Here is a 115,343-nt window from a genome sequence, read left to right on the forward strand (position 1 = left end):
TTGCTGCTTCCGAGCGAGGCGATGTTTACACTATGGAAGATGTTTTTAGTCCACTGACTGCTGAAGAAATCAAATCTGCCGGGGAGTAAACCCAGGGATGACCGTCATTTTTACCGGACCAGCAAGAAAGCAGGTCAGAGACATCAATGCACATTCGCATAAAACGTATGGGCCAATGACAGCGCAAATCCATGTTCAGGGTATGCAAAACACCTTGAGTCATTTAGATAAAAATCCGGGCACAGGCCGTAAACGTGACGAACTTGGCCCGAATATTTTGAGTTTCCCTAGCGGCTCCCACATGATTTTCTATCGTCTGGTGCCCGGTGGAATTGAAGTGCTCGCTGTTATTCATCAGCGTGATGATGTGGGTAAGTATTTCTCTTAGCGTTTTAAGTCAATGATCTTGAGAACTCATCACGGGTTCACTAACTGAAATATCCCGCCTCGCGCATATCCTGCAATAACCCCGGCCCGCTCGGCTGCCAATTAAACGTCTGACGCGTCCACGCGCTGGATGACGGATTGTCAGTTGACGCGAAAAATGCCATCCAGCCTAACCACGCTTTTGCTTCTTCCAGCGTCAGGCTTTTCACCGGCAGTGATAATCCGGTGCCGATGGTTTCGGCAATCTGCCGGAATGGCACCCCTTCTTCCTGTACTGCATGCAGAATCGCGCCCGGCTCAGCTTTTTCAGCCGCGAGGCAAAACAGTTCAGCGGCATCATCGCGATGCACCGCGGGCCAGCGATTCTCACCCTCGCCGACATACACCGCTGCGCCTTTTTCCTTTGCCATATTGATGATCATCGGAATAAATCCGTGATCGCCTGCGCCATGTACGGTTGGCGGTAAACGCACCAGCGCCACGCGCACACCGCTGTCGGCCAGCGCCAGCGCGGCGACGTTGGAGTTGGAACGTGGATGCGCGCCCGCTGCTGGTTGAATCTGTTCGGTTGCGAGACGTCCCGGCGACACCAGCGCGGTGCCGGTGGTGACAATCAGCGGGCGATCTGAACCTGCCAATACGTCACCCATCGCCAGAATCGCGCGTTGGTCGACCTCGGCGGCATGATCCATGCGGCTGAAATCATGAATATATCCTGCGTGGATCACGCCATCGCTCTGTTCGACCGCCTTACGCAGGCCGTCGAGATCTTGCAGATCGCCGCGAATTACCTGCACACCTTGCTGCTGAAGTTTTTCTGCGGAAACTTCGCTGCGCGCCAGACCTTGCACCTGATAACCGCGCGCCTGGAGTTTTTTTACAATGGCGGAACCGATAAAGCCGCTCGCCCCGGTCACAAAAATTCGCATATTGGTGCTCCACTTTTTCAAAGTTGAAGCACTATCATAAAAGTCTGCAACGCGACGAAAAGTCGTGAGCTTATACAGGTATACGCACTAACAGGATAAAGGCATGACTCCCCAAGATGACAACCTGCTCGGCAACTATCTGCGTGAACGTCGCCAGCGGCTGGATGCGGCGAAACTTGGTTACACTCTACTTCGTCGCCGCACGCCGGGCCTGCGCCGGGAAGAAGTTGCGGTGCGCGCGTGTGTCAGCACTACCTGGTATACGTGGCTGGAGCAGGGCAGAGGCGGCGCGCCATCGGAAGAAGTATTGGAACGCTTAGCCCGCGCATTAGAGCTGAGCGCCGCCGAGCGCGATCATCTGTTTTTGCTGGCGCAAAATCGTCTGCCTGGCGTGACATGGCAGGCGGGCGTGGATGTTTCGCCATCGCTGCAGCGCGTGCTCGACAGCATGGAGAACACGCCAGCGCTGGTCAAAACCGCAGAGTGGCAAGTGGTGGCGTGGAACCGTGCGGCAACCAAAGTGTTTGTCGATTACGCCGAACTGCCGCCTGCCCAGCGCAATATACTGCTGATGATGTTTCGCAACGAGGAGATGAAAAAGCGTCTGCCGGACTGGCATAAAGTGACACGCGGCATGGTGGCCAACTTCCGCGCAGATGTGGCGCGCACCGGCGCCAGCGAGCATGTGCGCGCGCTGGTGGAGGAGCTGTGCGAGATGAGCGACACCTTCCGCCAGCTGTGGCAATCACAGGAAGTGAGTCAGCATGGCGAAGGTATTAAACAGCTGTGGCTGCCGGACGAAGGCGTACTTGAGATGGAATACAGCACCTTTGCGGTTGAAGGTAAACCGGGTTTAAGCCTGGTGGTGTTTAATCCGCGTCAGCAGCACGATCGGGAATGTGTGGCGCGGCTGATGGCACGTCCGTAGCGGCGCGAAAGTGGGCTTCCATCTCATCCAGCGCCGCCTGATTCTCCAGCCCCCATTGATACATCTGCTCGATCGGTGCCGCGAACGTCATGCCGAGCGGTGTTAGGCGATAATCGACTTTCGGCGGCACCACATCATAAACGTGACGCGCAATCAGCCCGCGCTGCTCCAGCTCTTTCAATGTCTGAAACAGCATCTTCTTCGAAATTCCCTGCAGACTGCGCTGGAGCTCGCCAGTGCGCGCGCGATGGTTAGGCCAATGATAGAGCGCATGCAGAACCATGCTGCTCCATTTCACCGAAAACAGATCCATTAACCGTCGCGGCGGCGAATCCGCATAAAAAAACAGTTTACCGTCTACCATCGCGGGCATAGTTCTCGTCTCCTGAATGGTTACCAAAAGGTAACTACTATCAATTTTGCACCATGTTCACTATAGTCTGCCGCCTTCAGCTAGCCAAAGCCAACTCATTTCGGAGGCCCTATGAAAATCAATGCATTAGTCGCGCACGACGCGGTCCAACCGCTCTCTTCAGGCCAGATTGCATTGCGACCGCTGCAACAGCAGGATGTCAAAATTGAAATTCTGTATTGCGGTGTGTGCCATTCGGATCTGCACATGGCCCGTAACGAATGGGCGGTCAGCCGCTATCCGCTGGTGCCGGGACATGAAATTGTCGGACGCGTTGTTGAAACCGGCGCGGACGTAACGAATTTCAAAGCCGGTGATGTAGTTGGCGTCGGCGTAATGGTCGATTCCTGCCGCGAATGCCATTTCTGTCAGCAGCAAGAAGAGCAATATTGTGAATCCGGCTTTGTGGCGACCTATAACGGCATCGACAAATACACCGGCGACAGCACGTGGGGCGGCTATGCGCAGAATGTGGTGGTCGATCAGCACTTTGTGGTGTCCGTACCGCAAACCTTGCCACTGGCTGGCGTTGCACCGCTGTTGTGTGCGGGCGTTACCGTATGGTCGCCGCTGCGTCACTTTAACGTAAAAGCCGGCGATAAAGTCGGCGTAGTCGGTTTGGGCGGATTAGGGCATATGGCAGTTAAGCTGGCGAGCGCAATGGGCGCGGAAGTCACGCTTTTCACCACTTCACCCGGCAAAGGTGAAGATGCGCTGCGCTTGGGTGCGACGCGCGTGGTGGTTTCACGTGACGCCGGGCAGATGGCCGCCGCGCAAACTTCACTGGATTTCATCGTAGACTGCGTCTCGGCTCCGCACGATCTCGATCCTTACCTTGCCACGCTGAAAACCAACGGTCGCCTGGTGCTGGTGGGCATCCCGGAGCAACCGCACCAGTCTCCAAATGTGACGCCGATGGTAAATCGTCGTTTGAGCATTAGCGGCTCATCAATTGGCAGCATTCAGGAAACTCAGGAGATGCTGGATTTCTGCGGCAAGCACAATATCACTGCTGATATTGAAGTGATTGCCGGTCAAGAGATCGAAACAGCCTTCGCGCGCATGTTGAAGGGCAATGTTAAGTATCGTTTCGTTATCGATATGCAAGCGACACGCTGGTAAAACCATTAACGCCTGCGCTTTTCCGCAGGCGAATTCATCCTGAAATCGCCATCTTCGCTGAGACACAAACTGCTGATATCATTGAATTTTAAAGCAAGCCAGACCAATAATTTCGACAAACGTAGATTTTAGCTCATATAGTTACAACATACTTTAATGTGAAATGCTAACCAGTAGAGCAAACTTTTGCTGACGAGCTGATTTGGGTTAGTCAGGAAAAAAAGTAAAGTCGTGGGTGATGGGATTACCACCCCGTCTAGGTTTCAGCAAGTTAGCGCAACAGGTTTGCCCCTAAATTTTGCGTACTGCTCTCAATAGCACGTCACATCCTGCAATCACTTTTTGCACCATCCTGAATAAACATTTCCCGCAACCCTCCGATAACTCCCTTACAAACCATACAAAAATAATTAACGCAGGAGCAGGGAAGATGGGGCTGGTATCCCGATTACGTAACGTGCGCATCTCGCGTAAGCTGTCGGCAGGATTCGGCATCGTGCTGTTGTTAGTGGCGCTGGCAACCGGATTAAGCGTGCAGCGCTTTAACGCCATTCATGACATCTATCAGAAAACCAACCTGATTTATGACATCAACATTGAAGTGTTCCAGGCCAAAATTAACCGCCTCAAATATCTGTATGGCGATGACAAATCCGGCCAGGTAATGGCAAATTACGTCACGCATGCGCAGCAACTCACCAGCGATGCGAAGCAACTTTCATGGTCGGAAGGTGCCAGAGCGCGGGTGGATGAACTGGGAACGCACCTCGCCAGTTTCCAGAACAGCATTGGCGCGATGACGCAAGCCACGCAGCAACTGAATAGCCTGCGCTCGCAACTTGATGTTTTAAGCCAGCAAGACATGACTACGCGCTACACCCAACTGATTCGCACTCCTGTTACTAATCCTGAACTTACCAATCAAATTTACCAGCAGCTGTTCGCCATCAGCAATGTGCGCGAAGAAGCCTGGGCGCTGCGTTTTAACGTCAGCGATGCGCTGCGTAAAACGCTGGAGGATCATTTCCAGCAGGCGGATCAAGGCATGAAAGCGCTGCTGGCACAGTTGCCGCCGGAACAGCAGGGCGAATTCACCGCACTGTGGCAGGACACCGAGAAATTCAAAAGCCTGAGTCTGCAAGCGGCGGATGCCTATGTCCAGCTGCGTGCGGCGGAAGACACCGTCAAAGTGGCGGGCGACAAGAGCAGTGCAGCGATCAAACAGATCATTACCATCGTCAAAGCGCGTAACGATGAACTGGCCAACGGCTCAGCGGCGATTTCGCTGCTGATTGGTGGTCTGGCGATTTTGTTCGGCGTGCTGGTGGCGTGGTACATCATTCGTCAGATCACGCGTCCGGTATTCCATAACCTGGAACTGGCGGAGCGCATCGCCAATGGCGATCTCAGCTCGCAGTTTGCCACCGATCGGCATGATGAACTCGGCAAGCTGACTTCGGCGATGGGACGCATGAACGAACGGCTGCGCAGCATGATCGGTGATGTGCTGAGCAGCGTTAGCAGTGTATCGCAGGCGGCCAGCGCCATTAATCAAGGCAACCTCGATTTGTCTTCACGCACCGAACAACAAGCGGCGGCGGTGGTGGAGACCGCTGCCAGCATGGAGCAACTCACCGCCACGGTGAAAAACAACGCCGCCAATGCGCGACAGGCGAGTCAGATTGCGGCGGAAGCCTCGTACAACGCCAATAAAGGCGGCATCGCGGTGCGTGATGTGGTGAACACCATGGGCGAAATCTCTGACAGCTCGAAGAAGATTGCCGATATCACCGCCGTGATTAACAGCATCGCGTTCCAGACCAACATCCTCGCGTTGAACGCGGCGGTAGAAGCCGCGCGTGCCGGCGAGCAGGGACGCGGTTTTGCCGTGGTCGCCAGCGAAGTGCGCAATCTGGCACAACGCAGCGCCGGGGCGGCGAAAGACATCGAACAGTTGATCAATGAATCGGTCGGACGCATCAGCAATGGCCATCAGCAGGTGGCGCGCGCCGGTGAAACCATGGATCAGATTCTCGGCAGCATTGCGCGTGTGAATCAAATTATGGAAGAGATTTCCGCGGCGTCGGATGAACAGAGCCGCGGAATCGAGCAAATTGCCCGTGCGGTGGGTGAGCTGGATACCACCACGCAGCAGAACGCCACGCTGGTGAGCGCCTCTTCGCACTCGGCGAACTCCCTGGAAGAGCAGGCGCTGATGCTGGAGCGATTGGTGTCGCAGTTCCGCCTGCAAGGTGCTGCACGTTAGCAAAACAGCGTGGAAGTAGCTCCAGATTTACTTCCACGGTCTTTCTTTGGGTCAGCTTGCAATGCTTTTTTGCGGCCGCAGAAATGCAAGGTAAATATTCTTAAAATAAAGCGATCTGCCGCCGATATTTCCCGTTAAACTGCAATTCTTGTCGTCCTGATACTTTCTCTGCATGAACTACTACTCACCTGACGATAGCCATTTGAAGCGGCGCTCCCAACGCTTCGTCCGCCGCATGTTTATCATGCGTCAACTCGGCACGATGTTATGTTTTTTCCCGATTCTCTCGGTACTGATGGAGCGGGATCGTGGCCTGGCGTTTAGCGCCCTGTTATTTGTGAATGCGTTTCTCTGGCCGTGGCTGGCTTATCAGCGCGCGCTGCGGGCCGAAGATTCCACCGCTACCGAGCGGCACAACTTAACCCTTGATGCCGCCTTTGGTGGCATTTGGGTAGCGCTGATGGCGCTGAGTCCGCTGCCTTCCTTTGTCATCATGGCGGTGCTAGCCTCGGACCGCTATGCAGCGGGCGGTGCTGCCCAGTTGATTGCAGCGATGCAGGCATTTCTCTGCGCCTTTGTGCTGGTATGGCTGGTAGATGGCGCAGGCGTTGATTTGGCGTTCAGCACGCGAACTGTCTGGCTGAGCCTGCCGCTGGCAACCTGCTACATGCTGGTACTCAGCGTCACCTCGTACAATCTCACCTGGCAGCTGCGTAAACGTAACCGCGAGCTGGAGCGCATTGCGCTGATGGATCCCGGTCTGGGGATTCCCAATCGTCGCTTGTTTGAACGTCGGCTGGAGAGCGAATTTCTCAGCACGCGTTGTGGCGACAGCGCTGGCTATTTACTGCTTATAGACCTCGATTATTTCAAATCGGTAAACGATACCTGGGGCCACGAAGCGGGGGATTTCCTGCTGGCGGAAATTTCATCGCTGCTGCGAAATCATGTGGGATTGCAGGATATTCCAGCGCGTTTTGGCGGCGATGAGCTAGGCGTGATTGTGCATCATGCCAGCGACGAATCGGTGGTGGCGCTGGCCCAACGTTTGCAGGAAAAGATTGCGCAGGTGCGTTTACCGGTATCGGCGGAGTTTCGTTGTTCGGTAAGTATAGGTATTGCATCGGCAGCGCATGCAGAATCCATACGTCACTGGTTGCGGCATGCCGATGAAGCGCTGTATGAGGTGAAACGCGCCGGACGCAACGGCGTACGCTTGTGGCAACCGTCGCTGGCCGGCGCGGCCTGAATTACACGAACTCGGGTTCGCAGTTCACTGGGAAGTTAAGCGAGTTAGCAATAAAGCAGGCTTCGTGGGCCTGATGATGCAGTTCACGCGCGCGGTCCGCATCCGCCGGATCGCGCAGCGCAATGCGCGGTTTCAACGTTATGTTGGTAAACCGACCGCGCGTGCCCTCAATCATTGTCCCTTCCGCTGCATCTTCATAAGCTTCCACCACAATTCCGGCGTCAGAACATAAATGCAGATACCACAATTTGTGGCATGCCGAGGCCGAAGCCAGCAATAACTCTTCCGGATTCCAGCGCGTCGCATCCCCGCGAAACGCTGGATCGGCGCTCAGCGCTATCGTCTCTTTGCCAGCGGCAATCAGCTCCGCGTTACGACCGTAAGCGGTATAAGATGCGGTGCCGTTGCCGCGGTTGCCGGTCCAGCGCACCGTGACCTGATAATGGTGTTCTTTTGCTGCCATTACTGATGCTCCTTTTAAAATGAACATGACATCAGCAGACTATCAGGAATTGCTGCTACAACGCCTGCGATCGGTGATATCGATTTTCATGAAAGGAAAGGGGCCGTGTAATTTGTTTATAGCGAAAGCTGTTAGGTAAACTTAAGGAATCGGATAACGTTTAAGGGAAAATTTACCATGTTAGAGACAAACCGCCTGATCCTCCGACAATGGCAGCAAACAGACTTACAACCCTTTGCCGAACTCAATGCCGATCCCGAAGTGATGAAGTATTTCCCGAAAACGCTGAGTCGTCAGGAAAGCGACAACGTCGTTGCAAGATTTAAGGCGATGATTGTTGCAAACCAGGGTTGGGGTTTTTGGGCCGTTGAGATGAAAGCCACCGGCGAATTTGTCGGCAGCGTGGGTTTAGCACAGCAGCCAGATCGCTTCGATTTTTCTCCCTGCACGGAAATTGGCTGGCGTATTAATAAAAAGTTCTGGGGGCAGGGAATCGCGAAAGAAGCCGCCCAGGCATCGTTGGCTTACGCGTTTAATGTTTTGCATCTTCCCAAGGTCGTTTCGTTCACCAGTACTCATAACACGCCATCTGAGAAGCTGATGCAGCGATTGGGGATGCAGAAACACACTATCTTTCTCCATCCCGCGTTACCTGGCGATCACGCGCTAGCTGAGCATGTGCTTTATAAGATTTTCCACAACAACTTCATTGACTCGCCTCTCTAAACCCGGCATCAGTCAATGTCGCCCGCACATGAGGAAGACTCTGCGGATAATTTTGCTGAATAAACTCAATCATCTTTTCCCGCACGTAACAGCGTAAATCAAAGGCGGTGGGGGAATTCTGCGCCGTCATCAATAATCTGATGGTCATGGTTTTGTCAGTGGTATCCGTAACCTGAAGCACCTGAGTTTGTTGATCCCAGAGTTTAGTTTCACTGAGGACTTTTTCAAAATGCTTACGCAGAGGATCTAATGGCATCGAATAATCGAGGTAAAGAAAAACAGAGCCTAATATTTGGGCGTTATTGCGCGTCCAGTTCTGGAAGGCATTTTCGGTAAAGTAGGTGATGGGCAAAACTAAACGACGCAGATCCCAAATACGCACCACAACATAAGTCAGGTTGATCTCTTCAATCCAGCCCCATTCATTTTCCACCACTACAGCATCATCAATTTTTATCGGTTGGGTAAAGGCGATCTGAATCCCGGCGAACAGGTTAACCAGCGATTTCTGCAGGGCAAAGCCAATGATTATACCGGCAACGCCGGCACCGGCGAGAATGGTGGTGCCGAATTTCCGCACGCCAGGGAAACTGAGCAAAATTAGCGAAAGACACAGTGTCACCAGTACGACAATCGCGACTTTTTTCACATACATTATCTGCGTGCGAATTTTTCGCGCACGAAGGTTATTCGAAAGATTGATATCATAGCGAATAAATAGCATATCCTGCGCCACATTAATCAATCGAATAAGTACCGAACAAAAGGATAAAATAATGAATATGTTAACGGTGGTGGTAATAAAGCTCAGAGATCCTGGCTGGATATTAACATAATTAAGTCCAGCACTAATTAACAGTAAAGGGATAAACAGAAACAGCGACCCGCGCAGATGCTTTTCCAGTGACTTGAACAGTTTTCTGTCACGTTTTTGCCAGTAGCGAATAAATCTAAGGAGAATAAATCGCGCCAGAAATCCTATTGCGAGTGAGAGAGTGACAAGCATAACAGCAGGCACCCATGTTGGAGCACCAGATAACTCATCAAATAATAATGGCATTACTTTCCCTTTTATTAAGCCAACAACCGTGGTTTTCAGATAAGTCAAAAAATTCAGTAACCATTCTGATATCGGTTATCTGCAGATTATTTATTCATACTTATCAGTATAGACGCTGTAGCAGGCAGGGGATGGGTGGCGTATGCATCGGTCGCCACAAATGGCGACCCTTAGGCAGTTTGGCGAGGTTTTTGTAGGGTGCGCATTGATGCGCACCTGTCACGAAAGGAGGTAAATCAATCACTTTGAAACTACAACTTTAGCTGGCTGCCTAAAATAGCATCGGCTTCCTGCAGCGTCACATCGAGTCCCGCAGAGGGCGTAAATGTCAATTCGCCAAAAATAACCTTACCGTTGAGAAGGTAGAAGTCAGCACGAACAAATTTAAAATCAGCGGCCAGTTTAACCGCATACTCTTTCATGTTATTGAAACCTTCCGGCATCTTTGGATAGCTGTTGGTATTGATTAATTCAACAGTATCTTCAAAGGGAAGCGGATGCCAGTTCATATCAAAATAATAGAATTTAGGTGTGCCTTTCTCTCGCTCCATGCACACCATTACCGCATAAGGTTTTCCATTGAAACAGTAGAATTTATAATCCTCTGGGAATCCACCACGTTTATTCTCAATGTATTTTTCGCATAAGATTTTGCGGTCAATTTTCTTATACTGCGGCTCAATGAAATGGGAGGAGAAATCCTGCTTCAACCATTTACTGAGTTGCCTGTTGGTTTTTTCAATGTCCAGTGATGCTTTGCTATCACAGATTATGTTGTAACCTGCGCCATGGTTACACTTAAGTGCGAATTTATTGGGTAATGCGCGGTAGTCAATATCCATTGGGTCATCATACACGCCGTAGAGTTCATTCAGGATTTCACCACATCCTTTCGCTATCACATACTCCCGAACCTTATACTTGTCCGCGCACAAGGTATAAATATCGCCATTTAACTCATTGAATTTGAGCCACTGAATTTTTTCATTGAAATTGACTGGATTGGTTAAGTTCAGCTTTTTCTTGAACTTAATATAGTAATGTGTTTTAGCGCAAAATTCTGGGTACATATATGCGCTGATTTTTAACGCTGATTTGACTGTGTGTTTTATCATTTTCATTAAAATTATCTCAGTTTGAAAATGTTAAGATGCATTTTGATGATTGTTTTATTTCTGAAGAAGTAATTGAGTAAAGTGCAAGACATAATCTCAACGATCAAAAAACAGTATGCGGCCCCATTAATGCCGAAGGAATTAATCATTAGCCATGAAAGCGGTATGGTTAAGACACAACATAAAAACATCTTTTTAGCCAGGTAACTGTATCCGGACTCTTTGATCATATAGCGATAACAAATTGTACCTAATGCAGAGAACATAGTGCCGATGATAATGATGGGAATGATACTCACGGAATCCATATACTTATCGCCATACAATAAATGGATGAAGTATTCACCAAAAAAGTAGAATCCAGCTAACGCTATAAGCGAACACAAGATGACAATTCGGTTGATTTTAATGAGTAGCATTTCAACGGTGATTTGATCTTTTTCACTGTATATCTTTGAGAAGAAGCTTGTTATTAATGCCAATACGATAAATGACCAGGCACCTCCTATGGTTAACGCGACGCTATACACGCCCAGATTTGAGTAAGAAAGGATTTTTGCCAAAAAAATGCTCGATATCTGCGTATAGATGTCAGCCGATAGACTTGATAAAATCAGCGCACCGCCGGTGAATAACATATGACGGTTATACATTCCGGCGCCTTTACGATTCTCATTTATTTTTGTGGTGTAGTTAAAATAGATAAGACGCAGGAAATAAGGTATGAGCGGGATGATAACAATAGGAATGGTGAAGTAGTACACGGGCATTTTGAAGTATGAAATCGAGAATCGAATCAACAAGGCAACAGATAAGCCGATCACATTGGTGATAGTGTTTATTTTTGATTTTAATTGCGTGTTGTTGTAGATGGAAAAGAAGTCCATCACAATGTAGTAAGTGGCAATACAGTTTGCCACACCAAATAGAAACACAATGATGTCAGTGAAGAAGTAGAGGTAGATCAACACCGCGCTTGATGACAGGAGAAAGAAAAATCGCCGTTGATTTTGTGTGTGTATCGCTAATGCGATCCCAGACTTACTCTTTTCACTCATGCGTTTAAAGATGATGTTCTGACCGCCGAACCACGATAGCGTTTGCACAAATATAAACAGAGAAGTTGAAATGTTTATTTTGCCATAGTCTTCAGGGCCAACGTATTTTGCCATCAGCGCATTAATATATAGTAGCCCGATGATATTGACTGACTTTTCTAACATGATCCATATTGAGTTAGAGTACATTGCATGTCTCTCATCTACATAGCTGTGTTGATAGCGTTAAGGACTGTTTACAAGCCATCCGCAAAAATTGAAGCTTTCTTCTATATGCATTTATGTTGTGTTTTATTGCGAAATATTCATATAAAAAACACCCAATATTACTGTTTATTCTGCAGGCTAAATTAATTTGGTTGACAGTGTGGCTGCTGATATCCAATTAGTGAAGGGTTTTTTTATTAATCAGATTAATGACGCATTTTTTCAAATATTGAGTCCATTATTTAATCGTGTTCGACTCTATATATTGTGATGATGATCATGATTTTATTTAACGGGGCTAATTACCGAGAGCACACAGTGTAGCGGCGCAATTCATTGCGCGATTATGCCCTATTTCATGGGGCTGATTTCTGACCACGTCAGTACCGCTGTGGCTTACAGCCTGCTGCAGCTGAGCTTTGTTGTGGTGCTGGCCTCGCAGACATTCATAATGCGGTGAGTGGCTTGAGGGGCGATTCTGCGGAATCGCCTTATGAATGAACGTTAAAGTAATGCGTGCAAATGCCGATAAGCCTTTCAGGCTTTTAAAAACTGTTTTTGTACTCAATATTCGTATTAATCAGGAGAGCAAGATGGATGTATCACAAATTACATCACTGGCTACCGGCCTTGATAACATGGAACTGGCTAATAAAATAAGCACGTTAGTACTGAAGAAGACGTTAGATAATCAGCAATCGATGGCGAGCGGCATTCTGGATTCGATTCCTCAGTTGCCTGCAAACCCTGCAATTGGGCGCAACATTAATACCACTGCCTGAAGTCAGCATTAACGGTTTTATGGAGTGATGTCGATCTGGTATCACTCCCCAAATGATTAAATAGTGTTGGCATGTTATTAGCGGAAGAAATTACAGGGTGAAGGTGTCGATCACATATCCTGTTCGCGCAGTATTTTGCCGACATTTCCGCCCGGATGGACGTTGAGCAGCCGCTGCTGATCGAAGCCGTTACGCAGCATGATGTTACAGCACAGCGCATCGAACACCGCCAGCACCAGCATGATAGAAGTGGTAGCCAGCATATTGAGCGGGTCGATCTCCCTCTGGATATGCGTTTTCACCACCAGCGTAGCGGCGTCGGCAATCGCTGAGTCCAGGTTTTCCGTCACGCTGATGATAGCAACGCCTTTGGTTTTAAGCGTCGGCAGCAGGCGCGTCAGTTCTTCAGAATTACCGCCACGTGAAATCAGGATCATCAGGTCGTTGTTGCGCATAAATCCCAGGTCACCGTGGGCTGCATCGGTAGCGTTGAGGTACACTGCCGGCTGCTCGACGCACGCCAGCATATGGGCGATTTTCCGCGCGGCAATGCCCGAGGTGCCAACACCGGTCACAACAATTTTACCGTGGCATCCGGTAACCAGCATCAGGAGCTGATGCCAGGTTTCGGCATCAAGATTACGTTGTAACGCCAGTAATTCCTCGCTATAGGTCTGCCAGGCCTGACATGCCTGAGTAAATTCTTCTTCCGCATTCATTCGGTTTTCCCCTGCATCAGGTCACGATATTTCATGCTGTCGTGATACATCTCGTGGAATACGCGGTATTTACGATCGTAATACTCTTTGATTTTGTTGGTCTGTGGTGTGATGGTTTTACCAATGCGGCTCATTGCAGCCATGGCTTCCGGCAGCGAATCATAGACACCCGCTGCAACGGTGCCCATCATGGCGCTGCCAAGCAACATCGCTTCACTCTCTTCCGGCAACAGCATTGCGCAGCCTGTCGCGTTGGAATGCTCCTGCACAAAAATCGGGTTTTTAGTGCCACCACCACTCGCCATCATGGTATCAATGCAATAACCACTCTGGTTCATGGTTTCAATAATATGACGAGTGCCAAGCGCCAGCGCCTGAATGGTGGCGAGATAATGCAGCGCCATGTCTTCCGGCGTGCGAGACAATTTCAGGCCAGCCAACGTGCCCGTCAGTGTTGGATTGGCACGCGGTGAGCGGTTGCCGTGGAAATAGGGCAACATATGAATGTCTTTGGTCAGGAACGCGATATTTTCTGGCTCACCCGCCATTTTGCGCAAAATACCATTCAGAATTTCATAAATCGTTTTGCCGCTGTCTTTGCCCTGTTTGAGCAAATCCTGATAACACGGGTGTGACTGAATGACATGATCAATTAACGCGCCGGTAGTCGATTGTCCGCCTTCATTCAGCCAGTAATCCGGCAGAATCGCCGAATAATATGGCCCCCAGATCCCACCGATATAGCGCGCGCTACGCGACATCGCCATATGAGCGGTGGACGTCCCGCCAATCAGCGCGATGCGATTATCGAAATCCGCTGATTCGCCGGATACGCCGCTGGCACCCAGAATGCCGAGGCTACCCGCGTGGGCATCAATAATGGAGACGCTAACCGCCGTACCGGCAATCAACCCCATTTCTGCAGCGGCGCGCTGAGTTAATCCATGCCCCAGCGGCTCACCCATGGTTTTTACTTCACTACCGATTTTCGACGCGTTGTTTTCCAGCAAATCTTCCAGACCGATCTGGCGGAAATAGCTCGAGTCCCAGCGGTCTTCGTGACCGATATACGTCCATTTGCAGACGGTGGAGCACAACGAACGCGTGGTGTCCTGCGTGGCGCGCCAGGTAAGAAAATCAGGCAGGTCGAACAGATGCCCGACGTTGCTCCAGGTCGTCGGCATGTGTTGCTTCAGCCACAGCAGTTTTGGCGTCTGCATTTCTGGTGAGATGATTCCGCCGACAAATTCCAGCACGCGGTGGCCGGTGGCATTGATGCGTTCTGCCTGCGTGATAGCACGGTGATCCATCCATACAATAATGTTCTGCTCGCTTCGCCCGGAAGGGCTGACGGTCAGCGGTTTACCTTCTTTATCCAGCACCACCAGCGAACAAGTGGCGTCAAAACCGATGCCTTTCACCTGAATAGGATTGATATCTGCCTGATTAACCGCGTCTTTTACGGCGTTACAGACAGACTGCCAAATCTCATCGGAAGACTGTTCGACGAAATCGGCTTTCGGGCGGTACAGCGTGATCTCACGGCTGGCCTGGCCGACCATGCGGCCGGTCATATCGAAGACGCCTGCGCGGGCGCTGCCGGTTCCTACGTCTATTCCAATAAAATATGTCGCCATGTTTTTTCCCTTCGTAAAAATCTTTCGCTTATGATTTTCTGTTTTGCAGAGCGATAAACAGGATCAGAACGCAACCCCACAGCGCCATGGTCAGATAACTGCTAACGCCCATCAGGTTAAGGCCGCTCTCGAGCATTTGCAGGACGATCAACGCCAGCACCAGTCCGATGACCCGGCCAAACCCGCCGTCGGGATTAATTCCGCCGAGTACAGAAGCCAGAATGGTCACCAGCAAATAGGAGTCGCCGTAGCCTGCTTTGGCCGAGTTGAATTTGGACATCATCAGCAGTGCCGCGCCCCATCCGAGCAGCGCGGAAAGCACATACACCGCGAGGGTAACTTTGTGGGTATTGACACCACTGAACCGCGTAGCCTGTTCGTTGGAACCCATCAGATAGAGGCTGCGTCCCAGCGTGGTATGTTCCAGTAACACCCACAACAGCAGCGCCACCAGCAGGAATAACAGCAGCGCCACCGGAATGCCAAGCAGGCTGCCGTTGCTGAGATACTGAATGGCTGCCGGGAAGCCGGAAATCACAGCACCATTGGTTAGCAGAATATTCAGCCCGCCAATCAGCGTCATGGTTCCGAGGGTCGCCAGAATCGGCGAAACACCGATATAGGCGATCAGTGCGCCATTGAGCGCGCCAATGAGCACAGCGATGACCAGACCCGCGAGCATCGCCAGCGCGAAATATTCTGGCTGGTTCGGGTGCGCCACCAGAATGGCCGCCATCGCCAGCGAACAGGCATTGGCTCCGGCAATGACCGAAAGATTGATACCGCCGGTGAGCATGGTGATACCCATCCCCAGCGCCAGCATGCCCAGAATCGGTAATTGAGAGGAGATCGACTGGAAATTGCCGACGCTGTAAAAACTGCCGCCCAGCGTGAACGAGAACAGCACGGCAACGGCGACGATGATCAATAACTGCAAGCGGATGATGCGATCGCCAGGAAAGAAGCGGTTTAAGGTTGTCATGTCACATTCCCTTTGCCAGTTTGCGTTTTTCATTCCATGCGGTGCTGCTGATGCTGACCAGAATGATCACGCCGCTGAAAACCTGATGCCAGTAAGATGAAATGCTCAGCAAGGTCATACCATTTTGCAGGAAGGCCAGCAGCATTACCCCCAGAATGGTGCCGGTCAGCGAGCCACGGCCACCGGTCATGCTGGTGCCGCCTAATACCACCGCCGCCAGCACCGTCAGCTCATAACCCAGCAGGGAATTAGGCGCGACAGACTGGGTGATTTGCGCCTGAACCACGGCCGCTATACCCGCCAGCAATCCCATAAATCCGTATACATAAAAATGCAGTCGCAGGATGTTCAGGCCGAGACGCGACGCAGCGTCACGGTTGCTGCCCATGGCATAAATCTGGCGCCCCACGCGTGTGCGGTTCATCAACACGCCGGTGGCGATGATCACGCCCAGCAAGCTAAGCAGCGGCAGAGTCAGGCCATAGTCGTAGCCGTCGGCGGCGGTAAAGGAGAACCAATTAATACCGTTCATAAACCAGTCGGGAAATCCGTATAACCAGGTGCCATTGGTGACATACACCAGCAGACCGTAAAACAGGTTTAACGTGGCAATGGTGATAATGATGGCCGGAACGCGTAGCCAGTACACCAGAAAACCGTTGACCAGCCCGAGCAGCAACCCGCTGCCCATCGACAGGGCAAATGCCAGTGGAAAGCTACCGCCGTGATGGATGATGTAACTGGCCATCACGTACTGACCGATTGAGGTGATGGCCGGGAAGGAGATGTCGATGCCCCCGGCAATTAACACCACAAACAGTCCACAGGCCAGAATGGCAAGAATGGCGTAGCTGGTGGCGACGTCAGTCAGGTTACCCAGGGTCATAAATTCACTGGTGCCGACGCTTAAGCCAATCACCAGCAGCAGAATCAGTAATCCCAGCCAGAATTCGTGCTGGGAAAACAGTTTCGACAGAGATTTATTATCCATTAATCACCTCCGCAATCTGCGCTTCGCTGCTTTGGTGCGGCGCGAATTCCGCTACCAGTTCGCCTTTACGCATCACCAGCACGCGATGACTGTTGTAATAGGCTTCCGGAATTTCATCGCAAATCATCAGCACCGCCATGCCAGATTCCGCCAAATCGCGTGCGATGCGATAAATTCCCTCTTTGTTGGCAATATCTACGCCGACGGTCGGCGAATCGAGGATCAGAATATGGGGTCGCGTTGCTACCCATTTGGCGATGGCGATACGCTGCGCGTTACCGCCGGAAAGGGTTTTAACGGGTAACTGGCTATCCGAGACTTTGATGTTCAAATCGCGGATCAGGTCTCTCACCACCGCTGCGGCTTTCTGATGGTCCATTAATCCTGCGCTGGTGTGCAGCTTGTCGAAAATGGACACCAGCGTGTTGTCATAAATGGATTGTTCCATGATCAGACCCTGCGTCAGACGGTCTTCTGACACATAAGCAATGCCGTGACGGATGGCGTCGCGGTTACTGTGGAATTGCACCACATTGCCGTTAACGCGGATTTCTCCGCTATCTGGTTGGCTCATGCCGAACAGGCTCAGACAGAGTTCCGTCCGGCCCGAACCGAGCAGGCCAATAATCGAGGTGATTTCACCCTGGCGCAGCGCCAGTGAAATATTCTGATACTGACCTTTGCGGCTTAGTTGGCTGACTTCAAGGAGTGGCGTTACGTTAGCTGGCGCACGATGCGGCAGATGACTGTAGGTAAAACGTTGTCCGGTCATCAGGAATGCCAGTTCATTACTGTCGAGTTCGCTGGCCGGATAGGTGCCAACCAGTTTGCCGTCGCGCATCACGCTGATGCGATCGGCCACTTCCATCACCTCATCAAGACGGTGGCTGACAAACACCACGCAGATACCGGCGGATTTGAGCTCATTCACCACGCGCAATAGACCATTCACTTCAGTACGAGTCAGCGATGCGGTCGGTTCATCCATAATCACTAAACTGGCGTCAGCGGCGATAGCGCGGCATATGGCGACTAATTGGCGATCGGCGATCGACAGCTTTTCGACTTTACGATCCGGATCCAGAGAGACTCCGACCCGTTGCATCGCTGCCACCGCTTTTTTGCGCATTGCCTCGCGATGTACCCAAAAATCTCCGCCGGGTAAATAACGGTGAATGGCAATGTTTTCGGCTACCGACAGGTTGGGAAATAAAGACAAATCCTGATAAATAACCTGAATGCCGTAATACGAAGAGAGCTGGGGCGTAAGAGTATGAAATAGTTTTCCGTCCAGCGTAATGGCCGCGCCTTTTTCCGGCTGATAAACACCAGAAATGACTTTAATGATGGTACTTTTGCCACAGCCATTTTGACCAGCAAGGCAATGCACTTCGCCTTTATTTAACGTCAGGCTGACATTGTCTAATGCTAGTACGCCGGGAAATTTTTTGCTGATTCTTTCAAGGCTGATAAAGGCCTCATAAGGGGCAGGGGACGTATTAAGCGTATTCATCACCGATCCTTAAGCATATCCTTTGTAATTCCAGTGGGCGTTGGCTGCACAGTTTTAATTGAATCAATGAGTTACATTTTCTCATTGGCAACTTTGCCTTGGCTGGAATTATTTTGGGTATAAATTTTCATGTCTGAGTCGAGATCTAAATACGGCACAACATACAACGCCGTATTTATTTCTCTTAGCCTGGTGTGGCGCTGGAGATAATCTGTCTCCGGAAAATACCTGAATTAAAAAGCCTGATCAGAATCCAAGTGATTTCGCATTCTCTGGTGTCACTTCCAGAATTTTATTAAAGCGAATGACTTTTTTATCCATATCTACGTCGGCTTTCCCCAGCCCTTCAATAGTCAGATCTTTGGTGACTTCTTTACCCTGCAATAGCTGATCAGCGACCGTTACTAAGGCATAGCCGGCATCTTTTGGATCCCACAGCAGCGCTTTCTTAATATCACCGCGCATTAAATACGGAGCAGCTTGAGCGGGCATAGCGATACCAACAACGGCGATTTTATTTTTAGCGCGTTTCTGTTGAACCGCCTGACCCGCACCAATCGGGCCGAGCGAACCGAAACCGATAATCCCTTTCAGGTCGGGATAGGTCTTCATTAAATCCAACGTGGTGGAGTATGACTTATCAATATTTTCCGCCACCGGCAGGCGAGACGTTACTTCATGCATATCCGGGTACTTTTCTTTCTGATATTTGATCGCAGCATCCGCCCACGCGTTATGCAGCGGCACAGTCAGGGATCCAACATAAATGGCGTACCCTCCTTTGCTACCCATATCTTTTGCCAGTTCGTCCATATTGGCTTCAGCATATTTCTGGCTGTCGATGGTTTCGATATCCCATTGACCAATTTGCTGGTCCGGCGATTCATGGGTTAATACCACGATGCCCTGGTCACGCGCTTTCTTTAATACCGGCTCCAATACTTTGGCATCGTTTGGCACCACGATGATGGCGTCGACTTTTTTAGCAATCAAATCTTCAATCACTTTGACTTGCTGGGCCGGGTCTGGAGTGGAGCCGCCGACTTGATAAGCGTTGACATCCAGTTTTTGCGCGGCCTCTTTCACGCCGACTTCCATGCGGGTAAACCATGGAATGCCGGTGACTTTGGCGACCACGGCAATATCGTAAGGCTTAGCGGCGAAAGAGGGTGTTGTGAATAACATGCATGCTGAAACCACACATGCACTGACTAATGCGAGGTTAAATTTCATTGCGATACCTTTCTTATGATGTTTTGCAGTAGGGAGCGGACGGTTGGTATTCAATTCACACTCAGAGATTAACTGAAGGAGACACCGGTTTTCGCATGATTGTGATCAAAATGTGAACAATGCCCAGTTTTGTTAAATTTAAAGGTTAATTGTGTTAATAAAAAGTAAATAAACACTCCTCCCTTTCCCGGCATCCCGAATTTCAGAGGTGATGGGGTGTTTCTATTAACAATTTATTTCCAATAAAGTAACAAAAGAGAAATATTTGACCGCGTCGTATCTTTCTTGCAGCGAAGAAGGCGGTGCCAAAAATTTTATTTGCACGGAATGTGAACAGCAGCGCATTCCTGGCGATTTTAAGATTCCGAAAACGACGTTTCCCGACCGCCGTCATTTTCATCCTCACCGGATATGAGCCTTGTCACAAAATACGTATGACGTTTTTAGCCCTCAAAAAGTAACGCTAAGAAGTGAGGGGCTGTTAAAGGCCCGTTGCAGCTTGTTAATGAATTTGCTAACGCAGATTAATGCAGTAAACGCATCAACTCATGAGTTTATTGCGCTTATATAGTTTGTTTTGCTCATCCAGTCTGCAGAAGCAGGCGCTGTAAAAGCGCTAATGACAAACTGGAGATAAACATGCATTCCTCTAACCTACCCATGACGGCCCGAACCCGATGCAGTGCGATACTGCGGGTGACTTCTGGCAACTTTCTGGAACAATTCGATTTTTTCCTTTTCGGGTTTTATGCCACTTATATCGCCCATACTTTCTTTCCGGCCAGCAGTGAATTTGCTTCGCTGATGATGACCTTTGCGGTCTTTGGCGCAGGGTTTTTAATGCGTCCGGTCGGCGCGATTGTGCTGGGCGCGTATATTGATAAAGTCGGCAGACGTAAAGGGCTCATTGTTACCTTGTCGATCATGGCGGCGGGGACCTTCCTGATTGTTCTCATTCCGTCTTATCAAACGATTGGGCTCTGGGCACCCTTTTTAGTGCTGTGTGGTCGCTTATTGCAAGGCTTCTCAGCGGGCGCAGAGTTAGGCGGCGTATCCGTCTATCTGGCAGAAATTGCCACGCCCGGCCGTAAAGGTTTTTACACCAGCTGGCAATCTGGCAGCCAGCAAGTGGCCATTATGGTGGCAGCGGCCATGGGCTTCGCACTGAATGCGGCCATGGAAGAAAGCACCCTTCGCGAGTGGGGATGGCGTTTGCCTTTCCTGTTCGGCTGCCTGATTGTTCCGTTCATTTTTGTTCTGCGCCGTAAACTGGAGGAGACCGAAGCGTTCACTGCTCGCCGCAACCACCTGGCGATGCGTGACGTGTTTAAAACGCTGTTAGCAAACTGGCAGGTGGTTATCGCCGGAATGTTGATGGTCGCCATGACCACCACCGCGTTTTATCTGATCACCGTATATGCCCCTACCTTTGGTAAAAAAGTGCTGATGCTGAGCGCTTCTGACAGCCTGCTGGTGACTCTGCTGGTTGCGGTATCAAACTTCTTCTGGCTACCGGTTGGGGGAGCACTGTCAGACCGCTATGGCCGTAAGCCTGTATTGGTGACCATGGCGATGCTGGCGCTGATGACTGCTTATCCGGCACTTAACCTGCTTGCTGAAGCACCCAGCTTTTCCATGATGCTGTCAGTGTTGTTGTGGCTCTCCTTCCTTTACGGTCTGTATAACGGCGCCATGATCCCGGCATTAACAGAGATTATGCCGGTAGAAGTGCGAGTTGCAGGCTTCTCTCTGGCCTACAGTCTGGCTACGGCTATTTTCGGTGGATTTACGCCAGTCATTTCAACTGCACTGATTGAGTACACCGGCGATAAAGCTTCACCCGGCTACTGGATGAGCTTTGCTGCGATTTGTGCATTACTGGCCACCCTCTATTTATACCGTCGCAGCGCGTTATCACTTCAAACCGCTGGTTAGTTCAGGAATAACATCATGCAAAAAATACTTCGTTCACTTCTCATTACGCTGTTAGTGAGTTTCGTTAGTTTTTCAGCGGCGGCCAAAGATGTCACCGTTATGATTTCGGGCGGATTTAAAGCGGCGCTGGAAAAACTGGCCCCACAATTTGAAGCAAAAAGCGGCGACAAGATCATTTTGATCTCTGGTCCCTCGATGGGGAGAACGCCTCAGGCGATTCCTGCGCGTCTGGCGCGCGGGGAGAAGGCGGATGTGGTGATTATGGTCGGTGATGCGCTGAAAAACCTGGAGAAGGATAACTGGCTTCAGCCTGGTTCGCGCGTTGAGCTAGCCGACTCTTCAATTGGTATGGTCGTTAAAGAAGGTGAGCCTAAACTAAATATTAAAACGGATGCAGATCTGCGTAATGTCCTTTTGCAGGCCAAATCTATTGCTTATTCTGACAGTGCCAGCGGCCGCTACGTCAGCAGCCAACTGTTTAAAAAACTGGGTATAGAAGACCAGGTAAAAACAAAAGCGCATAGGGTAGAGCGCATTCCGGTGGCATCCGAAGTGGCTAAAGGCAATTATGCCGTCGGTTTCCAGCAAGTGAGTGAATTGCTACCTGTGCCGGGCGTCACCTTTGTGGGTGAACTGCCTGAAGATGTGCAATACGTTACCCGTTTTGCCGGTGCGGTGACCGCCAAAGCAACAAACGGGCAGGAGGGCAAAGCGTTACTCAACTTCCTCTCTTCGGCTGAGGCGCAAGATACTGTGCGCGCTACCGGATTGCGATCGGTGACGGCTGAACGGCCGGTTAAACAACACGATACTGTTCAGTGATCAACTTCTCTAACTCAGCTGCAATGTAGGATTGCATACGGCCACTGCGCCTGATCAGGCCAACCGTACGCTTTACCACCGGCTCAGTGAGTGAAAGGTGTGTGAGTACTGAATGCTCTGACATCGGCATCGACATAGCGGGTACGGCAGCCATGCCGATACCCGCTTCAACCATACCTAGCATGGTGGTCACATGACGGGTTTCGCAGATACTGGGGCGCTCAGGAACGATGTGATCCAGCATCTTATCAAGTAGATGGCGGTTACCGGAGGTCTTATCCAGCTCAATGTAATCCTGCTGATAAAACTCTCGCCAGGTCAGATTTTTTTTATTGGCTAATGGATGATCCCGCCTGCAGGCCGCCACGTAGACATCGCTCGTCAAGGGTATAAATTCGATAGTGGTTTGCAAATCTCTGGCGAAACAGATGCCGAAGTCTGCCTGACCACAGGCCACTGCTTCAATGACGTTTCCAGCGCTACTATCAATGATTTTCACACGCACCCGTGGATAGCGTGTCTGGAAACGGCGGATAACATCGGGCATAAAATAGTAGGCTGCCGAGGGCACAGTGGCAACGGTGACCAGCCCTACACGATCCTGACTCACCTTATTAATATCCGCTAATACCAGTTCAACATTCGCCAGCAGCTGATCTGAGCGTTCAGCAAAGGTCCGTCCATATAGTGTCAACGTGACACGCCGGGTCGTTCTGTCGAACAACTTGATCCCTAACGCGGATTCCAGCTTTTCAATCCTACGACTCAACGCTGACTGAGAAAGGCAGATGGACTCAGCGGCAAGCCGAAAATTACTGTATTCAACCAGCGCACGGAAGGCATAAAGATCGTTAAGGTCAAAGTTTACAGGCATAGCAGCAGACAGTCCTTTGGAGCCAGCGGGTGTTCAAAGGGGCAATGATAGCCACATTATTGATTACGGTAACCACGTCTTACCTACAAATGTTATTACTTTTCATATTGGCAAATAATTTTGTCATGGAATGGTCATTATTTCCCCACCAGCATTTCTGGCAGCGTGCTGCGTTGCCGGAACCACGCGGCAAAAAAGCCGAAGATAATGCAAAACTCGGCAATATCTCCGCCGTAATACATCCACTGCGCAGCCTGCTGAATTTCTTCAGAGCTGGCTAAGGTTCCACGTGGGTATCCGAAGCCGTACATCAACTTCGCAAGAATAGCGTGAGCGGCCGTAGCAAAAAAAATTGCCGCCAGACGCACAGTTCTTGATGGACGGTGAGGCGCGGGATCGGGCCCGGCAACAGACCAGGTAAACAGGTAGCCGGAGAGGACAAAATGCAGATGCAGGAAAATAAACAGGGCAGGAATGGCCATGCTAAACGCATATAACGGAGTGAGATAAAGAAGATACATCCCGCCAATATCCAGCGAAGCAGCGGTAAATGGATGGATTAAAAAGCGTATCGGGCGGGTGCGGAGAATAGTCATCATAGCGCGCGCCCACCGTGCGGATAGAGTGCGTAATATCAGTGAGCCGGGCGCCCCAAATACCAATCCGAGAGGTCCAAACATACCAAGTAACAGATGCTGCAACATATGACCGCGTAAGTCATGATGCGCCCAGTTAGCCAAAGGCGGCAGCATGGATGCCACGATCATGACGATGCCGGCGGTGAAGCTGGCCATGCGCCAGGCGCTCCAGTGGGCAACCCGGCATAAACGGACAGCGGCGATCAAATAAAAAAAGAGGATGACAGCAGGAGCTATGACCAAAAGAATAAATAGCGCGACTGAATGGGGCATCGCCGCAGGATGCATCATGGGATCCACGGATCAAACTTCCGTTTTAGCGGATAGAGCAGACCGCGCGTGACGATAAATCAGCAAGCCTGCCACCAATAACAGCACAGCAGACAGATTCCAGATGAGGTCATAAAGCAGCACGTTATCAACATAGCGGATCTGATGCAGCCTGAGCAGCTTGTGATCAACAATTCCATCAAACAGTTGAAACGCACCCAACCCCACAATGAATCCTGCCCATGCTGCCGTGCGGTTGAGTTTTCCACGGCTTCGCAGGTCCGCAAAAATGAAAAAACCAAGCACGAAAAGAATCAGCTCGCCTGCGTGCAATAATCCATCTGAAAGCAGGCTAAACGCGGGTGTGCCCCAGTCAAAGAAGTGATGCCAGGCCAGAATCTGATGAAATACCACTTCATCAATTGCCGCCATCATACCGATTCCCAGTGGAAAAGTGGCTATGAATGAACGTTTCAGATCGGATTGAGGACTGGAATTCAAAGTTGGCACTACGTTCTCCGGGTAAAAGTTAAATTTCACTTAAGAAGCGTAGATGATAATTCCCGCAGCCCGGCCAATTTACGCCAGCGTTATGTCGGGCAGGGCGCACGACATTACCGAAAGCGGTTTTTCAGAGATTCCGCTGAGATTGTGATGATAGCAATCAGGCCTTGAAGCGATGAGAAATTGTGACCAAAATATCCACTGGTCACTCATCGTTTACATCAGCTCACCGAGCAAAGTTGAAATATGACAGAGAAAAAAACTACCGCCGCCACGCGTGGGCCTTCCGACCACACCATCCGCGATCAGATTGTGGCTGCCGCCATGGAATACTTTAGCCACTACGGCTTTGAGAAAACCACCGTATCCGATCTCGCGCGATCAATCGGCTTCTCAAAAGCCTACATTTACAAGTTTTTCGGTTCTAAGCAGGAAATCGGTGAAGTCATCTGCGCCAATTGCCTTACGGATATCACGGAAAGGCTGAACGCTGCGCTGGAGAAGTCACCTTCCGCCACGGAAAAAATAAAGCAGCTGTTTCAGACGCTTGCTGTGGCAGGCTGCGAGCTGTTCTTCCGCGAACGTCGGCTGTATGACATCGCCGCCGCTTCCTCGCGTGAGCACTGGCCTGCTGCTGTGCAATATGAGGATTCCCTGCGTGAAATCGTGCTCGCCATCCTGCGCGCAGGACGCACTGCCGGGGAATTTGAGCGTAAAACGCCGCTGGATGAAACGGCCGCCGCCGTCTATCTGGTACTCAGACCTCTTGCCGATCCACTTCAATTGCAATCCTCACTTGATACGGCCGGAGAAGATGCAAACCAATTGGCTGCATTAGTACTTAGAAGTCTCGCTCCGTAGTTTGTGACCATTGACATAATTGGTCACTAGTCAGAGAATGGCGTCCTCATACTTCCCTTGAGTAAGGTAACCCATGCTCCGGCATCTCCCTTTGTTGTCCGTCATCTGCCTGCTGCCGGTCATTCTGACTGGTTGCGGCGAACCTCTATCAGCCGCTGACGATCCGCGCTCCCGGCCGCCACTCATCAGGACGGCGACCGTCGAGCCTGCGGCGGGTCAATCTCGCGTTTTTACCGGCATTGTGGCCGCACGTTTTCAGAGCGACCTGGGTTTTCGCGTGTCGGGCAAGGTGCTTGAGCGTCTGGTTGATAAGGGGCAAAGCGTCAAACGCGGCCAGCTGCTGATGAGGCTCGATCCCGCTGATCTCGCGCTGCAGGTCCGCGCTGCGGAGGGTGCGGTAAACGCCGCCCAGGCACGCGCGCGCCAGACCGGCGATGATGAGAAACGCTATCGTGGATTGGTGGGTTCTGGCGCGGTCTCTGCATCCTCTTACAGTCAAATTCGTGCAGCGGCAGATGCCGCGCGTGCCGATCTGAGCGCCGCGCAGGCGCAGGCACGCGTGGCGCTCAACGCCTCGCAATATGCCGTACTGAGTGCTGATGCCGATGGCGTGGTGGTGGATACGTTGGCCGACCCAGGCCAGGTGGTTAGCGCCGGTCAAACGGTTGTGCGCCTCGCCCGCGCTGGTCAGCGTGAGGCGATGGTCAGTCTGCCGGAGACATTGCGCCCGCAGGTGGGATCGCCGGCCACAGCCATCCTGTATGGCAGTGGGATCGAGAATGATGCCAGACTGCGCGAGTTGTCAGACTCGGCGGATGCAGCAACCCGCACCTACGAAGCACGCTATGTGCTGAGCGGTGCCGCAGCCAGTGCTCCACTGGGTTCAACCGTAACCCTGCGTATCCCGGAATCTGCGGCGACGCAAGAATCCTGGTCAGTACCGCTCAGTGCAGTGTGGGATGCGGGACGCGGTGCTGGCGTCTGGCTGGTGGAAGGCAAACCCGCCAAAGTCACCTGGCGGGCCGTGACGCTGCTCGGCATCAGCGACGACAGTGCGCGCGTGTCGGGTCCGCTTCAGAGCGGGGAACAGGTGGCCGCGCTGGGCGCACACCTGCTGCATGAAGGTGAAGCCGTCCGCATCGGAACGCCTGGGTCGCAAGGAGCCACGCCATGAGCCACAATCGCTTTAACCTCTCGGCGCTGGCGGTGCGTGAACGATCGGTCACGCTGTTCCTGATCATTCTCGTTACGGTCGCTGGCGTAGTGGCTTTTCTGGGTCTGGGAAGAGCGGAAGATCCCCCGTTTACCGTCAAGCAGCTGACGGTGATCACCGCCTGGCCTGGCGCCACCGCGCAGGAGATGCAGGATCAGGTGGCTGAGCCGCTGGAGAAGCGGCTGCAGGAGCTGAAGTGGTATGACCGCACCGAGACCTATACTCGTCCCGGAATGGCATACACCATGCTTTCCCTGCAGGACAGCACGCCGCCATCTGAAGTGCAGGAGCAGTTTTACCAGGCACGCAAAAAGCTCAGCGATGAGGCGCGCAACCTGCCGGCGGGTGTGATCGGGCCGATGGTTAACGATGAATTCTCGGATGTGGTTTTTGCCCTCTATGCACTGAAAGCAAAGGGTGAACCGCAGCGATTTCTGTCTCGTGATGCCGAAAAACTCCGCCAGCAGCTGCTACACGTTGCGGGCGTAAAAAAAGTCACCATTACCGGCGAGCAGGCAGAACGTATTTATGTCTCCTTTTCCAGCGATCGCCTCGCTACGCTGGGCATTACACCGGAACAGATATTTAACGCCCTGAACGGGCAAAATGCCCTGTCACCCGCCGGTTCGATACAAACGCGCGGGCCCGAGGTGTTTATCCGCCTTGACGGTGCGCTGGATACGCTCGAAAAAATCCGCAACACGCCGGTCGTCTCCGGTAATCACACGCTACGGCTTGTCGACGTGGCCAAGGTCGAACGTGGCTATGTCGATCCGCCCGATTTTCTCATCCGTAATGAGGGTGAACCTGCACTGATGTTGAGCGTGGTAATGAGGGAAGGCTGGAACGGTCTTGAGCTGGGTAAAGCGCTGGAACAAGAGGTCCGAAATATAAATAGTGACATGCCGCTGGGCATGACGCTCACCAACGTTTCCGACCAGGCGGTTAACATCAGTTCGGCTGTCGATGAGTTCATGGTGAAGTTCTTCGTGGCTCTGCTGGTGGTGATGGTGGTGTGCTTTGTCAGCATGGGCTGGCGCGTTGGCATCGTGGTTGCTGCCGCGGTTCCGCTGACGCTTGCCGTGGTATTTGTGGTGATGGCCGCCACGGGAAAAAACTTTGACCGCATCACGCTGGGTTCACTTATCCTCGCACTGGGTTTACTGGTTGATGACGCCATCATTGCGATAGAGATGATGGTGGTGAAAATGGAAGAGGGCTATGACCGCATCAAAGCATCGGCCTACGCCTGGAGCCATACAGCCGCGCCGATGCTGGCCGGCACGCTGGTAACCGCGATCGGCTTCATGCCCAACGGCTTTGCGCAGTCCACCGCCGGTGAATACACCAGCAATATGTTCTGGATAGTGGGGATTGCCCTGATTGCCTCGTGGGTGGTGGCAGTATTGTTTACCCCTTATCTGGGCGTGAAGATGCTGCCCGACATCAAGCCGGTAGTCGGTGGCCACGCGGCAATCTATAACACCCGCCACTACAATCGCTTTAGACGGCTGCTAACCAAAGTCATCGCGCATAAGTGGTGGGTGGCAGGCGCGGTGATTGGCTGCTTTGTGCTGGCGATCATTGGCATGGGGCTGGTGAAAAAACAGTTCTTCCCAACCTCCGATCGTCCTGAGGTGCTGGTTGAAGTGCAAATGCCTTACGGCACCTCAATAGAGCAGACCAGCCAGACCACGGCGCGAATTGAGCACTGGCTGAAAAAGCAAAAAGAAACCCGCACGGTAACCGCGTATATCGGGCAGGGCGCGCCGCGTTTTTATCTGGCGATGGCCCCGGAATTGCCGGATCCCTCTTTTGCCAAAATCGTGGTGCTGACCAACGGCGAGCACGATCGCGATGCGCTGAAGCAGCGTCTGCGAGAAGCGGCAGCAGATGGGCTCGCGCCTGAAGCGCAGGTGCGCGTAACACAGCTGGTTTTCGGTCCCTATTCGCCTTATCCGGTCGCTTACCGGGTGATGGGTCCCGATCCAGACGTACTGCGCCAGCTGGCCGCGAAAGTGAAAGTACTGATGCAGGCCAGCCCGATGATGCGCACCGTCAACACCGACTGGGGTTCACGTGTGCCAGTAATGCATTTCAGGCTGGATCAGGATCGGCTGCAGGCGATGGGGCTAACGGCTGCCGGAGCGGCTCGTCAACTGCAGTTCCTGCTAAGCGGGGCATCGATCACGGCGATTCGTGAAGATATCCGATCTGTGGAAGTGGTTGGTCGTGCAGCCGGAGAGGTGCGCCTCGATCCCGCGCGCCTTGACGTCTGACGCTAGCCGGAGCCGATGGGCAGCGCATTCCACTCTCGCAACTCGGTGAAATCGACATCCGCATGGAAGATCCGCTGCTGCGCCGCCGCGACAGAACGCCAACCATAACGGTGCGCGGCGATATTGCTGACGGATTGCAGCCACCGGATGTCTCAAGTGCGTTGAGCCGGGAACTTCAGCCATTAATCGCGTCACTGCCGCCGGGGTACCGTATTGAACAGGCGGGCTCGATTGAGGAGTCGGGTAAAGCGACCAAAGCGATGCTGCCGCTGTTCCCAATTATGATTGCCCTGACGCTGCTAATCATCATCCTGCAGGTGCGTTCCATGGCAGCGATGGTGATGGTTTTTCTGACCGCGCCGCTCGGGCTGGTTGGCGTTGTGCCCATGCTGCTGCTATTCCAGCAGCCCTTTGGCATCAATGCACTGGTTGGGCTGATCGCGCTGTCAGGGATTCTGATGCGTAATACGCTGATCCTGATCGGACAAATCCATCAGAATGAGCGAGAAGGCCACGATCCTTTCAAGGCTATCGTTGAGGCAACGGTGCAGCGCGCCCGGCCGGTTCTGCTGACAGCGTTAGCGGCGATTCTGGCATTTATTCCACTGACGCACTCCGTGTTCTGGGGCACGCTGGCTTACACGCTGATTGGCGGGACGCTGGGCGGCACCATTATGACGCTGGTGTTTTTACCGGCGATGTATGCCATCTGGTTCCGTGTCAGGTAGGCTAATGCTGAAAAAAAATCCCCGCCTGAAGCGGGGAAGGAAGTATGAACAATATGCAAAGACTCTCGCACGCTGTGCGTGCTGTGTGTAACCTTCGTACCAAGTATGAAGCGATAAAAGAGTAGTAGTAGTATTTAACGCCTGCAACTCAGGTCCACAAATAAAAATGAAAAGGCTTGGGGACGAGGCCTTTATCACTTCAATCATCACCGCAATGGTTTGATGAACAGCCCTGAAAACCCTGCCTGGCATCGTTTATCCTCGTCAGTAAAACCCGAGCGTTACTTATCAACATGGTCTTTTAAAAAGAGAAATCGATTAATAAATGTCATTTATTTGGAATGGCCAAATAAAAATTATCAATATTCTTGATGATTGAGTTCATAAATAACCGAAGCGGTTTCATTTTGATAAAGATGCAATTTAAATGACTGTAATAGGAGCTAAAATAAAAAAATATAACCCGTGCATTTTTTTTAATCTCCTATAAATTGACCCAGCGGTACTCTCCGCACGTAACGAATGATGCTTTGCATCGCCTCTGAAAGCGTTAGAGATTTCCACTTTCAGAGGTCATTTTTTCCTGCCATAAAAGTCCAATCCTTTTTACTTGCCCTATCTCATATTAAATATTCATCAATTCACGCCAATAAAGCTGTACAACATTGCGATCATTGTATAAGTTTACTGCATGACGATCTGATTAAATTATGAACACGTGAGGTTTCCTTGCAACAGAACCTGGGAAAATGCCATTCAGTAAATGATATTGCAGCGTTTTTCAGCCGCATCTCTCTCTCTTCTCAACACTAAATGTTGAACAGACAGTGATATGAAAAATCACCATGAACAAAAGTTGAGTGACCTTCTCATCGGCGAGGCGGTAATAGCATTGCTGCGCGTAAAAGCCGGCATCTCGCGACGTGCGCTCCTCTCGAAGCTTGAATGCATGCTGAAGGCTGAAAAGGATGAAGAACGTGCGCGCGTAATACTTCTCGCTACGCAGGATGTTAAGAAAGAAATTGCCGAGAGTGAATCCCCTAAAGTTGGAGACCGGGAGCACATGGCAAATTTTGATATAGACAAATTCGGTAATGACGACTCAACCCGACATTAACGCCGGCTAAGGGCTTAAGTGCGTGGAAGAGAGACAAAAATGCGCAACTCAGTAAGGATATTTTATGCAGCAGAATACTATCGAGTCAGACCTGCAGAGTTATTTACACAGCACCGGTGACCAGTATGCAGAGGAAAAAGAAGTCATTGGTATCATCGTAAAGTCATTGATCGCAGAGAGAGGAAGAGTGACGAACAAGGCCATCATTATGAGTCTGATAGCGGAGCTGGAGAGTGCGACAGATATTGAGCAACTCGATGTGCTGCGCAACTGCCTTGAAATCGTTGTAGGCCGTACGCCTAATGATGATGATTAATAAAACCAATCTATTCTATTTGCCTATCAGCGGGGAGAGTTGTGTCAATTCCCCGCTTTTCTGACCGCTACATCCATATTAAAAATACTGATCCTCATGTCCCTGAGACTTTACTCACCAGTAAAAAAATGCCCAACGTTCTTCTTCACCCGGAGTAAAGCCCACCACCATCTTCAACGCGTTGAGTAACGCGTCAAGTTGCAACGGGTCCGTGGTATTTTCAATTTCCGAGATGAAGTACAAAATAATGGCGCTATTGGAGACACTCTTACCCTGACTCTCAAGCGTCTGGATGGCGGAGTCAATCAGTGTCTTCTCCGCAGAAAGGTTGTCACCTGCGTTTTGGAGATAGTCAGTAATGTCTATTTCGCGGGACGTTTGCTGTGCACTTTGTTGCATTTTCTCTCCTTGTGATCAGATATTTCTGCGGCAACGTTTGAAAGATGTTTACGCTATTGCGTTGGGTGTTGGCTAAACAAACCCATGCTTTCTGGGCTATTTACCCAGTTAAAAGTCATTCAAAACTAAATTTAGCGCATATTTCTGTTATGGCACGCCTTTCATGGATAAAAATCCATTAATGAGCGGTTTAAAGTCTGAATCCCTTCGACGGGATCGTGACTGGCTTATCTCGCCAACAGATAAAACTTAGCGATCAAACAGCATGCCGATTAATGTCTGATAATGGCGTTCTTCTTCTTGAGTGGCTGCGACTTCGAGACGTCTTAACAGTTTAGTGCAGATAGCCTTACGATTAAGGTTCTTGCCTGCCCGCAGGATTTCGACAACAATTTGACCTAGCGTTTCTTGCTGAGTTGGCGCGCTTGCTTTGCTAAAATAATGTGCAATATCGCTGGCTGTATCGGGAAATTTAGAAACACTCTGACGCATGCGAACCTCGTAAAAGTTGGGATAGTCGATTCTGTCTGAACATAAAGTTAGACAATCTTTTAAAACTTGTACAGGATTAATTTATCTGTACAGATTTTCTTTTCAAGCAAAAGATGCTTATCCTTTTTATTCAGGTAGTTATGTTTGGTTGTGAGATCGGCTGTCGGGTTCTGGTTGTTGAAGATAAGGGTAAATTTGTACAAAGAGAGAGGAGGCGATTAACTGGAGGAGGGGGTATTGAAAGGTTCAGGGAATGAAGTCTGTTTAACTCACTTACTTATCGACATAATGCGGAGCGCCCTGAGGCGCATCCTTAACCTGAATCAACGTTAGTCACCCATTAACGATCATTGTTGATAGCGCGTAAATGTCTGGATGCTGAAAGCCAACGTAGCTCTTCGCGGTTTCGTGGGGAGGTTTCGACAAAGGCTTTTAGCCAGCGTCTGGCGTCGGCTATCTGAGCAAGTCTATTGTCGCTGGCATCGCCTTCGGCCATGGTGCCCAACTCAATGATGAGGGAGTGAATGTTGATTTCCTTCTGACTCACAGCAAGATTAATCACTGCCTCGCCAATAATGATATGGCCTTGTTCTTCGTCATGAAATAACACTGCGTTTCCTCCAATATTTTCGATTACCGTAGGAATAGTGTAGTAACAAACTTCCTTAAGGTCTTTAAGATTGTTTAGAGATTACGGTTTATCAAATTTTGCATGTTAACGTTGCTGCTCAACTTGCTGATAATTATCTTAAATTATGCCAGATGTAAACGCATTGCTTGATGATAAAGAAAAGTCTCAAATTTCGAGGGAAAATAATGAAATCGTTTTCAAGACAAAACTTGCCTCAATTAATGAAGATTTTGATACGTAATTTGGGAATGGGAAATGAATATTGCCAAATGACAGGTGGGGATTAATTAAGGAAGGGGAGAGTGTCGTCCCTGACATTTTCTCCAGCCGGTACACGTTAAACGCGACCGTTGAGGTCATCTTCGTCGTCGTCTTCCGGCCAGAGCCGGACTACGTCCTTAGGCGTCAGTTCGTTTCGTCGTTCAAGCCTGCAAGCGTTTGCAGGTATGGCACGTTATGGACAGCGCGATCGGGCTCTTCGAAACTCTTCAGCCATTTTGTGGCTTCAGAAATATCAGACAACCTTGCCTTGCTGCCGCCTGCATTTGCCATATGTTCCAGTTCGTCAATCAGTGATTGTACGCTGACAACTCTCTGTCCCAAGGCAATACTCAGTGCCGCTTCGCCAATAATGACGTAGCCTTTCCCGTCGTGTTGAAAAGACATTAACCATCCTCCATTTTCACGTTTATGACAACCTCGACTTAAACTGTAGGCGCTATGACGGATTTAGCTAAAGGTTAATTCCTAAAAGTCATGAAATCTAAGATTTATATATTTTCTAAGTGACTATTCACTGCCGTTATTAGGTGCTAATGCAGGGTGATATTATGTGCAATTTTGCATGAAAGAGGTTTAATGTTAAAGGCGTTAAGCGCTTCTCAATGATGGATATTAACTCGGTGAAATAATGGGAAGGCACTACAAAAAGGGGTGATATATTTAATTCTAAAGTAATCCGTGAACAGCTGTATAAATATGAAAGCGTAAGGATGCAATAAAACCCTTTGCAGGTAACGATATTGGTTTCGTTACATTTACGGATAGCCAGCTTATTACGCGGAAGTTGGCGGACACCAGCTGCATATTATGCACCGCGCTGTTATATCTGGAGCACACCCAGCCATAGCGTATCCACAAGACGTGCGTCTGTAGAACTTTCAGGGACTGCCCCGATGTATAGGTTGCCCGAGTAGCAACTGATAACAATAGACGGATGTGTTCAGTGCTCAGTCAGAGTGATGAGTTTCCACTATTAGGTCTAACGGAATGCGGCAGAAAAGTGTCCGCAGAACTGTTGCCTAAAGGGCATTCAGCAGTTTGTAGATCTCATTGACAACCTGCAGGGTTGCGTGTTCGATCATCCCTTCATTACGGCATAAAACCCAGCCGTGTTTAGCAACGGCTCGCTCGAACGACTGAGTACAAGCGACATGATCTTCCAGCTTATGCATCACCGTACTACTTAACCCGCGCGTTCTGGCCGCAGCCCTTGCCCATGAAATTTCAGGCGCAGTAACAACCCCGACATGCAGGTCCGGCTGTTGCACGTTTCGATCAATGTTTAACTGTAAAATCTCAGCAAATGGAACCATCCGGCGAAACGCGGCATCCGACGGGTACCAGCGATCCATCAAAATGATGCTGTTCGGTGGCTGTTTAGTCAGCACATGTTGGGAAATCCATGCACGGCTATCAGCAAAGCGCGCACAAACTTCCCGCTCTAAAACCATGGAGGGATTTCTGGCCAGCCTGTTCACCAGAGCCATGGTTTCTCTCCTGAAGGGATCGCTTTTTTTCTCGCAAAGCCGGATTACCTTAATGTTATCTGACCTGAGTACTTTCGTAATGGCTTCCAGTAGCGTGGTTTTACCGACGCCTTTGGGTCCATCCAGAGAAACAAACAGCGGACGGCTCATAGTCGAAATGACGGGTGATGTAGCGTTTGTGTGAAATTCAAATCGGGCAAAAGCATCCTATTTCCTTCTTATTAACCGGTATCCACTTTCTACGTCCGTTGAAGCTACCGACTCCGCTGGCGAGCATTTTATTCACTACGCAAACCTTAGTCACACCAAATTTCAGGCAACAAAAAACCCGCACGAGGCGGGTTTTTTTCTTATCAGCGGTGCTTATCTGCTCAGACTATTGTCTTCATCGCTATTGTAAGCGCTGCTGATAATGAGCGCGGCTTACAGCGGAGTAACGTTGCCCGCTGCTGGGCCTTTGGCGCCATTTTCAATGGTGAAGGAAACTTGCTGACCTTCATCAAGAGTTTTGTAGTTGTCGCTCTGGATGGCAGAGAAATGGACGAAAACATCCTTGCTGCCGTCGTTAGGAGTGATAAAGCCAAAACCTTTATCAGAGTTAAACCATTTTACTAAACCAGTCATTTTGTTAGACATAGATAATTCCTTAATTGATGAGCCACTCGTAGCGGCGAAAATTGGCCTGAAGTGAAAGATTTACTTATTGGGCACTTAGGAGGAGGCTCTCGAAGAAGGATATCTAGGGATAACACTTGAACTGAGGACTGCTTTACTAAAACTGCTTTCATAAGGTCTGTGTTCCAAACCGATGACGCATTAAGACATAGCGATAATAATTTAGCAACGAATATGTTTATTTATTTTAACCATTTAAAGACCTGGACGGCTGAACGGCCGGTTACGCTTCATCTTTGGCTGCGCTTTGCCGCGCCGATTATCACCTGGTGGTTTGTTATCTGCGTGGTGATGCTACTTATAGCAATAACAAGCAACTATAATCTTACCGATTAAGTGGCTTGATTTGCTTTGTGAGCACATCAGCTTTTCCACTCCTTTTCGCGGCGGTGAATTTCAGAGGCATACATGATGCGTACTCTTCAGGCGGCCTGGTTGCTTACTCTGGCCCTGTTTGTCTGTCCCGCCTCGGCGGCCAACACGATCAGCGATGGCTGGGAATGGCTCAAGCAGGACGTTTCACAAACCTGGCAGGAACCGCAGTATTACGATCTCTATCTGCCTTTCATCAGCTGGCATGCCCGTTTTGCTTACGATAAAGATAAAACCGATAACTACAATGAAACGCCGTGGGGCGGCGGGTTGGGCGTCTCGCGCATCAATGAAGACGGTAACTGGAGCGCGCTCTACGCGATGGCGTTTAAAGATTCCCATAACGAATGGCAGCCGATCATTGGTTATGGCTGGGAGAAAGGCTGGTATCTGGATCAATCGCGCGATTTTCGTCTCGGACTTGGGCTAACCGCCGGTATCACCGCGCGCGATGACTTCGCCAATTACGTGCCGCTGCCCATCGTGCTGCCGCTGTTCTCCGCTGGTTATAAACGCCTCAACGTGCAGTTCACCTATATTCCCGGCACTTATAATAACGGTAACGTGCTGTTCGCCTGGGTACGCTATGCCTTCTGATTCCGTCAACGCGTTGCATAAAGATCGCCTCAGCAAAGTGCTCAAGCGCATTGCGTTGGGCTTGCTGGTTTTGCTGGTGATGTTCCTGGTGATCCGTGGTTATCAATCCGAACAGGGACCGCCGCTGCATCGCTGGCATACGTGGTCGGCGGATGAGATGTCGGTGGATGAGATTGATCGCGCCAGCTTCGCGGATTATCTGACGCGTGAAGCAGCGATTTTCCACGACATGAAGCTCAACGTGACCGACCAGCTCAGTGACGATGAGAAAACGGCGCTCAACCGCTTTAACGCGCAAAGCCCGGTTTATCCGGCGCGATTCGACACCGACTGGAATCGCTCTTATATCCTCGAGCCGGAAGGAAAAGCGAAAGGTGCGGTGGTGCTGCTGCATGGATTAACCGATTCGCCGTACAGCATGCGCTATCTGGCGCAGGCGTATCAGCAGAAGGGTTTTGTGGCGGTAGTGCCGCGGCTGCCGGGACACGGCACGGCGCCCGGTTCGCTCACCAAAGTTGACTGGCAAATGTGGATGGCGGCTACCCGCTTAGCGGTGCGCGAAGCGACACGCCTGGCGGGTAGCAACGTACCTTTGCATCTGGTTGGATACTCGAACGGCGGCGCGCTGGCGGTGAAATACAGCCTCGATACGTTGCAAAATAACGCGCTGCGCAAGCCGCAACAGCTGGTATTGCTGTCGCCGATGATTGGCGTCACCGCCTATGCGCGATTTGCCGGCTTAGCCGGCTGGCCCGCTATCATTCCCGGCTTCGCCAAAGCGGCGTGGCTGAGCATCATTCCGGAATACAATCCCTTCAAGTACAACTCGTTCCCGGTGCGCGCGGCGCGGCAATCGTGGTTGCTGACGCAGGCGATGCAGGATCAGCTGCTGCATGTGATTCGCGGCGGCAGCATGCCGGCGTTTCCGCCGGTGCTGACCTTCCAGTCAGTGCTGGATTCCACCGTCAGCACCCGCGCGGTGGTCAATGCGTTCTATCGCTATCTGCCGGATAACGGCAGTGAACTGGTGATGTTCGACGTCAACCAGGCGGCGAACTTGCGCGCGCTGTTCAGGCCCGCGCTCTACTCAGCGGTCAATAATTTGTTGCCGCCTGCGCCGCGCCGCTATGCCTCAACGGTCATCACCAACGCGTCACCGACCACCTATCAAACCGTGGCGCGCATTACAGCGGCGGATCAAACGAAAGAAATCGTGCGTTCGATGCATGAAGCGTGGCCGCAGGATACCTATTCGTTATCGCACATTGCCGTGCCGTTCCCACTCAGCGACTCGCTGTATGGCCGCGAGCCAACCGAAAAGAATCGTTATGGCATTAGCTTTGGCACCATCTCGCTGCGCGGTGAAACCGCCAGCCTGATCGTTGGGCTGGATACGCTGATGCGCAACACTTCCAATCCGTTTTTCGATTACATGATGTTGCAAATCAAGGGGCGCATTGACTGCAGCAGTCAGAGCAATCTGCCGGCCTGCATCAAAGCGTTATGACTTTTTTCAGCCAGCCGCTGGCGAGGATCACTCTGGAGAGCAACACCGAAGCGGCAAAGGTCACGGCAATCAGCGTCAGCTTAGTCGCCAGCGAGGTGATGGGAATCAGCGCGGTGAGCAGATGGAAAACCGAGTAGTGAAGAATATAGACGCCGGTCATGGTTTTGCTGATGGTCGCCAGAATGGTCTCTTTAACCGCCACATTGCGGCGAAAGCGCACCTGACTGACGGCGATCACCAGCACCACCACCAGCAGATAGATCTGCGAGCCAGTGAGAATAAAGGCGTTGCGATCGGCTTTGAATAGCGCAAAGAAAAAGTGCTGCTCATAAAACCAGGTAAACAGGTAGATAAAGGGCAGGGCGATTACCGCGCCGCGCGCCACTTTTTTGCGCTCCATCCAGTCATTAATCAGCGGATCGCACAGCAGCTGGCCGGTTAAGTAAAACAGCAGCCAGGTCCAGAGCCGATACTGCGGTTCAAGCCGGAACAGCGGGTCGTCCGGATGCAGCACCGCCAGCAAATCGTAGCCATATGAGAACGCCAGCAACGCAAACACCAGCGCAACGAACGCGCGTCGATGCTGGCTAAGCCAGATCATCAGCGGGTGAAAACTGTAGATGATAATGAATGAGAAGATGAACCACGGCTGGATCAGGTAGCCGCGCTGATAGGGTTCCCACAGGTAATAGACCGTCATCCAGAACAGAAATACGATCACCAGATTGCGAATCTTGCCTATCTGCCAGTTAACATCCTGCTCGGAACGGGCATCCATAATCCCGGCGACGACAAAAAACAGCGGCGTCGCGATGGTGGAGATAAAGGTCAGAAACGCCAGAATCCAGTGATAATCGTAATCGTAGCGATCCCAGGTGTTGTACACGGTGAAAAATGTCACCGCCGTCATACATCCCAGCGTTTTAATCACGTTTAGGCCGGTCACATTCATGATGCGCTAGCCACCGTTTGGCGATGGAAGCAGGCGTAAATCACCGGCAGCACCAGCAGCGTCAGCACCGTGGCAAAGCCCAAACCAAACATGATCACCACCGCCATGCTCTGGAAGAACACATCGCGCAATAGCGGCGCCAGCCCGAGCACGGTGGTAAAGGCGGTCAGCAGAATAGGGCGCAGACGCGAGGTGGCGGCGTAGATGATCGCGTCAGCCTGCGGCTTTACTAGTTTCTGCTGTTCAATCTCTTCGACCAGCACGATGCCATTTCGAATCAACATACCGCTCAGACTCAGCAGGCCGATTAACGCCATAAAGCCAAACGGAATCCCGGTGATCAAAAAGCCCGGCGTCACGCCAATCAGCGCCAGTGGCACCGTCAGCCAGATAACGACGGCGTTTTTCAGCGAGCTAAACATCAGCACGGTGATCACAAACATCACCAGATAACCCAGCGGCAGCGAGGTAAACACGCCTTGCTGCGCTTCACTGGAACTCTCCGCATCGCCGCCCCACTCAATGCTGTAGCCGTGCGGCAGCGAGATTTGCTCAATCAGCGGCTTCACGCGCGCCACAATATCGCCGGACGTATCGTTGCTGAGCGGATTCGGGTCGGCCTGCACGATGAGTACGCGGCTGCGATCGCGGCGCAGAATCAGCGGATCTTCCCATTGCAGCGTAAAACCGCTCACCACGTTGCTGAGCGGGATGTAATGCTGCTGGCTCTGGCTCCACACCAGCACGTTATTGAGATGATTGGCGTCCTGCCGCTCGCTGGCCGGTGGCCGCACGATAACCGGCAGCAGGTCAGCGCCTTCCCGATACAGCCCAACGCGGCTACCGGTGAAATTCATCTCCAGCGCGTTATCCACCTCCTGCTTATCGACGCCCAGCTCGCGGCCCAGCGCCAGATTGAACTGCGGGCGAATAACTTTGCTGCGGTTTTGCCAGTCGTTGCGCACGCTGTCGGTGGCGGGATCGGCGGTGAGGATGTCGCCGACCTGGCTGGCGATCAGGCGCATTCTGTCGGGATCGGGGCCTTTGATACGCACCTCAATTGCGCTACCGCCCGAAGGACCAAACATCACGCGTTTGGTGCTGGCATTAACCTGCGGATACTGGCGAGCAATATAGGCATCGATACGGTGTGACAGCGCGGCGATGTTACGCTGATCGTCCATGCGCACCATGATCTGCGCATAGTTGCTGTACTGGCGCTGCCCGTTGTAGGTGAGGATAAAGCGCATGCTGCCCTGACCGATGGTGGTGACGGTAGACACCACGCCTTGCTGCCCGGTAATCGATTTTTCAACGTCGCTGGCCATCTGCTCGGTGGCGTTGATATCGGTGCCGTACGGCAGCCAGAGATCGACAAAGAAGATCGGCGTATTGGCTGAAGGGAAGAAGTTTTGTCGTACCGATCCAAAGCCCCAAATCGCCAGCGCCAGCAGCACCGCCATCAGCGAAAGCGTGAGGGTTTTTTGCCTGAGCAACACCAGCAACATGCGCTGATAAAAGCGATAAAAACCGCCGTCATAAGGTGAAACTTCAGCCGCAGCTTTAGTAGGTTCCTGTGTTTTAAACAGCCACCATTTGATCAGCACCGGCGTGATGGTAAGCGCCGAGAACCAGCTCAGCAGCAGGGAAATCAGCAATACCTGAAACAGCGATTTGCAGTACTCGCCGGTGGAATCCTGCGAAAGACCAATCGGCGCAAACGCCAGAATGGCGATTATCGTCGCGCCCAGCAGCGGGAAGGCGGTGCGGCGAATCACAAAGTTGATGGTGTTCATCAGCGGCGATTTTTGCTGACGCGCGATTAACACACCTTCGACAATCACAATCGCATTATCCACCAGCATGCTCAGCGCAATAATCAGCGCGCCCAGCGAAATGCGCTGCAACTCAATGCCGCACAGATACATGATCAGCAGCGTGCCCAGCACATTGAGCGCCAGCGACAACGCGATGATAATGCCGCTGCGCACCCCCATAAAGATCAGCAGCACGCCGACGACAATCGCCAGCGCCATCAGGAAGTTGGTAATAAAGCCATTCACCGAGTGCGCCACTTCGGCGGCCTGATCGTAAAACACGTTGATCTGAATGCCCGCCGGTTTTTCTGCCGACATCTGCTGCAGTTTGGCCTCCAGCGCGCGCCCGACATCAATGACATTCACGCCGGGAACAAACGAAATTCCCATGGTGACCGCCGGACGTCCGCTGGCGTGGTAAATGCTGGAGGGCGATTCACTCAGCCCGCGCGACAGCGAGGCGATATCGCGCAATCGGGTGGTGGCGTGATCGCCCGGCGGGCTGACCAGCAAGTCGCCCAACTCCTCGATGTTCTGAAACTCGCCGGTTGGATGCAGACGGATCGATTCCGTACCGGCTTTGATGTCGCCCGCATTGGAGACCACGTTGAGCCGACTTAGCACGCTGGCGAGCTGCGGCAGCGTAATGCCGCGCGCGGCCATCATCGTTAAGGAGACATCGATATTAATTTGCTGTGGGATCACGCCGCCCAGCGCCACCTTGCCAACGCCCGGCACCAGCACCAGCTCACGCCGTAGCTGCTCCGCGTACTGCACCAGCTCCGGGTTGCTGAAGTTGTCGCCAGAAATAGCGAAGAAGAAACCAAACACATCGCCAAAATCATCGTTAACGAACGGCGCGGCCACGCCAGGAGGAAAGAAACGCGCTGCATCGCCGACTCTGCGCCGCAGTTCGTCCCAGATTTGCGGCAACTCGTTGGAGTGGTAACGCGAGTCAATGTTGACGGTAATCTGCGACAGGCCGTTAGAGGAGATGGAGCTGACGTTGTCCAGATAGGGCAACTGCTGCAGCGCATTTTCAAGTGGCAAGGTGACTTCTTCTTCCACCTGCTGCGCAGACGCGCCGGGATATTGGGTGACAACCACAGCGGTCTTAATGGTAAAAGCCGGATCTTCGAGACGGCCAATATTGAGCAGAGCAAAAATGCCGCCGACGCTCAGTAATAGAATCGCCAGCCAGACGCGGACCGGATTATCGATAAACTGCCGGGAGATATCCATTACAGCCCCCGCTCACGCGTCCAGATGCGTACCGGTTGCTGAGCATGCAGCTCGTTGACGCCAGCAGCGACCACGCGTTCACCGGCATGCAGCCCGGCGGTGATCACCACGCCACGATCGGTCACTTCGCCCACGCTGACTTTGCGATCTTCTAACGTCAACTGATCGCCGCTGCTTTGCACCACCCAAACATGCGGCTCGTTGCGCTGGCTGTTATCGGGATTGAATACCGCTTCCACCGGCACCACTAACGATTCGCGATTCACGTTGGCGGGCAGATTGGCGAGGTTAATCGTCACCGTGCCACTGACGCCGCCCACCGCCGGGAAATCGGCCGGGCGCGGCATGGTTAAAATGATCTGCCACGTCAGCGAGTTGCTGTTACTGCTGCCGGTGTGCTCTTTGTACTCGGCCTGGAATTCGCGGTCCGGCAGCGAGTTGATGCGCACCACCGGGCGATAGGTTAGGTTGCGCATATCCAGTGCGGTAAACAGGTTTTCCGGCACGCTGAACACCACGTCGAGCAGATCGTTGCGGGTCAAGGTAGCGATGGTTTGTCCGGCGGCGACCACCTGATGATTGCGCACGTTAACCACGGCGGCCACACCGCTGAACGGCGCGGTTAGCGTCATCTGGCTTAACTCCTCACGGGCAATTTGCAGCGCGGCATTGGCCGCATCGCGGTTGGCGCGCTGCACGTCCATATCTGCCTGCGAAATCGCCTGTCGGCCGGAGAGCGTCTGGAAGCGGGCAAATTGCCGCTGGGCGAGGGTGGCGGCGGTCTGGCGCTCATTAACGCGCTGCTGCGCTTCCCGCGCCGTAAGCCTGGCGATGAGCTGGCCCTGCTCGATGCGGTTGCCCTGGCGAATATCCAGCGATTCAATCTGTCCTGCACGTTTGAACGACAAATCGGTGGAGTCGCCGGATTCAATGCGCGCCGGGAAGATACGTTGTTGATATTCGCCGGACGCCACAACTTCAACGACTTTCACCATGCGTGGCGGTGGCGTAACTTCTTGTGTTTTTTGATCGCAACCCGTTGTTAAAAATATAACAATGGCAGTCAGCGTAATATAACGAGTCACTGTTTTATCCTCAGCAACAACGAATCCATTGTTGGCAATAATGTGAGTGGATAATTTAATTACCAAGCATAGAGACAACCGCGTAGGTGAATAGTCCTACGGCGGAGCAGGTAACGATCGCAATGACAACATAAAGACTCAGACGGAGCAGGCTATAACCATACATCGTTGCCTCCATTAACCATGACCACAGAAAAACTGCGCCATCGTCTTGAAAGGTGAGAAGTATTAACAGGATGTTTTTGTTATCGATGAGCATAGACGCAGATGTCAAAAAAAGTAAAGCCTGATAGCTTGTAATATTTTTGATGAAATTAACCAGATTTAAATCTAATAAAACTGATTTTCATGGATATTTAATCCGCAATATCGATATAAAATATCAGATTAAAGTAACCTGAATATTGGCTTTAAATTACCCAGCCTTATGAATTATCACACTATATTTTTATTAGTATCCGCGATCGGATAAGTCTGGTGAGATAAATGGTTTCCGCCTCGCGACTTTTATTGAGAAATGAATGCGTTGAATATCCCTGTGCTACGTTTATAGCGTTCATTTTACAAAAAACTTTCAATTTCGTATAGAAAATAGGGCTGCTCCATTGCCGCTGAGCGGCCATTAACGACATATTTTTCAATCTGAAACGGACCACTTCTTCCACCGGATAAGTCAGGTCTGATCTTTTCGTTCAATGGCGACTTGTTAAATACGGGATATCACCGCCTTGATTTCCGAAACAGGATTTGAGGAGAAAGCGATGAATACTGCTAAACCGGAAAGTACCTATTATCAACTTTCTGTCGATGAAACGCTGGCCAGTACGCAAAGTTCCACCGAGGGAATCAGTAGTGCTGAAGCGGCGGCGCGCCTAACACAGTACGGGGAAAATGCCCTGCCACAGAAACCCGGCAAGCCGGTTTGGCTGCGTTTTCTCGCTCACTTCAACGATGTGCTGATCTACGTTTTGCTTGCCGCTGCGCTGCTGACTGCCGTCATGGGACACTGGGTTGATACGCTGGTGATTCTCGGCGTGGCGGTGGTGAATGCCCTGATTGGCCACATTCAGGAGAGCAATGCGGAAAAATCCCTGCAAAGTATCCGCAATATGCTCTCCAGCGAAACGGTGGTGATCCGTGCGGGTAATCACGAGACGCTGCCCACCACCGCGTTGGTGCCAGGTGATGTGGTGGTGATCCGCGCCGGCGACCGCATCCCGGCGGATCTGCGCGTTATTGAGGCGCATAACCTGCGTGTCGAAGAAGCGATTCTGACGGGCGAATCCACCGTGGTCGAGAAGGGCACTGACGCGCTCATCGGCGAGCTGCCGCTGGGCGATCGTACCAATCTCTTGTTCTCCGGCACCACCGTCAGTTCGGGCGGCGGCAAAGGGCTGGTGGTCGCTACCGGTGGCGCCACGGAACTTGGGCACATCAACCAGATGATGTCCGATATCGAAAAGCACCGCACGCCGCTGCTGGTGCAGATGGATAAACTCGGTAAAGCCATTTTCCTGATCATCCTGGCGATGATGGCCGCGCTGTTTGTCTTTAGTTTGCTGTTCCGCGATATGCCGGTTTCAGAGCTGATGCTGTCTCTGATTAGCCTTGCGGTGGCATCGGTTCCCGAAGGATTACCGGCGATTATCTCGATCATTCTGTCGCTTGGCGTGCAAACCATGGCGAAGCAGCAGGCGATCATCCGCAAGCTGCCTACCGTGGAAACGCTGGGCGCGATGACGGTGATCTGCTCAGATAAAACCGGCACGCTGACCATGAATGAAATGACGGTGAAAGCGATTATCACCGCCGATCAGATTTACCGCGTTGATGGCGTGAGCTATGAACCGGTGGGCGCCATCCATAAAGCCGATGACGCTGTGCCGGTGAAAGTGGCGCAAGGCTCGATCCTCGAGCGCTATCTGCGCACCATCGATCTGTGTAACGACAGCCAGCTGATTAAAGACGAAAACGGACTGTGGAAAATCACCGGCGGCCCGACGGAAGGCGCACTTAAAGTGCTAGCCGCCAAAGGACATCTGCCTTCAGTCACCACCGAACTGCGCAATAAAATCCCCTTTGATTCGCAATACAAATACATGTCGACGCACTATCTGATTGGCGATGAAGATTGCGTGCTGTTGACCGGCGCGCCGGACGTACTGTTCAGACATTGTCAGCAGCAGCAAACAGAAGCCGGATTGCAGCCGATCGATCTGCCGTGGTGGGAAGCCAAAATTGAGGAGTATGCGCGCGAAGGATTACGCATGGTGGCTGCGGCCTGGAAACCGGCCACGCCAGGACAAACTGAGCTGACGCATCAGGATTTGCATCAGGGCATGATTTTGCTCGGCATCGCCGGGATGATGGATCCACCGCGACCGGAAGCCATAACCGCGATTGGCGACTGCCTGCAAGCCGGCATTCGCGTCAAAATGATCACCGGCGACCATCCGCAAACTGCGATGAGTATCGGGCAGATGCTGGGAATCGGTAACGCCAGCACCGCCATCACCGGACGCGAGCTGGAAGTGATGGATGACCAGCAATTGAGTGAGGCGGCGCAGGCGTACGACATCTTTGCCCGTACCAGCCCGGAAGATAAATTCCGTCTGGTGCAGGCGCTGCAAAGCAAAAAAGAGGTGGTCGGGATGACCGGCGATGGCGTTAACGATGCGCCCGCGCTGAAGCAGGCGGATGTCGGTATCGCCATGGGGATTAAAGGCACTGAAGTGACTAAAGAAGCCGCCGATATGGTACTGACGGACGATAACTTCGCCACTATCGCCAGCGCGGTGCGGGAAGGGCGCCGTGTCTATGACAACCTGAAAAAGACCATTTTGTTCATCATGCCGACCAACCTCGCGCAGGGCTTGCTGATCATCATTGCCCTGCTGGCCGGTAACCTCATTCCGCTGACCCCGGTGCTGATTCTGTGGATGAACATGGCGACTTCCGCCACGCTCTCCTTCGGCCTGGCGTTTGAAGCGGGTGAGCAAAATATCATGCGTCGTCCGCCGCGCGATCCCAAGCTGCATGTGATGGATGGTTTCGCCATCTGGCGCGTGATTTTTGTCGGTTCGATGATCGCCATCAGCGCCTTCGTTCTGGAAGCCTGGCTGCAACCGCGCGGCTATTCACCGGAATTTATTCGTACCGTGTTATTACAAACGCTGGTAACGGCGCAGTGGTTTTATATGCTGAACTGTCGTGTTTCCGACGGCTTCTCATTGAGCAAAGGTTTGCTGATGAATAAAGGCATCTGGATCGTCAGCGGAGTGCTGTTAGTTCTGCAATTGCTGATTATCTACGCGCCCTTTATGCAGCTGCTGTTTGGTACCACCGCACTACCGTTACGTTACTGGATTATTACCTTGATCATTGGCTTCGTAATGTTTTTGATTGTCGAAATCGAAAAGCCATTAACGCGGAGATTCAGAATCAATTAATAGCGCGTGACATTCAGGCCGTTTCTCTTACGGCCTGAATGTTTTTCGTCACTTGACCTCAAACAAGGCCCAGCGCACAGGTTTTTCTCTATAATACATTTTGTATAGGATGAAGGATCTTAATAATGGGACTGAACGAGTTTCCTTTATGGTCAAGGCTTTTGCGCGTACTGATAATTCTCGCCACGTTGACCATAATTCTCACCGGTATCTATCTGGCATCGGCATTAATTAATCAGGTGATGCTGTCATTGTTTCTGGCGATTATGCTCGATCCGTTAATCAGTCGGCTCGAAAGAAAACGCGTGCCGCGTCTGCTGTCATCGCTGCTGGTGATTGTGCTGCTGTTATTGGTGATTGTGTTCACCATCATCAAACTCACCGTATTAACCCCCGATTTAATCCAGCTGAGCCGTCAGGCACCGCAGTTACTGGCCGAACGCTTCGAGCCGGTGACGCAGACATTTAGTCATTTGGGCCTGGTTTTAACGCCCAACGACATGCTGGCGTTTGTTGATGCGGGTGCGGTGGTGCGCTTTGTCACGGGTTTTCTCACGCAAATACCCAGCATTCTTTCCTGGTGGCTGATGGTATTTCTGATGCTGTTTTTCATGCTGTATGAAATGAGAAATTTTAAAATCCTGCTACGTAAACAGGCCGAAGGGAAATATCAGCGCTATTACGTGGCGCTTGAAGAGGGCGTGCAAAGCGTTATCGTTTATGCTCAGGTTAAAACCCTGACCAGTATTGTCGGCGGCATTATTGTCTGGGCGGGTGCACATCTTCTTGGCCTGAAGTTCGCCTTTTTCTGGGGTGTGTTGATGTTTGTCTTCAACTATATTCCGGTGCTGGGTTCATTCATGGCGGCCATCCCGCCAGTGCTGCAAAGTTATATGCTGTACGATATCCAAACCGCATTGGTGGTCGCACTGTTCTTCGTGGCGTTGAATTTAATTCTGAGTTCAGTCATTGAGCCGTTGTTATTGGGCAAAAGATTGAATATGGCACTTACCACACAGCTGCTGGCGTTTCTTATCTGGCAATCTCTGTTGGGCATCATCGGTGCAATTCTGGCAATTCCGCTGACGTTTATGTTGAAAAAGATATTACTGGCGAGCGCTGGGAACGAAAAGCAGGGAAAGCATTTAACAAACCTGTCGCCATAAATGGCGATTCGCTTATTATTTTCTCAATGGTGAGTGCGCAGGCCGGCCGGGGCTTCAGTGCGTGTGGTTGAAAACGGCTACATTGTGAGAGGCGCTGGCGCGTCTGCTGCGGCGAAAGGGCTATCCGCAGCGCTGAGGCTTTTACGTTGGGCCAGGAGCCTCACGCAGGGATGCGTGAGGCAGTTCGGGGCCGGCCAGGACGGCCGATCCCCGAACGGTCCGTCGGCACAACGTGGAAGCCGAAGGCACCGCGCTAGCGGCGCGAGGACGGCCCGTGACGCAGCAGATGCGTCAGAGCCCACACGGATAATACGGACACAAGGCAAAATTTCACGCTCAAGACTTTCTACCCCGATAAAAGGTTTGATACAGCACCGGCAACACCAGCAGCGTTAGCACCGTGGCGAATCCCAAACCGAAAATGATCACCACCGCCATGCTCTGGAAAAACACATCGCGCAGCAGCGGTAGCAGGCCGAGCACGGTGGTAAAGGCGGTGAGCAGAATCGGGCGCAGACGCGACGTTGCGGCATCGAGAATCGCTTGCTGTAACGGCTGATGCCGCGCCAGTTGGTGCGTTTCCTCAACCAGCACGATACCGTTACGAATTAACATGCCCGACAAACTCAGCAAACCAATCAACGCCATAAAGCCAAACGGAATGCCGGTGAGCAGGAAGCCGCAGGTGACGCCAATCAGCGCCAGCGGCACGGTAATCCAGATCGCCAGCGCATCGCGCAGCGAGTTAAACATCAGCACGGTAATCACAAACATCGCGAGGAAACCTAACGGCAGCGAGCCAAGCAGGCCGCTTTGGGCATCGCGTGAACTCTCCAACTCACCGCCCCATTCCAGATGATAGCCGGCGGGCAACTTCAGCTGCTCGATGGCTGGCTGCACGCGCGCCACAATCTCTGCGGCGGTGCGGCCGCTAGCGGGATCGGGATCGGTCTGAACCGTCAAGACGCGCATGCGGTCACGGCGCATTATCAGCGGATCTTCCCATTCCAGCTGGAAATCGCTCACCAGATTGGCCAGCGGCACATAGCGCTGCTGCGCCTGACTCCAAACCTGAATATTGCCAAGATGGTCGATATTCTGCCGCTCCAGCTCGGAGGTCTGCAGCATGATCGGCATCAGCCGCGAGCCTTCGCGCAGCAAGCCGACGCTATCACCGCTGAAGTTGATACGCAGCGCGCGGTCGATATCGCGTTTGTCCACGCCCAGCTCCTGACCGCGCAGCGGCGAATACTGCGGACGAATCACTTTACTACGCGCCTGCCAGTCATTACGCGGCGGAAACGCGCTGCCCTCGGCGAGGAAAATGTCGTCAATCTGGCTGGCAATCTGCCGCAGCGTAATGGGATCGGGGCCGGTAATCCGCAGCGCAATGGCGCTGTCGCTGGCACTGCCAAAATTGATGCGTTTGATGCGCTCCGTCACCTGTGGGAAGTGCTCGCCGATGTGCTGCGCCAGCATTTCCAGCTGCCTGGCGTCCTGCACGCGCACCATAATCTGCGCGTAATTACTGTACTGACGCGTTGCATCGTAGGTCAGCGTAAAGCGCATCGCGCCCTGACCAATGGTGGTCACGGTACTGCTGACGCCCGGCTGCTGGTTAATCCAGCCTTCAACCTCGCGCGCGGTTTGTGCGGTGTAATGGATGTCGGTGCCATACGGCAGCCACAGATCGGTGAAGAAAATCGGCGTATTGGAGGCGGGGAAGAAGTTCTGCTTCACGTAGCCGAAGCCATAGACCGAGGCGGCCAGGCACGCGGCCATCAGCACTAAAGTAGTGATGCGGAAGCGCAGCAGCGTGGTGAGTACGCGGCGATACAGGCGAAACACCACGCCTTGATACGGCTGTGCGTCTTGCTTGCTGATCGCCTGGCGACCATCCATCCACTGCACGAACACCGGCGTCAGCGTCAGCGCGGTAATCCAGCTGAGCAGCAGAGAAATCAGCAGCACCTGGAACAGCGATTTACAGTATTCGCCGGTGGAATCCTGCGATAAACCAATTGGCGCGAAGGCGATGATGGCGATCACCGTGGCGCCGAGCAGCGGCAGCGCGCTGCGTTTCACCATCTGCATCATCGCCTGTTGCAACGGCTTGCCGCGCTGGCGATCGACCTTGATGCCTTCCACCACCACGATGGCGTTATCCACCAGCATGCTGAGAGAGATAATCAGCGCACCCAGCGACACGCGCTGTAGCTCAAGCTTAAACAGATACATGATCAGCAGCGTGCCCAGCACATTGAGCGCCAGCGAGGCGGCGATCACCATACCGCTGCGGACGCCCATAAACAGCAGCAGCGTGCCCACCACAATCGCCAGCGCCATCAGAAAGTTATTGATGAAACCATCCACCGACTGCTTCACTTCCTGCGCCTGGTTATAAAACACGTTCAGATCGATGCCGAGCGGTTTGGCCTGCTGATGCTGCTGAATTTTGGCGCTTAACGCATTGCCGACATCAATCACGTTGACGCCAGGCGCAAAGGAGACGCCCATCGCCAGCGCGGCGTTGCCGTTGGCGTGATAGAGATTGCCCGGCCGTTCGGTAACGCCATAGCTGAGTGAAGCGATATCGCGTAGCAACACTTGCTGGCTGCTGCCGGGCGCAGAGATCGGCAGCGCGCCGATCTCGTCCAGCGACTGAAATTCGCCGGTCGGATGGAAACGGATCGCTTCATTGCCGAGGCGAATCTGACCCGCATCGGAGACGGCATTGACGCTGTTGAGCAAAGCGGCCACGCGCTGTGGCGTCACGCCCAGCGCCACCATCTTCTGGCTGGAGAGCGTGATATTCACCTGCTCCTGCTCAATACCGGCAATCGCCACTTTCGCCACGCCAAATACCAAATTCAGCTCACGCCGCAATTGATCGGCGTAGGTGCGCAGCTCGCTGTTGGTGAAGTTCTCGCCGGAAAGGGTAAAGAAGTAGCCGTAGACATCGCCAAAGTCGTCATTTACCAGCGGCGCGCTGACGCCGGGTGGAAACTGGCGCGTGGCATCGTCAACGCGGCGACGCAGTTCATCCCACACCTGCGGCAAGTCGTCGGCGCGATAGTGGCTGTGAATCGTAACGGTGATCTGCGACAAACCGTTGCTGGAGATCGAACTGACGTTGTCGAGCGACGGCAAGCGCTGCAAGGCGTTCTCCAGCGGCAGCGTCACTTCCTCTTCTACCTGCTGCGCCGACGCGCCGGGATAGTGCGTCACAATCACCGCCGATTTAATGGTGAAAAGCGGATCCTCCAGACGGCCAATGTTGAGCAGCGCAAAAATGCCGCCCACGCCCAGCAACAGGATCACCAGCCAGCTGCGAATTGGGTATTTGAGAAACGGTTCCAGCAGGCGCATCACAGACCTCGCTCGCGTGTCCACAGGCGCACCGCCTGACCATCACGCAGATCGCTGACGCCCGCGACCACAATGCGATCGCCCACTTGCAGGCCGGAGAGAATTTCGATGCCCTGCGCATTGAGTTTTCCCACCACCACCGGCTGCTGCTGAACGTTAAGCACATCACCTTCACCGCTGATCAGCCACACGTAAGGCTGATTCGGCAGGCTGTGATCCGGGTTAAATACCGCATTGGCCGGCACGCGCAGCAGCGGCGTGCCGTCGGAAGTGGGCAGGTTATGCATCTGCACTTTCACCGTGCCGCTCAGTCCGCTGACCTGCGGTAAATCCGTCGGACGCGGCATCGTCAGCACTACTTGCCAGGTTAGCGTGGCAGTATCAGCTTCTGCGCGATGCTCTTTATATGCCGCGCGAAACGTGCGGCCCGGCAGCGCATTCAGACTGATCTCTGGCTGATAACTCACGTTTTGCACGTCAAGGCTGGTGAACAGGTTTTCCGGCACGCTGAAAATCACATCCAGTACATCGTTGCGGCTGATCACCGCCACCGTTTGTCCGGCGGTAACCACCTGATGATTTTGTGAGGCCACGCTGGTGACGATGCCGTCAAACGGTGCGCGCAAGGTGTGATAATCCAGCTCCTCTTTGGCGATGTTGAGCGCCACGGCGGCGGCGTCGTGGTTCGCCTTTTGCACATCCATGTCTGCCTGCGAAACCGCACTGCGCGTGGCCAGCGCACTGAAGCGCTGATACTGACGATCCGCCAGCTGGAATCTGTTCTGCTGATCGTTGACGCGCAGCTGCGCATCGGTATCGATCAGCCGACCAATCACCTCGCCAGCCTTAACATGGCTGCCTTCACGCACCTGCAACTGCGCCAGCCGCCCGGTACGCTTAAACGCCAATTCGGTGTAATCGCCCGCCGAAATACGCGCTGGAAATACCCTGACTTTCTCTGTGGTATTTTCCGTCAGTGTTAGCGCTTTAATTACGCGAGGTGCGCTGAGTTCATCACCGCTTTTATTGTCACAACCGATCAAAACCAAACAAATTACAAGTGCGCCCAGCACTGGCCAATTATTCATGCCCCTGCCTCAATAAGAAAGAAAGGGCGGAAATATGCCATTGCCTGAAAGAGGGAATAATGACCCTCCGCAAAATAAGGGTCATTAGGTGGAAACAATTATGTGCGTTTAAGGTTGGTTTAATTTAGCGATGTCTGGCGAAATAAATTATGCCACCATGCGCGAAACCACATGATAAGAGAGTAAGCCGATGGCGGTAGCTGATGATACTGCAATGATAATAAAGGAAATAATCATCGGTATTGTCAGGTTGTGTAATTTATTCATAATAATTCCCCCTATGATTAATACATTTCGAGATGAAACTAAAATTAATATGTGTCATGTGCCTTTCTATTTGCTTTTAAATAATAACATTGCGCAATCAGTGCTATCACTATTAGCATCACACTTCTGAATCGGTAAAAACATGACCACGGTCAGTATGCTTCGGGAAAATATAATTAAAATGTGGTTTTTATTTTCGCACGCTTTTTTATTTTCAATTCACTGTCACGGGGTTAATTATGACCGTTATTCCTATTCAGCCAAAACGTCCGGAAGCATCCGCGCGTCCCTATTATCAGCAGGATAACGCCGCCGTATTTAAAGCCATCAACAGCTCACCCGCGGGGTTGAGCAGCACCGACGCACAGCAACGACTGGACGCCGACGGGCCGAACGTGCTGCCGCAAAAGGCGGAAAAATCACTGCTGATGCGTTTTCTGGCGCATTTCAAAGATGTACTGATCTACATCTTGCTGGCTGCGGCGGTGATCACCGCGGTGATGGGCCATTGGGTGGATACCTTTGTGATTCTCGGCGTGGCGGTGATCAACGCCCTGATCGGCTTCATTCAGGAAAGCAACGCCGAAAAGTCGCTGAAAAGCATCCAGAACATGATGTCGAGCGATGCCATGGTGCTGCGCGATGGCCAGCAGATCACCGTCGCTACGCAGCATCTGGTGGTCGGCGATGTGGTAATGCTGCGCCCAGGCGATAAGATCCCGGCGGATTTGCGGCTGTTCGAGGTGCACAATCTGCGCGTCGAAGAGGCGATTCTGACCGGCGAATCCACGGTGGTATCAAAGAACACCGTGGCACTTGAAGGTGAAAAAGGGCTCGGCGATCGCCTGAATCTGGCCTATTCCGGCACCACCGTCAGTTCAGGTACCGCGCTGGGCGTGGTGATCGCCACTGGCGGCGACACCGAGCTGGGCCACATCAATGCGATGATCTCCTCGATTGAAGAGGCGAAAACCCCGCTGCTGGTGCAGATCGACAAACTCGGAAAAGCCATCTTCGGCATCATCATGTTGATGATGGCGGCGCTGTTTGTGTTTGGTTATCTGCTGCGCGACATCGCGGTGACGGAGCTGCTGCTGTCGGTGATCAGCCTCGCGGTAGCGGCGGTGCCGGAAGGTTTACCGGCGATTATTTCGATCATTCTGTCGCTTGGCGTGCAGTCGATGGCACGCAATCACGCCATCATTCGCAAGCTGCCGACGGTCGAAACGCTCGGTGCCATGACGGTGATCTGCTCGGATAAAACCGGCACGCTGACCATGAACGAGATGACGGTGAAAGCGGTGGTGCTGGCGAACAGCCAGTGGCGCATCAGCGGCAACAGCTATGAACCCAAAGGCGAATTCACGCTTGAAGCGGGCCAGCAGAGCGATGCGCTGATGCAGGGCTTCCTGCAGGTGGTGGATATCTGTAACGAAAGCCAGCTGCGTCAGGATGCCCACGGCAACTGGGGCATTGTGGGTGGCCCAACCGAAGGTGCGCTGAAAGTGCTGGCCGCCAAGGCGGGCATTCACAGTGACAAGGTGCAGATTCTGAGCAAGCTGCCGTTTGACTCGGCCTACAAATACATGGCGGTGAGCTGCCTGATTGATGGCAAACCGCGCCTGCTGATGACCGGCGCGCCTGATGTGTTGCTGTCGCTGTGTCAGCAGCAGCAGGGTGCTACCGATGCGGAAGTGATTGATCGCGAATATTGGGAAGCGGCGATCACCACCTACGCCAGCGAAGGGTTGCGCACCGTCGCCGCCGCGTGGCGCTGGCTGCCGGAAGCGCAGCACCACATCGATCATCAGGATTTACGCAACGGCATGAAGATGCTGGGCCTGGCGTGCATGATGGATCCGCCGCGTCCGGAGGCCATCACCGCGATTCGCGACTGCCAGCAGGCAGGGATTCGCGTGAAGATGATCACCGGCGATCACCCGGAAACCGCGATGGCGATTGGCCAGATGCTGGGCATTGGTAACAGCGATTCTGCGATTACCGGTTATCAGCTGGAACATATGGATGATGCCGAGTTGGGCGTGGCGGCGCGTGAGTACGACATCTTTGCCCGTACCAGTCCCGAGCATAAGCTGCGTCTAGTGAAAGCGCTGGAGAGCAGCGGTGAAATCGTCGGCATGACCGGTGATGGCGTCAATGATGCGCCCGCGCTGAAGCAAGCCAACGTTGGTATCGCGATGGGTATCAAAGGCACTGAAGTGACCAAAGAGGCGGCGGATATGATCCTCGCTGACGACAACTTCGCCACCATCGCAGCGGCAGTGAAAGAGGGCCGACGCGTCTACGATAACCTGAAGAAAACCATTCTGTTTATCATGCCGACCAACCTCGCGCAGGGATTGCTGATCATCATTGCGATTCTGATGGGCAACCTGCTGCCGCTAACGCCGGTACAGATTCTGTGGATGAACATGGCGACCTCGGCAACGCTGTCGTTTGGTCTGGCATTTGAACCGGCAGAGCGCAACATCATGCGCCGCCCGCCGCGTAACGCACGCAGCCCGGTGATGGACGCTTACGCCATCTGGCGCGTGATCTTCGTCGGCCTGCTGATTTCGATTAGCGCCTTTGTGCTGGAAGCCTGGCTCCAGCCGCGCGGCTACACGCCGGAGTTCATCCGCACCGTGCTGCTGCAGATGCTGGTCACCGCGCAGTGGGTTTACATGCTGAACTGCCGCAACAGTAACGGATTCTCGCTGGATGCCGGCTTGCTGAAAAATCGTGGCATCTGGCTGGTCACCGTGGTGCTTATCGCGCTGCAGGCGATGATTATCTATGTTCCCTTGATGAATACGCTGTTTGGCACCGCGCCATTGCCGTTCAAATACTGGCTGATTTCGCTGGCGGTGAGCGCCGGGATCTTTGTGCTGGTGGAGATAGAGAAGCGCCTGACACGCGGCTGGCGCCTGGCACGTTAACGTATGTTGGCTGGCGCAATGCCAGCCAACCCTTTTTCATTCGGCGGAAGACGCTGATTCACGCTGCATCACCAGACTGAGCGCAGCGGGCAACACCGTCAGCGTCATCAGCGTTCCCACCAGCAATCCACCAATGATGGCGTAGGCCATCGGCCCCCAAAACACCTGATGCGAGATGGGAATCATGCCTAAAATCGCAGCGCAGGCGGTGAGAAGAATCGGGCGGGCACGATGCTCAGCCGCTTGGCTTACCGCATCATTGCGCGACATGCCAGCACGTAGATTGCTATCGGCTTCCATGATCAGGATCACCGCGTTGCGGATGATCATGCCAGCCAGCGCAATCATACCGAGCAGGGCGACAAATCCCATCGGCGTGCCGCTGGGCAGCATCGCCAGAACAATGCCAGGCAGTCCAAAAGGCGCCATCGACAATGCCCGCAACATGCGCGATACGCGTTGCAGCTGCACCATCAGCAGTATCAGCATGACAAACAACGTTACCGGCAAAACGGCAAACACTGAGCCGTTACCTTTATCTGATTCGGCAACCGTGCCCTCTTCATCAAGGGTGTAACCCGGCGCTAATCCGGCACGCAGCTGCTGGACATCTGCGCTGAGCTGCGCGGATGTGGTCTCCGCTTGCATGCCCGCCGCCACATCAGTTTGTACCACCACATAGGGAAAACCCTGGCGACGCCACATCACCGGATCCTGCAATCCCCACTGCAGTGTCGCAACCTGGCCGATGGCAATCTTCGCGCCTGCTGCGGTGCTCAGTTTCAGCGCAGCGAGGCTCGTTAAATCCAGCCGGTCAGCATCGTTGGCGCGCAACAGCACATCAACCAGCCGGTTATGATCTCTCACGGTAGTCACGCTTTGACCGGACCACACGCGGTTCAGCAGCTGCGCGATATCCTGTGAAGAGACGCCAGCCGCGCGGGCTGCGGTTTGGTTCACCGCAAAGGTGATGACGCGTTCCGGCTCGCCCGCTGTCAGGTTTACGCTGCGCGTCGCGCGGGATTGCCCGAGGATGCTGGCCAGCTTTTCCGCATACTGTTTCACCCGCTCGTAGTGCGGCCCGCTGATGCGATAGCGGATCGGCCAGCCAACCGGCGGACCCAGTTCCAGCGGCGATACGCGCGTCACCACATCGCTGAAATCGCGTGCCAGCAGGCGATCGAGTTCAGCTTTGAACCGATCCCTCGCCGCCAGATTTTTGGCTACCACCACCAGCTGGGCGATGTTTTCATCATCGTTCAGCACGTCCATCGGCAGATAAAAACGCACGGCGCCGCTGCCGCTATAGGAGGAGAAATGGTCGATATTGGTGTTGCCGCTGAGTTTCGCTTCGAGCTGTTCTACCACGCTTAAGGTGCGCGCCTGCGAGGCATTCGCGGGCAGCGTGAGGCTGACCAGCAGCTCCGGGCGATCGGATGCCGGGAAAAACTCGCCCTGCAGGTGGCTCATGCCCCAGATGGCGAGCAGCAGCGATGCGCCGGCCAGGCCGAGCGTCAAGCCTCGATGGCGTAACACCTGTGAAACCAGACGGCGATAGAGGCGCAGCAACCAACCGGGCTCAGCGTGCGGTTTACCTGGCCTTGATGACAGGATCCAGCTGCCGGTCAGCGGAGAGAACAGCACCGCAACGACCCATGAACTGAGCAGCGAGATCAGCACCACCACAAACAGCGAGTAGCAATACTCCCCCGCGCCGGACGCGGCGAAGCCGACGGGAATGAAACCGGCAATCATCACCAGCGTGCCGGTGAGCATCGGAAATGCGGTGGTTTCAAAGGCTACTGTAGCGGCGCGCCAGCGGGAATCACCGGCTTCGAGTCGGGCGACCATGGTCTCCACCGTGATCATCGCATCATCCACCAACAACCCCAACGCGATGATCAGCGCGCCAAGGGAAATGCGTTGCAGCCCAATGCCCGCCAGCATCATGCCGGTAAAGGTCATCGCCAGCACCAGAGGAATTGCCGCAGCCACAACTAAACCGGCACGCAGCCCGAGCGAGACGAAAGAGACGGCCAGCACAATAACGATGGCTTCCCCGAGCACCCGCACAAATCCGCTGACCGCGTCGTTGACCACCCGCGACTGATCCGCCACTTTCGTTACCTCAATTCCGTGCGGCAGTTGGCTTGCAATCAGCGACATTTTGTCCGTTAACGCGTGGCCAAAATCCAGCATATTGCCGGTCGGCGCCATGGAGATCGCCAGCCCAATCGCTGGCTTACCGTTGACGCGATAGAGCGGCGTTGGCGGTTCCGCCGCCACACGCGTCAGCGTGACGATATTGGTCAGGGGAATGTAGCGATCGTTGATGTGCAGCGTCACGGCGCGCAGGCTTTGTTCCGAGTTGAAGGCACCGCTGACGCGCAGCGCGATGTTATCGCTGTCGGTGCGAATGACGCCTGCGGGTGACAAGGCATTCTGCGCCTGCAAGGCATCGGTGACCTGTTGCAGGCTCAGGCCCATTCCCGCGAGCGTGCGCGGAGAGAAGCTCGCCACAATCTGCTCCTCCTGCACGCCGAGCAACGTAATTTTGCCGACATCCGGTACGCTCATCAGCCGATCGCGAATCGACTCAACGCGATCGCGCAGTTCACGCGTGCTAAATCCTTCAGCAGTAAAACCGTAAATCGTGCCAAAAGTATCGTCAAAATCATCATTGACCGCCGGTGCCGCAACGCCCGCAGGCAGCGCGGAGCTGACATCCTGCATTTTCTTGCGTACCTGATACCAGATGTCCTGCACTTTGCCGGGCGGCGTGCTGTCGCGCAGATTGACAAAGATAACGGTTTTGCCGGGATGCGTTTCACTCTGCACGTAATCCAGATAGGGCACTTCCTGCAGCTTTTTCTCCAGCGGTTCAGTCAGCAGTTGCACCGTATCGTCGAGATTGGCACCGGGCCACTGCGCGGAGACCACGGCGGTTTTGATGGTAAAGGCGGGATCTTCGTTGCGCGGCAGCGCCTGATAGCTGAGCACGCCAGCGCCAAGGATCATCAGCATCAGAAAAGCCATCAGCTGTTGATGAGCCAGCGCCCAGGCGGAAAGGTTGAATTTATCGCGAGCGGAAGGTTCACTCATGGCTGCTCATCTCCCCGCGCAACCGCTTCGCCATCGCGCAGTGTGCTGACGCCTGCCGTGACCACGCTTTCGCCTGCCGTGAGACCACTGGCGATATAGACTTCGCTGGCGGTGAAGCGGGAAATCACCACCGTGCGGCGTGTGACCTTGCCGTGCTGCGCATCCAGCACAAACACCGCCGGCTTGTCCGCCAGGCGCGTCAGCACGGATGCAGGAAGGATAAAGGTGCGGGGATCGCTCTCCGGTAGTGCCACGCTGACGCTGGCGCCCAACAGCATCGCTGGCGGTGGATCGTCTAGCGTTAATCGAACCCGCCAGGTCCGCGTTTGCGGGTCGGCCTGCGGGCTGATATCGCGCAGATGCGCCTGCGCGGTGATCGCCGGTGAAGAGAGCAGAGTTACGCGAAAGGCATCGCTGGGGAGCGAGGAAAATGCTGCCGGGAAAGGCACATCCAGAACCACATCCCGCCGCGCACCGCTTGCCAGTGACATCACCGTTTGACCGGTGCTCACGACCTGTCCGGCAGAGGCGCTGACGGCGGTGATCACGCCGCTGAAAGGAGCCGTTAGCTGCGTCCAGCGCAGATTTTCCTGCGCGCTATTGAGTGCGGCTTCGCTGCTTTGCAGGTGCGCCGCAGCGGATTGCCAATCGGATTGCGCGCTGTCGAGCTGCGCCCGTGCAATCGCACCGGAAGGCATCAACTGTTTCATACGATGTAGATTCAGCGCCGCAACGCGTTCAGTTGCCCGCGCGCTGTCGGTGTCCGCCATCGCGCTGCGTAACGCATTGGCGGTAGTGCTGCTCTCTAACGTTGCCAGCACCTGACCGGCGTCAACACGATCGCCCACTTCGGCAGGGCGCGTCAGAATCCGCCCATCCAGCCTGAAACCCAATGATGTTTCGTCGTGGGCATGAATATCGCCGGTCATCTGCACCTGTTGCCCATGCAGGGCGGGCTTCACGGTGATGAATTTTACCGGTCGGGGAGGCGCGGGTGGTAAGGGATCGCGTGGCCCGCAGGCAGTCAGCGACAAGGCGATGACCACCATGCAGGGCAACAATGGCAGTAACGTTATCAGGCGTTGTGCATCGATAAGATGGTCGGCGGCCTGTTTGACCAGGCCGGTGAAAGAGTCAGTCATGGCGCCACTCCGTACAAGGATTTGGCGCCATTAAAACGGCGAACTGTCGAGATTCGTTGTACGGCGAGTCAAGATCCTGTCAAGAGCGCTTAAAACGGTGCCGGACTGACGTCCGGCAGGAAAATCGCCAGGCTGAGGCCGCCCTCTTTGGGTAGTTTGGCGCTGATCCTGCCGCCGTGCGCCGCGCAGATGGCGCGAGCGATCGACAAGCCTAGCCCGCTGCCGCCTGAGTGGCGCGCGCGCGAGGTTTCACCGCGCGTGAAGCGTTCAAACATCTCGGGCAGAAATTCAGGCGCCACGCCGGGGCCATCATCCCTGAATTCGATGCTGCACCCTCCCGGCACCGCGCGGGCAGTAATCTGCAACTGGCCCGCAGGTTTGCCATAGCGCAAGGCATTTTCAATTAACACGCTAAACACCTGACCCAGGCGGAAGGGATCGGCGCGGCAGGTGAGCGTGCTGTCTGCTGCCACGCTGATGATCATGCCGCTGGCTTCGGCTTGCGGTCGCACCCAGGCCACGCGCTCCCGCGCCAGTTCTCCGGGGTTGATCTCATGCAGATCCAACTTGAGTTGTCCGGCGTCGGCCAGCGACAGCAGGTGGAGCTCATCGATCAGTCGGCTCATGTGGCGCAGCTGTTTCATGATCATCTCCAGCTGCTGCGGTTCGGGCTGAAACACGCCATCCAGCAGACCTTGTAACCGGCCAATGGCGGCCGTCAGCGGCGAACGGAGTTCGTGTGCCAGCGCCACGTGCGAGGCGCGCAGTTCACGATCGTAGAGCGCCAGCTGCTGGCTCATGCGATTAAAGTCGTGTGCGAAGTGCAACAGCTCCGCCGGCGCGCTTTTTACAATGGTGGCGGCGGAACCAAACTGCCCTTCGGATACCCGATCAGCGGTTTTTTTCAGGTGGCTAAACTGCAACGCCAGCGGGCGGGCGTTGCGCAGAACGGTGAAGGCAACAAACGGCGTAATGATGAAAATCAGGATGATCACCATCAGCCAGTCAGCGGCACCCACCGAAGGATCGGAGTAGCGCACGCCCCAGCGTTCATCAACGATCTCGTGGAAGCGCGGCAGATTGGTTTGCGGATGCGCACGCAGCGTCAGAAATTCCTGGCGCATCTCCGGCGGCATATGGTGGATGATCCACAGGTTTTGCAGCGCAAAGCGCAGGAACATAATCCCGGCAACGGCAATCACCGTGACGATCGCCAGCGTCAAAATACGCACGCAAATCCAGCGCCACAGCGTTTGAGGAGGTGACTTTTTCATGGCTGTCTGAACCTGTAACCCACGCCGCGCACGTTAAGTAATATCTCGGACAAACCGGCGTTTTCGAGCTTCTTACGCAGGTTGTAGACGTGGGTGTCGATCACCCTTTCCAGCGCCTCGCTTTCAGGCATACAGGTTTCGATCAGATAGTGACGGCTGAGTGCGCGCACCGGCGCTCGCATCAGGGTCACCAGCAGGGAAAATTCGGTTGGCGTGAGTTCAACACGTGTTGGCTGTTGCTCTGGCTGCGCGACCATTGCAGTCATCGCGGCGGTATTAACCTCAAGCGCCTGCCAGCGCAGCACTTCATCCTCCGCAACGGCCGCCCGGCTGCGGCGCAGCACCGCCTGCACGCGCGCCACCACTTCGCCCGGATGATAGGGTTTCACGACGTAGTCATCCGCGCCTAAGCGCAGCGCGCCGATTCTGTCGGGCGTGTCGGTCATCGCGGTAATCATAATCACCGGCGTGTCCGCGCGGCGTCGCACGGCAGCCAGCACCTCGGTGCCGTTCATGCCGGGCAACATGATGTCAAGCAGAATGAGATCGGGTTTCCACTGCTCAACGCGCTCAAGTCCGCTATGCCCATCGCCGGCAATCTCCACGGCGTATCCTTCACGTAGCAGATAGGCTTCCAGCACGTCTGCCGCGTCTGCATCATCCTCAATAACCAATACTCGTCTGTTGTTCATGGCTCACCTTGACAGTTTCTTCATAAATCCCTGGCACGTTATTGACAATGCTTCGGGATACTCCAATCCGTGACGCAACGCCCGGGCAAGGGGCTAAAAACAGATGGGTAACTGAGGTGACACGATGATAACGAGAAAAAAGGCGCTGTACAGTGGCTGTTTGTTACTGGTCAGTATCAGTATCAGTACCAGCAGCCGCGCTGATGACAGCGCAGCGCAGGATGGCGTGATGATTGGTGTGGGCGCGCAGACCACGCCGACATACAGCGGCGCGGACAAGCAACGCTGGCAAGTGGTGCCGATGTTGCAGGCGAGAAAAGGCGCCTTTTTCGTCGATTCGCAAAAGGGGGTCGGCTACGATCTGCAAAACGACAGCGGCCTGTATCTGGAGCATTCGCTGGGATATGGCCTGGGCAGGGCAGACAAGGATTCCGACTGGCGCGACGGTTCTGACAAGCTGCGTGGCATGGGCACGATCAATGCCACACTCAACACCGCTATTGCGGCCGGTTGGGCGGTCTCGCCGTGGCTGGTCCTCGAAGCGAAAGCCGTGCTGCCGCTGACAGACAGTCAGGGCGTGAATTATCGCACCTCGGTAACGTTAATTCCGCTGCAAAGCCAGCAGGATAGCCTTTCCTTGCAGACGTCCGTGCTATTTGGGGATGCGCGTTACATGCAAACCTGGTATGGCGTCAGTGCGCGTCAAAGCGTGAAAAGTGGCTATGCGACTTACTCACCGGCAGCGGGATTTTATGGGGTAGAAACCGATCTGACATGGAGTCATCAGTTTACCCAGCATTGGGGCGGCGCGTTAAGTGCGGGCTACACGTGGCTGGACGATCACGCGGCGGACAGTCCCATCGTGTTCAGGCAGAATCAGCTGACCGCAACAGCGGCGGTGACCTATAAGTTTTAAGATTTGAATGGCGTTTAAGCCCGCACCGCTGTAAGGAAATCCATTACAGCGGGCGGTTTGAGTGAGAAAGATTATTTATGCGGAACTTCAGAAATCTCTTTCACATCACTTTTATTGATTTGCTGCTTCACGCCATTGGCATCGACGTAACCCAGCAGGCCGGTTTCAGCATCCTGTGGTTTGCCATCGGTGAAGATGGTGCGTCCATCATTGGTGTGGATGGCGTACGAGGTACGCGTACATCCGGTTAAAGCGGACAGGGCAATAAGCGCAGTAATAGAAAGCAAAATTGATTTTTTCATTAGTCTCTCCAGGCTGTTAAAAGGATATTAATTATCCAGTTCGCTCATGTTGGTAATCTTGTCGCGATTGATCTGCTCAGTTTTACCGGTTTGCGCATCCTTGTAAGAAACAAGGCCCGTGTCACTGTCGATTTGCGGCTTACCAGACGTCACAATCGTGCGTCCGTCGGTGGTCTTAATCGCCTGATTTGAAGAGCAAGCGGTCAATGTCATTGCCATAAAAGTGCCAAGAAATGCCGTTGCCAGTACTGTTTTTTTCATCGTGATGAGTTCCTTTCAGTGGAATAAGTTTTAACTACCTAAATAGCTTAGAACATTTTCCCGAAACAGCCAGAAACCCGGCGCATCTGCGCTGTTTAACCCTACTCAGATGGCGGTTCATGCCGCGCGCTTAGCGGATCTCATTCACATACATAAAGTGTTCAGTACTAAAACGGTGGTGCGCCAAAATTACCGGCAGGGCACTTTGGTCAAATGACACTTCATCAATCACCATCACGGCGTGCGGCAAACTCAGCTCCAGCAGCGCCGCATCCTCTTCATTCGCCAGCGTAGCGGTAATTTGTTCACGCACGGCGGCGACGCGCAGGTCGTAGCGCTCAAACAAATAGCGATAAAGCAGCGGCGGTAACTGATCGGCTGCTGGGAAATCGGCCAGTCGCGCCGAGGGCAGCACCAGCGTTTCATGCATCGCGGCGATGCCCTTCACGCGACGCAAACGCTTCAGCCGGATCACTTCATCGCCCTGACCAATTTGCAGTTTCTCTGCTTCGTCGGCGCTGGCAAGACTCAGTTGATAATCCAGTAATCGGGTATCGGATTGCAGCAATCCGCCGGTTTTATCGTGCAGGCGAAAATACTGGAAAAAGTGGCTGAGATTGTGCAGCGGCGCCCAGCCGGTTACCACGGTGCCGGTTTTGCGGCGTCGCATCAGCATGCCTTCCGTGGTCAGCGCCGCCAGCGCTTTGCGCACTGTGCCCACCGACACACCAAACTTCGCCGCCAGGCTATTTTCACTCGGCAAAATCGTGCCTGCGGGCAGTTCACCTTGCAGGATCGATTCGCTGATATGGCGCTTGACCACTTCGTACAGCGGCGCACCTTCACCTTCGTTGAGTCTGGCGAAAGGTTGAGCGTGGTTCGCGTCATAGTTTTTTTGCATGTTTCCGATTACCGATTGACCTCAGTCGTTGAATTGCATTATCTATAAACTATATAGAAATACAACAGACGATAATCCTATGACGAAAAATCCACGGTTTAACAACGCATTAGCGATGATTGCTCATGACGGCGCGCAAATGACGGATGACCTCAAACAGATGCTGGAGGTGGATACCTGCTTCCCGCCGGGCAACGGTTATGGCGCATTTGCTGACGTGATGACGCACTTGTTAACACCGCTGGATTTTCATTTTGCGCGCGTCTCCGTGCCGGAACATTTATGGCAGGCACCGGACGGCAGCGCGTACGGTGAACGTGTCAATTTGCTGGCATCGCTTAATGCCGGTGCCGCTGAAAACTGCAATCTCTATTTCCACACCGATACCGTGCCCGCCGGCGATGGCTGGCGTTTTCCGGCGCTCACGCTGACCGCAGCAGAAGGCAAGCTGTTTGGGCGCGGCGCGGCAGACATGAAAGGCACCATTGTTGCCGCGATGGCGGCAGTGCGCGCGGCACAGGCGGCGGCCATCCCGCTGCGTTTTAATCCGGTATTTCTGCTGTGTAGCGATGAAGAGGGCGGCTTGTATCCCGGCATTCGTTATCTGGCGGAACAACAGCTTTTCTCCGGTCACCTGCTCAGCTTCAACGGCGGCGCGGTGCCGCGCATCTGGGCCGGTTGCTTTGGCAGCATCGATCTCAAAGTGATTATCACCGGACGTTCGGCGCACTCCGGCGATCCGGTTAACGGCATTAATGCTATTGAAGCGGCGCTGCCAATGATGAACGCGCTTTATCAGCTGAAGCTCGAGGTGGAACAACGCACCTCGGCGATGCCTTCTCCGCCGCACTATCACGGCAAACCGTTGACGTCACTGCTAACGCTGGCCGCTGCGCAGGGCGGCAGCAAAGGATCAACCATTCCAGAACGGTTTGAGCTGCTGATTAACCGCCGCTACGCGCCGGAAGAGCGCTTTGACGCGGTGTGGCAGGAGCTGACGCACTGTGTGGAAAGTGCGATGCGCGACAGCCCCGCGCTCGACGTCACGCTGCAAATAATTGGCCATCTGGCGCCGGTCGCTAATCCGGACGGTCCGCACTGGCCGCGCTGGCAGGCGGCGCTGAGTCAGGGTTTTGGCTTCCAACCCAGCGAGTTCAAACCCTGGGGATCGTCCACCAGTTCCGATATGGGCTGGGTCCAGCAAGCCGGGATTCAGGAGATTTTACTCGGCGGCCTCGCCCGTCCTGACAACCGCATTCATGCCGCCGATGAGTACACCACGCTGGCAGATATGATCGCACTTTCGCAGTCCATTCTGGCGTATCTCGCCGATGATTTTCAGCCAACCCAGGGTTATTAACTAATCACGAGGAAGAGAAGATGTGCGCAATGAAAGGGTTAAACCGCAGACAGTTTATCGCCAGTTCTACCGCTCTGACGGGCGCAGCGATGCTGCCCTGGTCGTTCTCGGCCCATGCCGCGCAGGTGGCGAGCGCCACGCCGGGCGGCACGGCGCGTAAAGGCGGTGTGCTGCGCATCAGCGTTGATCAAGCCGTCGGCGTGTTAAATCCACATCAGGTGCGCGTCAACCCGGAATATCTGGTAGCGGAACTGCTGTACAGCGGCTTAACGCGTCTGACGCAGGAGATGAAAGCCGAAGCCGATTTGGCGCAATCCTGGCAGGCCAGCGCCGATCTTAAACAGTGGACGTTTACCCTGCGCCCGAACCTGAAGTTCAGCGACGGTTCCGCGCTGACTTCCGCCGATGTGGTCGCCAGCCTGCAGGCGCTGCTCGATCCGAAAAATGCCTCGCCAGCGCTGCATAACATTGGGCCGATTAACGCCGTCAGCGCGCCAGATACCAACACGGTTTTGATTGAAACCGATGCGCCTTACGCCGATTTGCCGGTGATGCTGGCTTATCCGGATGCGAAAATCATCCCCGCCAGTATCGCGCAAGGTCAGTATGACAAGCTGAGCAAAGCCTCGTTCGGCGCCGGTCCTTTCCAGCTGGTCTCCTACGATCCCGAACGCAAAATTGTGGTGAAGCGCAATCCGCATTACTACGATCCGGCGCGTCCCTATCTGGATGGCGTGGAAGTGGTGGTCTATCCCGATGGCATCGCGGAGAGTTCCGCGCTGATCTCCGGTGACACCGATATGATGCTGAGCGCGCAGTCGAGCGAGTTCGCGCGCCTGTCCAAATCTTCCGGCGTGCTGCCGCTGCGCGTGGCCTCCGGCCAGTTCCTCAATGTGAACATGGGCTGCGACCAAAAACCGTTTAACGATGTGCGGGTACGTCAGGCGCTGGCACTGTGCGTTGATCGTCAGGCGTCGGTGGATTTCGTGGCGGATAGCCTGGGTTCACCGGGCAACGACACGCCGATTAACGGCGCGTATCCGTTCTTCGCCAACCTGGCGAAAAAAGCGGTGGATTACAGCAAAGCCAAAGCGCTGCTGGCGGAGGCCGGTTATCCCAACGGGATCGATTTAACACTTATCGCCTCCGACAAACCGGCCACCCGCACGCAGCTGGGCATCGCCCTGCGCGAGATGGCGAAACAGGGCGGTTTCCGCATCAACGTGCAGACCATGGCGCACAGCACCTATCTCGATCAGGTGTGGAAGAAGGGCAACTTCTACGTTGGCTTCTACAACATGCAGCCGACGCCAGACGCGGTGTTCTCGCTGCTCTACACCTCAACCGCATCGTGGAATGAAACGCGCTGGAACAACGCGGAGTTTGATAAAGCGGTAAGTGCGGCGCGTGAAACCCGTGATGAAGCACAGCGCACCACGCTGTATGGCAAAGCGCAGCAGCTGATGCATGACGAAGTGCCATCGGTGATCCCGACCTTCTTCGATCTGCTCGCCGCCAGCCGCGATTATGTCGGCGGATATCATCTGCATCCGCGCGGTGCGGTATTCCGTCTTGACCATGTCTGGTTAACCGACAAAGCGCCGAAGCGCGCAGCGTAAGGAGCGAACGTGACAGCAAGTTATCTGCTCAAACGCCTTCTGCTGATGGTTTACACCTTGTTAGTGGTGTCGCTGCTGGTTTTTGGCATCACGCAACTGCTACCGGCCGATGCGGCTGTCACCTTGCTGGGACAAAACGCCACGCCGGAAGCGCTAGCGGCGGTGCGTGAACGTCTGGGGCTGGATGCCCCAGCATGGCAGCAATATTGGCATTGGCTGACGCAGGCGCTGCAGGGCAACTTTGGCGTATCGATGCGCAATGGTCTTGAAGTGGCGCCGACGCTGCTGACGGCATTATCACGCTCGCTGCTGCTGGCGGTGTGCGCCTTAATTCTGATGCTGATCATCGCGATTCCCCTCGGCATCTGGGCGGCGGTGCGCCGTGGCAAAACCGCCGATGTGCTGGTGAGTGTCATCTCCTATATCGGCATCTCCTTCCCGGAGTTCGTCACCGCCACGCTGGTGCTGCTGCTGTTTGCTGATGTCTGGCAGATTTTGCCCGCCACCGGCTATGTGCCGCTCAGTGAGAACGTCGTCAGCGGGATCCAGCACCTGATTCTACCTTCGGTGACCGTGGCGCTGATTCTGGTGGCGCACGTCTCGCGCATGGTGCGCTCAGAAATGGTTGATGTGTTGCATACCGATTACATCCGCGCCGCGTGGCTAAAGGGCTTATCGCGTCGCCGCATTCTCTGGCGACATGCGCTGCGCAACGGCTTGTTGCCGACCATCACTATTGTGGCGCTGGATGTTGGTTACCTGCTGGGCGGCATTGTGGTGGTGGAGGAGATCTTCGCCATTCCCGGCATTGGCCGCGAACTGATTGTCGCCGTGCAGGCGCGCGATCTGCCCACCATTCAGGCTGGCGTGATGATTCTCGCCGCGACCTATTCAGTGGTGAACTTCCTGGCTGATTTGGCCTATGTCACTCTCGATAAGCGGATCTCCTATGCCTGATATGTTGAAACGTTTGCTGCGTTCACCGCAGGGTGCCGCTGGCGTGCTGATTATCTTGCTGGCGCTGCTGATGGTGGTGGGCGGTGCCCACGTCGCGCCTTTTGATCCTGAATCAATTTCCATCCTGACGCGCTATAAGCCGCCCAGCGCGGAACACTGGTTTGGTACCGATCAGATGGGCCGCGATATCTTCAGCCGCGTGATGGTGGGCGCACGCTCAACCATTCTACTGTCGCTGCTGGCGACCGCGCTGGCGATGGTAATCGGTTCGGTGCTTGGTACCGCCAGCGCCTATCTGGGCGGCAAATTTGATGAGTTCATGATGCGCACCATGGATGCGGTGATGGCGATTCCCAGCCTGCTGTTTGCGTTGCTGATTGTCAGCACGCTTGGGCAGAGCAGCATGAACGCGGTGCTGGCGATCACTATCGCCTTTGTGCCGGGCATGGTGCGCATCTCGCGCAGCGTGGCGTTGGCCGCCCGCCAGCAGGATTACATCAACGCCGCCATCGCGCGCGGCGAAGCCGGGCACTACATCATTCTGCGAGAAATGCTGCCGAATATTCTGGCGCCGATCATCGTGGAAGCCACCATTCGCGTCGCCTTCGCCATCATGCTGTTTGCCACCCTGAGTTTTCTGGGGCTGGGCGCGCAGCCGCCAGAGCCAGAATGGGGATTGATGGTCTCTGAAGCGCGCGCTTACTTCTTTAATGCGCCGTGGATGATGATGATTCCGGGCTTCGCCATCGCATTGGTCGCCATTGGGTTTAATTTACTGGGTGACGGGCTGCGTGATGTGCTCAACCCAAGGAGCCACTGATGAGTGACAAGCTTACACCAGTGCTGTCGGTGGAAAATTACAGCCTCGATTACGCGTTAGCCAAAGGACATGCGCTACCGGTACTGCGTGACATCAACCTGCAGGTGATGCCCGGCGAAGTGTTGGGGCTGGTGGGCGAATCGGGTTCCGGCAAAACCACGCTCGGCTGGGCGATCATGCGCTGGCTGGCGGGCAATGCGCGCGAGCTGCAGGGCGATATTCGTCTCAACGGCGAGAGCCTGCTGACTTTACCCGCGGCCAAACTGACAGCGCTGCGCGGTGCCAAACTCGGCATGATTTTTCAGGATCCCAGCGCCTCGCTCAATCCCACGCTGACATTGGGTGAGCAGGTCACCGAAGTGTTACGCCGCCATCGCGGTTTATCGGCGCGTGAAGCGCAGGAGATGGGCGAATCGCTGCTGCACGACGTTGAACTTAAAAATCCGGCGCGCATGATGCGCCGCTATCCGCATCAGGTGTCGGGTGGCGAGAAGCAGCGCATCCTGATCGCCACCGCGTTTGCCTGCCAGCCGGACTGCATGATTTTTGATGAGCCAACCACCGCGCTGGATGTGATCAGCTCGGCGCAAATCCTCGATCTGTACGAGCGTTTGCGCGAAGAGACCGGCGTTGCGTCGCTCTACATCTCGCACGATCTGGCGTTGGTGGCCAAAGTGGCCAATCGCGTCTGTGTGCTGGAACAGGGACGCATTGTCGAACAGGCCGACACGCGCAGCCTGTTTAGCGCGCCGCAAAACGCCTATACGCGCAAGCTGATTGAGGCGGTACCCAATCCGCAGCACCGGCTGGTGCAGGACGCGCCCGGCAACCAACCGTTACTCGGCCTGAAGCAGCTGACCATCGATTACGGCAAACACGGTCTTCTTGATCGTCTGCTGAAGCGTGAAGCCAATACCACGCGCGCCGCCAATGCGGTTGCGCTCACCGTTCATCAGGGAGAAATTCTCGGCGTGGTCGGTGAATCGGGTTCCGGCAAATCCTCGCTCGGTAAAGCCATTACCGGGCTGGTGCCGTTCAGCGGCGAGCTCGACTTTTGTGGCTACGCGCTGCATGGCCGGGCGCAAATGGATAAAGAGTATCGCCGCCGCGTGCAGATGATTTTCCAGCATCCAGATGCCTCGCTGAATCCGCGCATGACCATTGGCGAAATCATCGCACGGCCACTGCGGTTGTATGGTTTACCCGCAGGTGAAACCGAAGCGCAGGCGGTCGCGCGACTGCTGCAGGAAGTGCGTTTGCCGGCGGAGTTTGCGCAGCGTTATCCGCATGCCCTGTCGGGCGGGCAGAAGCAGCGCGTCGCAATCGCCCGTGCCTTTGCCAATCCGCCAGATTTGGTGATTTGTGACGAGATCACCGCCGCGCTCGACGTCTCGGTGCAGGCCACCATTATCGAGCTGCTGCTGGAACTGCGCCGCCGCTACGGCACCGCGTATCTGTTTATTACCCACGATCTCAACCTGATTCGCCAAATCGCCCATCGTGTCGCCGTGATGTATCGCGGTGACGTGGTGGAAGTGCTGCCCGGCGACAACATGACGGCGCTGGCGCAACATCCTTATACCCGTGCACTGCTTGATGCGGTGCATATTCCCGACTTATCCAAGTCCGTTGCATGACGAGAGAAACATGAAGCCTGAACAGTTGATTCATCATATCGATCGCGATTTTTGCCTCTCATTCCTGGCAAAAATGGTGCAGCACAAAAGCTACAGCGCCACCGATGGCGAGCGTGAATTGGCGAAATACATGGCCGCGCAGATGGCGCAGCTGGGCCTGGAAACCGAACTGCAGAATGTGCCCGGCGACAGGCTGAATGCCATCGGACGATTGGCAGGCAGCGGCGGCGGCAAAAGCCTGCTGTTCAACGGGCATCTGGATACCAATCCGGTCACCGAAGGCTGGACTGTCGATCCCTGGGAAGGAAAAATCGACGAACAGTTTATCTACGGTATCGGCGTTTCGAACATGAAAGCGGGCGATGCCGCCTATTTTTGCGCGTTGAAAACACTGATTGATGCCGGTGTAAAGCTGAAAGGCGATGTGATTTTGACCTATGTGGTGGGTGAGTTGCAGGGCGGCATTGGTACGCTGGCGGCGATTGAGCAAGGTGTGCGCGCCGACTACTTCATCAATGCCGAACCCACCGATCTGCAAGCGCTGACCATGCACGCCGGTTCGCTGATGTTTACTATTGAGCTCACTGGCGATACGCGGCATCTGTCAAAACGGGAAGAAGCGGTGGATGCGATCAGCGCCGCCGTCGAGCTGATCCCGCAGATTAACGGCATAACCTTTAGCGGCGCGAAAACCGCTGAGCATCGCAAGATTAATCGTGGGCATATCGGTACCGTGCATGGCGCGTTAGGCCGCGATCTGGAAGAGTGGCGACCGCCGCAGGTGGCTGACTTTGTGCGCTTAAAAGGCTCGGCACGTTTCGCGCCAGGACAAACGGTGGAAGGTGTGCTCGCCGATCTGCAGGCGCTGCTGAATGCCTTATGCCAACGCTATCCGGGCCTGAAAGCCGAGCTTTATGATGATGGCATCCGCGATAAACCCACCATGTTACCGTTCGAAGTGTCACCGGAATCCGCCATCGTCAAAGCGGTGAATCGCGGCTGGAAAACCGTGCGCGGCACCGAACAGCCCACCGGCGTGATCACGCCTCCGGCGTTCTTCGGCACCGATGCGGCACATCTCTATCAGCATGCGGGCATGGAAGGGATCGTCTGTGGGCCAGGCGGCAAATACAACACCATGCCGGATGAGCGCGTTGAAATCAGTGAATTCCTCGACATGGTGCGCATCTATCTGCTGGCCATTCTGGAGATTTGTCATCCGGTTGAGGTCGCGTAATGCAGGTTTAAGCGCTTTGAGAGCTGATAGGATTTAGCCTGACGCAGGACGTTGAACTGAATGATTTATCACTAACCGTTCCCGCATTACGTTTCGATATGAAATAGGCCACCACGGAGAGCATCGCGAGCTATGCCATTTACCGCGAGGCGCATCAAATGGCGTGGTTTGATGCTTACCAATATTCGGGTTTAACCGCAGGTTTTTTACGCGTCGCAACCCGAACAGGAAACTGGCATGCATCAAGCTCTTCATTGGTGATCGTTCTGCGTATCCAGTGACTATGATTCTGCAGTGAACCCGGAACACCACGTACGTTGCCCTGGCGGTGCGGCAAAATGATCCCGATGCGAACGTCGGGAAAATCTTCGCGAATAGCCTTGAGTGCTGGCGTCATGTCGGTGTCAGCTGAAACTAACACCAGCTGCGCGATTCTCTCTTCGGTTGCCAACTTCTGCTGTTTTGCAAATAAACGGTACATACTGATGGCAATATTCACATCGGTTTCTTTTTCTTCCAGCTCCCAGATATCCACCTTATCCAAGCGTGATGCTGGCACGCTTTTACTGATGAAACGCGGAGCCCGAGCGTGCTCAAGCCGATGACGTCCGGTAAATATATTAATTCCGGTCGTCTTCAGCGCGCGAATATAAGTATCCTGAGCGTGTCGGGATTCGATGCCGCGTGTGGCGAGATGGGGAATAACCGAGGAGGTGTAATAGTTTACTGTTTCAATTATGGCAGTCGGATCCTGTACCCGGCATATATGCGACAGCAGCAATGACAAGTTGAGCCATTTATAAGGCGTACCTGCCAGCAGTCCATAAAATACATTGTATCCGTCAATAAAAACTGCAGTACGCACTCTTATCCTTCCTTAAGATACGAAAAAACCGGCCTGAGCCGGTTTTTTCACCCTAACGGCCAGCGAACTGAATCGCTGCGTACAGGGTTGAGTTGTGTAGCTAACTTATCAGCATTACTGGCTAAACTCAAGTTGCTCAAGGTGAAATCTAAGCCATAAATTTTGTAAAATTAGGCTCTTCTTTCGGCTTCAGCAATAGTGCTGCAGTATTTAACTTTGGAAAATCAGGAGATATGCGAATGGTCTTGCTTCAGATTAATGGTAATTCTAATTAAAAGTAACAAGTGCAAATGAAATTTTAAAATATCCATTAACCTGAATTGCTAATTTAAATAACTATCTCAACTGACTATCCTTACTTCCACGGCGGTTATAACCGCTGATCGCCGCCTGTTTTTTATCGATCTTGCTCTGGCAATTCACGCAGTAACGCACGCCAGCCAATGCTGCGCGACGCGCTTCCGGGATCGGTTCGCCGCACTCGTCGCAAAATTCAGCACTTTCACCGTGCCCAAGATTTTCACGAGCGCGGGCCACCGCATCATCTATCGTGGCATCAATTTGTTTGTGCACCGCACCGTCTTCTGACCAACCGCCAGCCATACTTCACCTCCGCAAATACTCATGCTCTGAGTATAAGACATGACGTGATTTGTGCCGGGCAGCTCAAATTTTCACGCGTATTTAACATGGTTGACACATCATCGCGCGCCATCCTAGACTGCGGCTTGTTCCAAGGGGTGCTCTGTTAAGGGGCTGAGATTCTACCGGCTGGCGTGTATGCGCGGGCAACGTAGTGACCCTCCGAACCTGATCCGGCTAATACCGGCGTAGGGATGCGGAACCGCAGGGCGATATCGCGCCCTGATTCCCTCTTTGTGCTTTGTAGCGGACAGTTCGCGCTCTTCAGGCGTTGCCTGAGAGTCTCTGCGCAATCGCAAAGGTGGCGACGCACATGAACGAAACACACATCATCCAGGCTCTGCTGACATTCCTGCAGCGCGAAGATAGCTCAGACGACGACTTCAACCAGCTGGCCCTCGAAATCTTCGCTTATCAGTTCGCACACAATTCCCCTTATCGCCGCTTCGCCACTCAGCGCGGACGCACGCCGCTGACGGTGAAAAACTGGCGCAACATTCCCGCCATCCCGATTAATGCCTTCAAAGATCTGACGCTCAGCTGCCGTCCCACCGAACAAATTGCCGAGATCTTCATGACTAGCGGCACCACCGGCACGGTAAAAGGGCGCAGTTACCATTCGACGTTGGAGGTATGGAAAAAATCGATGCTGCTCAACTTCCGCCGTCGCTTTATGGCGGGCCGCGATCGCATCCGCATGGGCATTTTGTTCCCGGATACCGTGGCGATGCCGAACTCCTCGCTGGCGACCTATCTTAAATTGGCGCTGCAGGAGTGTGGCACGCCGGACAGCGAAGTAATGGTGGGCGAACATGGCCTCGAAACCAGTCGTCTGTTCAGTGCGCTGGAGAAAGCCGAAGCGGGCGGCGAACCCTACGCGTTGCTGGGCGCCAGTTACAGCTTTGTGCCTCTGCTGGATGACATGCAGCGCCAAAAACGCCGCTTCGCGCTGCCGGCAGGCAGCCGCATTCTTGATACCGGCGGTTTCAAAGGCCAGTCGCGCGAGATGGGTGCGGAAGAATTCTACGCTTCGCTCTCTCACGCCTTCGGCATTCCGCGTTCCCACTGCATCAACATGTACGGCATGACGGAAATCAGCACGCAGTTTTACGACGCGGGCAATGAGCGCTGCCCGCCGGTGAAATCCGGGCCGCACTGGATCCGCACGCGCGTGGTCAATCCGCTTACCGGTGATGATGTGCCGGACGGCGAAGTTGGCGTGCTGGTGCATCACGATCTGGCGCATTTCAACTCGGTGTCCGCCTTGTTAACGGAAGATGCAGGCGTGAGGGTGCCCGGTGGATTCCATCTGCTGGGACGCGCGACCGGCGCTGATGCCAAAGGCTGTTCGCTGACCATGGAAGCGTTTCTCGCCAGCGCGCAGGCACAGTCGTGAAAGAAATTGCCGGACATCTGCCGGGCCTCTCCGCTGACGAAGTGCATTGGCACACGCTGAGTTTCAATCATCGTGGCCAGCGCCTCGAGGTTAGCGTTCCGCAGCTTGATGACGCGCAGATTAAGGCGCTCGCAGCGCGCATCCGCACCAACGCCCGCGCTTATCTCCAGCAGCTGAGCGTGGCGCAGATCATGGGCATCATTGATGAAGCGGTGGCGCGACTGCTCGATCGTCATCATCCAGTGCGCATCAAGGCCGAAAAGCTGCTGCCCATCGTCACCGGTTACGATGCCGAGATGGTGCGGCTTGGCCTTACCGGCTATCTGAAAACCTTTCGTCAACCGCAGTTAAAGCGCTTTCTGGCGGAGGATTTCGCCGATCCGCAGATGCTCGACGATTTCCAGCCGCGCCCTAAAGGCGGCTTTGCGCGCGCATTTGGCCCGCAATTGTTAATGCATATCTGGGCGGGCAACGTGCCGGGCTTGCCGCTGTGGAGTTTGATCTGCGGTCTGCTGGTTAAGGCGGGCACCATCGGTAAACTGCCGGGCAATGAGCCGCTGATGGCAAGTTGGTTCGCGCAGTTGCTGGCGGAGATCGATCCGAAACTGGGCGAATGTATCGCGGTGGTGTGGTGGAAAGGCGGCGATGCGCAAACCGAACTAACGTGGCTGCGTCAGCCCGATGCGCTGGTGGCTTATGGCGGAAATTCAACGCTGGCGGCGATCCAACAGCGTTTGCCGGTTACCACGCGCTTTCTGCCGCACGGCCACAAAATCAGCTTCGGAATGGTGGCGCGTTCGGCGCTGAATGCACGACAGGGCGCGGAGCTGGCGCGTCGCGTGGCGTATGACGTGATGCGTTACGACCAGGCCGGTTGTTATTCGCCGCAAATGCTGTTTGTCGAGCGCGGCGGCAAGGTGTCGCCGGATGAGTTCGCCAGCTATATCGCCCATGAACTTGACGCGCTGGCGCACAAGCATCCGCGCCGTCCGCTGGCGAGCGAAGAGATCAACAGCATTGCCGCGTGGCGTAATGGCGAGGAGATTCGCGCGCTGGGCGGCGATCGTAGGCTTTACGGCGAGGCGGCAGACGATTGGGCAGTGGTGAGCGTTGATCATGCGGAGCCTTTATCGCCGGCGGCATTGGGCCGAACGTTGAAAGTGGTGTGCGTGGATGCGCTGGAGGAAGTGGTCGATTTGGTGGCGCCGCAGCGGCATTTTCTGCAAACCGCAGGCGTGGCGGCCGCGCCGCAGGCGTTGTTCGGCATTTCGGCTCTGCTCGGGCAAGTGGGCGTTACGCGCATCGCGGCGTTCGGCAATATGACCTCGCCGGAAGCGGGCTGGCATCACGATGGACGTTTTAGTTCGCTCGATCTGGTGACCATCACGGAGATCGAGCAGGGCGCAGAAGCGACCGCCGAGCGTTACGCACCGTATGCGGAGTGACGCGGTAACAGATCGCACATACCGTAGCGGTGCAATTTATTGCGCATCAATCAGCTGCGCGCGATAAATCGCGCAGCTAAAGATATTGCGTGACCATATCAACCTGGAGCCAAAATGAAATTCTCCAATCAAACAGTTCTGGTGACCGGCGCAAGTCGCGGTATCGGTGCGGCGATCGCTAAAGCCTTCGCCGCTGAGGGCGCGTTTGTGGTGGTGAACTATCTGCGCAATGAAGCTGCTGCTGCGGGCGTGGTTGAGGAGTGCCGCGCATTGGGCGGCGATGCGCTGGCTATTGTTGCCGACGTCACCTGTGAGCAGCAGGTCAACGCGATGATGGAGCAGATCGTCACCGCCACAGGTCGCCTCAATGCGGTGATCAACAACGCTTTCGCACCTTACGTTTTCGACACTGAAAATCGTTCACGTTTCTGGGAAACGTCGTGGTCGGGCTATCAGTCGCAGTTCGATGGCGCGGTAAAAGCCGCCTATAACGTTTGCCAGGCGGCGCTGCCGTTAATGCGCGCGCGCGTGCGCGGCAGTATCGTTAATCTCACCAGCGATCTGGTGGCGCGTCCTTCAGTGCCTTACCACGATTACATCACCGCGAAAGCGGCATTGACCGGCTTTAGCCGCACGCTGGCGACGGAGCTGGGCCCGCTGGGGATTCGCGTGAACTGCGTAGCGCCCGGTCTGGTATATCCCACCGATGCCAGCCAGGCAACGCGCGAAGCGGTGCGTGATCTCCTCACCGCGCAAACCCCGCTGCGGCGCATCGCGCGACCGGAAGATGTTACCGGCCCGGTGCTGTTTCTCGCCTCCGACTGGAGTGAATTTGTCACTGGACAAACGTTGTACGTCGATGGCGGATTAGTGATGAATTGAACCGTACGGTCGCCATTTATGGCGATCGGTTTAGCCCTGCGCAAGCAAATAACTATCCAACCTGATCAACGCGATCACATATTTCGGCAACGCCTCCAGCAGCGATGGCAGATGGATTGTCTCGTCGGCACCGTGCGGCAATCCATGGCCTTCGGGTAAAAAATCGGGCGTGTTTGCTGCGGTTTTCCGATAGCCGGGCCCAAAGGTGATGGCGTTTGGCAGCTTCTTCGAATGGGTCACGCCGCCCATCGCGTAAGGGCGATCGTCATTGCCGGTGGTGTCATTCCACACTTGCTGCAGCAGCGAAATCACCGGATGTGAGGTCGGCAGGAAGAACGGCGCCACGTCGCGCCAGCCGGGATCGAGCGTAATGGTAGTAGCGGCTAACTGCTGTTGCAGCATCTCGACGATCTGCTCGCCGCGCCACGAAACCGGATAACGGATATCGCAGTCAATGCTCAGCGTGTCGGCGCGATGGCTGTACCACACGCCCGCGTTCAGCGTCAGTTTGCCGGACTCCGCATCTTCCAGCCCCAATCCGGCGCTCTCGCCATACGGCGACGCAAACAGCTGTACCAGCGTTTCCGCCAGCTGACGTTCGTGATCGCTCAATAGCTCCAGCTCAATCAGTGCGGTGAGCAGCACCTGCGTGGCATTCAGCGTGCCGTCGGGGAAGGCGGCATGCCCGCCGTTGCCGCGCGCTTTCAGGGTGAAAGCGCCATCGTTTTCCGGCTTGATCGACACATAGGCCGCGGCAATGCCCTGCAGCAGCGCCAGCTTTTCACTAACCGCATGCTGATCGGCCTGCGCAATTCGCACGCTGGCGAAATCCGGCACGCTATTGCTGGCCGATCCGGCAACAATATCCGCCAGCACGCCCGACTCGGCGACATTCAGGGTAAAACTGAGTTGCCCTTTCTGCGCATTGTTCACCGGGAACATGCCATCGGTGACAATCGAATAATCAGGCACTGGACCGTTCTCCGCGAACCACGCCATATCGGCCATGTTGGTCTCTTCCGCCAGACCATAAACGATGCGCAGATTGTGATGCAGCGGAATTTTCAGATCGCGCATCAGCTTTAACAGATAGAAATTGAGCACGCCGGGTCCTTTGTTATCCGCCACGCCGCGACCAATCACAAAATCGCCGTGCTGCGTCAGCGTGAAGGGCGGAAAGGTCCAGTTATCGCCCGCCGGCACCACATCCAGATGGTTGATCAGCCCGATGTCGCGCGCGTGCTCGCCATAAATTACCGAACCGGCGTAGCCCTGATGCTGCTCGGTTTTGAAACCGGCCTGCTCGGCCTGATCTAACACCTGCTGCAAGATTTGCGCGCACTCGGGGCCAAACGGCGCGCCTGGCGCTGCGCGGTCGGCGCGGCTGATGCTGGGAATGGCAATCCATTTGGCCAGATCATCGGTTAATGCGGCGCGGTGCGCCGCGATCCATTGCTGGATCTGCGGCAACAGCGCGCTTTCCTGAGGTGATAACGACGCGGACATAAGGCTTCTCCTTCAATTTATGCACAACATAAAACATTCCACCGCGTCGGCTTAGACGCATTTGCGCGAACCATTGCTACCACGCAGCTAAGCGCCACTTCATGCGCATTCCTGCAAAGCTTAGCTATTTTTGTTGCTCGTATTGCATGGCAAAGCAACGGAGATTAACGCCCTACGACGCTAAGTCACCAGTAATGCAGGAGAATTAAGGTGGATAACAGCCCCGCAGCCGGAGCGACAGTCGGCGTGGATGTCGGAGGAACCTTTACCGATTTTGTTTTATTTGATCCGCAACGCCAGCAACGCTTTTTCCATAAACAGCCCAGCACGCCCGCCGATCCCGCTCTGGCGGTAAGTGACGGGCTGCGCGCCGTGCTGCTGAAAAGCGATTTGCCCGCCAGCGCGCTATCGCTGGTGTTGCACGGCACCACGCTGGGCCTCAACGCCATTATCCAGCGGCGCGGCGCGGATATCGCGCTGGTGATCAGCGCCGGTTTCCGCGATGTGCTGGAGATCGCGCGTGCGCGTATGCCGTCCTCCTTTGATTTTCATGCCGACCGCGAGCCGCCTTTTTTACCGCGTCAGCGCGTGCTGGAGATCCCGGCGCGGTTTAGTCCCGCCGGTGAAGTGACGCAGTGGCCAACTGAGGCCGAACTGGCGATGGTGGCATCCGAGGTTCTGCAACTTAAGGTAAGCGCGGTGGCGCTGGTGACCATCAATGGTTATGCCAATCCCACGCGTGAAGCGGAACTGGCAAGCGCGCTGGCTGCAAAGTTAGGCACGGTGCCGGTGCTCTCTTCGGCGCAGCTGTGGCCGGAGATTCGTGAATATGAACGCACGCTGGTGGCCGGGCTGAACGCCTATATTCAGCCGCTGATGCAGCGCTACTTTAACCGCTTGAGCGATTTACTGGCGCAGCAGGCGATTGACGTTCCCTTATTGATCACCGCGTCCAACGGCGGCGTGCTGCCGCTGGACGCCGCGCATCAGCGCCCGGTGGACACGCTGCTCTCCGGACCGGCATCCGGCGTGATTGCTGCGGCGCATCTGGCGTCCGGAACGGGCTTTGTCTCCTTTGATATGGGCGGCACCAGCAGCGATATCTCGCTGTCGCAGCAGGGCGAAATCGAACGCGTTAACCGCACCGAGATTGGCGGCCTGCCGCTGATTCTGCCGGTGGTGGGCGTATCGGCGATTGGTGCCGGCGGCGGCTCCATCGTGCATGTCGATGATTTCGGCATTCTCAAGGTTGGCCCAGAAAGTGCGGGCGCGGATCCGGGCCCGGTAGCCTATCAGCGCGGCGGCACGCAACCCACGCTCACCGATTGCTATCTGGTGAGCGGCATCTTATCCGCCGACGCGGCGTTGGCGGGCACCATCACGCTGGATCACGCCGCCGCACTTCGCGCACTCAGCGAATTGGGCGAAACGTTAGGTTTGGCGGCCGAACAGGTGGCAAGCGGCGCTATCGCAGTAGCCACCGCGCAGATGGCGACCGAACTGAACAAAGCGCTGGCGCAGCGCGGATTGACCGCCGATGGCTTGACGCTGATTCCCTTTGGCGGCGCGGGCCCGACCCACGCCAACTTCTTTGCCGAAGAGGCGGGCATCAACCGCATTCTGGTGCCGCTGCGTCCCGGCACGTTCTGCGCCGAGGGCGCGATCAGCGCTGATATCCGCCGCGACTTTGTGCGCAGCCTGCGCATCAACGTTACAGCGGAGAGCTACGGCAAAATCGCCGCCACCGTTGCGGAGCTGCATCAGCTGGCGCAAAAGTGGTTTGCCGAACAGGCCAGCCGCCTCAGCGAGCGCGCCCATTATCGGGTGGAAGCGGATATGCGCTATGCCGGACAGGCCTACGAACTCAGCGTCACTCTCGGCAGCCCGGCAAGCATCACGCATCAGCAACTGCTGGAACGTTTTCAGCAGCTGCATCAGCAGCGTTATGGCTTTAACACGCCTGACGCGGCCATTGAACTCACCACGCTGCGCCTGTCGCTGAACGCCGCGCTGCCGCGCCCTACCGATAAAACTTTTAACTCTGAGAATGAGATTGATGAGCCAGTTTCGCGCCCACTTTATCTGCGCGGCGGCTGGGTGAATGCGCGCATCTGGCAACGTGTGAACATCGGCACGCAGAGCCACATTCACGGCCCGGCGGTGATCGAACAAGACGATACCACCACGCTAATCTTGCCTGGCTGGTCGGCGTGCACCGATAGCAGCGGCAATCTGTTGATTGCGCGTGTAACGGGAGACGCAGCATGAAACTGGATGCCATCACTCTCGAAATCCTCAACCAAAAACTCACCGCGCTCACCGAAGAGATGTGCCACATCCTGCAGCGCACCGGACGCACGCTCTACGTCAAGGAAACTGCCGATTTTTGCTGCGCGGTGGCTGATCTACAAGGCCACTTCTTTGCCTATCCGAAAGGTATTGGCGTTTCCGGTTTTGTCGGGCTGAACGCGCTAACCGCGATTCAGGCGGTCGGCGAGGTTGCGCCCGGCGATGTGATTCTGACTAACGATCCCTGGCGCTCGCGCGGGCTGGCGACGCATCTGCCAGATTTGCAGGTGCTGGCGCCGTGGTTCATCGAAGGCGAACTGGTGGCGTGGGGCTGGGCTTTTTTACACGCCTCCGACGTTGGCGGGCGCGTGCCGAGCAGCATCTCGCCGACCAACAGCGATATTTATCAGGAAGGGCTGCAAATTCCGCCGGTCAAGCTGGTGCGTGCGGGTGAACTCAATTGTGATGTGATGAACATTCTCACCGCCAACAGCCGCACGCCGGAGGCGATTGCTGGCGATATTCAGGCGATGCTGGCCGCGCTCAATGCCGGTCGCGATCGTCTGAATCGCATCGTGGCGCAGCATGGCGTTACCAACGTCGTGCAGGCGCAGCAGGATTTGCAGGCTTACTCGGCCATTCGCGCGCGCCAGGTGCTGCGCCGCATTCCCGACGGCGTGTATCAGTTTGAAGATTACCTCGATGACGCCGCAGGCAGCGGCTTGCCGGTGCGGCTCGCCATCACCGCCACCTTTAACGATGGCAACGTGCATCTCGATTTCACCGGCAGCGATGCGCAGGTGGCGGCGGCGATCAATATTCCCAGCCACGGCGATCCGCATGCGTGGCTGACGCTGCGCATTTTGGCGCTAGTGTGCACGCTGGACAAAGGCGTGCCGCTGAATGCCGGATTACTCGCGCCCGTGACGCTGTTTGCGCCCGCTGGATCGCTGGTCAATCCGCACTATCCGGCGGCAGTTGGCGTACGCCATGCGGCGGCGGTGCGCGTGAATGATCTGCTGAACGGTTTGCTGGGGCAGCCGTTGCCGGACGTACTGCCCGCCGCCAGCGGTGGCGCCATCATTCCGCTGGTGATCGCCGAAGTGGCGCGCAATGGCCGCGAGCAGAATGTGCAGGTGATCGAACCGCTGGTCGGCGGCGGCGGGGCGCGTTGGGGGCATGACGGCATCGACGGCCGCGACAACAGCATCTCCAATCTGGCGAACAATCCGGTGGAGATGGTGGAAGCGGAAACCCATATCGAAATCCGCCAGTACGCGCTGCGCCCCGGTTCTGCCGGCGCAGGACAATGGCGTGGCGGCATGGGCCAGCAGATCCGCGTGCGCATTCTGCAAAATGACAGCACGCTGCTGGCGCGCGGCATGGAGCGCATGCTGTTCCAGCCGTGGGGCGTGCAGGGCGGTCAGCCGGGGCAATCGACCACGCTGACGCTTAATCCTGATGTCGCGGGCGGCCAGCCACTCGGCAAGATCGATCTGCTGAGCGTCAACGCCGGTGACGAAGTGCTGCTGCAAACGCCCGGCGGCGGCGGTTGGGGCGATCCCTTCAAGCGCGATGCGCTGGCGGTGCAAAACGATGTCGATAACCACTTGCTGAGCCACACCGATGCCGCGCAGCACTATGGCGTGGTGCTTACCGATAACGGCATTGATGCCGCGGCCACCGCCGCCTTGCGCAACCAACCGCGCGCAGCGTCATCTTCTTTCGGCGCTGCGCGCGAGAACTGGCAAACGCTGTTTGATGGCGATGTGCTGACGCGGCTCAATCAGCTGCTTTATCCACTCAGCCCGGCCGAACGCCAGCGCCATCGCTCTGCGGTGTTTGCCGCCGCGTTAGCGCAGTTACCGGCAGATTTTCCCCGTTCAACTTCTCCAGCTATCGCGACGGCGCGCCAGGCGTTTGCCGCTGCGCTGCGCGCGCTGGAGAGTGAACTTTCAGCGTCAATTACCTCAATACCAGGAGATGGCCATGCGCCAGTCAAATAACAAAAAAATCCTGCTCACCGCGCTGGTGGGCATCTTGATCAGCGGTGCGGCGAGCGCGGCTGAAACCACAGACTCGGTGATCGTTGGCGTTTACGGCGGTGACTGGGAGAAAAATATCCGCGCGTCCGGTCTGGAGCAGTTTGCCAAAGATAATCACCTGAAGCTGACCGTGGTGCCGGGCGCGGATGCCGAATGGTTTGCCAAGTTGCGTGCCGCCAAAGGCCGTCGTTCGCCGTATGACGTGGTGGTGTTCCAGCCCGATACCGTGCAGCGCGCGCAGGCGGCGGGCTTGCTGCAGCCACTGGATGCCAAAGATATTCCCAACCTGAATAATCTGTATAAGAGCGTGCAGTCGCGCTTTGTGTATAACAATCAAACCTACGCCGCCGCTTTCAGCCTCGGCCAGCTCGGGCTGGCTTATCGCAGCGATCTGGTGAAAACCCCGCCAAAAAGCTGGCTCGACTTGTGGAATCCGGAATACAAAGGCCACGTAGCGATTTCATCGCCAACCTACGCCGCCGGTTTGCAGTTCTTCGCGGGCTTAGTGCACGCGTTGGGCGGCGAACTCAATCAGCCTGCCGCCGTGGACAAAGCCTTCACCAAACTGGCGGAACTGCGCGGCAACGCGGTGGCGTTCCCGGACAGTCCGGGCGCGATTCAAACCCTGCTGGAGCGTGGCGATGCGTGGGTGGTGCCGTACTGGGATGGCCGTGTGTTTGCGCTCAAGCAGCAAGGCATGAAAGTTGATTTCGTCTATCCGTCCGATGGCCCGGTTGTCGGTGCCGCGAACTGGGTGATTCCAAAGGGCGCGCCGAACCTCGCCAACGCCTATAAAGTGGTTAACGCCATGTCTGCGCCCGACGTGCAGAAAGCCTTCTCGGATAAATCACTGTATGGCATGACCAATAAAGACGTGCAGTACAGCGACAACCTGAAGAAGCAGGTGAAAGTGGGCGAAGCAGCCTACAGCAAACTGATCTGGATTGATTACAGCACCGCCACGCCGCAGCTGGCGGACTGGACGCGTCGCTGGAGCCAGGCGCTGGGTGGTGCCAAATGAGTTCAGTCGTCATTGACGGCGTAGCGCGGCAGTTTGATCACCATCGCGCGCTGAATGACGTCAGCATCACCATCGAGCAGGGTGAGTTTTTCTCCCTGCTCGGGCCGAGCGGCTGCGGCAAAACCACGCTGCTAAATATCATCGCCGGATTTTTGTCGCCGAATAACGGGCGCGTGTTGATTGGTGGCAAGGATGTCACCGCGCTGCCGCCGTATCAGCGCCACATCGGCATGGTGTTCCAGAACTACGCGCTGTTTCCGCATCTGAGCGTGGGCGATAACGTCGCGTTCGGGCTGAAGGTGCGCAAAGTATCGCGCAGCGAACAGCAGCGTCGTGTCACCGAAGCGCTAAAGCAGGTGCGACTGGAAGGGCTGGCGCAGCGCATGCCGCATCAGCTTTCCGGCGGACAGCAGCAGCGCGTAGCGATTGCGCGTGCGCTGGCGATTGAACCGCAGGTGCTGCTGCTGGATGAACCGCTGTCGAACCTCGATGCGCGCCTGCGCAAGGAGATGCAGGACGAACTGCGCGCGTTGCAGCAGCGTGTTGGCATCACCACGGTGCTGGTGACGCACGATCAGGAAGAGGCGCTGACGCTGTCGGATCGCATTGGCATTCTCGGCCAGGGCGAGCTGCAGCAGATTGGCGCACCCGCCGCGCTCTATCGCCAACCGGCGAATCGCTTTGTCGCGGAGTTTGTCGGACAGGCCAATCTGTTCCATGCCTCTGCGCACAACGGACTTTACCAGGCGCGCGATCACTTTGTAGCCGCCGGATCAGCGCTGCAACTCAGCGCCGCGCAACCGGCAAGTGCTTCATCGTTGCTGATTGTGCGTCCCGAGCGCGTGCAGTTCTCCAGCGAGCCGCAGCAATTTACCAGCAACGGCAGCGCCGCCAGTGTGAAAGAAGTGAGTTTTGCCGGTGCGACCTTGCGGCTGGTGTGCCAGCTGCCGGGCGGCGGCGAGATCCGCGTGCAGCCCGCAGAAGCGCACTTTTCACAGCTGCCCGCGCCGGGCGATCGCTGCTATCTGCACTGGCAAGCGGCGGATGTCATCGTACTGCCCGCGCAGGAGCGCGCCTGATGAAGATCGCCACGCGTAATCTGTTTCCCTGGCTACTGCTGACGCCATCGCTACTTTTTCTGCTGCTGTTTTTTCTGGTGCCGCTGCTGCTGCTGTTCGACCAAAGCCTGACCAACGTTGATAGCCTGCTCAATCCGCTGCCCGGTTACAGCCTGGCGCAATATGTGACGGTGTTTGCCGATGCGCAATATCTGCACGCGCTCTGGACCACGCTGTGGGTGTCGTTGCTCACCGCCGCGATTACCGTGCTGCTGGCGTGGCCGGCGGCGTGGCTGCTGGTGACGACGCAGCGGCGCGGCTGGCGCACGCTGCTGTATGTGATCCTGATTTCTCCGCTGCTCACCAGCGTGGTGATCCGCACCTTCGCGTGGATTGTGCTGCTGGCGCAGAACGGTTTGATCAACGGCTTCCTGCTGTTCACCGGCCTGATTCCGCAGCCGCTGAGTCTATTGTGGAACATGAATGCGGTGATCATCGCTTATGTGCAGGTGATGCTGCCGTTTGCCGTGCTGCCGCTGATTACCTCGCTGAATGAAATCGCGCCCTCGCTGCGATTGGCGGCGATGAGTCTGGGTGCTACGCCCGCGATGACCTTCCGCCGCGTGGTGCTGCCTTTGACGCTGCCCGGCATGCTGACCGGTTTCATCATCGTCTTTTCCCTCGCGGCGGGCAGCTACATCACGCCGTTGCTGATTGGTGGGCGCTTACAGCCGCTGCTGCCGATCGCCATTTATCAGCAGGCGATGCAGATCGCTAACCTGCCGCTGGCGGCGGCGCTGTCATTGACGTTGCTGGTGATGACCTTGATTGTCGCCGGGATTGCGGGCGCGTTCCTGAAACGCTGGGAGAAGAAAAATCATGGATAACACGCAAAGCCTGGCACAGCGCCTGACGCAGTTCGGCGTGACGCTGGCGGGCATCGTGATTTACGCCTTTTTAGCGCTGCCGGTGCTGGTAATTGTGCTCTCGGCGTTTAGCCCGGAACCCTATCCGCAGTTTCCGCCGCAGGGATTCTCGCTGCGCTGGTTTAGCGCGCTTTTACAGGATGACGGTTGGATCGCGTCGCTGTGGATCAGCGCCTTGCTGCTGGTGATCGTCACGCCAATCACCGTGGTGCTGGGTACGTTTGCCGCCTGGTCGCTGGCGCGGCTGGAGTTCCGCTATCGCGAAGCCTTGCAGGCGTTTATTCTGTCGCCGCTGATGATACCGCAAGTGGTGCTGGGTATTGCGTTGCTCTATGTGCTGACGGCGGCGGGTATCGCCGGGATGATCAGCGGGCTGGTGATTGGCCATGTGGTGGTGGCGCTACCGTATGTAGTGCGCACCGTTAGCGTGAGCCTGGCGGCAATGGATAAGCGGCTCGAAGCGGTATCGATGAGTTTGGGCGCGGGGCGCTGGTATACGTTTCGCCACGTCACGCTGCCGCTCATTAAGCCCGGCATTCTGGCCGGTGCGGTATTTGCGGCGGTGACCTCGTTTGGTGAAGTCTCCGTGAGCCTGTTTCTCAGCGCGCCAGACACCATCACCGTGCCGGTTCGGGTATTTAATTACGTCGATCAGACTTTCGATCCTACGGTGAATGCGATTTCGGTGATCTTTATTATCTTCGCGGTGCTGATTTTAATGGTGATTGAGAAAACGATTGGGCTGGTGAAGTTGAGTTAGATTGTTCGGTTATCGCCGCCGTGATGGGGAAATAATGGGATCGTTGCGTGATAAATAATGGATATTGCGTTTACGAGTCTTTCTCAGAAAATTCTTTAGTTAAACGAGTAAACCGCACTGGTAAGTGCGGTTTTTTTATGAATACGGATCACAACTGGCTAAATTTTCGCTTCACTGAATTTTATTATTCCCCTATGGTTTGCATGGTTAACAGGATTAACTATAGGGATATATATGTACCACAGTGATGCGGTCATACGGCAGCTTCAGGCGCAAAGGATTCTGGCAGAAAAGCTCGACAACGCCGTTTCCGGTGTTATTGATGCAGTTTCGGATCAGGTCAGTAAGATCAATAAAGGGGCGACCCGGCTTTCATTTTATGCATTGTGTTTTACTGATGAATATTATGATGTCTGTAAAAAACAGGCCATCGAAGATAAGCGTTTCATGATGGGAATGGTGCAGTTAGTAAAGGACCGGCGCATTGTTTTCGAACTTCTAAAAACCTACATTGAATATCAGCTTGAGAACCGTTCTATGCGGCAGATTGCGGTAATTAAAAGCCAGCTGATGCGGTTGAATATTCACATTGCGGCAAGCACGCTGACATCAAACGCCTTTGCGGTCGGGGCGACAATGGCAGTGATTTTGGCAATGAATATCAGGTTTCCGGTTGCCAAAAGTATTGGTGGTTATTTTGGCGACGCGGTGGGGGTGCTGACAATATACTGTATCGTCCAGAATGCGGCAGAAAGCGCCAAAAGGTTGCAGGTCATGCATCCGGCTTATTATCAGGCGCTATACATACGCAGGCTTGAAATGATGTATTTTCTCATTGAGGATGAATTTATCCGGGCAGGTGCGCTCACGAATAAAAGGCTTTCCGAATATGAACTCGCTCAGGTGCTCGCGAAACTAATGGGAAGGGCATGAAACGTTTCCTAAAGCAATGGCTGAGGTCCCAATCCAAAATGCTGCTGCGTATCTACGTGCCGGTTATTATTACCGTGCTGTACGGTATGTTCAAATTTTACCTATACCCCGACAGCGGCATGCTGAGCGTGGGGATCGTTTACCTGTGTGCGTATATTTTTGTTGTTTATAAATGTCGAAAACTTTAAAGGATTAAATATGTCAACTCCAGCACATCTCTGGTTAGAAGATGAAAGCGGTTCGCCAATTGTGGGTTCGTGCATGATGCCGACCAGACTCGGTTCGATAGAGCTCAATTCGGTCATGCATAATATTACCATCCCGGTGGACCCGCACACCGGAAAGCTGACAGCCACACGCATTCATGCACCGATATCCGTTCAAAAAGAGTTTGATAGAACAACGCCGGTGCTGTTTCGAGCATTGTGTCAGGCCAGAACGCTGAAATCTGCAACCATCAAGATGTACCGAATTAACGAAGCGGGCATTGAGGTTGAGTATTTTAATATCCACCTGGATAACGTCAAAATCTCCAGCATTTCACCGGCTCTGCTGCCAAACGGCCAGACCAGCACGCATCTGGAAAATATTGAGCTACGATATGAAACGATCACATGGAAATACGTGGACGGAAATATTGTGTTTAAGGATGGATGGAATGAGAGGATGATTGCTTAGCTTTTGGCTAAGATTGCTGACGCTGAGGATTAGAAATACATGAACAAAATCGCATTGCTCAAAGACGATATAACCAAAGTACCAGCAGACGTATTTTTGAACGCGACAAATACCTCCTTAGCCGTTTTTAACGGGTAGGCGAATAAGACACTGAATCGTTTAGTTTCCCTATATCAGCACAGGGGTACATAGATTTCCTAAAACGTTGAAGACTGAGATTTAGCTTCACGGTATAGTATCATTGCCCTATAGATTGCAAGGTTAATGGAATTAAAATAGGGATATATATGTACCACAGTGATGCGGTCATAAAACAGCTTCAGGCGCAAAGGATTCTGGCAAAAAAATTCTACAACAAAGTTTCTGGCGTTATAGATGCAGTTTCCGGTCAGGCCAGTAAGAACAATAAAGGGCGGTCAGGCTCTCTTTACCACGCATAATATATTTGTTAGCTCTAAATGATGTATTTCATTATCGAACCTTCATTCATGCGCGCTGATGCGCTTAAAAGCCAATGGCTTTCAGATCACGAAGTCGATGAGGGATTGATGAAGTTAGTAGGGAAATAATGAGGAAATTTTTAAAACAATGGTTAATATCAGAATCGAAATTTCTGATCTGCACTTACGTGCCGATAGTATCAACAATACTTTTTTCGCTGCTACAAAGCTACTTTTTTCCAGATAGCAGTATGTTAGGTGTAGGGATATTTTATCTGTGTTCTCTTTCATTTGTTATCTACAAATGTCGTTAAATTTAAGAGTGTAATAAAGCATATTTAGCGTGCTGAAACATAATGCTCTTCAGGTTTGCATACGAGTAGGTTGGAGTGAACAAGGATGGGGTATTTGAAGAGATGGTTAGTAGAACAATTAAAATTGTTGTTATGCATCTATGTTCCGGTCTTATGTACTCTCGTGTTTGGTGTGCTTAAAGTTTATTTCTATCCAGAGAGTGGAATGATGAGCGTGGGCCTTGTATATATTCTCACGCTAATAATTTCTGTTAATAAATTTCGCTAAATTCAGAGGAATTAATATGTCAACTCCAGCACATCTCTGGTTAGAAGATGAAAATGGTTCTCCGATTGTAGGTTCGTGCATGATGCCGAGCAGACTCGGTTCGAGAGAACTGAACACGGTGATGCACAACATCACAATCCCAGTAGATCAGTAAACGGGAAGGCTGGCAGCCACAAGGATTCATGCACCAATATCTGTTCAAAAGGAGTTTGATAGAACAATCCCGGTGCTGTTTCGAGCATTGTGTCAGTGCAGAACGCTGAAATCTGCGACCATCAAGATGTACCGAATTAACGAAGCGGGTATTGAGGTTGAGTATTTTAATATCCACCTGGATAACGTCAAAATCTCCAGCATCTCTCCGACTCTGCTGCCAAACGGCCAGACCAGCACGCATCTGGAAAATATTGAGCTACGATATGAAACGATCACATCGAAATACGTGGACGGAAATATTGTGTTTAAGGATGGATGGAATGAGAGGATGATTGCTTAGCTTTTGGCTAAGATTGCTGACGCTGAGGATTAGAAATACATGAACAAAATAGTATTGCTCAAAGACGATATAACCAAAGTCCCAGTGGAAGCCATTGTGAACGCCGCCAATACCTCCTTGCTGGGCGGCGGCGGAGTTGATGGCGCCATCCATCGTGCGGGTGGGCCAGCGATTTTGGCTGAGTGTCAGAAAATCAGAAATCGACAAGGTGGCTGTAAAGTCGGAGATGCAGTGATCACCACGGCGGGTGATTTACCAGCAAAATATGTTATTCACACCGTTGGTCCACACTGGCATGACGGACGACATGACGAAGAAACGCTATTGAAGAATGCCTATCTGAGCTGTTTTAAACTGGTAGAAGAATACGGCATTCAAACCGTTTCGTTTCCTAATATCAGCACTGGTATATACAGATTTCCGAAAGTGCTGGCGGCTGAAATCGCACTAGCCGTGATTGATCAGTGTTTGCGTGAGAACGCCAATATCGAGCAAGTCAATTTGGTCTGCTTTGATGAGGAAAATTACGACCTGTATTCAAAAATGCTTGGGCAATAAAGTTCTGTATAATTTCATTCAGCCGCACTCGAATAACGATATATTTACGGTTGGCTAGACAACATTGATGGCTATCTTATCGCCATCTTAAGCCGGGAAAAATGGCATTTTTTTACCCTTACTCAATAATCAAAAGGAATGGTTAATAACATGGGGTTTAGATTTCGAAAATCGATAAGCATTATTCCCGGTGTAAGGATGAACCTGAGCTCCTCGGGTGCGAGCATGAGTGTTGGGCCGCGAGGGGCATCCGTTTCGTTCGGCAAACGCGGTACTTATGCCAATCTGGGACTTCCAGGGACGGGATTGAGCTATCGAACTCGTTTAGATCGAGCAAGTGCAGCGAGCAGAAAACGCAATGCTTCTCGACAAGAGGATCCCTATTTACGGCAAGAGCTTGAGCAAGAGGTGGAAGCGCTTAATCAGGCTGTAGACGATATTGTGAATATCTATCTCCTTACACCTGATCCTCGTACGGGGCATTCCTACTCCGAGCTCGAAGCGCATTATCGGCAGTTGATGTTGCAGCCCTACAATGTGCCTGCACCTGTCCGTCCCGAAAAGCCCGTTCCTCTTATTGCACCTGAACAACCTGAAGACAATCAAGGTCGTGGTCTTATTGGACGAATATTTGAATCAGCTTCTGCTCGCCAGGATCGGCAAACACGTAATATTGAGCAATGGCAACGAGAAGTAAAAGAGTGCGAACAGGAAAACGAACTTTTTCTGAAGCGATATCAGGCGATGCGTCAGCGCTGGGCGGAGCTATACGCTAACTGGAAATTCGATGCGGCTGAACATGAAAAGAAGATTGCAAGCAAGTTGGCAAATATTGAATCGCAATTCGCCACCGATAACAGCTATTTCGAATCACTTCTGTCCGAAGTCATTCAAGCTGCAGACTGGCCACGCGAGACGCTGGTGTCGTTTCAGGTGAATGCCTCCACATCTGAAATTCTCATTGAAGTAGATTTGCCAGAATATGAAATGCTGCCTACTTCATCAGTACGGGTGAATACCCGTGGAACAGAGATTATTGAAAAAGAGTTGTCACAAAAGGCGATGCGAGAACGTTATGCTTTGCATGTGCACGGTATCGTATTGCGGCTGGCTGGTATGGCTTTTTGCGCGCTGCCATTTAATACCGTTATCATTAGCGGCTTTACTCAGCGAATCAGTAAACAGACCGGGCACTTAAATGATGAATACATCCTATCCTCACGTATTGAACGTTATTTATTTGAACGGCTCAACTTTAGCAATCTGGAAAATGTCAGCCCGATTGACGCTTTTGATAAATTCCAAACACAGCGTCGCATGAGCGCAACATTCATTTTTCAACCCGTTACACCTATTGTTTGAGAAGATGATCGCGGCCTCTACTACTCGGAAACCCTAACCAAATTTGACGCGACCGCATTGATTCAGTCTATATCGGGTGACAAAAGGATCTGTAATAACCCCACACCCATAAAAAAAGCGGCCCTAAGGCCGCCAAAACCCTCAACTGCAGTGAACATTGAGGAAGGAGGATAATAAACGGGTTAGCCTTTCACGCCACCAGCCGTCAGGCCGCTGACCAGCCAGCGTTGGGCTAGCAGGAACACCAGCGTAATTGGAATTGCAGAGAGCACCGCCGCAGCGGCAAAGTCGCCCCACAGATAGTTTTGCGGGTTGAGATATTGCTGCATGCCGACCGCCAGCGTGTAGCTATTCACATCGCGCAGCAGCAGCGAGGCGACCGGCACTTCGGTGACGGCGGCGATGAACGCCAGAATAAACACCACCGCCAGAATCGGCACCGAGAGCGGCAGCAGCACCAGCCGGAACGCCTGCCATGGCGTGGCGCCATCCAGCGCGGCGGCTTCTTCCAGCGAACCGTCGATGGTTTCGAAATAGCCTTTAATGGTCCAGACGTGCAGGGCGATGCCGCCGAGATAGGCAAAGATCACGCCGCCATGCGTATTCAGGCCGATAAACGGCAGATATTGTCCCAAGCGATCAAACAGCGCATAGAGCGCCACCAGCGACAGCACCGCTGGGAACATCTGGAAAATTAGCATGCCTTTAAGCAGCGTGGCGCGCCCGGCAAAACGCATGCGCGCAAAGGCATACGCGCAGGTGGTGGAAAGCGCCACAATACCAATCGCGCTGATGGCGGCGATTTTCACCGAGTTCCACAGCCACAGCAGCACCGGGAAGGGCGGCGGCGTCACGCGGCCATCGGCGTGCTCCACGCTGAAACCTAACGCCAGCTGCCAGTGTTCCCATGAAATCTGCTCCGGGATCAGCGAGCCGGTGGCGAAGTTACCGGCGCGCAGTGAGATGGCGAACACCATCAGCAGCGGAAACAGGATTCCCGCAATAAACATCAGCAGCAGCAGATGCGTCATAAACAGACGCAGCTTTTGCGATTTGGGTTGCACCATAGCCATAACGCCTCCTTAATCGAATTTCATTCGCACGGCTTTTAGATTGATTACCGCCAGCGCGCCCACCAGCAGGAAGATCAGCGTGGCAATCGCCGCCGCCAGACCAAAATCCTGTCCGCCGCCACCTTCAAACGCAATGCGCCAGGTGTAATTGACCAGCAAATCGGTGTAACCCGCTGGCGTGGTGGTGCCGATACGATCCGGTCCGCCATTGGTCAGCAGCTGCACCAGCACAAAGTTATTAAAGTTAAAGGCAAAGCTGGCGATCATCAGCGGCATCAGCGGCTTTAACAGCAGCGGCAGGGTAATCAGGAAGAAGTTCTGCAGCGGCCCGGCACCGTCCATCGCCGAGGCTTCATAGAGATCGTCCGGAATCGCTTTCAGCAGCCCCATGCAGAGAATCATCATGTAGGGATAACCCAGCCAGGTGTTGACGATCACCAGCATGGTGCGCGCCAGCGTTGGATCGCTGAACCACGCGGGCTGAAAGCCAAACAGCGCTTTCAGCATCACGTTGATTTCCCCAAAGCTCTGGTTGAATAAGCCTTTGAAGATCAGTATCGAGATAAACGCAGGCACGGCGTAAGGCAAAATCAGCATCACGCGATATACCGCTTTGCCTTTCAGCGCTTCCCATTGCACCAGACACGCCAGCACCATGCCGACCGCCACGGTGAGAATCACCGTCACAAACGAAAACAGCAGCGTCCAGCCAAAGATCGCCAGAAACGGTTTTTGAATCCCTTCATCGGTAAACACGCGAATGAAATTCTTCCAGCCGGTATTCACCGTGAAGCCCGGACTCAGCGCCTCGCCGCTGCTGTTCTGATAGAAACCGCTTTCACGATTGGCCTGATATAGTGCGCCGCTTTGCTGATTTTTCAGGTCGCCGTTGGCTTGCAGTACATACAACGGGCGCGTACCGGAGAACTGACGCAGCGAGCTCATCACCACCTGACGACCATCCGGCAGTTCGGCCTGAATCTGGTTTAGCGCCTGGCGGTTGGTGGTGACGATACGCAGCGTGGCGCGTTCGCCCGGCGGTGGCGGGGCGCTGGTGAGTTTCAGCTTTTGCGCTCCGCCAAAGGCAAACGCAGGTGAAACGAAGGTTTGCCCGTTGGCCGCTTCGGTCAGCACCAGCTGCCAGCGATCGCCCGCCGGGATCAGCGAGAAGTTCAGCGCCGAACCATCCTGATACTGACGGCTCAGCAACACCTGTTGCGCACGTTCCAGCGTCAGCTGGTTGGTGCTGCTGTAGTTGGTAAAGGCAATCGCCACGGTACAGGCGAGGGGAAACAGTACGAATAGCGCCATACCCGCGAGTCCGGGATAGACATAGCGCCAGGCGTAAGCGCGACGATTGGCATAAATCCAGATGCCGACGGCGCTGATAATCAGCGTCACCAGCGCAAACAGATATTCACCTTTTGCATACATCAGCACGAGCAGATAGCCGACCAGCAGACAGCAGATACCGAGAAAAAGAGCCTTCAGCACGGCGCTGAACCGTGCTGTTTTCGGTTTTCCTGACATGATGCGGTTTTCCTTAACAGCCAGTAACGAGCCGGATTGCGCCGGCTCTGGTAGAGAGGATTACTTGTTGAGTCGTGCCTGCGCATCTTTCAGCGCCGCATCGACGCTTTGACGTCCGCTCAGCGCATTCAGCGTGGCGGTGCGCATCGCGTACCAGAAGGCGGCCATCTGCGGAATGTTCGGCATGATGTCGCCGTTGCGCGCGTTGGTCATGGTGGCGGCAATGCGCTCATCTTTTTCCAGCGTCTGCTGGAACGATTTCAGCGCCACCGCGCCGAGCGGTTTGTCTTTGTTAACCGCATCAAGACCGGCGTCGGTCAGCAGGTAATTTTCCAGGAACTCTTTGGCCAGCTCTTTATTCGGGCTGGCGGCGTTGATGCCGGCACTCAGCACGCCGACGAAAGTTTTCGAATTTTTGCCATGCAGCGTGGGCAGCAGCGTGACGCCGTAGTTGATTTTGCTCTTATCGATGTTGCTCCACGCCCACGGCCCGTTAATGGTCATGGCGGTTTGCCCCTTGTTAAAGGCGGCTTCGGCGATGGAGTAATCGGTATCGGCATTCAGCGTTTTGGCCTTCACCTGATCAACAAGGAAGCTCATGCCCGCTTTGGCCCCCGCGTTATCCACGCCGGTATCTTTTACGTCGTAGCGGCCATCGTTGAGCTTAAAGGCATAAGCGCCGCCCGCCGCTAGCAGCGGCCAGGTGAAATACGGCTCCTGCAGATTAAACATCATGGCGCTCTTGCCCTGCGCGCGCATTTTCTTATCAATGGCGGCGATCTCTTCCCAGGTTTTTGGCGGCTCAGGCAGCAGATCTTTGTTGTAGATGAGGGACAAGGACTCAACCGAAATCGGATAACCGATCAGCTTGCCGTTGAAGCGCACCGCGTCCCAGGTGAAGGGGAAGATTTTCTCCTGGAAGCGCGCGTCCGGTGAAATCTCCGCTAACAAGCCTGACTGCGCATAGCCGCCAAAGCGATCGTGCGCCCAGAAGATGATGTCCGGGCCGTCGCCGGTGGCGGCCACCTGCGGATACTTCTCTTCCATTTTGTCCGGATGCTCAACCGTCACTTTAATGCCGGTCTCCTGCTCAAACTTTTTACCCACTTCAGCCAGGCCGTTGTAGCCCTTGTCGCCGTTGATCCAGATGACCAGCTTTCCCTCTTCAATCTTTGCAACGGCAGAAGCTGAAAACAGCACGGCCGTCAGGGCGGAAAGGGCAAGAATGCGTGCACCGGTTTTCATTGTCATAACTCCATCCTGTTAGCGGAAACGGAAATCGTTTTACCTGCCACATTGTGAGTATCTGCCGCCGCTTCTCATCCTCCCCGGCTCTACGCCTGCTTATCACCTGATGTGATCTGCGTTGCAAAACCACCCGGTTATCACGGGCTGGCGCACACAATCGTCGCTCTGCTCTGCGTCATAGCTCACAAAAATGGTTGCCTGCCGCGTTTTATCAGACAGGTTTGCAAGATCTCCTCCTCCCGTCTCCTCCCCCACGCTGACGCCATGCGGTGGAGGATGTCGGCCTTGATGTCCTTGCCCATAGTGGTCGCCGGGGTCTGTCCGCCGACTTGCGGACAAGGAATAGCAAGCTGAGAGGAAAGCATCATGTCGAGCGTTACGTTGCGCAGTGTCTCCAAGGTGTGGGGCGAAACCGAGGTGTCGAAAAACATCAGCCTTGAGATCGCCGAAGGCGAGTTCGTGGTTTTTGTCGGACCTTCAGGCTGCGGCAAATCGACGCTGCTGCGCATGATTGCCGGTCTGGAAACCATCACCAGCGGCGATCTGTTTATTGGCGACAAACGCATGAATGAGGTGCCGCCCGCCGAGCGCGGCATCGGCATGGTGTTTCAGTCCTACGCGTTGTATCCCCACCTTTCGGTGGCTGAGAACATGTCGTTCGGCCTGAAGTTGGCCGGCACGCGCAAAGCGGAGATTCAGCAGCGCGTCAATCAGGTAGCGGAAGTGCTGCAGCTGGCGCATCTGCTGGATCGCCGTCCGAAAGCGTTGTCGGGTGGTCAGCGTCAGCGCGTAGCGATTGGCCGTACGCTGGTGGCGGAACCGCGGGTGTTTTTACTCGATGAGCCGCTCTCCAACCTCGATGCCGCGTTGCGCGTGCAGATGCGCATCGAGATCTCACGCCTGCATAAGCGTTTGAAGCGCACCATGATTTACGTCACCCACGATCAGACCGAAGCGATGACGCTGGCTGATAAGATCGTGGTGCTGGATGGCGGCCACGTTGCCCAGGTCGGCAAGCCGCTCGAGCTGTATCACTATCCCGCCAATCGTTTTGTTGCCGGCTTTATCGGCTCACCGCGCATGAATTTCTTACCGGTGAAAGTCACCGCCACCGCCATCGATCAGGTTCAGGTGCGTTTGCCAAGTACCCAGCTGGTGTGGCTGCCGGTCGACAGCGCCGGTGTGCAGGTGGGCAGCAACATGTCGTTAGGCATTCGTCCCGAACATCTGCTCTCCAGCGATATCGCTGACGTCACCCTCGAAGGCGAGGTGACGGTGGTGGAGCAGCTGGGACACGAAACGCAAATTCACATCCAGATTCCCGCCATTCGTCAAAGCCTGGTTTATCGCCAGGAGGACGTCGTGCTGGTAGAAGAGGGCGCCCTGATGGGCATCGGCCTGCCGCCAGAGCGTTGCCATCTTTTCCGTGAAGATGGCAGCGCCTGTCGCCGGCTCCATCAGGAACCCGGTGTTTAGCCCTGCAAAACAATAAAAGCAATGACCTCAGGAGATAGAAAATGTTAACTCTGCGCAAACTCCCTATCGCGGTTGCTATCGCGGCAGGCACGCTCGCTGCCCCGTCGATGGCAGTCGATTTTACCGGCTATGCCCGTTCCGGCATCGGCTGGACCGGCAGCGGCGGGGAACAGCAATGTTTTCAGGCCACCGGCGCTCAAAGTAAATACCGTCTGGGCAACGAATGTGAAACCTACGCTGAGCTGAAGCTGGGCCAGGAAGTGTGGAAAGAGGGCGATAAGAGCTTCTACTTCGATACCAACGTCGCCTATTCGGTTTCTCAGCAGAATGACTGGGAAGCGACCTCGCCCGCGTTCCGCGAAGCCAACGTCAAGGGCAAAAACCTGATCGACGCGCTGCCGGGTTCCACCATCTGGGCCGGTAAGCGTTTCTACCAGCGTCATGACGTGCATATGATCGACTTCTACTACTGGGATATTTCCGGTCCTGGTGCCGGTCTGGAAGATGTCGATCTCGGCTTCGGCAAACTCTCCTTTGCCGCCACGCGCTCCTCCGAAGCGGGCGGTTCTTACACCTTCTCTAGCGATCAGATCCGTGATTACGCCACCAGCACCGCCAACGACGTGTTTGATGTGCGCCTCGCAGGTCTTGAAACCAACCCGAACGGCGTGCTGGAGCTGGGCGTCGATTATGGCCGCGCCAACGCGCGTGACGGTTATCGCCTGGAAGATAACGCCTCCAAAGATGGCTGGATGTTCACCGCCGAACACACGCAGAGCATGCTGAAGGGCTACAACAAATTCGTGCTGCAGTACGCCACCGATGCGTTGACTTCACAGGGCAAAGGGCTGCCGCAGGGCACCAACATCAACAACAGCGGCAGCATGTATCGCGTACTCGATCACGGTGCAATTAGCCTCGCCGAACGCTGGGATCTGATGTACGTCGCCATGTACCAGAACACCGATCTCGATAACAACCGTGGTACCGAGTGGTACACCGTGGGTGTGCGCCCCATGTACAAATGGACGCCAATCATGAGCACGCTACTTGAAGTGGGCTACGACAACGTGAAGTCGCAGCAGGTTAACGAGCGCAACGGCCAGTACAAAGTGACGCTGGCGCAACAGTGGCAGGCGGGCGACAGCATCTGGTCGCGTCCGGCACTGCGTCTGTTCGCAACCTACGCCAAGTGGGATGAGAAATGGGGCTACAGCAAAGACAGCTCAGGTGATTTGACCTCCTTTGCTTCTAACGACAGCAGCGGCAACGGCATTCTGACCAACAGCCGTGGCAACGACGATGAGGTGACATTCGGGGCGCAGATGGAGATTTGGTGGTAATGCACCCGCATGTGGCTTAACTGAGACAATCTCTTTTCGGCGCGGCGCGCCATTGCCTGGTTCGCGCCGCCGCCTGACAGTTTTTGAGGTTATACAATGAGAATGAAAAAAACGGTTTTTGCGCTCTGCCTGAGCGCCGCGCTGCTGGCCGGCCAAAGTTTACCGGCGCTCGCGGATGTCAATTTGGTGCCACAGGATCTCTCTGCCGCGCCCACATTCCCCGCCGCCAGCCTGCAAACGCTGAGCTGGCTGCCGGTCGATACCTCCCGCACGCAGGTCACTACGCTGAGCGAGAGCCACAGCAACCTGAATGCAGCGGGCGTGAAGGGTTCGGTGGCGGCCTACAGCTTGCCAGCCAATATCGGTGAACTCACCATTACGCTGAGCAGTGAAGTGAAACAAAATCAGGTGTTCGCACCGAATGTGCTGGTGCTGGATGAGAACATGCGTCCGGCGGCCTGGTTCCCGGCGCGCTTTTTCACCTACCAGCAGCCGGGCGTGATGGCGGCGGATCGGCTGGAAGGCGTGATGAAACTGACGCCTGCGCTGGGTCAACAAAAGATTTATCTGCTGGTATTCACCACCGATAAGGATTTAACCGAAACCACCACGTTATTGGATCCGGCGAAAGCCTACGCACGCGGTACTGGCAATGCGGTGCCGGATATTCCCGATCCGATTGCGCAGCACAGCCGCGATGGCACCTTGAAACTCAAAGTGAAAACCAGTTCAGGTTCATCCATTTTGGTTGGACCACTGTTTGGATCATCGAGTCCTGCGCCGGTAACGGTGGGCAATACGCAGCCGGTTGCGCCGGCGACTTATCGTGCTGCCCCGGTTTCGGATGCAAAACCTAAACCGATCATGACGGATACCGAAGGTTACTTTAATCAGAACATCCGCGAAGCCGTTGAGAAGGGCAATATCGATAAGGCGTTGAAGCTGCTGGATGAGGCCGAGCGTTTAGGCTCCACGTCGGCCAGACAGGTGTTTATCAGCAGTGTTAAAGGCAAGGGGTAATCCGCCCCGGCAGTGCTGATTTGTCCCATCTGGTGCGCTTCGGCGCACCTTTTTTTCAGGAGTGGGCACTGGCGTATCTGCTTCGTCACGGGCCGTCCTCGCGCCGCTAGCGCGGTGCCTTCAGCTTTCACGTCGTGCCGACGGACCATTCGGGGATCGGCCTTCCTGGCCGGCCCCGAACTGCCTCACGCATCCATGCGTGAGTCTCCTGGCTCAACGTAAAAGCCTCAGCGCTGCGGATAGCCCTTATGCCGAAGCAGATACGCCAGTGCTGCTAGCAATGTGCCCATTTAACAGCAGGCACTCGAGCTCATTGGCAGGCCGGGGTCACTTTCGGGCAGGCGATCCGCAGCGCTGAACGAAGCGAGGAAGCCAGGAGAGCCCGCAGGACGCGGGCGAAAGGCGGAGCCGGGACAGGGAAGTCCCGTCTCCGCCGGTCCGTCAGGCTGACGAGTGAAGTGAAGGTACCGCGCATGCGGCGCGAAGGCTGCCGGACCGAAAGTGACCCCGGCCTGCAACTATGCAAGGCAACCAATAGCGACTAAGCATTACGCCTCCGTTGATCAATATCCGCCAATAACGCGTTTATCTCCGCATCAGCAAACATCGCCTCCAGCGAGGCGCTGAGTTTGCGCCGCCAATTGGGATATTGGCGGGTGGTGCCAGGAATATTCACCGGGGAAGCCATATCCAGCCACTCTTCAGGTTGCAGGCCCAGCAGCGCGCTATTGCTGTCGGCCAGGTAACGCTGCATCGCCGCACTTAACCCGCGATCCATCACCTGCGGTTCGGCCTGTTCGGGCAAGCAATTACTGCGTTGCAGGCTCTTGAACAGCGCGCGGCGCGCGGCTAAGCGTGACTTATTCAGCCCGGCAAGAATCTGCTTATCAGGATAAAGCCCCAACTCGCTGCCCAGCCGTAAATCGTCGCTTTGCCACCAGCCGCGCAGGGTCGGCATATCGTGAGTAGTAGCGACCGCCATCGCCTGACGTGGCCAGCGGGCGGGGGCGCGAAAGGCCACTTTGGACGTCTGCTCAAAATAGAGCACTTTGTAGGAGTAAACGCCCGCCTGGTAAAGCTTGCCGATGATCTTCTCCGGCACCGTACCCAAATCCTCACCAATCACCATGCAGTGATGACGCTGGCTCTCCAGCGCCAGAATCGCCAGCAGATCGTCGATGGGATAATGCACATACGCGCCTTCGGCCGCGCTTTCGCCCTGCGGGATCCACCACAGTCGCAGCAGCGCCATCACGTGATCGATGCGCAGCGCGCCGCAGTCGTGCATGTTGGCGCGCAGCAGATCAATCCACGGCTGGTAGGCGCGCGCCTGCATAATCTGCGGATCCATCGGCGGCAATCCCCAGTTCTGGCCCAGCGGGCCGAGGATATCCGGCGGGGCGCCGACGCTGGCCTGTAAGCAGTAAAGCTCGCGATCGCTCCAGGTTTCCGCGCCGCCCTGCGCCACGCCCACCGCCAAATCGCGGTATAAGCCAATCGGCATCGCCTGCTGCTGGCACACCGCCCAGCAATCAGCAAACTGGCGCGCGGCCAGCCATTGCAGCCACAGATAAAAGCGCACTTCATAGGTGTGTTCGATGCGGAATGCGCGTACCGCCGCGCTGTTGGGCGACTGCAACGCCGCAGGCCAGGTTGTCCAGTCGTAACGCTGAGGGTCTTCGGCGATCTGCGCGGCGTGCAGCGCATCAAACACGCCCTGATGCAGCAGACTTTCACCGCCTTGCTGCATAAAACGTTCAAAGGCGACAACCAGGCCATCATCCCCACCGCGCTGCCTGAACTGCTGCCAGGCGAAACGCAGCGCCTCCAGCTTGAGGCGAGTAACCGCTGAGTAATCGACCCACTCAGCGTCCCGCGCCGCCCGTAGCGCCTGCTGTGTGCTGGTCGCCTGCCACCAGCGTTGCGCTTCTTCACTCAGCGTAAAATCCTCAACGGCGGCGACATCGATATACAGCATATTGAGCCAGCGCCGCGACGAAGGGCTGTAAGGGCTGGCGCTTTCCGGCGTTGCCGGGAACAGCGCATGCAGCGGGTTCAGCCCAATACAGGCACCGCCGCGCTGCGCGACCTCGACCAGCATCTGCTTTAAGTCGCTGAAATCGCCGATTCCCCAGTTGGACGCCGACCGCAAGGTATACAGCTGAATGCAGGCGCCCCACAGCGATTGCCCTTGCTGGATGGCTGGCGGCTCGTAACAGCGCACGGGCGCGACAATAATCCGACAGTGAAATGTCTGCTGCTGGGCGCTAAAGCTGAGCTGGTAATAACCCAAAGGCAGCGCAGGCAAAGCGATCGGTTGGTTGGCGATAGCGCGCCCTTGCCAGCGTTCGCCCTGTTCCGCGATCAGCTGCCATTCGCCTGCCATGCCGGGCGCAGGCAGCACAATCTCCGCGTGTTCTTTCTGTACGATCAATACCGGCGGTAGCGGCGAAGCGTGCGGTTGCGCGGGATGCATCGCCGCCAGCAAACGCTGGCGGGTAACGGCAGAAACCGATTGCAGCTGGCCGTGCGCGTCGATGTATTCGCTGGCAATTTCGGCGGTTGGCGTCATGGTGCTGTTCATCGCGCGGCCTGCCAGATGCGTTGCTGATAGTCGCGGATGGCGCGATCGGCGCTGAACATGCCGCAGCGCGCGGTGTTGAGAATCGCGGCGCGCGTCCAGCCATGCTGATCGGCCCACAAGGTTTCTGCCTGCGCCTGTGCGTTGAGGTAGTGACGAAAATCGGCCAGCACCAGATAAGGATCGCCGCCTTTGGCGCTCAGGCTTTGCAGCAGCGGCTCGAACGCGGTGACGTCGCCGTCGCTGAAGGTGCCGTCTTCTAACGCTTTCAATACCCGATCCAGCTGCGCATCTTTTTTGCGCCACGCGTCAGGCGAGTAACCTTCTGCTTGCAACGCGCTGACCTGATCAACGGTATGACCAAAGATAAAGATATTGTCGCGCCCAACCTGCTCAGCGATCTCCACATTGGCGCCATCCAGCGTGCCGATGGTTAAGGCGCCGTTCAGCGCCAGCTTCATGTTGCCGGTGCCGGATGCCTCTTTGCCAGCGGTAGAAATCTGCTCGGAGAGATCCGCCGCCGGGATCAGCCGCTCGGCAACCGTAACGTTGTAATCAGGCACAAACACCACTTTCAGGCGATCGCCAATGCGCGGATCGTTGTTGATGGTGGCCGCCACTTTGTTGATTGCATAGATGATGTTTTTGGCCAGCACGTAACCCGGCGCGGCCTTGGCACCAAACAGCACCACGCGCGGCGTCAGGTTGGCCTGCGGATCGCTCACCAGCGTTTGCCACAGCGCGATAATGTGCAGTAGCGCCAGATGCTGACGCTTGTACTCGTGCAGGCGCTTGATCTGCACATCAAACATCGCCTCAGGATTCACCTGGATGCCGGTGCGTTCTGCAATCCAATGCGTCAGCGCAACCTTGTTCTGCTGCTTGATGGCGCGATACTGCGCCTGGAATGCGGCGTGATCGGCGTAGGTTTCTAACGCTTTCAGCTGATCGAGATCGGTGAGCCACGGCTGATCGAGGGTTTGGCTGATCAACGCCGCCAGCGCCGGATTGCACTGATTAATCCAGCGGCGCGGTGTGATGCCGTTGGTGACGTTATGGAATTTCTCCGGCCACAGCGCGTGATATTCCGGGAACAGATCTTTCACCACCAACTGCGAGTGCAGCGCCGCCACACCGTTCACCGCAAAGCCGCTGGTGACGCAGAGATTGGCCATGCGCAGCTGGTTATTGTGAACCAGCGCCAGTTTCGCCCAGGTCACTTCGTCGCCCGGCCAGCGCGCTTCCACCTGCTTCTTCAACTGAGCATTTAGTTGGGTAACGATCAGCATGTGGCGCGGCAGCAGGGCGCGCACCATGCGCACATCCCAGCACTCCAGCGCTTCAGGCATCAAGGTGTGATTGGTATAGGCAAAGGTGTGCTGGGTAATATGCCACGCCTCGTCCCAGCTCAGCGCGTGTTCATCCAACAGCAGGCGCATCAGCTCGGGGATCGCCAGCGTGGGATGGGTATCGTTGAGCTGAATCACTTCATGATCCGGCAAGCTGGCAATGCTACGGCCGGCGCGCTGATGACGGCGCAGAATATCCGCCAGCGAGCAAGCGCACTGGAAATACTGCTGCATCAGGCGCAGCTTTTTGCCGTTGTCGTGATTGTCGTTGGGGTAGAGCACTTTAGTGAGTTTTTCAGCTTCAATGCCCGGCTGCTCGGCGCGCAGAAAATCCCCGTTATTGAAGCGCTGCAGATTAAACGGCTGCGCATGTTTCGCCTGCCACAAGCGCAGCGGCTGAGTGACGCCATTCTGATAACCGACCACCGGCAGATCCCAGGCTTCGCCGAGAATTTGCACCGCCGGCTCCCAGCGCGCAACGCCATTATGGGTGCTGACTTTGCCGCCGAGATGCACCGGCACAGTTAACGCCGCGTTATGGTTAAACCACGGATAGCTGTCGCGCTGCCAGTCATCCGGCATCTCCTGCTGCGCGCCATCAACAAAGTGCTGGCGGAACAGACCGTACTGATAACTGAGTCCGTAGCCGGTGGCGGGTTGTCCCACGGTTGCCATCGAATCGAGAAAACAGGCGGCGAGCCGGCCCAAACCGCCGTTGCCCAGCGCCGGATCGGTCTCACACGCTTCCACGTCGCTCAGCGTGATATTCCACTCGGCCAGCGCCTCGTTCACCTCGTCATACCAGCCAAGGTTGAGCAGATTGTTGCCGGTGAGACGACCAATCAAAAACTCCATTGAGATGTAGTTAACGTGACGCTGCGGCGTGGCCGCAGGCGGCGCAGGCATCTCCGCCAGCATGTCGGCCAGTGCGCCACTCAGCGCCTGCCACCATTGGTTTGGCGTCATCTCTTGCGCATCGTGCAGACCAAAACGTTGCCATTGTCGGGTTAGCGCGTGTTTAAAACGGGTGCGATCAAATTTCATAATCAGTCCTGTCAGGGCGGAGGTGAATGTGCTTCATTCTGCGCGTCAGCCATGACGCGCTCCTCCTCCTGCACCAAATTCAGCGGGGAGGATGAGCGGGGAGGAGAGGCTGAGGGAAATCTTAAAGTGTGACAGGAATGTGATAACCGTCGCTTTTGTTAAGACTGCTTAATGGGTTAGCTTGCATTAGGTAAACGAATATCTGAACGTATGTGACTATTAATTACGAAGCGTAAAATAATGATGCGCCACGTTTAGGGAGAAGCGTTTACCGATGTTAATACCCTCCAAACTTAGCCGACCGGTCCGCCTTGAGAACACGGTTGCGCGCGAGCGCCTGATGCAAAAACTCGGTGCGGCGGGCAATTACCGTTTGGTATTAGTGACCAGTCCGGCGGGATATGGCAAAACCACGCTGATCTCGCAATGGGCGGCGGGGAAAGCCAATCTGGGCTGGTATTCACTGGATGAGGGCGACAATCAGCCTGAACGCTTCGTCGATTACCTCATCGCAGCGCTGCAGCAGGCAACGCAGGGCGGCTGCGCCTCCAGCGAAGCGCTGGCGCAGAAACGGCAGTACATCAATCTGAACGCGCTATTCGCCCAGTTGTTCAGTGAGCTGGCGGCGTGGCAGCAACCGATTTGGCTGATCATCGATGATTACCATCACATCACTAATCCCGCGATTCACGACGCGATGCGCTTCTTTCTCCGCAATCAGCCGGAAAATGTGACGCTGATTTTGCTGTCACGTAATTTGCCGCAGCTCGGCATTGCCAACCTGCGCGTGCGCGAACAGCTGATTGAGTTAGGCAGCCAGCAGCTGGCGTTTACCCACCACGAAGCCAAACAGTTTTTTGATTGCCGCCTGACAACGCCGCTGGAATCGGAAGAGAGCGGGCGTCTGTGCGATGACGTGGCGGGTTGGGCGACGGCGCTGCAGCTGATCGCGCTCTCGACGCGTCAGGGCGCGAGCTCCGCTCAGGATTCCGCGCGCCGTCTTTCCGGCATTAACGCCAGCCATCTGGCGGATTATCTGGTTGAGGAGGTGCTGAATAACGTGGATAGCGCCACACGACATTTCTTACTGAAAAGCGCGCTGCTGCGATCGATGAACGATACGCTGATCGCCTGCGTAACCGGCGAAGAACAAGGGCAGATGCGGCTGGAGGAGATTGAACGTCAGGGCCTGTTTTTGCAGCGCATGGATAACTCGGGCGAGTGGTTTAGCTATCATCCGCTGTTTGGCAGTTTTTTGCGTCAGCGCTGTCAGTGGGAACTGGCGGCGGAACTGCCTGCGCTGCATCGCGCGGCGGCTGAAAGCTGGATGCGGCTGGGTTTCCCTGGCGAAGCGATCCATCATGCGCTGGCGGCTGGTGATGCGTTGATGCTGCGCGACGTGCTGCTGCAATACGCCTGGACGCTGTTTAATCAGAGCGAACTCACGCTACTGGAAGATTCTCTCAAGGCGCTGCCGTGGGAAATTCTGCTGGAAAATCCAAAGTTAGTGCTGTTACAGGCGTGGCTGATGCAAAGCCAGCACCGGTTTTCCGAGGTGAGCAGTTTGCTCACGCGCTTTGAGCACTCCTGCAGCGAACAGATTGATGATGTGCTGCGCGGCGAATTCAACGCGCTGCTGGCGCAGGTTTCGATAAATGACGGTAACGCCGAAGAAGCCGAGCGGCTGGCGTTGCTGGCGCTTGACGCGCTGCCGGAAAGCCGTCAATACAGCTGCATCGTGGCGACGTCGGTATTGGGCGAAGTGATGCACTGCAAAGGCGAGCTGAGCAGTTCGCTGAAGCTGATGCGCCAGACCGAGCAGATGGCGCGCCGCGAGGAAGCGTGGAATTACGCGTTGTGGAGCCTGATTCAGCAGAGTGAGATTCTCTTTGCGCAGGGGTTTTTACAGTCCGCATATGAGATACAGGAGCGGGCATTTGTGCTGGTGAAAGAGCAGCATCTGACACAGTTCCCGATGCATGAATTCCTGCTGCGAATTCGCGCGCAACTGTTGTGGGCGTGGGGCCGACTCGACGAAGCAGAACAGGCGGCGCGCGAAGGGATAAAAGTGCTGAAAGGCTATCAGCCGCAGCAGCAGATTCAGTGCCTCGGTTTGCTGGTGCAGTGTTCGCTGGCGCGCGGCAATCTCGATAATGCGCGCAGCCACTTGAGTCGGCTGGAGAATCTGCTTAACAACGGATCGCTGCACAGCGACTGGATCGCCAATGCCGATAAGGTGAGAGTGATTTTTTGGCAGATGACCGGCGACAGCCAAAGCGCCAGTAGCTGGATGCGCCAGACGGTGAAACCGGAATTTGCCAACAATCACTTCCTGCAAGGGCAGTGGCGCAATGTCGCGCGTGCGCAGATTCTGCTGGGAAATATGAGCCAGGCCGAAGTGGTGCTCGATGAGCTGAATGACAATGCGCGCGCGCTGAATCTGATGAGCGATATGAATCGCAATCTGCTGCTGCTAAATCAGATTTACTGGCAAACTCAGCGCAAAGCAGAAGCGCAGCAGGCGCTGACCGAAGCGCTGAAACTGGCGCGCAGCACCGGTTTCGTCAGCCATTTTGTGATTGAAGGTGAAGCGATGGCGCAGCAGCTGCGTCAGCTGATTCAGCTCAACACGCTGGATGAACTCGATAATCATCGCGCCAGACGCATTCTCAGCGAGATTAATAAATATCATCGCCATAAGTTTGCCCATTTTGACGAAGGCTTCGTTAGCCGCCTGATTAATCATCCTGATGTGCCGGAACTGATTCGTACCAGCCCGCTAACCCAACGCGAATGGCAGGTTTTGGGGCTGATCTATTCGGGATACAGCAACGACCAGATTGCTGGCGAGCTGGATGTTGCTGCTACCACCATCAAAACGCATATTCGTAATCTGTACCAAAAACTCGGCGTGACGCACCGCGCGGAAGCGATGAATCAGGCGCAGTCGATGCTGCGGATGATGGGGTATGTTTAAGGCGGACACCGGCTCGCGGTTCAGACATATTCCAGAAAATAATGTCCCTCTGAAGGGGAGCGGATATATGCAAACCCAGACACGCCCAAGTGCATACCTGCAATCAATAGGTTTTCTCGTGAAGCGCGCTCAAGAATTGCTCTTCGTGTTTGCTCTGCCTGGTCAGGATCGTAATCAAAGGCGATTGAAACTTGCGGATGGGCAATTTGAATATGCGGATAATGCGTAATATCACCCCAAATCAGTAATTTTTCATCGCGGGAATCTATCAGGTAGCCGCTGTGACCAGGCGTATGTCCCGTTAGGCTGACTGCGGTGATATCTTCAGCAATCGCTGTTTCTTCCGTAAATCGAACAGTTGAATAAGCTTCGAACGTGCGACGAAACAGCGAACCATTCATCAGTGCGCGTTCACTCAGGCTAGTTAATTTTTCATTATCCAGCCAGAAGTTTGCTTCTGCTTTGCTAATGTAGAGTGCTGCATTTCGGTAAGCGGGTCGCCCATTCTCATCCAGCAGACCGCCAATATGATCGGGATGTGCGTGGGTCAACAACACGGTATCAACCTCGTCAGGCATGATGCCGGATAAAAGGAGGTTTCGTCTTAATTCTCCACCGATATGATTGAGGTTTCCCATACCCGAATCGATCAATATTATTCGTCCCGCTCCACGGATGAGATAGCTATTAATTTGGATATCATCCGCTGCTTTTATTCCGGCGTGTTGCTGTATATTTACCGCTGCTTCAGGTTCTATTCCAGATAACAGACTCAGGCTGGCTTTCATCACACCATCACTAAGCGCAGTGACCTTATAATTGCCGATATCCCTTGCGCTGAATAAATTCGTCAAAATTACCTCGTCAAATGTAGATAATAAAAATAGAAGATGACTCTGTTTGCTTAATTAAACGTCGCATTACTTAAGATGTTGCGGCAATATTTATTGTGTGGCTATCATCATTCTCGACTGAGTTGTGACCGGAAAAGTTATGGACATTAAGTTATTGCGCTCTTTTGCTCTCGTCGCCGAACTCGAGCACATCGGTCAGGCAGCTGAGAAATTGCATATTTCAGCATCCCCCTTGAGCCGCCAAATTCAGCAACTTGAAGATGAGTTAGGTGTGGCACTTTTTCATCGGGAAAAGAAACGCCTCTATCTCAGCGCCGAGGGCAAGCAGTTCCTGACAGAAGTGAAGGCATTGCTTTTGCACCATGACCGTCTGAATGGACTGGGTAAAAGTTTGAAGAATGGCCAGTCGGGCAGGCTTGATATTGGCTATGTCGAAGCGGCCATTCACTCACTTCTGCTTCCTGAAAGCCTTGCCCGGTTAAATTGCTCGTCAAAAGTTGATATACAGCTCCATGCCTTACGCTCACAGGCACAAATCGATGCGCTAGCGAATCATGCGCTGGATCTGGCACTGGTTTATAACGAGCCGGAAGAGGATGACTGTTTTGCCTTTCAAAGCGTGTTAGTTGAGCCGGTGGTGCTGGCTATGCCAATAGAACAGGCAATTAGGGATCCCAAACCTGAGCAGTTACACATGAAGCGCTGGATCGCCGATAAGCAAAGTCTAAATACGGCAGTGTCCAACCGCTTGCTTGAGGTGTGTGAAGGGAGTGGGTTTACGCCTGATATTCGGCTTGAGGTTAGCGGACCACTGGCGGCGCTCTCCTGTGTTGAAGCAGGGCTGGGATTTACCTTTATTCAGCGAAGTCTTGCGCGCCTGGCTTCGTCGTCGGTCATTGTTGTTGAAGTACCCTGGCTGGCGCTGTATGTGAATCTCTATGCGATATGGCGGAGAAATGAGGCCAAACCGCTGGTCAGCCGCTTACTGACGGCATTGAGGGAACACGTTCCCTCTTGATGTTAATGTGATAGCCACTCATCGCGGGTTAATTCCCACAATTCATAATCGAGAACACCCGCGACATACTCTTTTTTGCCGGTTTCTATCAGACGCATGCCGGATTTACGTGAGATCTTCACTGAGCCAGTATTTACCGCCGCTTTTGGCACACGTAATACTTCACGGCCAAGGGTTTTAAACCAGAAATCATTCACGGCGTTGCAGGCTTCACTCATATAGCCACGTTGCTGCCATTCGGGAACCAGCCAAAATCCGCGGTTATCATTTTCTCCATCGCGCAGTTCGATCAGACCGATTAATTCTTCAGGCTTCTCCTGACGTCTGATACTCCAGCACCAGCCTCGACCTTCCTTAACGGCGGGCAACACCACGTTATCAACGTAATTCTGTGCGGCACCTTCAGGATAAGGCCACGGCACGGCAGCATTGAGATAACGCACTATCTCCCAGCGCGGAAAGGCGATTTGCATCGCCTGCCCATCACCGCTTTCCAGAGGCTTCAGGATTAATCGTTGCGTTTTGATTTCTGGCGTCATAGTTCCTCCCTAAGAAACGTCACTTTACTTCTGAAGAGTAGAATGATCGCACCAGTTTCGCATTGAATTAATTCCGCCATCTGGTGAGGTAAAGCCCGCGCAGCCTAATATCGAGTCGAATAACTTCTCATGGAATACCGGCGTTTTGTCGTTCTGCAATTGCTGCAGTTTGGCAAATGACGCTTTGTTATTACTGTCACTTAAAAACTTATCGGATGCCCAAACCATAATTGGCACCGTGCGCTGCGCCATCGGCGCATGATCGCGTGGCGTGCCGTGGAAATGCAGATTGTCGGAAATCGATTCTCCGTGATCGGAGGCATAAAACACGATGGCATTTTTATCTTTCAGGCTATCGAACGTCTGCTTAAGAAAATAATCGGTATACAAAAGACTATTATCGTAGGAGTTGATCATCTCCTGCGTGCTACAGGCATCATCAATACCCTGACATTCCGGCTTATAACGCGCAAACGCGCGTGGATAGCGTTCGGTATACATATAATGTGAACCTTTGGTGTGAAGAATTACAATATGTTTACCCTGCGGATGGCGCTGAATGGAGTCCTGCAATTCATTAATTAACGCCATATCATCCACCGGCTTACCGACATTACGCTTCTCCGCCTGAATAGATTCGCGCATTGAATAACTGTCGGCCATGACTTTGTTATAGAACCAGGCTTCGCTCTGCATGGAATAGAGATCTTCCGAGAAACCTTGCTTCTTCATCACAGTAAAGACATTCATCTCTTTCAGGGTGCGCTGCGGAGCTTCTGAGGCGCCGCCTTCTCTGACAAACATACAGCGCAGCGAGAGCTTGGTTGAGGTATCACAGGAATAACCCTGCAAGTGAACGAGGTTTTTTTCGTGATCGAGATAAGGCGTGTTGTCGCGATCGTAACCGTATAAACCCATATGATCGCGGCGGGCACTTTCACCAATCACAAACACGATATACAAGTTATCCGCATTTTTCGGTGGGACGTATTTAAAGTGTTCAGCGGGATCGTATAGATTACGGTTGTCTTCAGCCTGACTGAATGAACTGTATGCCAGCAAGCCAACGCCTGATAACCAGTTAGACGGTGAATAAGTACCGGCAACAATGCCGCCGTAGCTGGCCATCATGCGGTTATTTTTCTTGTCCTGTTCATCCTGCACCTTGCCCATTAAATTTAACGGTAACCAGCAACCTAATGCGGCAATCACAATGGCGATGGTTTTATAAGACCAGTAACGCTTTTTGCTGATATTTGAAACGGGTTTACTGCGCATTCCGCGCCAGATTAGCCATAGCGGAATGACGTTGATAATTACCATCCACAGCACAAAGTGCCAGCCAACGGATTCCTTAGAAAGATCCAGTGAATCGGCGGCTAAAACGGCGGCGATGATTCCATAACCAATATCAATATTAAAGAAAATCATGTAATAACTGGCCGCGCTGGAGAAAATCACCAGCATGGTCATCAATACGCGCGACAGATATTTTCCGGTTAATGAGGTTAACAACGTTAACAGCATCACCAAACAAAATGCAGCGATGACCTCAGTCACTAATGAAAGGGTATTATCAAACTGCAATTGCGTATAGCGGCGGATAAAAATCGGAATGTTAAGCAGTACGCCGATATAGAGCGAAATAAACGCCGGTAGATAAAACTGTTTAATCCAACCCTTTATAAACATGTGTTCCCCGTTCTTATAATAAACAACTCAATCACTTGCCTGAAAATTGACAACCTTAAGTGAGAGGGTGGATTTGGGGAACAGTTCAATCGTTGCTGGGCCTAAAGTATGTTATAATGTAACAATCAGATTCAGGCGCTAATTCCTCGTTTAGGGCTCATCCAACCGTCTTACCCGCAGATTTCTAATCAATGTAGTGATAATCCTCACTCGATATATGCATTAATCTCACCATTACACCTGGCATGCGTGATCACCAGAATAAGTATTATTGGATAAACTTAATGAATGACTGCCTATTTGTGTTAAGGAGAAATTTCATGATTTTTAAAATTGAATAAACAGGAAATTAATATTTTTATAATAAGTCAGGAACTTTCTGATTGTTAAGGTGATATTCTGCACAAAAGAGCTTACACAAAACTTACAATCAATTTCGCTTAAGTTTTATTATGATGGCAAAAACAGGGATGTCGCTGGCGCTGTGCGTCGGTATGATCACAACTTCTGCATTGGCGGCGCCGTTAAATCCTGGCGACCGTGATTATATTCAGAACCAGCAACAGCAACGTTTGCAAAATGACCAGCAGCAGCGTGATGCGCTGTGGAGTGCTATCGCGCCGCAGAGCACGCCAGCAGCGGATTCCGCTCAGGCCGGTCCCTGCTTTCCGGTGCAGCATATCGCTATTCGCAACGCCACGCTGATTTCTGTTAGTCAGCAGCAATCGCTGGCCGCTCCTTATATTCATCGCTGCCTGAACTTAACCGAAATTAATTCACTGGTGCATGCCATTTCTGACTGGTATATGCAGCGCGGCTATATCACCAGCCGGGCATTTTTAATTGAACAGGATTTATCGCAGGGTGAGTTAATTATTCCGGTGCTGGAAGGGAAGCTGGACGCCATTCGTCTCGACGGCCAGCATCCGCGTTCATTACAGATGGCGTTTCCGGGTCTGGAAGGCAAGGTGCTTAACCTGCGCGATATTGAGCAGGGCATGGAGCAGATGAACCGCGTGCGCGCAACACCGGTACAGATTGAAATCCAGCCGTCGCCTAAAACCGGTTATTCGGTCGTCAATCTAACGGCCAAACCGGAATTTCCGCTTAGTGCATCATTAGGTTTCGATAATAGCGGACAGAAAAGCACCGGCGTTGGCCAGCTCAACGCGTCGCTGACGGGGAACAATCTGCTGGGACTGGCTGACCGCTGGTTTATCAGCGGCGGGCGTAGCAGCGCTTTCAGCGACTGGCGTGATGCGCAAAACCTGCAGGCGGGCGTCAGCGTGCCCTACGGCTACGGGCTGCTCGACTACAGCTACAGCTGGAGCAACTATCACAGCAGCTTCGTTAACAACGGCTTTACCTGGCTGAGCAACGGCGACAACGTGTCGCACCGGCTTAACGGTTCGTGGGTGCTGTTCCGTAACGGCGATATCAAAACCGGCGTGCAGCTCGGCCTGAATCACTATTCCAGCCACAGCTTCCTCAATAACACGCTGCTTCAGAGCAGCAGCCGCAAAATCACCAGCATTCAGCTGGGGCTGAACCACACGCAGAAAATCCTCGGCGGCGTCGCTACGCTCAACCCGACGTTCAGCCGCGGCATGCCGTGGTTTGATGCCGAAGATGACGCGGGAAAAACCGGCGATTTGCCCAAAGCACAGTTTCGCAAGTGGAGCATCAGCGGCAGTTTCCAGCGCCCGCTGGCTGACAAACTGTGGCTGCTGAGCAGCATTTACGGCCAGTGGTCGCCCGATCGGCTGTACGGCAGCGAACGCCTGACGCTGGGTGGCGAAAGCTCGGTGCGCGGTTTTAAGGAGCAGTATCTCTCCGGTGATGCCGGTGGCTATCTGCGCAACGAACTGAGTTACAGCCTGTTCACGCTGCCCGTTTTGGGTGACGTCAGCGCGCTGGCCGCTATCGACGGCGGCTGGTTAAAGAGCGACGCGCAGAACCGCGAGTCCACCGGCACCTTGTGGGGCAGCGCGGTAGGTCTCAGCACGCGCGGCCGCAACTTCTACACCCAGTACACCGTCGGTATTCCGCTTAGCTATCCCGGCCATCTCCAGCCGGATCACCTCAGCATTTACACCCGCGTCGGGCTGGTTTTCTAAGAGGCAAAGATTATGGACGATCGTCAACCCGTTTCCCTCGCCCGTCGCGCGCTGAGCTATCTGATTTGCTATCTGGTGGCGGTCCAACCGATGCTGCCTGCTGTCGCCGCGCAAATTACGCCGGTAACGCCAGGAACGAAAATGGATGCTGCCGGCAACGGCGTACCGGTGGTGAATATCGCGACGCCCAACGGCGCCGGGATTTCGCATAACCAGTATCAGCAGTACAACGTTGGCAAAGAAGGGTTAATCCTCAATAACGCCACGGGGCAGCTTACCCAGACGCAGTTGGGCGGCCTGATTCAGAACAACCCCAACCTGAAAGCCGGACACGAAGCGCAGGCGATCATCAACGAAGTGGTTGGCGCCAATCGCTCACAGTTACAGGGCTACACCGAAGTGGCGGGTAAAGCCGCTAACGTGATGGTAGCCAACCCGTACGGCATTACCTGTAACGGCTGCGGTTTTATCAACACGCCAAACGTCACGCTGACCACCGGTAAGCCGCAGCTGGATGCCAACGGCAATCTGGCCGCGCTGGAGGTGACTAAAGGGTCGGTGATCGTCGAAGGTCAGGGACTGGACGGCAGCAACACCGATGCGGTGTCGATCGTCGCGCGCGCAACGGAGATCAACGCCGGGATCCATGCGAAAGATCTGTCGGTGACGGTGGGGGCTAATCGGGTCGGTGCGAATGGTTCCGTCACGCCGATTGCCGGTGAAGGCGCTGCGCCGTCGGTGGCGGTGGATACCGGCGCGCTCGGCGGCATGTATGCCAATCGTATTCACCTGGTGTCGAGCGAGAAGGGCGTTGGCGTAAACCTCGGCAACCTGGTGGCAAAACAGGGTGATATTCAGCTCGATGCAAGCGGCAAACTGACGCTGAATAACAGCCTGAGCAGCGGCGCGCTGACGGCGAATGCTGAATCAGTGACGCTTGGTGGGGAAAACAAAGCGTCCGGACAGGTCGCGCTCAATGCACAGCAGGATGCAACGCTTAACAAAGGCACGCTGGTCAGCGACGCCGGAGTGAGCGTTACGGCGAAAGGGAATCTCACCACCAGTGGCGTCAGCATCACGGCAGGGCGCGATATTCAGCTTGGTGGCGCAACCGTTGTCACGGACAGTAATGCCGTCGCAAAAGCCGGTAACGATATCCGGTTGCAGGCGCAGGATCGGCTCAGCAACAGCGGCCAGCTGACGGCCGGAAAAAACCTCTACATCTCGGCCAAACAACTCGATAACAGCGGCATGCTGGCCGGTAACACCACCGGCATCATTTCAAGCAGCCTGCAGAATGCTAAGGGCGCGGCCATCTCCGGCGCAGAAAATCTCACCCTCAGCAGCGACAGCCTGCTCAATCAGGGCGTATTGTCAGCGCCGGTACTCTCACTCAGCAGCGTGCAAACCGATAACAGCGGGCTGATTCAGGGCAGCAAGGCGCTGACCTACAGCGGCAACCGCCTGAATAATCTGGCGGGCGGCACCCTGAATTCGGATAACAGCTTTGCACTCAATCTGCCGCAACTGAGTAACAGCGGGCTCATCACCAGCAAGGCAGGGCTGACGCTGAGTGGCGACGCGCTGAGCAACAGAGGAGAAATCAACGCCGCCAGCATGTCTGCCTCAAACGCGCAGCTGAACAATCAGCAGGGCGGCCTGCTGCTCGCGGATAACAACCTCAGTCTTCAAAACGCTGCGCTGACCAATGACGGTCAAATCGCCGCAGCGACAATTCATGTTGATGCCAGTTCGCTGAACAACAGCGGCACGTTGCAGGGCAAACAATCGCTGAAGGCCAGCGGCAAGGCGATAACCAGCAGCGGCACGTTACTGAGTGACGGCAAATTAACCATCGCAGCAGACACGCTCACCAACCGTGGCCAGCTGCAGGGACATCAGCTGGCGGTGACGGCGGGCCGCTGGAATAACAGCGGCAACGCGTTGAGTGCGGATGATGGCGTACTTAACGCCGCAACGCTTGATAACAGCGGCAAAATCCTCGGTCAGATGAGCTTACAGCTCAAAGCAGATTCCGTTGATAACAGCGGCTGGCTGCTGGCGCAGGCGCTCACGCTTCAGGGAGACTTAGTTAACAGCGGGCTGATTCAGGGCAGTGATGCGCTGACCGTGACGGGTAATAAACTCAGTAATAAGACCGGTGGCCAGTTACTGAGTGCCGGCACGCTGACGACTAAGGCTGGAAGCCTGGATAATCACGGCAGC

General features: G+C 54.4%; 90 protein-coding genes, 2 pseudogenes and 1 riboswitch (2 of these 93 cut by a window edge). Of the genes and pseudogenes, 48 read left to right on the forward strand and 44 right to left on the reverse strand.

Translation table 11 applies throughout. The annotated features are described in order from the left end of the window. Together AAF463_RS19895 and AAF463_RS19900 are read left to right on the forward strand one after the other, a co-directional pair. A protein-coding gene (locus AAF463_RS19895) for a type II toxin-antitoxin system Phd/YefM family antitoxin (protein ID WP_137387115.1) crosses the window boundary here: on the forward strand, nt 1-89 show its final stretch. The gene continues 184 nt to the left of window position 1, outside the view; the window shows 89 of its 273 coding nt (coding positions 185-273); its start codon lies beyond the left edge, outside the window; it ends in the stop codon at nt 87-89. Between the two features lie 8 nt (nt 90-97). Then, nucleotides 98-388: a type II toxin-antitoxin system RelE/ParE family toxin gene (locus AAF463_RS19900; protein ID WP_350262280.1), complete on the forward strand. Its 291-nt coding sequence runs from the start codon at nt 98-100 to the stop codon at nt 386-388. A gap of 40 nt (nt 389-428) precedes the next feature. On the opposite strand, the gene AAF463_RS19905 is transcribed toward AAF463_RS19900, so the two are convergent. Further along, complete coding sequence (locus AAF463_RS19905; RefSeq protein WP_350262281.1) at nt 429-1,316, reverse strand: SDR family oxidoreductase; 888 nt, start codon at nt 1,314-1,316, stop codon at nt 429-431. A gap of 103 nt (nt 1,317-1,419) precedes the next feature. Between AAF463_RS19905 and AAF463_RS19910 the strand changes: the two genes are divergently transcribed. Then, entirely contained in the window at nt 1,420-2,244 is an 825-nt protein-coding gene (locus AAF463_RS19910; protein ID WP_350262282.1) for a helix-turn-helix transcriptional regulator, read from the forward strand. Here the strand turns inward: AAF463_RS19910 and AAF463_RS19915 are convergent. Beyond that, the gene (locus AAF463_RS19915; protein WP_110867090.1) at nt 2,186-2,617 is read right to left on the reverse strand and encodes a helix-turn-helix domain-containing protein; all 432 of its coding nucleotides are present in this window, start codon (nt 2,615-2,617) and stop codon (nt 2,186-2,188) included. The genes AAF463_RS19910 and AAF463_RS19915 overlap by 59 nt on opposite strands. A 111-nt stretch (nt 2,618-2,728) precedes the next feature. On the opposite strand from AAF463_RS19915, the gene AAF463_RS19920 reads away from it, so the two are divergent. The 3 genes from AAF463_RS19920 (at nt 2,729) to AAF463_RS19930 (ending at nt 7,293) form a co-directional block, all read left to right on the forward strand. After that, nucleotides 2,729-3,778, forward strand: coding sequence for an NAD(P)-dependent alcohol dehydrogenase (locus AAF463_RS19920; protein WP_350262283.1), 1,050 nt, complete (start codon nt 2,729-2,731; stop codon nt 3,776-3,778). A gap of 430 nt (nt 3,779-4,208) precedes the next feature. Continuing rightward, nucleotides 4,209-6,044: a methyl-accepting chemotaxis protein gene (locus AAF463_RS19925; protein WP_350262284.1), complete on the forward strand. Its 1,836-nt coding sequence runs from the start codon at nt 4,209-4,211 to the stop codon at nt 6,042-6,044. A gap of 172 nt (nt 6,045-6,216) precedes the next feature. Further along, nucleotides 6,217-7,293 carry a diguanylate cyclase gene (locus AAF463_RS19930; protein WP_350262285.1) on the forward strand — a complete coding sequence of 359 codons (1,077 nt, stop codon included), beginning with the start codon at nt 6,217-6,219 and terminating at the stop codon, nt 7,291-7,293. 1 nt (nt 7,294) lies between these two features. On the opposite strand, the gene AAF463_RS19935 is transcribed toward AAF463_RS19930, so the two are convergent. Then, the gene (locus AAF463_RS19935; RefSeq protein ID WP_277975190.1) at nt 7,295-7,756 is read right to left on the reverse strand and encodes an OsmC family protein; all 462 of its coding nucleotides are present in this window, start codon (nt 7,754-7,756) and stop codon (nt 7,295-7,297) included. A gap of 177 nt (nt 7,757-7,933) precedes the next feature. On the opposite strand from AAF463_RS19935, the gene AAF463_RS19940 reads away from it, so the two are divergent. Beyond that, a complete protein-coding gene (locus AAF463_RS19940) occupies nt 7,934-8,482 on the forward strand; it encodes a GNAT family N-acetyltransferase (RefSeq protein ID WP_350262286.1) in 549 nt (182 codons plus the stop codon). Here AAF463_RS19940 and AAF463_RS19945 read toward each other — a convergent pair. The 3 genes from AAF463_RS19945 to AAF463_RS19955 form a co-directional block, all read right to left on the reverse strand. Next, the gene (locus tag AAF463_RS19945; protein ID WP_110867095.1) at nt 8,463-9,542 is read right to left on the reverse strand and encodes a mechanosensitive ion channel domain-containing protein; all 1,080 of its coding nucleotides are present in this window, start codon (nt 9,540-9,542) and stop codon (nt 8,463-8,465) included. The genes AAF463_RS19940 and AAF463_RS19945 overlap by 20 nt on opposite strands. 251 nt (nt 9,543-9,793) lie before the next feature. Beyond that, nucleotides 9,794-10,663 carry an ATP-grasp fold amidoligase family protein gene (locus AAF463_RS19950; RefSeq protein WP_350262287.1) on the reverse strand — a complete coding sequence of 290 codons (870 nt, stop codon included), beginning with the start codon at nt 10,661-10,663 and terminating at the stop codon, nt 9,794-9,796. A gap of 5 nt (nt 10,664-10,668) precedes the next feature. Further along, nucleotides 10,669-11,904, reverse strand: a complete 1,236-nt coding sequence (locus AAF463_RS19955) for an oligosaccharide flippase family protein (protein WP_217547831.1) — start codon at nt 11,902-11,904, stop codon at nt 10,669-10,671. 611 nt (nt 11,905-12,515) lie between these two features. Between AAF463_RS19955 and AAF463_RS19960 the strand changes: the two genes are divergently transcribed. Continuing rightward, entirely contained in the window at nt 12,516-12,704 is a 189-nt protein-coding gene (locus AAF463_RS19960; protein WP_110867097.1) for a YjfB family protein, read from the forward strand. A 110-nt stretch (nt 12,705-12,814) separates the two neighbouring features. Here the strand turns inward: AAF463_RS19960 and AAF463_RS19965 are convergent, their stop codons facing one another. The 6 genes from AAF463_RS19965 to AAF463_RS19990 all read right to left on the reverse strand — a co-directional run bounded on the left by AAF463_RS19965 (nt 12,815) and on the right by AAF463_RS19990 (nt 19,779). Beyond that, on the reverse strand, nt 12,815-13,423 hold the full coding sequence (locus AAF463_RS19965) for an SIS domain-containing protein (protein WP_110867098.1): 609 nt from the start codon (nt 13,421-13,423) through the stop codon (nt 12,815-12,817). After that, a complete protein-coding gene (locus AAF463_RS19970) occupies nt 13,420-15,060 on the reverse strand; it encodes an FGGY-family carbohydrate kinase (protein WP_350262288.1) in 1,641 nt (546 codons plus the stop codon). The genes AAF463_RS19965 and AAF463_RS19970 overlap by 4 nt, the downstream gene beginning before the upstream one ends. 28 nt (nt 15,061-15,088) lie before the next feature. After that, complete coding sequence (locus tag AAF463_RS19975) at nt 15,089-16,042, reverse strand: ABC transporter permease (protein ID WP_110867099.1); 954 nt, start codon at nt 16,040-16,042, stop codon at nt 15,089-15,091. A 1-nt stretch (nt 16,043) separates the two neighbouring features. Next, complete coding sequence (locus AAF463_RS19980) at nt 16,044-17,033, reverse strand: ABC transporter permease (protein WP_101761228.1); 990 nt, start codon at nt 17,031-17,033, stop codon at nt 16,044-16,046. Next, nucleotides 17,026-18,546: a sugar ABC transporter ATP-binding protein gene (locus AAF463_RS19985; protein ID WP_110867100.1), complete on the reverse strand. Its 1,521-nt coding sequence runs from the start codon at nt 18,544-18,546 to the stop codon at nt 17,026-17,028. The genes AAF463_RS19980 and AAF463_RS19985 overlap by 8 nt, the downstream gene beginning before the upstream one ends. A gap of 246 nt (nt 18,547-18,792) precedes the next feature. Beyond that, nucleotides 18,793-19,779, reverse strand: coding sequence for an autoinducer 2 ABC transporter substrate-binding protein (locus AAF463_RS19990; protein ID WP_192235288.1), 987 nt, complete (start codon nt 19,777-19,779; stop codon nt 18,793-18,795). Between the two features lie 660 nt (nt 19,780-20,439). Here AAF463_RS19990 and AAF463_RS19995 point away from each other — a divergent pair. Beyond that, entirely contained in the window at nt 20,440-21,714 is a 1,275-nt protein-coding gene (locus AAF463_RS19995) for an MFS transporter (RefSeq protein ID WP_350262469.1), read from the forward strand. 15 nt (nt 21,715-21,729) lie between these two features. Then, the gene (locus tag AAF463_RS20000) at nt 21,730-22,536 is read left to right on the forward strand and encodes a substrate-binding domain-containing protein (RefSeq protein ID WP_350262290.1); all 807 of its coding nucleotides are present in this window, start codon (nt 21,730-21,732) and stop codon (nt 22,534-22,536) included. On the opposite strand, the gene AAF463_RS20005 is transcribed toward AAF463_RS20000, so the two are convergent. The 3 genes from AAF463_RS20005 to AAF463_RS20015 all read right to left on the reverse strand — a co-directional run bounded on the left by AAF463_RS20005 (nt 22,511) and on the right by AAF463_RS20015 (nt 24,819). Next, a complete protein-coding gene (locus AAF463_RS20005) occupies nt 22,511-23,410 on the reverse strand; it encodes a LysR family transcriptional regulator (RefSeq protein WP_350262291.1) in 900 nt (299 codons plus the stop codon). The genes AAF463_RS20000 and AAF463_RS20005 overlap by 26 nt on opposite strands. A gap of 137 nt (nt 23,411-23,547) precedes the next feature. Further along, the gene (locus AAF463_RS20010; protein ID WP_350262292.1) at nt 23,548-24,339 is read right to left on the reverse strand and encodes a cytochrome c oxidase assembly protein; all 792 of its coding nucleotides are present in this window, start codon (nt 24,337-24,339) and stop codon (nt 23,548-23,550) included. A 12-nt stretch (nt 24,340-24,351) separates the two neighbouring features. Next, nucleotides 24,352-24,819, reverse strand: coding sequence for a DUF2243 domain-containing protein (locus AAF463_RS20015; RefSeq protein WP_350262470.1), 468 nt, complete (start codon nt 24,817-24,819; stop codon nt 24,352-24,354). Nucleotides 24,820-25,068: 249 nt separating this feature from the next. Here AAF463_RS20015 and AAF463_RS20020 point away from each other — a divergent pair, with 249 nt between their 5' ends. From AAF463_RS20020 to AAF463_RS20040, 5 genes and pseudogenes are all read left to right on the forward strand, one after another. Beyond that, nucleotides 25,069-25,683 (forward strand): TetR/AcrR family transcriptional regulator, encoded by a 615-nt coding sequence (locus AAF463_RS20020; protein WP_192235282.1) that lies wholly within the window; start codon nt 25,069-25,071, stop codon nt 25,681-25,683. Nucleotides 25,684-25,756: 73 nt separating this feature from the next. Further along, entirely contained in the window at nt 25,757-26,857 is a 1,101-nt protein-coding gene (locus AAF463_RS20025; protein WP_350262293.1) for an efflux RND transporter periplasmic adaptor subunit, read from the forward strand. Continuing rightward, a pseudogene (locus tag AAF463_RS20030) lies at nt 26,854-29,903 on the forward strand (efflux RND transporter permease subunit). The gene AAF463_RS20025 and the pseudogene AAF463_RS20030 overlap by 4 nt, the downstream one beginning before the upstream one ends. Before the next feature lie 832 nt (nt 29,904-30,735). Beyond that, on the forward strand, nt 30,736-31,020 hold the full coding sequence (locus tag AAF463_RS20035) for a hypothetical protein (RefSeq protein WP_350262294.1): 285 nt from the start codon (nt 30,736-30,738) through the stop codon (nt 31,018-31,020). Between the two features lie 64 nt (nt 31,021-31,084). Continuing rightward, nucleotides 31,085-31,336, forward strand: a complete 252-nt coding sequence (locus AAF463_RS20040) for a biofilm development regulator YmgB/AriR family protein (RefSeq protein WP_192235274.1) — start codon at nt 31,085-31,087, stop codon at nt 31,334-31,336. A gap of 114 nt (nt 31,337-31,450) precedes the next feature. Here AAF463_RS20040 and AAF463_RS20045 read toward each other — a convergent pair whose 3' ends face one another. The 6 genes from AAF463_RS20045 to cspA form a co-directional block, all read right to left on the reverse strand. After that, nucleotides 31,451-31,735 (reverse strand): biofilm development regulator YmgB/AriR family protein, encoded by a 285-nt coding sequence (locus tag AAF463_RS20045; protein ID WP_101761240.1) that lies wholly within the window; start codon nt 31,733-31,735, stop codon nt 31,451-31,453. Nucleotides 31,736-31,984: 249 nt separating this feature from the next. After that, complete coding sequence (ycgZ, locus tag AAF463_RS20050) at nt 31,985-32,227, reverse strand: regulatory protein YcgZ (RefSeq protein ID WP_101761241.1); 243 nt, start codon at nt 32,225-32,227, stop codon at nt 31,985-31,987. Between the two features lie 340 nt (nt 32,228-32,567). Next, nucleotides 32,568-32,837 (reverse strand): hypothetical protein, encoded by a 270-nt coding sequence (locus AAF463_RS20055; RefSeq protein WP_101761242.1) that lies wholly within the window; start codon nt 32,835-32,837, stop codon nt 32,568-32,570. 426 nt (nt 32,838-33,263) lie between these two features. After that, nucleotides 33,264-33,524 carry a hypothetical protein gene (locus AAF463_RS20060; RefSeq protein WP_192235272.1) on the reverse strand — a complete coding sequence of 87 codons (261 nt, stop codon included), beginning with the start codon at nt 33,522-33,524 and terminating at the stop codon, nt 33,264-33,266. Between the two features lie 635 nt (nt 33,525-34,159). Further along, nucleotides 34,160-34,777, reverse strand: coding sequence for a dTMP kinase (locus tag AAF463_RS20065; protein WP_350262295.1), 618 nt, complete (start codon nt 34,775-34,777; stop codon nt 34,160-34,162). 273 nt (nt 34,778-35,050) lie between these two features. Beyond that, nucleotides 35,051-35,263: an RNA chaperone/antiterminator CspA gene (cspA, locus tag AAF463_RS20070; RefSeq protein WP_007885867.1), complete on the reverse strand. Its 213-nt coding sequence runs from the start codon at nt 35,261-35,263 to the stop codon at nt 35,051-35,053. Nucleotides 35,264-35,710: 447 nt separating this feature from the next. On the opposite strand from cspA, the gene pagP reads away from it, so the two are divergent. Further along, nucleotides 35,711-36,271: a lipid IV(A) palmitoyltransferase PagP gene (pagP, locus tag AAF463_RS20075; RefSeq protein WP_210080159.1), complete on the forward strand. Its 561-nt coding sequence runs from the start codon at nt 35,711-35,713 to the stop codon at nt 36,269-36,271. After that, entirely contained in the window at nt 36,261-37,778 is a 1,518-nt protein-coding gene (locus AAF463_RS20080; RefSeq protein WP_222234126.1) for an alpha/beta hydrolase, read from the forward strand. The genes pagP and AAF463_RS20080 overlap by 11 nt, the downstream gene beginning before the upstream one ends. On the opposite strand, the gene AAF463_RS20085 is transcribed toward AAF463_RS20080, so the two are convergent. The 3 genes from AAF463_RS20085 to AAF463_RS20095 are packed head-to-tail and all read right to left on the reverse strand — an operon-like array spanning nt 37,765 to nt 42,874. Then, a complete protein-coding gene (locus tag AAF463_RS20085) occupies nt 37,765-38,730 on the reverse strand; it encodes an acyltransferase family protein (RefSeq protein ID WP_350262298.1) in 966 nt (321 codons plus the stop codon). The two genes, AAF463_RS20080 and AAF463_RS20085, sit on opposite strands and share 14 nt — an antisense overlap. Further along, nucleotides 38,727-41,789: an efflux RND transporter permease subunit gene (locus AAF463_RS20090; RefSeq protein WP_350262299.1), complete on the reverse strand. Its 3,063-nt coding sequence runs from the start codon at nt 41,787-41,789 to the stop codon at nt 38,727-38,729. The genes AAF463_RS20085 and AAF463_RS20090 overlap by 4 nt, the downstream gene beginning before the upstream one ends. Next, entirely contained in the window at nt 41,789-42,874 is a 1,086-nt protein-coding gene (locus AAF463_RS20095) for an efflux RND transporter periplasmic adaptor subunit (RefSeq protein WP_350262300.1), read from the reverse strand. Before AAF463_RS20095 ends, AAF463_RS20090 begins: the two co-directional genes overlap by 1 nt. A 761-nt stretch (nt 42,875-43,635) precedes the next feature. On the opposite strand from AAF463_RS20095, the gene AAF463_RS20100 reads away from it, so the two are divergent. Both AAF463_RS20100 and AAF463_RS20105 read left to right on the forward strand, forming a co-directional pair. Beyond that, entirely contained in the window at nt 43,636-46,323 is a 2,688-nt protein-coding gene (locus AAF463_RS20100) for a cation-transporting P-type ATPase (RefSeq protein ID WP_350262301.1), read from the forward strand. A gap of 125 nt (nt 46,324-46,448) precedes the next feature. Continuing rightward, nucleotides 46,449-47,489 carry an AI-2E family transporter gene (locus AAF463_RS20105; protein ID WP_350262302.1) on the forward strand — a complete coding sequence of 347 codons (1,041 nt, stop codon included), beginning with the start codon at nt 46,449-46,451 and terminating at the stop codon, nt 47,487-47,489. A gap of 336 nt (nt 47,490-47,825) precedes the next feature. Here AAF463_RS20105 and AAF463_RS20110 read toward each other — a convergent pair whose 3' ends face one another. Both AAF463_RS20110 and AAF463_RS20115 read right to left on the reverse strand, forming a co-directional pair. Continuing rightward, nucleotides 47,826-50,858 carry an efflux RND transporter permease subunit gene (locus AAF463_RS20110; protein ID WP_350262303.1) on the reverse strand — a complete coding sequence of 1,011 codons (3,033 nt, stop codon included), beginning with the start codon at nt 50,856-50,858 and terminating at the stop codon, nt 47,826-47,828. Further along, on the reverse strand, nt 50,858-51,946 hold the full coding sequence (locus AAF463_RS20115; RefSeq protein ID WP_350262304.1) for an efflux RND transporter periplasmic adaptor subunit: 1,089 nt from the start codon (nt 51,944-51,946) through the stop codon (nt 50,858-50,860). The genes AAF463_RS20110 and AAF463_RS20115 overlap by 1 nt, the downstream gene beginning before the upstream one ends. A 506-nt stretch (nt 51,947-52,452) precedes the next feature. Here AAF463_RS20115 and AAF463_RS20120 point away from each other — a divergent pair. Then, on the forward strand, nt 52,453-55,152 hold the full coding sequence (locus AAF463_RS20120) for a cation-transporting P-type ATPase (RefSeq protein ID WP_350262305.1): 2,700 nt from the start codon (nt 52,453-52,455) through the stop codon (nt 55,150-55,152). 36 nt (nt 55,153-55,188) lie between these two features. Here the strand turns inward: AAF463_RS20120 and AAF463_RS20125 are convergent, their stop codons facing one another. The 4 genes from AAF463_RS20125 to AAF463_RS20140 form a co-directional block, all read right to left on the reverse strand. Next, complete coding sequence (locus tag AAF463_RS20125; protein ID WP_350262306.1) at nt 55,189-58,254, reverse strand: efflux RND transporter permease subunit; 3,066 nt, start codon at nt 58,252-58,254, stop codon at nt 55,189-55,191. Then, on the reverse strand, nt 58,251-59,396 hold the full coding sequence (locus AAF463_RS20130) for an efflux RND transporter periplasmic adaptor subunit (RefSeq protein WP_350262307.1): 1,146 nt from the start codon (nt 59,394-59,396) through the stop codon (nt 58,251-58,253). Before AAF463_RS20130 ends, AAF463_RS20125 begins: the two co-directional genes overlap by 4 nt. Before the next feature lie 89 nt (nt 59,397-59,485). Further along, a complete protein-coding gene (locus tag AAF463_RS20135) occupies nt 59,486-60,670 on the reverse strand; it encodes an ATP-binding protein (RefSeq protein ID WP_101761261.1) in 1,185 nt (394 codons plus the stop codon). Then, nucleotides 60,667-61,362, reverse strand: a complete 696-nt coding sequence (locus AAF463_RS20140; RefSeq protein WP_350262308.1) for a response regulator transcription factor — start codon at nt 61,360-61,362, stop codon at nt 60,667-60,669. Before AAF463_RS20140 ends, AAF463_RS20135 begins: the two co-directional genes overlap by 4 nt. 124 nt (nt 61,363-61,486) lie before the next feature. On the opposite strand from AAF463_RS20140, the gene AAF463_RS20145 reads away from it, so the two are divergent. Beyond that, on the forward strand, nt 61,487-62,278 hold the full coding sequence (locus AAF463_RS20145; protein ID WP_350262309.1) for a MipA/OmpV family protein: 792 nt from the start codon (nt 61,487-61,489) through the stop codon (nt 62,276-62,278). Between the two features lie 71 nt (nt 62,279-62,349). Here AAF463_RS20145 and AAF463_RS20150 read toward each other — a convergent pair whose 3' ends face one another. The 3 genes from AAF463_RS20150 to AAF463_RS20160 all read right to left on the reverse strand — a co-directional run bounded on the left by AAF463_RS20150 (nt 62,350) and on the right by AAF463_RS20160 (nt 63,742). Further along, a complete protein-coding gene (locus tag AAF463_RS20150; RefSeq protein WP_350262310.1) occupies nt 62,350-62,580 on the reverse strand; it encodes a YgdI/YgdR family lipoprotein in 231 nt (76 codons plus the stop codon). 27 nt (nt 62,581-62,607) lie between these two features. Next, a complete protein-coding gene (locus AAF463_RS20155; RefSeq protein WP_007885913.1) occupies nt 62,608-62,841 on the reverse strand; it encodes a YgdI/YgdR family lipoprotein in 234 nt (77 codons plus the stop codon). A 130-nt stretch (nt 62,842-62,971) separates the two neighbouring features. Continuing rightward, nucleotides 62,972-63,742 (reverse strand): GntR family transcriptional regulator, encoded by a 771-nt coding sequence (locus tag AAF463_RS20160; protein WP_350262311.1) that lies wholly within the window; start codon nt 63,740-63,742, stop codon nt 62,972-62,974. A gap of 79 nt (nt 63,743-63,821) precedes the next feature. Between AAF463_RS20160 and AAF463_RS20165 the strand changes: the two genes are divergently transcribed. From AAF463_RS20165 to AAF463_RS20190, 6 genes are read left to right on the forward strand one after another with little or no spacing between them, the layout of a single operon-like run. After that, nucleotides 63,822-65,102: a M20/M25/M40 family metallo-hydrolase gene (locus tag AAF463_RS20165; RefSeq protein WP_350262312.1), complete on the forward strand. Its 1,281-nt coding sequence runs from the start codon at nt 63,822-63,824 to the stop codon at nt 65,100-65,102. Between the two features lie 20 nt (nt 65,103-65,122). Beyond that, nucleotides 65,123-66,721 carry an ABC transporter substrate-binding protein gene (locus AAF463_RS20170; RefSeq protein ID WP_350262313.1) on the forward strand — a complete coding sequence of 533 codons (1,599 nt, stop codon included), beginning with the start codon at nt 65,123-65,125 and terminating at the stop codon, nt 66,719-66,721. A gap of 9 nt (nt 66,722-66,730) precedes the next feature. Continuing rightward, nucleotides 66,731-67,678: an ABC transporter permease gene (locus AAF463_RS20175; RefSeq protein ID WP_110867133.1), complete on the forward strand. Its 948-nt coding sequence runs from the start codon at nt 66,731-66,733 to the stop codon at nt 67,676-67,678. Continuing rightward, nucleotides 67,671-68,498 carry an ABC transporter permease gene (locus AAF463_RS20180; protein ID WP_277975218.1) on the forward strand — a complete coding sequence of 276 codons (828 nt, stop codon included), beginning with the start codon at nt 67,671-67,673 and terminating at the stop codon, nt 68,496-68,498. Before AAF463_RS20175 ends, AAF463_RS20180 begins: the two co-directional genes overlap by 8 nt. Continuing rightward, the gene (locus AAF463_RS20185; RefSeq protein WP_350262314.1) at nt 68,498-70,135 is read left to right on the forward strand and encodes an ABC transporter ATP-binding protein; all 1,638 of its coding nucleotides are present in this window, start codon (nt 68,498-68,500) and stop codon (nt 70,133-70,135) included. Before AAF463_RS20180 ends, AAF463_RS20185 begins: the two co-directional genes overlap by 1 nt. Nucleotides 70,136-70,145: 10 nt before the next feature. Then, nucleotides 70,146-71,372: a M20/M25/M40 family metallo-hydrolase gene (locus AAF463_RS20190; RefSeq protein ID WP_350262315.1), complete on the forward strand. Its 1,227-nt coding sequence runs from the start codon at nt 70,146-70,148 to the stop codon at nt 71,370-71,372. Nucleotides 71,373-71,547: 175 nt separating this feature from the next. Here the strand turns inward: AAF463_RS20190 and AAF463_RS20195 are convergent, their stop codons facing one another. Together AAF463_RS20195 and AAF463_RS20200 are read right to left on the reverse strand one after the other, a co-directional pair. Beyond that, nucleotides 71,548-72,237 (reverse strand): NYN domain-containing protein, encoded by a 690-nt coding sequence (locus tag AAF463_RS20195; RefSeq protein WP_222234109.1) that lies wholly within the window; start codon nt 72,235-72,237, stop codon nt 71,548-71,550. Between the two features lie 336 nt (nt 72,238-72,573). Next, nucleotides 72,574-72,840 (reverse strand): DksA/TraR family C4-type zinc finger protein, encoded by a 267-nt coding sequence (locus tag AAF463_RS20200; RefSeq protein ID WP_350262316.1) that lies wholly within the window; start codon nt 72,838-72,840, stop codon nt 72,574-72,576. A 123-nt stretch (nt 72,841-72,963) separates the two neighbouring features. Beyond that, a riboswitch (TPP riboswitch) is annotated at nt 72,964-73,091 on the forward strand. Between the two features lie 101 nt (nt 73,092-73,192). Here AAF463_RS20200 and AAF463_RS20205 point away from each other — a divergent pair. The 3 genes from AAF463_RS20205 to AAF463_RS20215 all read left to right on the forward strand — a co-directional run bounded on the left by AAF463_RS20205 (nt 73,193) and on the right by AAF463_RS20215 (nt 76,602). Next, nucleotides 73,193-74,275, forward strand: a complete 1,083-nt coding sequence (locus AAF463_RS20205; protein ID WP_350262317.1) for a long-chain fatty acid--CoA ligase — start codon at nt 73,193-73,195, stop codon at nt 74,273-74,275. Further along, complete coding sequence (locus AAF463_RS20210) at nt 74,272-75,720, forward strand: acyl-CoA reductase (protein ID WP_350262318.1); 1,449 nt, start codon at nt 74,272-74,274, stop codon at nt 75,718-75,720. Before AAF463_RS20205 ends, AAF463_RS20210 begins: the two co-directional genes overlap by 4 nt. Before the next feature lie 114 nt (nt 75,721-75,834). Further along, the gene (locus tag AAF463_RS20215; RefSeq protein WP_350262319.1) at nt 75,835-76,602 is read left to right on the forward strand and encodes a 3-oxoacyl-ACP reductase; all 768 of its coding nucleotides are present in this window, start codon (nt 75,835-75,837) and stop codon (nt 76,600-76,602) included. A 30-nt stretch (nt 76,603-76,632) separates the two neighbouring features. Here the strand turns inward: AAF463_RS20215 and AAF463_RS20220 are convergent, their stop codons facing one another. Then, complete coding sequence (locus AAF463_RS20220; RefSeq protein ID WP_350262320.1) at nt 76,633-78,108, reverse strand: Sapep family Mn(2+)-dependent dipeptidase; 1,476 nt, start codon at nt 78,106-78,108, stop codon at nt 76,633-76,635. A gap of 210 nt (nt 78,109-78,318) precedes the next feature. On the opposite strand from AAF463_RS20220, the gene AAF463_RS20225 reads away from it, so the two are divergent. The 11 genes and pseudogenes from AAF463_RS20225 (at nt 78,319) to AAF463_RS20275 (ending at nt 91,256) form a co-directional block, all read left to right on the forward strand. Further along, nucleotides 78,319-80,376, forward strand: coding sequence for a hydantoinase/oxoprolinase family protein (locus tag AAF463_RS20225; RefSeq protein WP_350262321.1), 2,058 nt, complete (start codon nt 78,319-78,321; stop codon nt 80,374-80,376). Further along, on the forward strand, nt 80,373-82,403 hold the full coding sequence (locus AAF463_RS20230) for a hydantoinase B/oxoprolinase family protein (RefSeq protein ID WP_350262322.1): 2,031 nt from the start codon (nt 80,373-80,375) through the stop codon (nt 82,401-82,403). The genes AAF463_RS20225 and AAF463_RS20230 overlap by 4 nt, the downstream gene beginning before the upstream one ends. Then, nucleotides 82,387-83,463: an ABC transporter substrate-binding protein gene (locus tag AAF463_RS20235; RefSeq protein ID WP_350262323.1), complete on the forward strand. Its 1,077-nt coding sequence runs from the start codon at nt 82,387-82,389 to the stop codon at nt 83,461-83,463. The genes AAF463_RS20230 and AAF463_RS20235 overlap by 17 nt, the downstream gene beginning before the upstream one ends. Next, the gene (locus AAF463_RS20240; protein ID WP_350262324.1) at nt 83,460-84,542 is read left to right on the forward strand and encodes an ABC transporter ATP-binding protein; all 1,083 of its coding nucleotides are present in this window, start codon (nt 83,460-83,462) and stop codon (nt 84,540-84,542) included. The genes AAF463_RS20235 and AAF463_RS20240 overlap by 4 nt, the downstream gene beginning before the upstream one ends. Next, entirely contained in the window at nt 84,542-85,408 is an 867-nt protein-coding gene (locus AAF463_RS20245; protein WP_350262325.1) for an ABC transporter permease, read from the forward strand. The genes AAF463_RS20240 and AAF463_RS20245 overlap by 1 nt, the downstream gene beginning before the upstream one ends. Continuing rightward, nucleotides 85,401-86,207, forward strand: coding sequence for an ABC transporter permease (locus AAF463_RS20250; RefSeq protein ID WP_217547923.1), 807 nt, complete (start codon nt 85,401-85,403; stop codon nt 86,205-86,207). The genes AAF463_RS20245 and AAF463_RS20250 overlap by 8 nt, the downstream gene beginning before the upstream one ends. A gap of 234 nt (nt 86,208-86,441) precedes the next feature. Then, entirely contained in the window at nt 86,442-87,140 is a 699-nt protein-coding gene (locus AAF463_RS20255) for a hypothetical protein (protein ID WP_350262326.1), read from the forward strand. Between the two features lie 198 nt (nt 87,141-87,338). Continuing rightward, nucleotides 87,339-87,818 (forward strand): type VI secretion system tube protein TssD, encoded by a 480-nt coding sequence (tssD, locus tag AAF463_RS20260; RefSeq protein ID WP_271460267.1) that lies wholly within the window; start codon nt 87,339-87,341, stop codon nt 87,816-87,818. Nucleotides 87,819-88,856: 1,038 nt separating this feature from the next. Then, nucleotides 88,857-89,336, forward strand: a pseudogene (gene tssD / locus AAF463_RS20265) (type VI secretion system tube protein TssD). A 39-nt stretch (nt 89,337-89,375) separates the two neighbouring features. Beyond that, the gene (locus AAF463_RS20270; RefSeq protein WP_101761282.1) at nt 89,376-89,894 is read left to right on the forward strand and encodes an O-acetyl-ADP-ribose deacetylase; all 519 of its coding nucleotides are present in this window, start codon (nt 89,376-89,378) and stop codon (nt 89,892-89,894) included. 150 nt (nt 89,895-90,044) lie between these two features. Next, complete coding sequence (locus AAF463_RS20275; protein WP_350262327.1) at nt 90,045-91,256, forward strand: DUF4236 domain-containing protein; 1,212 nt, start codon at nt 90,045-90,047, stop codon at nt 91,254-91,256. Nucleotides 91,257-91,438: 182 nt separating this feature from the next. On the opposite strand, the gene malG is transcribed toward AAF463_RS20275, so the two are convergent. From malG to malE, 3 genes are read right to left on the reverse strand one after another with little or no spacing between them, the layout of a single operon-like run. Continuing rightward, the gene (malG, locus tag AAF463_RS20280; RefSeq protein ID WP_350262328.1) at nt 91,439-92,329 is read right to left on the reverse strand and encodes a maltose ABC transporter permease MalG; all 891 of its coding nucleotides are present in this window, start codon (nt 92,327-92,329) and stop codon (nt 91,439-91,441) included. A 9-nt stretch (nt 92,330-92,338) separates the two neighbouring features. Beyond that, nucleotides 92,339-93,859 carry a maltose ABC transporter permease MalF gene (malF, locus tag AAF463_RS20285; protein WP_137387054.1) on the reverse strand — a complete coding sequence of 507 codons (1,521 nt, stop codon included), beginning with the start codon at nt 93,857-93,859 and terminating at the stop codon, nt 92,339-92,341. A 60-nt stretch (nt 93,860-93,919) separates the two neighbouring features. Continuing rightward, nucleotides 93,920-95,110: a maltose/maltodextrin ABC transporter substrate-binding protein MalE gene (gene malE / locus AAF463_RS20290; protein ID WP_222184228.1), complete on the reverse strand. Its 1,191-nt coding sequence runs from the start codon at nt 95,108-95,110 to the stop codon at nt 93,920-93,922. Nucleotides 95,111-95,473: 363 nt separating this feature from the next. On the opposite strand from malE, the gene malK reads away from it, so the two are divergent. The 3 genes from malK (at nt 95,474) to malM (ending at nt 98,946) form a co-directional block, all read left to right on the forward strand. Then, entirely contained in the window at nt 95,474-96,583 is a 1,110-nt protein-coding gene (malK, locus tag AAF463_RS20295) for a maltose/maltodextrin ABC transporter ATP-binding protein MalK (RefSeq protein ID WP_350262329.1), read from the forward strand. 41 nt (nt 96,584-96,624) lie between these two features. Beyond that, nucleotides 96,625-97,926, forward strand: coding sequence for a maltoporin (locus AAF463_RS20300; protein ID WP_222234095.1), 1,302 nt, complete (start codon nt 96,625-96,627; stop codon nt 97,924-97,926). A gap of 96 nt (nt 97,927-98,022) precedes the next feature. Next, nucleotides 98,023-98,946 carry a maltose operon protein MalM gene (gene malM, locus AAF463_RS20305; protein WP_350262330.1) on the forward strand — a complete coding sequence of 308 codons (924 nt, stop codon included), beginning with the start codon at nt 98,023-98,025 and terminating at the stop codon, nt 98,944-98,946. Between the two features lie 541 nt (nt 98,947-99,487). Here the strand turns inward: malM and malQ are convergent. Together malQ and malP are read right to left on the reverse strand one after the other, a co-directional pair. Next, nucleotides 99,488-101,530: a 4-alpha-glucanotransferase gene (malQ, locus tag AAF463_RS20310; RefSeq protein WP_350262331.1), complete on the reverse strand. Its 2,043-nt coding sequence runs from the start codon at nt 101,528-101,530 to the stop codon at nt 99,488-99,490. Beyond that, nucleotides 101,527-103,920 carry a maltodextrin phosphorylase gene (gene malP / locus AAF463_RS20315; RefSeq protein WP_350262332.1) on the reverse strand — a complete coding sequence of 798 codons (2,394 nt, stop codon included), beginning with the start codon at nt 103,918-103,920 and terminating at the stop codon, nt 101,527-101,529. Before malP ends, malQ begins: the two co-directional genes overlap by 4 nt. A 274-nt stretch (nt 103,921-104,194) precedes the next feature. On the opposite strand from malP, the gene malT reads away from it, so the two are divergent. Then, complete coding sequence (malT, locus tag AAF463_RS20320) at nt 104,195-106,897, forward strand: HTH-type transcriptional regulator MalT (RefSeq protein WP_101761292.1); 2,703 nt, start codon at nt 104,195-104,197, stop codon at nt 106,895-106,897. A gap of 20 nt (nt 106,898-106,917) precedes the next feature. Here the strand turns inward: malT and AAF463_RS20325 are convergent, their stop codons facing one another. Next, nucleotides 106,918-107,754: an MBL fold metallo-hydrolase gene (locus AAF463_RS20325; RefSeq protein WP_350262443.1), complete on the reverse strand. Its 837-nt coding sequence runs from the start codon at nt 107,752-107,754 to the stop codon at nt 106,918-106,920. Nucleotides 107,755-107,890: 136 nt separating this feature from the next. Here AAF463_RS20325 and AAF463_RS20330 point away from each other — a divergent pair, with 136 nt between their 5' ends. Further along, nucleotides 107,891-108,769 (forward strand): LysR family transcriptional regulator, encoded by an 879-nt coding sequence (locus AAF463_RS20330; RefSeq protein WP_222234090.1) that lies wholly within the window; start codon nt 107,891-107,893, stop codon nt 108,767-108,769. Nucleotides 108,770-108,771: 2 nt separating this feature from the next. On the opposite strand, the gene AAF463_RS20335 is transcribed toward AAF463_RS20330, so the two are convergent. After that, nucleotides 108,772-109,308, reverse strand: a complete 537-nt coding sequence (locus AAF463_RS20335; RefSeq protein WP_222234089.1) for a GNAT family N-acetyltransferase — start codon at nt 109,306-109,308, stop codon at nt 108,772-108,774. A 24-nt stretch (nt 109,309-109,332) separates the two neighbouring features. Then, nucleotides 109,333-111,000, reverse strand: a complete 1,668-nt coding sequence (gene eptB, locus AAF463_RS20340) for a kdo(2)-lipid A phosphoethanolamine 7''-transferase (protein WP_222234088.1) — start codon at nt 110,998-111,000, stop codon at nt 109,333-109,335. A gap of 452 nt (nt 111,001-111,452) precedes the next feature. On the opposite strand from eptB, the gene AAF463_RS20345 reads away from it, so the two are divergent. Together AAF463_RS20345 and AAF463_RS20350 are read left to right on the forward strand one after the other, a co-directional pair. Then, nucleotides 111,453-113,117: a ShlB/FhaC/HecB family hemolysin secretion/activation protein gene (locus tag AAF463_RS20345; protein ID WP_222234087.1), complete on the forward strand. Its 1,665-nt coding sequence runs from the start codon at nt 111,453-111,455 to the stop codon at nt 113,115-113,117. Between the two features lie 12 nt (nt 113,118-113,129). Beyond that, on the forward strand, nt 113,130-115,343 hold the start of the coding sequence (locus tag AAF463_RS20350; RefSeq protein ID WP_350262333.1) for a hemagglutinin repeat-containing protein. Its footprint extends 8,829 nt past the window's final position; the window shows 2,214 of its 11,043 coding nt (coding positions 1-2,214); its start codon is at nt 113,130-113,132; its stop codon lies beyond the right edge, outside the window.

Origin of the sequence: Pantoea sp. BJ2 (assembly GCF_040255075.1) — a bacterium.
GTDB classification, from domain to species: domain Bacteria; phylum Pseudomonadota; class Gammaproteobacteria; order Enterobacterales; family Enterobacteriaceae; genus Pantoea; species Pantoea leporis.

Coding starts and splice junctions, on each gene's coding strand:
- AAF463_RS20105 (WP_350262302.1), top strand. CDS start 46,449: ATGGGACTGAACGAGTTTCCTTTATGGTCAAGGCTTTTGCGCGTACTG.
- AAF463_RS19980 (WP_101761228.1), bottom strand. CDS start 17,033: ATGGATAATAAATCTCTGTCGAAACTGTTTTCCCAGCACGAATTCTGG.
- AAF463_RS20090 (WP_350262299.1), bottom strand. CDS start 41,789: ATGGATATCTCCCGGCAGTTTATCGATAATCCGGTCCGCGTCTGGCTG.
- malP (WP_350262332.1), bottom strand. CDS start 103,920: ATGAAATTTGATCGCACCCGTTTTAAACACGCGCTAACCCGACAATGG.
- AAF463_RS19960 (WP_110867097.1), top strand. CDS start 12,516: ATGGATGTATCACAAATTACATCACTGGCTACCGGCCTTGATAACATG.
- AAF463_RS20335 (WP_222234089.1), bottom strand. CDS start 109,308: ATGACGCCAGAAATCAAAACGCAACGATTAATCCTGAAGCCTCTGGAA.
- AAF463_RS20275 (WP_350262327.1), top strand. CDS start 90,045: ATGGGGTTTAGATTTCGAAAATCGATAAGCATTATTCCCGGTGTAAGG.
- AAF463_RS20025 (WP_350262293.1), top strand. CDS start 25,757: ATGCTCCGGCATCTCCCTTTGTTGTCCGTCATCTGCCTGCTGCCGGTC.
- AAF463_RS20115 (WP_350262304.1), bottom strand. CDS start 51,946: ATGAATAATTGGCCAGTGCTGGGCGCACTTGTAATTTGTTTGGTTTTG.
- AAF463_RS20100 (WP_350262301.1), top strand. CDS start 43,636: ATGAATACTGCTAAACCGGAAAGTACCTATTATCAACTTTCTGTCGAT.
- AAF463_RS19925 (WP_350262284.1), top strand. CDS start 4,209: ATGGGGCTGGTATCCCGATTACGTAACGTGCGCATCTCGCGTAAGCTG.
- AAF463_RS20190 (WP_350262315.1), top strand. CDS start 70,146: ATGAAGCCTGAACAGTTGATTCATCATATCGATCGCGATTTTTGCCTC.
- AAF463_RS19970 (WP_350262288.1), bottom strand. CDS start 15,060: ATGGCGACATATTTTATTGGAATAGACGTAGGAACCGGCAGCGCCCGC.
- AAF463_RS20045 (WP_101761240.1), bottom strand. CDS start 31,735: ATGCAACAAAGTGCACAGCAAACGTCCCGCGAAATAGACATTACTGAC.
- AAF463_RS20235 (WP_350262323.1), top strand. CDS start 82,387: ATGCGCCAGTCAAATAACAAAAAAATCCTGCTCACCGCGCTGGTGGGC.
- AAF463_RS20120 (WP_350262305.1), top strand. CDS start 52,453: ATGACCGTTATTCCTATTCAGCCAAAACGTCCGGAAGCATCCGCGCGT.
- AAF463_RS20125 (WP_350262306.1), bottom strand. CDS start 58,254: ATGAGTGAACCTTCCGCTCGCGATAAATTCAACCTTTCCGCCTGGGCG.
- AAF463_RS20135 (WP_101761261.1), bottom strand. CDS start 60,670: ATGAAAAAGTCACCTCCTCAAACGCTGTGGCGCTGGATTTGCGTGCGT.
- eptB (WP_222234088.1), bottom strand. CDS start 111,000: ATGTTTATAAAGGGTTGGATTAAACAGTTTTATCTACCGGCGTTTATT.
- malF (WP_137387054.1), bottom strand. CDS start 93,859: ATGTCAGGAAAACCGAAAACAGCACGGTTCAGCGCCGTGCTGAAGGCT.
- AAF463_RS20145 (WP_350262309.1), top strand. CDS start 61,487: ATGATAACGAGAAAAAAGGCGCTGTACAGTGGCTGTTTGTTACTGGTC.
- AAF463_RS20245 (WP_350262325.1), top strand. CDS start 84,542: ATGAAGATCGCCACGCGTAATCTGTTTCCCTGGCTACTGCTGACGCCA.
- AAF463_RS20150 (WP_350262310.1), bottom strand. CDS start 62,580: ATGAAAAAATCAATTTTGCTTTCTATTACTGCGCTTATTGCCCTGTCC.
- AAF463_RS19935 (WP_277975190.1), bottom strand. CDS start 7,756: ATGGCAGCAAAAGAACACCATTATCAGGTCACGGTGCGCTGGACCGGC.
- AAF463_RS20155 (WP_007885913.1), bottom strand. CDS start 62,841: ATGAAAAAAACAGTACTGGCAACGGCATTTCTTGGCACTTTTATGGCA.
- AAF463_RS20130 (WP_350262307.1), bottom strand. CDS start 59,396: ATGACTGACTCTTTCACCGGCCTGGTCAAACAGGCCGCCGACCATCTT.
- AAF463_RS19900 (WP_350262280.1), top strand. CDS start 98: ATGACCGTCATTTTTACCGGACCAGCAAGAAAGCAGGTCAGAGACATC.
- AAF463_RS20140 (WP_350262308.1), bottom strand. CDS start 61,362: ATGAACAACAGACGAGTATTGGTTATTGAGGATGATGCAGACGCGGCA.
- AAF463_RS19940 (WP_350262286.1), top strand. CDS start 7,934: ATGTTAGAGACAAACCGCCTGATCCTCCGACAATGGCAGCAAACAGAC.
- AAF463_RS20065 (WP_350262295.1), bottom strand. CDS start 34,777: ATGAGCCGTCCGCTGTTTGTTTCTCTGGATGGACCCAAAGGCGTCGGT.
- AAF463_RS20160 (WP_350262311.1), bottom strand. CDS start 63,742: ATGCAAAAAAACTATGACGCGAACCACGCTCAACCTTTCGCCAGACTC.
- AAF463_RS19955 (WP_217547831.1), bottom strand. CDS start 11,904: ATGTACTCTAACTCAATATGGATCATGTTAGAAAAGTCAGTCAATATC.
- AAF463_RS20180 (WP_277975218.1), top strand. CDS start 67,671: ATGCCTGATATGTTGAAACGTTTGCTGCGTTCACCGCAGGGTGCCGCT.
- cspA (WP_007885867.1), bottom strand. CDS start 35,263: ATGTCTAACAAAATGACTGGTTTAGTAAAATGGTTTAACTCTGATAAA.
- AAF463_RS20220 (WP_350262320.1), bottom strand. CDS start 78,108: ATGTCCGCGTCGTTATCACCTCAGGAAAGCGCGCTGTTGCCGCAGATC.
- malG (WP_350262328.1), bottom strand. CDS start 92,329: ATGGCTATGGTGCAACCCAAATCGCAAAAGCTGCGTCTGTTTATGACG.
- AAF463_RS19920 (WP_350262283.1), top strand. CDS start 2,729: ATGAAAATCAATGCATTAGTCGCGCACGACGCGGTCCAACCGCTCTCT.
- AAF463_RS20250 (WP_217547923.1), top strand. CDS start 85,401: ATGGATAACACGCAAAGCCTGGCACAGCGCCTGACGCAGTTCGGCGTG.
- AAF463_RS19950 (WP_350262287.1), bottom strand. CDS start 10,663: ATGAAAATGATAAAACACACAGTCAAATCAGCGTTAAAAATCAGCGCA.
- AAF463_RS20270 (WP_101761282.1), top strand. CDS start 89,376: ATGAACAAAATAGTATTGCTCAAAGACGATATAACCAAAGTCCCAGTG.
- AAF463_RS20040 (WP_192235274.1), top strand. CDS start 31,085: ATGCAGCAGAATACTATCGAGTCAGACCTGCAGAGTTATTTACACAGC.
- AAF463_RS20215 (WP_350262319.1), top strand. CDS start 75,835: ATGAAATTCTCCAATCAAACAGTTCTGGTGACCGGCGCAAGTCGCGGT.
- tssD (WP_271460267.1), top strand. CDS start 87,339: ATGTCAACTCCAGCACATCTCTGGTTAGAAGATGAAAGCGGTTCGCCA.
- AAF463_RS19945 (WP_110867095.1), bottom strand. CDS start 9,542: ATGCCATTATTATTTGATGAGTTATCTGGTGCTCCAACATGGGTGCCT.
- malT (WP_101761292.1), top strand. CDS start 104,195: ATGTTAATACCCTCCAAACTTAGCCGACCGGTCCGCCTTGAGAACACG.
- AAF463_RS20085 (WP_350262298.1), bottom strand. CDS start 38,730: ATGAATGTGACCGGCCTAAACGTGATTAAAACGCTGGGATGTATGACG.
- AAF463_RS20020 (WP_192235282.1), top strand. CDS start 25,069: ATGACAGAGAAAAAAACTACCGCCGCCACGCGTGGGCCTTCCGACCAC.
- AAF463_RS19985 (WP_110867100.1), bottom strand. CDS start 18,546: ATGAATACGCTTAATACGTCCCCTGCCCCTTATGAGGCCTTTATCAGC.
- AAF463_RS20080 (WP_222234126.1), top strand. CDS start 36,261: ATGCCTTCTGATTCCGTCAACGCGTTGCATAAAGATCGCCTCAGCAAA.
- pagP (WP_210080159.1), top strand. CDS start 35,711: ATGATGCGTACTCTTCAGGCGGCCTGGTTGCTTACTCTGGCCCTGTTT.
- malM (WP_350262330.1), top strand. CDS start 98,023: ATGAGAATGAAAAAAACGGTTTTTGCGCTCTGCCTGAGCGCCGCGCTG.
- AAF463_RS20005 (WP_350262291.1), bottom strand. CDS start 23,410: ATGCCTGTAAACTTTGACCTTAACGATCTTTATGCCTTCCGTGCGCTG.
- AAF463_RS20300 (WP_222234095.1), top strand. CDS start 96,625: ATGTTAACTCTGCGCAAACTCCCTATCGCGGTTGCTATCGCGGCAGGC.
- AAF463_RS20240 (WP_350262324.1), top strand. CDS start 83,460: ATGAGTTCAGTCGTCATTGACGGCGTAGCGCGGCAGTTTGATCACCAT.
- AAF463_RS20255 (WP_350262326.1), top strand. CDS start 86,442: ATGTACCACAGTGATGCGGTCATACGGCAGCTTCAGGCGCAAAGGATT.
- AAF463_RS20200 (WP_350262316.1), bottom strand. CDS start 72,840: ATGGCTGGCGGTTGGTCAGAAGACGGTGCGGTGCACAAACAAATTGAT.
- AAF463_RS20205 (WP_350262317.1), top strand. CDS start 73,193: ATGAACGAAACACACATCATCCAGGCTCTGCTGACATTCCTGCAGCGC.
- AAF463_RS19915 (WP_110867090.1), bottom strand. CDS start 2,617: ATGCCCGCGATGGTAGACGGTAAACTGTTTTTTTATGCGGATTCGCCG.
- AAF463_RS20345 (WP_222234087.1), top strand. CDS start 111,453: ATGATGGCAAAAACAGGGATGTCGCTGGCGCTGTGCGTCGGTATGATC.
- AAF463_RS19975 (WP_110867099.1), bottom strand. CDS start 16,042: ATGACAACCTTAAACCGCTTCTTTCCTGGCGATCGCATCATCCGCTTG.
- AAF463_RS20000 (WP_350262290.1), top strand. CDS start 21,730: ATGCAAAAAATACTTCGTTCACTTCTCATTACGCTGTTAGTGAGTTTC.
- AAF463_RS20110 (WP_350262303.1), bottom strand. CDS start 50,858: ATGCGCCTGCTGGAACCGTTTCTCAAATACCCAATTCGCAGCTGGCTG.
- AAF463_RS19990 (WP_192235288.1), bottom strand. CDS start 19,779: ATGAAATTTAACCTCGCATTAGTCAGTGCATGTGTGGTTTCAGCATGC.
- AAF463_RS19905 (WP_350262281.1), bottom strand. CDS start 1,316: ATGCGAATTTTTGTGACCGGGGCGAGCGGCTTTATCGGTTCCGCCATT.
- AAF463_RS20185 (WP_350262314.1), top strand. CDS start 68,498: ATGAGTGACAAGCTTACACCAGTGCTGTCGGTGGAAAATTACAGCCTC.
- ycgZ (WP_101761241.1), bottom strand. CDS start 32,227: ATGCGTCAGAGTGTTTCTAAATTTCCCGATACAGCCAGCGATATTGCA.
- AAF463_RS20010 (WP_350262292.1), bottom strand. CDS start 24,339: ATGATGCATCCTGCGGCGATGCCCCATTCAGTCGCGCTATTTATTCTT.
- AAF463_RS19965 (WP_110867098.1), bottom strand. CDS start 13,423: ATGAATGCGGAAGAAGAATTTACTCAGGCATGTCAGGCCTGGCAGACC.
- AAF463_RS20060 (WP_192235272.1), bottom strand. CDS start 33,524: ATGTCTTTTCAACACGACGGGAAAGGCTACGTCATTATTGGCGAAGCG.
- AAF463_RS19930 (WP_350262285.1), top strand. CDS start 6,217: ATGAACTACTACTCACCTGACGATAGCCATTTGAAGCGGCGCTCCCAA.
- AAF463_RS19995 (WP_350262469.1), top strand. CDS start 20,440: ATGACGGCCCGAACCCGATGCAGTGCGATACTGCGGGTGACTTCTGGC.
- malK (WP_350262329.1), top strand. CDS start 95,474: ATGTCGAGCGTTACGTTGCGCAGTGTCTCCAAGGTGTGGGGCGAAACC.
- AAF463_RS20330 (WP_222234090.1), top strand. CDS start 107,891: ATGGACATTAAGTTATTGCGCTCTTTTGCTCTCGTCGCCGAACTCGAG.
- AAF463_RS20035 (WP_350262294.1), top strand. CDS start 30,736: ATGAAAAATCACCATGAACAAAAGTTGAGTGACCTTCTCATCGGCGAG.
- AAF463_RS20170 (WP_350262313.1), top strand. CDS start 65,123: ATGTGCGCAATGAAAGGGTTAAACCGCAGACAGTTTATCGCCAGTTCT.
- AAF463_RS20165 (WP_350262312.1), top strand. CDS start 63,822: ATGACGAAAAATCCACGGTTTAACAACGCATTAGCGATGATTGCTCAT.
- AAF463_RS19910 (WP_350262282.1), top strand. CDS start 1,420: ATGACTCCCCAAGATGACAACCTGCTCGGCAACTATCTGCGTGAACGT.
- malQ (WP_350262331.1), bottom strand. CDS start 101,530: ATGAACAGCACCATGACGCCAACCGCCGAAATTGCCAGCGAATACATC.
- AAF463_RS20230 (WP_350262322.1), top strand. CDS start 80,373: ATGAAACTGGATGCCATCACTCTCGAAATCCTCAACCAAAAACTCACC.
- malE (WP_222184228.1), bottom strand. CDS start 95,110: ATGACAATGAAAACCGGTGCACGCATTCTTGCCCTTTCCGCCCTGACG.